Here is a 103,985-nt window from a genome sequence, read left to right on the forward strand (position 1 = left end):
GAACCATAAGTGGCCGTTACCGAAGAAACGGATATGTACTCAGCCAGACTGAACATATCTCATACCCCCCAACCCACCACGCAACTATTGGTTACAAGTTGGTGATAACCTCACCGTTCCCCCACCCAGACCCGTCTCCCCGATGCCCAGTGAACCCGCGCTGCTGTTACGTCACCACCGCCCTTTCATCGCGTTCTGGCTGGCGCGGATCTTCACCGCCAGCGGTTTCCAGATGCTCACCGTGGCCATCGGCTGGAACCTCTACCAACTGACCGGCAACGTGCTGGACCTGGGTTTGGTCGGCCTGGTGGAGTTCGTACCGCGGGTGCTGTTCATGCTGCACACCGGCCATGTGGCCGACCGCTATGAACGGCGCAAGGTCGCAGCCATCTGCCAGACCGTTCAAGCGTTGATCGCGCTATCCCTGGCAATCGGCGGACTGACCGGCAATGTCACCCGCGAGATGATTTTTATCCTGGCATTCCTGCTGGGCGCAGCCCGCTCGTTTGAAATGCCCACCACCCAGGCCCTGCTGCCGAGCATCGTGCCCACTGCACTGTTTCCCCGCGCCGTGGCGTCGTCGCAGTCGGCGCAGCAATTGGCCACCATCGTGGCGCCGGCGCTGGGCGGTCTGCTGTACGCCTTTGGCAGTGTCTGGGTCTACGGCCCCACGGTGGTGCTGTACCTGATCGCCTGCGTGCTGACCCTCAACCTGCCCGCGCGCCAGACGCCGCTGAACAAGGCCAAGGCGACCATGGATTCGTTGCTGGCCGGGATTCGTTTTATCCGCAGTCGGCCGGACATCCTCGGCGCGATTTCCCTGGACCTGTTCGCCGTATTGCTGGGCGGCGCCACGGCCTTGCTGCCGGTGTTCGCCAAGGACATTTTGCTGACCGGGCCGTGGGGCCTTGGGCTGCTGCGCTCGGCGCCAGCGGTCGGGGCGTTGTTGATGTCGTTGTGGCTGGCGCGGTTTGCCGTCGACCGGCATGTGGGGCGGATCATGTTTACGGCGGTCGGGGTGTTTGGCGTAGCCACCATCGCGTTCGGCCTGTCGACCTCGTTCTGGTTCTCCCTGGCGGTACTGGTGGTATTGGGCGCAGCGGACATGATCAGCATGGTGATCCGCGCCTCGTTCGTGCAACTGGAAACCCCGGACGAAATGCGCGGCCGGGTCAGCGCGGTCAACGGGCTGTTTATCGGCGCGTCGAATCAGTTGGGCGAGTTCGAGTCCGGGATCACCGCCCACTGGTTCGGCACCGTGCCCGCCGTGGTCATGGGCGGCATCGGCACGCTGGTGGTGACCGGGGTCTGGATCAAACTGTTCCCGACCCTGGCCAACCGCGACCGCATGCATGTGCCGGTGGAAGAACCCGCCAAGGTTTAGAAGACCTTGTCGAGGGTGACGGGAAAGTCCCGCACCCGCTTGCCGGTGGCGTGATACACCGCGTTGGCCACCGCCGCCGCCACCCCGACTATCCCGATCTCGCCGACGCCCTTGGACCCAAGGGCGTTGACGATCTCGTCGTGTTCTTCGACAAACAGCACATCAATCTCGCCGATATCCGCGTTTACCGGAATGTGGTATTCGGCCAGGCTGTGGTTCATGGAGCGACCCAATGCGTGATCGACCTGGGTCTCCTCATGCAACGCCATGCCGATGCCCCAGACCACCCCGCCGAGAATCTGGCTACGGGCCATCTTCGGATTGACCACCCGCCCGGCCGCAATCGCACTTACCACCCGGCTGACCTTGATGGTGCCCAGGTCCTCATCCACCCGCACTTCGACAAACACCGCCGAATGGGTGGCAGAGGCATAGCCTTCGCGCTGTTTTCCCGGCTCGCAATCCACCTGCACTTCCAGCGCCTGCTCGCCGCTGTCTTGCACCAATTGCGCCAGGGAGATGCGCTGGTCACCGGCGTGCAGCTGGCCATTCTCAAACCGCGCCGACTCAGCGTCTTTGAACGCCGGGTACGTCTTGCGTGCAATGTCCAACAGCTTGGCGTTCAACGCTTCACAGGCCTGTTGCACCGCGCTGCCCACCGACGACACGGTAAACGAGCCGCCCTGCAACGGCGCCGTCGGCAGCGATGAATCCCCCAGCAGGAACGTCACATCGCCTACCGGCACGCCGCTGGCCTGGGCGGCGATCTGCGCCATGACCGTGTAGGTGCCGGTGCCGATATCGGTGGTGGCGCTGCTGACCGTGAGCTTGCCCAGGTGGTCGATCCGCGCCTTGGCGCTGGCTTTCATTTGCAGGGCCTCCCACACCCCGCCGGCCATGCCCCAACCGATCAGTTGGCGACCATCGCGCATGCTTCGCGGCTCCGGGTTGCGCTGGCTCCAGCCAAAACGCTCGGCACCTTCGCTGTAGCATTCGCGCAACGCTTTGCTGGACCAGGGCTTGTCTTCGTTCTGATTGCGCTCGGCATAGTTGATCAGCCGCAATTGCACCGGGTCGATGCCCAGGGCGCAGGCCAGTTCATCCATCGCGCATTCCAGGCCGATCACCCCCAGCGCTGCGCCGGGAGCGCGCATGTCCAGCGGTGTGAACACGTCCAGCGGCACCAGCTTGTAGGTCAGCAGCACGTTATCGCAGTGATAGAGCATGCCGCTCCATTCCACCACGTGTTCGCTGAAGTCCTCGAAGCGCGAGGTCTGGCCGATGGCGGTGTGGCCCAGGGCAAGCAAGCGGCCATTGGCGGCAGCACCCAGTTGCAGGCGCTGCAAGGTGCGCGGGCGATAACCGAAGGTGAACATCTGCTGGCGCGTGAGGGTGACGCGCACCGAACGCTTCAGGGCCAGCGATGCCATCACTGCCAGCGGCAACTGGTACTGCGGGCGCAGACCTGAACCAAAGGCGCCGCCGACGAACGCGGCGAAGATCCGCACCTGGCTTTTATCCAGGCCGAAGACTTTCTGCACATAGGCCTGGCAGTTCTGCGGCCCCTGGGTCTTGTCGTGGATATGCAGGGTGCCGTCCGGCTGGTACAGCACGGTACTGGCGTGGGGTTCCATGGGGTTATGGTGTTCGATGGGCGTGCTGTAGTGCAGATCCAGGCTCGTGGCGGCGCCGGTCCATTCGGCCTGGAAGTTGCCGCGCGGCTTGGGCGGTGTTTGCGGCGACGGGTGCGCCTGCTCCTGCAAGGCCAGCAGATCGGTCTCGGCAGGCTCGGCGGCGTATTCGATCTGCACCAGGGAACCGGCGTGGCGCGCCAGCTCCAGGTTGTCGGCAATCACCAATGCCAACGGCTGGCCGCTGTAGAGCACGCGGTCGTTGTACAGCGGGCGAAACGGCGAGCCGTCGGCAGCATCGGCATCGGCGTAGCTGTCGTCGTAGCTGGCCAGTTTCGGGCGGTTGAGGTGATCAAGCACCATCACCACACCGGGCAGCGCCAGGGCTTGGGACGCATCAATGCGGATGACCCGGCCCTTGGCGATGTTGCTCGACACCACGCTGCCGTGCAGCAAGCCATCCTCGGGAAACTCACCGGCATAGCGCGCTTGCCCGGTGACCTTGAGCAGACCGTCGACCCGGTCCAACGGTTTGCCGATTGCGCTCATGACGTGGCTCCTGCAACAGCGGCATCGCTCAGGGCGCGAATGATCGCGCGGCGTGCCAGTTTGATCTTGAAGCCGTTGTGCTCCAGCGGCTCGGCGTCCAGGAGCAGGGTTTCGGCGGCAGTGCTGAAGGTTTCGCGGCTGACGGACTGGCCGATCAGCGCGGCTTCCACCGCGCGATCACGCCATGGCTTGTGGGCGACGCCGCCCAGGGCCAGGCGGGCGTCGACGATCACATCGCCATCCAGCTCCAGCGCCGCCGCGACAGATACCAGGGCGAAGGCGTAGGAAGCCCGGTCACGGATTTTCAGATAGTGACTGTGGGCAGCCAGGTGGTCGGCAGGCAACTCGATGGCGGTGATCAGTTCGTCGTCGGCCAACTGGTTATCCCGCTGGGGTGCATCGCCCGGCAGCCGGTGAAAGTCGGCGAACTCGATGACCCGCGCACCACCCCGGCCCTGCACATGCACCCGCGCATCCAGGGCGGCCAGGGCCACGCACATGTCCGAAGGATGGGTGGCGACGCACTGGTCGCTGGCGCCGAGGATCGCGTGGATGCGGTTCAAACCGACCCGCGCCGGGCAGCCACTGCCGGGCTCGCGTTTATTGCAGGGCACGGCGGCGTCATAGAAGTAGTAGCAACGGGTGCGTTGCAGCAGGTTGCCGCCGGTACTGGCCATATTGCGCAATTGCGGCGAGGCGCCGGCGAGGATGGCCTGGGACAGCAGCGGGTAGCGTTCTTCGATCAGCGGGTGCCAGGCCAGGTCGGCGTTGCTCACCAGGGCACCGATCATCAAGCCGCCCTCTGGAGTTTCTTCCACGTCGCGAAGTGGCAGCCCGGTGATATCAATCAGGTGCTCCGGGCGGCTGATGTTCTCTTTCATCAGGTCCAGCAGGTTGGTGCCACCGGCGATAAACCGCGACGCCGGGCTGACCAGGTGCACCGCCTCCTGCACGTCGGCCGGCTTGCTGTAATGGAAGGGATTCATTGCTCACCTCCCTGCACGCGGCACGCCGGCAAGGCTTCTTCGATGGCATCGCGGATGTTGTTGTAGGCGCCGCAGCGGCAAAGGTTGCCGCTCATCAGTTCCTGGATCTGCGCGGTGTCGTGGGCGCGGCCTTCACGGGCCAGGCCCACCGCCGAGCAAATCTGCCCCGGCGTGCAGTAGCCACACTGGAAGGCATCGTGCTTGATAAAGGCCTGTTGCATCGGGTGCAGGTCGTCGCCCGAGGCCAGGCCTTCGATGGTGGTCAACTCGGCACCGTCGCACATCACCGCCAGGGTCAGGCAGGCGTTCACCCGTTTACCGTTGAGCAACACGGTGCAGGCGCCGCACTGGCCGTGGTCGCAGCCCTTCTTGGTGCCCGTCAGGTCCAGTTGCTCGCGCAGCAGGTCCAGCAGGGTGGTCCAGGGCAATACATCCAGTTGGATGGGGTCCCGATTGAGGGTCAGGCGTATCGGATGACTGACGAACGGCTTGGCCGCCGCGCCATTGGGAGTTGCGCTCATAAACACCTCACGGATTGGTGTGCAATCGCGGCGTTCAGAAAAGTCGCCGTCTTAGCGGTCCGACTTCCGGAGTTTATGAGCGTTCAAGGCAATTGATGGGTGGCGATCAGCGAATGCCGAGGGTGGTGACCAACTGGTTGCGCGGTGGGTTGATCGAGGTGTTGCTGTACTGGAACGTGCCGCCGGCTTCGACATTATCCAGCTGGAACGTATAGATGTAGCCCATCAACGTTCCCGCGCCGCTGCATGGCTGGCTGATGGAACCCACCTGGCAGACGGCGGTGGTGCTGATACGGGGCACCGACGCGCCGTCGAAAAATGCCTGTGGGCTGTTGCCCAGGCCGACTTCCATCACGTACACCAGTGTCTGCCCCCGGTGCGTGCACATCTGGGTGCTGTCGGCCCGCTCGGGAATGGTTTCAGTGCACTTGGCCGACTGAACCTTGAATACCCGCACCTCGCTCAACGCCGGTGCAGGCGCGCCCCACGCCGGTGCCGCACCGAGCCACAGGCCGATGCAACCGAACAGAGCTAGACTCCAGGCGCTGGCTTTTTTCATGCTGTCGATGACCCTGTAATAAACGTCGGCGCAGTATGCCTCAAGGCCATGATCAAGCCTATGCGCCACTGGCCCTCGGCTGCTGGTATGATGCGCCGCTTTTTCCGATCCTCTCTGGAACCACAGGCGCTTGGCGCAGTTTGTGCTTTGACTTAGAGGTCAACAAATAACGACGCAAAATAGCGTCACAGGGAGCAGGCATGCTGGAAAAGCTGTTTCAACTCAAGGCACACAACACGAATGTGCGCACCGAGATTCTCGCGGGCGTCACCACCTTCCTGGCCATGGCCTACATCCTGTTCGTCAACCCGAGCATCCTCGGTGAGACCGGCATGGACAAGGGCGCGGTCTTTGTCGCGACCTGCCTCGCGGCGGCCATCGGTTCCACCGTGATGGGCCTGATCGCCAACTACCCGATTGCCCTGGCACCGGGCATGGGCCTCAACGCATTCTTCACCTACACCGTGGTCCTGCACATGGGCCACACCTGGCAAGTGGCGCTGGGTGCGGTGTTCATCTCGGCAGTGCTGTTCTTCCTGCTGTCGATCTTCCGCATCCGTGAATGGATCATCAACAGCATCCCGCTGCCCCTGCGCTCGGCGATTGCGGCGGGTATCGGCCTGTTCCTGGCGCTGATCGCCCTGCACAACGCCGGCATCGTGGTCAGCAACCCGGCCACCATGGTGGGCCTGGGCGACCTGAAACAACCCGCGCCGATCCTCGCCACCCTCGGCTTCGCGCTGATCGTTGCGCTGGAAGCCCTGAAAGTGCGCGGCGCGGTATTGATCGGTATCCTGGTGGTGACCATCGCCTCCATCGTGCTGGGCTTCACCCCGTTCGGCGGCGTGATGTCGATGCCACCTTCGCTGGCCCCGACCTTCCTGCAACTGGACATCAAGGGCGCCCTGGACATCGGCCTGGTGAGCGTGATTTTCGCGTTCCTGTTCGTCGACCTGTTCGACAACTCCGGCACCCTGATCGGCGTGGCCAAGCGCGCGGGTCTCATGGGCAAGGACGGCCACATGCCGAAAATGGGCCGTGCGCTGATCGCTGACAGTACGGCGGCCATGGCCGGCTCGCTGCTGGGCACCTCGACCACCACCAGCTACATCGAATCGGCGGCGGGCGTGAGCGCCGGTGGCCGTACCGGTTTGACCGCCGTCGTGGTCGCGATCCTGTTCCTGCTGGCGCTGTTCTTCTCGCCACTGGCGGCCAGCGTTCCGGCCTTCGCCACCGCACCGGCGCTGCTGTTCGTCGCCGTGCTGATGACCTCGGGCCTGGCCGAAATCGACTGGGACGACATCACCGTCGCCGCACCGGTGGTGATCACCGCCCTGGCGATGCCATTCACTTATTCCATCGCCAACGGCATTGCCTTCGGTTTCATCGCCTGGACCGCCATCAAGCTGCTTTCGGGCCGCTACCGTGAGCTGAACCCGGCGCTGGTGATCCTGTCGATTCTGTTTGTGATCAAGCTGGGCTGGTTCAACGCATGACTTTTGACGCCGCAAGCTACACCGTTCAACTGGAAGAAAAGGTCACGCGCCTGCGTGACCTGCTGGCGCCGTTCGACGCGCCAGAGCCTCAGGTTTTCGACTCGCCGTTGCAGAACTTCCGCCTGCGGGCGGAGTTCCGCCTGTGGCGCGAAGAGGGTCAGCGCCACTACGCAATGTTCTCCCAGGACGACAAGCGCACGCCGATCCTCATTGAAGAGTTTCCGATTGCCAGCCTGCGCATCAACCAATTGATGCCGCAACTCAAGGCCGCCTGGCAAGCCAGCGCCGCCCTGAGCCACAAGCTGTTCCAGGTGGAGTTCCTCACCACCCTGGCCGGCGACGCGATGATCACCCTGTGCTATCACCGCCCGCTGGACGAGCATTGGCATACGGCGGCGAACAAGCTGGCGGCAGACCTGAACGTCAGCATCATCGGGCGTTCCAAGGGCAAGCGCGATGTGATCGGCCGCGATTACGTGGTCGAGAAACTCGACGTTGGCGGTCGCACCTTCAGCTATCGCCAGCCTGAAGGCGCGTTCACCCAGCCCAACGGCACGGTGAACCAGAAGATGCTCAACTGGGCGTACGAAGCGCTCGGCGACCGCAGTGACGATTTGCTGGAGCTGTATTGCGGCAACGGCAACTTCACCCTGCCCCTGGCCACTCGCGTGCGCAAAGTGCTGGCCACCGAGATCAGCAAGACTTCGGTGAACGCGGCGCTGAACAACCTCGATGAAAACGCGGTGGATAATGTCACCCTGGTGCGTTTGTCTGCCGAAGAGCTGACCGAGGCCTTGAATGAAGTGCGGCCGTTCCGCCGCCTGCACGGCATCGACCTCAAGAGCTACGAGTTTGGCAGCGTGTTCGTCGACCCGCCGCGTGCCGGCATGGACCCGGACACCTGCGAGCTGACCCGGCGCTTCGAGAACATCCTGTACATCTCCTGCAACCCGGAGACGTTGGCGGCGAACATTGCGCAACTGCATGACACGCACCGGATTACCCAGTGCGCCATGTTTGACCAGTTCCCGTGGACGCACCACATGGAATCGGGTGTGTTGCTGACCCGGCGTTAAATCCCCAACACTGCAAAAATCAAAATGTGGGAGCCGTCGAGCTTTAGCGAGGCCGCGATGGCGGTGGGTCAGACAGAAAAATGTCATCAGCCCCGCCGCCATCGCAGCCTCGCCAAGGCTCGACAGCTCCCACAGTGGATCGGTGTGTTAGCCGATATAGCCATCATGCCGATGGCTGGAAATACCCCGCCAACGCCCGCAGGTCCTGCTCGTTCAGCAACCCTGCAAAATACTTCAGTTGTATCCGCGCCAGCAGATACGCATGCCGCGCATCCGCCAGGTCGCGGCGTGCCGTGAACAGTTGCTGCTCGGCATCCAGCACATCGAGGTTGACGCGCTCGCCACCGGTCACGCTTTTCTTCGTCGCCGTCACCAGGGCGGTGGCCGAGCTGACCGCCATTTCATACGCCCGCACTTTGGCCGCGCCGCTGGTGTTGAGGTTGAATTGCTTGCGCAGTTCGATCAGCGTCCTGGCGGTCTGCGCGTCCAGTTCATATTGGGCCTGGGACAGTTGATTGGCGGCCTGACGGGTTGACGCCGACACCGAGCCACCGGCGAACAGCGGCAGGCTGACCTGGATGCCGACGCTGTTGGTGTCGTACTTCTGGTTGTAGCTGCTTTCCGAATCCGAGCTGGTCTGGCGGCTGCTCGCATACAGGCTGACCTTGGGCATGTGCCCGGCGCGCTTGCGCTCCACTTCGTATTCGGCGACGTCCAGCGCGTGGTGCTGGGATTTGAGCTCCGGGTTGTTGGCCATCGCTATTTCCCGCCAGGTCTCGAAACGGTTGGGCGCCAGCGGCGGGATCTCGAACTGGCGAGTCAGCGGCGCCAACTCGTCTATCTGCAACGGCTGGCCCACAATCGCTTCCAGCTCGCGCAAGGCTGCGTCCTGGGTGTCCAGGGATTCGATCTCTTCGGCCTGGGCCAGGCTCAGGCGTGCCTGGGTTTCCAGCACATCGGTGCGGGTGCCCTCGCCGCCCTTGAGCAGCCGTTCATTGAGTTGCAGGCGCTCGGCATACGCGCGTTTCTGGGCGCGGCTCAGCTCGATCCGCTCCTGGGCCAGCAACGCCTGGCTGTAGGCGCTCAACACCCGCACGGCCAGTTCCTGGCTCTTGCTGCGAAAGCGTTCATCGGCAAACAGCGCCTGCGCTGCACCCTGGCGATAGCGCGCATAGGCTTCGTAATCGAGCAGCGGTTGTTGCAGGGTCAGGGTCGAGGCATAGCTGCGGTAATCGCGGTCGCTGGTGACGTTGCCCACCGCCGTCGACTGGGTGACTTCGGACTCATTGCGCGAGTTGTTGTAGCTCCAGGACAGGTTCGGCAACAGCCCGGCGCGGCCGATGATGCGGTTTTCCTCGCCGGCCTCGCGCTCCTGGATTGCCGCCTGAAACGTCGGATCGTTGCGCAGGGCCAAGTCATAGGCGTCGAGCAATCCCAGCGCCTGAACCGATCCACTGCAGGCACAACACAGACCGAATAACAGCGCCTTCATTCTTCCACCAACGCCATGTGAGTCCGATCCAGCAAGGGTTTGAACAGGTAGTTGAGCATCGAGCGCTCACCGGTTTTGACGAACGCTTCCACCGGCATGCCCGGGCGAATCTGCAAGCCGTCGAGCTGGCGCATGCCAGCTGCACTGACCTGGGCGCGCAAGGTGTAATACGGCTCATCGGTGCGCTCGTCGACCTGGCGGTCGGCCGACACCAGCGTCACTTCACCGGCAATGCGTGGGGTGGTGCTCTGGTTGAACGCCGAGAACAGCAACTCCACCGGCAAGCCCGGGTGCACCTTGTCGACCATCTGCACCGGCACCCGCGCTTCCACCAGCAGTGGTTCGCCCTGGGGCACGATGTCCATCAGCGCCTGGCCGGGCTTGATCACGCCGCCTTCGGTGTACACCTCCAGCCCCACCACCACGCCAGCCGCAGGCGCGCGCACCAGGCTGTTGGCCAGTTCGAATTCGGCCGAGGCCAACCGGTTGCGCAAGTCGTCGCTGCGGGTGCGGGTTTCGGCCAGTTGGCCGCGCAGGTCTTTCTGGAAGTCTTCGCCGAGCTGGCGGATGCGCAGGCGCAGTTCGAGGACTTGCCGTTGCAACTGGCCGATGCGGCCGAAATCCTCGGCAATCGCACCGTCGAGCTGGGCATACAGCCGTTCATTTTCCAGCAGCCGATTGCGCGGAATGTAGCCGTCCCGCGCCAGCTCGCGCAGGCCTTGCAGTTGTTCATTCATCGCGGTGCGTTGCAGCACTTTGCTGGCCTGGGATTCCCGGGTGCCGCGCAATTGTGCCTCGGCCCCGGCGATGGTTTCCCGCAGGCCTTGCTGCTCCGTGGCCAGGGCCTGGGCGCGACTGCTGAACAGTTGCCGTTGCAGGCTCAAGGTGGCGGCGGCCTCAGGCTCGTTCAGCAGTTCGGGGCCGAAGACGATGGCCGACAAGCCTTCGCTCTCGGCACTCAAGCGCGCTTCGCTGGCCCGGGACGCAATGAACTGGCTGCGCAAAGACTGCATCTGCCCGCGCAACGGGGTTTCCTTCAGGCGGACCAATACCTGGCCGGCGCTCACCACCTCGCCATCGCGCACTTCGATCCGCTCGACGATCCCGCCCGCGGGGTGCTGCACCGTCTTGCGGTGCCCCGACACCATGACCTTGCCGGACACCGCCACGCCCTTGTCCAACGGTGCCAGCGCGGCCCAGCCAAGGAACCCGGCAAACCCGCCGAGCACCAGCAACCAGCCCAGGCGCGCGTATTTTTTATCGTCCAGCGCCAGCACGTTGTTCACCGGCGGCACGCTGTTGTCCGTCACAAGCACAGGTCGGCTCATGCTTTTTTTCCTTCACCGAGGCGGTAGCTCATGCTCATCGCCGACACCGGTTTGGGCGGCGCGGCCGCCGGTTTCTGCGTGGCCTCCAGCACCCGCGCCGTGGGCCCGAACGCCTGCAACTGGCCGTCCCGCAGAATCAGTAATTGGTCCGTCAACGCCAGCACAGGGGTCTTGTGGGTGATCAGCACCAGCGTGCGACGCTGCGCCTTGAGCAAGGTGATGGCATGGAGCAAGGCCTGCTCGCCGGCCTCATCGAGATTGGAATTGGGCTCATCCAGTACGATCAGCGCAGGCACGCCGTACAGCGCTCGCGCCAGCGCGACACGTTGCTTCTGCCCGCCGGACAACCCGGCACCGCCCTCCCCCAGTTGGGTGTCGTAGCCTTGGGGCAACTGCAGGATCAGTTGATGCACGCCGGCCATTTGCGCGGCAGCGAGCACCTTGTCCGAATCCACGGTGTCGAAACGCGCGATGTTGTCGGCAATGCTGCCGGCGAACAGCTGGATGTCCTGGGGCAGATACCCAATGTGCGGGCCGAGTTGCTGCTTGTCCCATTGCGCCAGGTCCGCGCCGTCGAGCCGCACCTTGCCGGCCAAGGGCGCCCAGGCCCCCACCAGCAACCGCGCCAGGGTCGACTTGCCGCAACCGGAAGGCCCGATCACGCCCAGCACGTCACCGGCAGGCAGGCTGAACCCGAGGTTGGCCAATGCAGGCCGACGACTGCCAGGCGCACACGCGCTTACCTGTTCGACCGTCAACTGGCCGCTGGGCGCCGGCAAGCTCATGCGCTCGGTGCGCGCCGGGTTGGCCGCCAGCATCAGGGTCAATCGCTCATAGGCCAGGCGCGCCGAACTCCACTGTTTCCACACGCCGATCATCTGGTCGATAGGGCTCAGTACCCGCCCCATCAGGATCGAGCCGGCGATCATCATGCCCGGCGTAATAGCCCCCTGCACCGCCAGCAATGCGCCCAGACCGAGGACCAATGACTGCAACGCCAGGCGTACGCCCTTGGACCAGGCACTGATGGCAGCGGTCTTTTCACTGGCCAGGTTCTGCGCCGCCAGAAACGCCTGGTGCTGGGCAAACCAGCGCGCACGCAGGGTTGCCAGCATGCCCATGGCTTCGATGGCTTCGGCATTGCGCAGGTTGGCCGTGGCCTGCTGGCTGGCGCTGATCGACAGCTGATTGGCCTGAGTCAACGGTGCCTGGCAGATGTGCTGGTTGGTCCACGCCAGCGCCATCAGCATCAGCGCACCGGCCAGCGCCAGGACGCCGAGCCAGGGGTGGAACAGGAAGATCACCAGCAAGTACACCGGAAACCACGGCGCATCAAAAAATGCGAACAGCGCCTGGCCGGTGGCGAACTGGCGCAAGGTCGTCAGGTCGCTCAACGCCTGCCCGGCCGCCTGGGTACCGCCCTTGAGTTGCGCCTCGAACGCGGCGTCGTACACCCGCTGGTTCAGGCGCATGTCCATCTGTGTGCCAAGACGGATCACCACCTGGCTGCGCACCCACTCCAGCGCGCCCATCAAGCCGAACAAGCCAAGGATCATCAGCGTCAGCATCAACAGGGTCATCGAGTTGCCGGAGGCCAGCACCCGGTCGTAGACCTGCAACATGTACAGCGCCGGGGCCAGCATCAACAGGTTGATCACTGCCGAAAACAGGCCAATGTTGAGGAAGCCACTTTTATAGGCCGTGAGAGCGGCCAGGGTTTCGTTGCCGGCATGGCGCATCGAGGGAGTCTCATGGGGGAAATCGGGAAGCGCCGCCCGCGTTTGACACGCTGCGCGCCGCTGCGCAGAATTTGTCACCGCCGTCGCCCTGGCCTTCGAAACTCACGGCGACGACGGGGTTTACGCAGCGAATGGGAGAGCGATCTTCCATTCGCTTTTTTCATTGCGCAGCCACATCAGGCAGCGAGTGCCCAGTCCTGTGCAACGTCCTGCACGCCTACCAGGGCGACGTCGGTGGTGGTTGCCGTAGCGTGTGCTGCCAGGCCGGCCGAGATCTCGTCGAAGGTGTTGGCGGTGGACAGGCCGAAGTCGTCCAGCAGGTTGTTGAGCACGGTTTCCAGTGCCGAGGTGTTGCCTTGCATCAGGCTGTAGATCACGTTCTGAACGTCATTGCCGACGCGGCCTGCACCTTGTGCCGCGCTCAAGTCGAGGCCGTTGAAAGCCACTTTGAACGCATCGAGGGTGAAGTCGCTGCCATTGCCGCCGCCCAGGCCGGTGCCCAGTTGAACGTTATCCAGGTTGCCCCACAGGTAGTGGTTTTCGTTGTGGCTGGCTGGCAGCGCCGGGTTGAATACGTAGTGCAGGCCGTTGCTGGTGTTGCTGTCGGCAATGAAGGCGTAGTCGGAATTGTTGGCGCCGTGGGTCGAATACTGGTCGCCGCTCAGGGAGCCGTTGCTGAAGCCGCCGGTGTTGCTGCTGCCGTGACCCGCAGTGTTGAACCCCAGTGCCCAGTCGGTCAGGTAGTCCGAGACGGAGTAAGCACCGAGCGCAGCTTCGTAACTAACAGAAATAGTCATCACTTAACCTCGTTATAAACAACACGATTGATCAGCACGCTCATACAGCGCACTTTTTGCCCACCCTTGGGCAAAACCGTTGGTTGATAAAGTGCCGTGGCACCTTGATCAGAACTTGTATTCGAGCATCCCGCTCAACGTTCGCCCGCGCGCCAGGCTCAGGTTATTGGCGTCCCCCATGGCAACGAAGTAGGCCTCATCGGTGGCGTTTTCCAGCGCCAGGGCGATGTTCAATTGGTCGGTCATCCAGTAGCTGGCGTACAGGTCATAGAGGGTGTACTGGGGCCATAGCGCCTGGTCGATGAAGTCATAACCTTGTGAGTCGAGGTTCTCGCCATTGCCTGAGCTGTAGCGCACGCGGACGCCCATATCGAGTCGCTTTTCCAGGAAGCGCGCGCCCAGGGTCAGCGAGCCGCGATCAGCCGGCATATAGGTGGCGTTGCCCATGATCCGGCCACAGCTTTCCTTGTTGTTGGCGACATCGTCGTCCAGCACCTCATACGTGGTCACCGGGCGCAGGCCGGTCGTGCCGTTTGGCCGGGTGTAGCGTTCATAGCGTGTGGTGGACGGCCCGTTCTTCTTCGCCCCGCCCATGTAATAGTTCTTCGAGCAGAACTCATTACTGCCGATCATGTGGGTGTAACTAAGGTTGGCGTACGCCCGCCCCATGTCGTAGTTGAGCTGGTACTCCACCCCCCGAAAGCGCGTGGGGTTGGTGTTATTGACGTACGCCATCGTGCCGAGAAAACCGCCGACGGAGGTCTCCGGCAAACTGACGCTGTGATTGAGGAAAGAGAAGTTCTCGATCCGGGTATCGAAGTAAGCCACCTTCATGCCCAGGCGGTCGTCACCGAACAGCAGTCCCTCTTTGAATACGTTCACGCCCATTTCCCAGTCCCGCGACTCTTCGGGTTTCAGGAACGGGTTGGGAAACACCCGCTCTGATGAGCTGCCACCGTGAGGACGCCCGGTCATGAAGGTTTCCGTTACCGCCGGCGGGCGCCAGCCCTTGCCCCAGCGGGCGTAGAGTTGCATCCAGTCCAGCCCCGGCTTTATGCCGATACCGAACGTGGGAGAGAACTGGCCCTCTTCTCTATCAATGTCGAACACTTCCTCGACACGCTTGGCACCTACCGTGCTGCTGTAGAACCGATCGCGCCGGTACAGCGTCATCCCGGTGACCCCTTCCAGCCGATAGCGGTCGTACCGCAAGCCCGCATCCAGCGTCAGCCAGTCGCCATATTCGTACTGCAGGTTGTTGAACAGGCTGGCGATGGTGCGTTTGCCACCGGGCGTCCCGCCTTCAACGTAAGGCAACAGGCCGGAAAGGTTGGTGGCCTCGACCTTGTTGGTACTGGGCTTGAACTTGTCTTGATACACCTCCACGCCGTAGTTCCAACTCACATGCCCCAACGCATCGAAGTCGAACCGCGATGTGTTGTCGCCCTGTACACCCCAGGTATCGGTCTGAAAATGATCCGTGTAGCCCGCCACATAGTTGCCGGAGGTCAGCGACGCGGTGTTGGGCGCATTGTCCCGGTCCATCTGTGTGGTGACGTAGTAGACCTTGGCCTTGAAATCGATCAGCGGGTTATCCGGCGTGTAGCGATAATCCAGTCCGACGTTCCTGGCATTGAGGTTGTTCTTGCTGACGCGCTGGTAGTACACGCTCTGGTTATCCGGGGCGGTGTAGGCCCACGCGTCATTGCTGTCGCTGTCACTTTCCAGGTAGCTCAGTTGCACCCGTTGGTCATTGGGCAGGTTCAGGCCGAACTTGACGATTTGCGAGCGGGTCACGCTGCCGGTGTCACCGACCTCACTGTTCAGCCAATCGTCGAAGGCCGCAGGCTGGGAGTCACGAGCGCGCAAATGAGTGCCCAGTTTCTGGTCGTTGTGGGTACCGGCGCGGTAGTCGCCAAAATGCCGTTCGCTGTACCCCAGCAGCACGTCGCCGCGCTCGTCGCCAAAGGCAAACACACCGCTGCCGTTGAAATAGGTGCCGTTACCCAGTTCACCAATCCCGCTACCGGCACGCAGACGCCCGCCATAGTCCTTGCCATCGGCCAGGAACTCACTGGCCTCCAGGGTCTTGAAGGATGCAATCCCGCCCAACACGGCAGCACCGCCCTGCCCGGACTGGCTGCCCTTGTCGATTTCGATGCTGGAGATGAATTCCGGGTCGATCAACATCGTGCCGTTGCGCTGCTGGTGGCCGTTGACGTTGAAGTTCTGGCGCATGCCGTCGATGTTCATGTTGACCCGGCCGTAGTCCTGCACGCCGCGGATGTTCACCGACAGGCCCGGGTCACGCTGGTTGACGGCGGTGTACACGCCGGCGGTTTCTTCGAGCATGTCGGCGGCGTGGCGTGGTGGGCGTTTGTCGATCTGCTCGCGACTGATCACGGCCACCGAGCGCGGTGTGTCGTACACCCAGTCGCTTGGCTTGCCGTTGGTGTTGCCGGTGATGGTGGTGGTGCCCACGGTCAGCGCACCGTCATGGTCGGCGCCGACGCGAGTCAGCGTCACCTGCCGGTCCCCGGTAAAGCGGTATTCCACCGGTGCACTGCCCACCAATCGGCCGAGGCCTTCCTGGGCGCTGTAACGGCCCTTGAGCGCGGTGCTGGTGAGGCCTTGCAGGCGCGCGCTGTCGAACAACACTTGCAACCCGGCCTGATCAGCGAACGTCAGTACGGCAAGGCCCAAGGGTTGCGCCGCAATATCAAACGTCAACGTGACAGGCTGTGATTCACCGACTGGCGCCTCGGCGGCCTGCACCTGGCAGGCGGAGGCTAACAGCCCCAGGTGGATGGCAAGGGCCAACCGGCTACCGGTGTTGCGCCCCTTGGTGATTGCAGACATCGACGTTATCCCTTCGCTGACCATTCTTGTTTATGCGAATACTTCTCACTTAACAGGACGTGTCAGGCGTCGGAACTCAGTAAGGTTTTTTTGAAAGTTTTTTCAAAGGGCGTAAACGGGGCCCGGCGACCCCATCAATAGATCAGGCTCAGCCCCGCCAGATCAAAGCGCTGCACCTGTAATTCTTCGGTCAGGGTGCCGAGGGCCGTGTCGAGCATATCGAGGCGGAACACGCCGCTGACTTCACGGGTGCCGAGGTCGGCATTGGTCAGCACCACCTTGCCCGGCCGGTAGCGGTTGAGCTGCTCGATGACCTTGGCCAGCGGCAAGCGGTCGAAGATCAGCACACCGCGACGCCAACTGGTGGCGCGCTCCAGGTCGAAGTCGTCGAGGGCGACCACGCCGTTCTCCGGGCTGTAGCGCGCAGCCTGGCCTTCCTTGAGCACCGTTTCTTTCTGCGGCAGCGCCTGCAGCGTGACGGCCACACTGTGTTGCAACACCCCGACCCAGGCCTGCCGGTCGTCCTCACGCTCGACCACAAACCGCGTGCCCAAGGCACGGGTTTGCCCGCTGGCGCTGTGCACCACGAACGGCCTTTTTTCCTCACCGGCCATGGGCGCCACATCAAAGATGGCCGAGCCTTTGATCAGGCTGATGCGCCGCTGCACACCGTCAAAATCCAGCTTGATCGCACTCGCAGAATCCAGTTGCACGCTGCTGCCGTCCGCCAGGTGCACGGTGCGCACTTCGCCTTTTTGGGTGAGGTAATCGGCCTGCATCTGCAGCAGCGCCTCAGGCCCGCGCACCCAGCCGACGCCCGCCACTACCAGCAACAGCGCAACACTCGCCGCCATGCGCCACGGCCTGCGCCGACGAAGGCCGCGCACCGGCGCAGCGGTAGCGGGCGGCCGCTGGCGATGCACCGTCTCATCGCGATGCACCTCGCCCAGCGCCGCCCACGTCTGCTCGGCAAAACGCAGCGCCGCTTCATGGCGGCTGTCTCTGGCGATCCATTGGCGCAGCTCGGCCTGCTCCTGATCGGTCAGGGCGCCGGCGTGCAGGCGCACCGCCCAATCGGCAGCCGCCTCGGTAATGCTGTGCTGTTGCGGACCCGGGCTATTCACGTGTGAATCTCGAATTTTTCGTTATATAACGCTGTGACGTCTGACCCCAGGTTTGTCGGTAATTCATTCGTCGGACGGCCCCGCCTCACCTTCCTGCAAACGCTGCATGACATACGCCAGCGCCTTGGCCAGGTGCTTTTGCACTGAGCTGTCGGAAATGCCCAGGTGGCGCGCGACCTGGGCATGGGTCATGCCCTCGATCCGGTTGAGGCGGAAAATCTGCCGGGTACGCTCCGGCAATTCCGCCAGTGCCTGCTTCAATGCCTGCCGCTGTTGCTGCGCCATCGCCTGAGCCTCCAACCCGGCCATTTCATCTTCAATCTCGGCCAGCGCCTCATGGGGCACGGAGTCGGTCTTGCGCCGTGCCTCCTGGCGGATATGGTCGATCAGCAGATTGCCGGCCGTGCGATAGAGATAGCCCTGGGAGTTGTCGATGCGCTCGCCGGCCGGCTTTTGCGCCAGGCGCAGGAAACTCTCCTGCACCAGGTCTGCGGCCAACTGCGGGTCCCGTACCTTGCGTGCGAGATACCCGCGCAGGGTATCGGCGTGCTTGAGAAACAGGCCTTTGAGATCCACGTCCGACAAACCGACTCCCTGGAATGTTAAGGAAACAGGCGGGCATCTTAAGCGTTGTCGAGAATGATTTTCAATTGATATCAACTCTGATCCACACAACGGTGGTTTTCATTCTGCGTTCGGTAATCGAACGGTTCCCACCCACGCGATTGACCAAATTAACCATTCAGTACATTTTATCGACATACATAAAAACAACAGTGGAGAACCCTCTATGCCGCCCATCGTGCTGGTGCTCAACGGCCCCAACCTCAACCTGCTCGGCACTCGCGAGCCCGCCACTTATGGCCATGAAACCCTGGCCGACCTTGCTGCCCTGTGTGGCCGCAGCGCCGAGCAACTGGGCCTGAAAGTCGAATTCCGCCAGACCAACCACGAAGGCGAATTGCTGGACTGGATCCACGGCGCCCGCGCCCGTTGCGCCGGCATCGTGATCAACCCGGCAGCCTGGACCCACACTTCGGTGGCGATCCGCGACGCGCTGGTGGCCAGTGAAGTACCGGTGATCGAAGTGCATTTGTCCAACGTGCATGCCCGGGAAGCGTTCCGTCATCACTCGTTCGTGTCGCCGATTGCCAAGGCGGTGCTGGCCGGGTTTGGCAGCCACGGTTATCACCTCGCCCTCGAACATTTCAGCAAGACCTTGAAGGGATGAGCGCGGTGTCCAAACGTCGAATTCTGGCCGGCCTGATAGGCGCCGGCATCCAGGCTTCCCGCACCCCTGCCCTGCATGAGCATGAAGGCGATGCCCAGGGCCTGCGTTACCTCTATCGCCTGATCGACCTCGACCGGCTACAGGTGGATACCCGCGCCCTGCCCGACCTGTTGATGGCGGCCGAACAGATGAACTTCACCGGTTTGAACATCACCTACCCGTGCAAGCAGGCGATCCTGCCGCTGCTGGACGAACTGTCGCCCGAAGCGCGGGGCATCGGCGCGGTGAACACCGTGGTGCTTTGCGACGGTAAACGCATCGGCCACAACACCGACTGCCTGGGCTTTGCCGAAGGCTTTCGCCGGGGCTTGAGTGATGTGGCTCGCAAGTTCGTGGTGCAGATGGGCGCGGGCGGCGCCGGGGCGGCAGTCGCCCATGCGCTGCTGGGTGAAGGCGTGGAACGCTTGAGTATTTTCGACATGGACGCCGAACGTGCCCGCAGCCTGGCGGACAACCTCAACCAGCATTTTGGTACAGGCCGGGCCCAGGCCGGCAATGACCTGGAAAGCGCCATGGCCGAGGCCGATGGCCTGGTGAATACCACGCCGATGGGCATGGCCAAGCTGCCGGGCATGCCGGTGCCGTTGGGCACCTTGCGCGCCGACTTGTGGGTAGCGGAGATCGTGTACTTCCCACTGGAAACCGAACTGCTGCGCAACGCCCGCGCCCTGGGTTGCCGCACCCTGGATGGCGGCAACATGGCGGTGTTTCAGGCGGTGAAGGCGTTTGAGTTGTTCACTGGCGAAGTGGCGGATGCAGAGCGCATGCTCGCGCACTTCCAGAGCATGACCACCCAACTGTAGAAACCGGATCAAAAATGTGGGAGCGGGCTTGCTCGCGAATGCGGAGTGTCAGCCACCGGATGTTTTACTGACCCACCGCATTCGCGAGCAAGCCCGCTCCCACATTTTGCTCGGTGTTGAACTCAAGCCTGCAGGTAGCGCAACACCGACTCGCAGATCATCGCCCGATGCCGCTGCTTGACCGCCTCATCCGACAACTCGATCTGAAAGATCTCGCTGAAGGTGTGGCGGTTCGACACCCGGTAGAAGCTGAACGAGTTGATCAGCAGGTGCACGTCCAGCGGCTCCAGCCCTTCCCGGAACAACCCCAACTCGGCGCCCCGGCGCAACGTGGTGCCAAGGGCTTCGAGGATGTTGCTGTTCATCGCCTTGATCGACGTCGACTGCTTTACATACTCGGCGTTGTGGATGTTCTCGATGCTCACGATGCGCACAAAATCCACGTTCTGATCGTGGTGATCAAAGGTGAATTCCACCAGCCGGCGGATCGCTTCCCGGGGCTCCAGGGCCGTCAGGTTCATCCGTGTCTCGGTGTTGCGAATGTCGCCGTAGAGTTTCTCCAGCACCTCGACGTAGAGCTGCTCCTTGCTGCCGAAGTAGTAATAGATCATGCGCTTGGAGGTCTGGATACGCTCCGCGATCGCGTCCACCCGGGCGCCGGAAAGGCCCTGGGTGACAAACTCGACGATGGCTTCCTGGAGAATGTTCTCGCGGGTCTTTTCCGGGTTGTTCTTGCGGCTCTTGCGCGGTGCGGTGGCCGCGGCGGGAAGCTCGGAGGTCAGGGTCATGGTGCGCTCACGGCCTTAGGTGCAGGCGCTGATTATGGGCCGCGCCGCACGCCGAAGGAAGCGCCGGCACCTTACAACCTGGCCTGGCGCACCGCACCGCTGCGGGACTTGGCCATGGCCGCCAGGCGCACCGCCACGTTGGCCGCACCGTAGCCGGCGTAACCGTTCTTGCGCTGGATGATCTCGAAGAAAAACCGGCCCTCGAACGGTTCGGTATAAACGTGAAACAGTTCACCGCCCTGGGCATCGCGGTCGTAGAGGACGTTGTAATACGCGAGCTGGCTGAGGAACTCGTCATCGAAATCAAACCGCGCCGCCAGGTCATCGTAATAGTTCAGCGGGATATCCAGCAGCGGCACGCCCGCATCCTTGGCCCGGCTGACCTCGGCGAAAATGTTTGCGCAGTCGAAGGCAATGTGGTGCACGCCCGAGCCGCGATAGCTCGACAGCGCGTGGGAAATCGCGGTGTTGCGGTTCTCGGAAATATTCAGCGGCAGGCGAATTGAGCTGCAACGGCTGCGCAGTGCCCGACTTTTCACCAGGCCATAGGGGTCCGGCAGCACCACTTCGTCGTCGGCTTCGAAATCCAGCAAGCTTTTGTAGAACAACACCCAACTGTCGAGGCTGTCGGCGGGCAAGGCCATGGCCATGTGGTCGATGCGCAGCAGGCCGCCGCTGGCGGCGTTCGCCGGTTGCAGGTTGAAGTCGGTGTCGTAGAGGCCGCCTTCGTGCTGGTCCACCAGGTAGATCAGGCTGCCATCCGGTGCGCGCACCGCTGCCAGCTCCAGCTCATTGGGGCCGACCAGCCCACGATACGGCTGGCCCTTGTAGGCCACCGCCCGCTCCAGGGCCTTGGCGCTGTCCTTTACCCGGATCGCCGTGGCGCACAACGACGGGCCGTGGGCCTCGAAGAAGTTATGGGCGAAGGAATAGGGTTCGCAATTGAGGATCAGGTTGATATCGCCCTGGCGCAACAGGCTGACGCTCTTGGATCGATGCTGCCCGGCCTTGACGAAGCCCAGGCGCTCCAGCCATGAAGTGAGCTTGGCGCCGAGGTTTTCATCCACGGCAAATTCGAGGAATTCAATGCCGTCGTATTCGCTGGCGGCCGGGGTTTCAAACAGGATCTCGGGGACCTGCGTCGCTTCTTGCTCCAATCGCTGGCGGGTTTTCTCTTCGAGGTACAGCAGCGAGCGCAGGCCGTCGGCGGCATTCGCCCGGGTCGGCGCGGCGCGGAAGCCGTCGTTGAAGATTTCCAGGGACAACGGCCCGGTGTAGCCGCTCTTGATGATGGGGGCGAGAAAGCCCGCCAGGTCGAACTCGCCCTGGCCTGGGAAGCAGCGGAAATGCCGGCTCCATTCCAGTACATCCATGGCGAGGATCGGTGCATCGGCCATCTGCACAAAGAAAATCTTGTCGCCGGGAATCTCGGCAATCGCACTCGGGTCGCCCTTGAGAGATAGGGTGTGGAAGCTGTCGAGCAACACGCCCAGGCTCGGATGATCGATCTTGCGCACCAGGTTCCACACCTGCTGCCAGGTGTTGACGTGCCGGCCCCAGGCCAGCGCTTCATAGCCGATGCGCAAGCCCCGGCGGCCAGCGTGTTCGGCCAGCAGGCTCAGGTCATCCAGCAGAATGCTTTCATCGCCCACGGAATCGGCTGACGCGTTACTGCACACCAGCACCAGGTCGGTGCCCAGCTCCTGCATCAAGTCGAACTTGCGCTCGGCCCGCTCCAGGTTGCGTGTCAGGCGGTCGCGGCGGCAGCCCTCAAAGTCCCGGAACGGCTGGAACAAGGTGATGGCAATGCCGAGGTCGGCGCACATTTGCCTAACTTCACGCGGACTGCCGTCGTAATACAGCAGATCGTTTTCGAAGATTTCCACGCCATCAAACCCGGCAGCCGCGATGGCTTCGAGTTTTTCCGGCAAGGTTCCGCTCAAGGAAACGGTGGCGATGGAGCGTTGCATGGGGCGACTCCCGGCATTGAGGCATGTCTTGTTTACGGCAAATTATTGGCCGCCAGGTTCATCACAGCAATTGAAATGTACGAACCGGTTAGTTTTATGGGCGATTATCGAACAGAATGGCAATCGGCGAATTGACGATTTTTTAGCCGCTGCGCACCATCGACAGCACATTGAGCCCCGCTTCCATTGAGCGGCCTCGGTTAACCAAGACCCTGAACACACCATAAAAATTTCAAAAAAACGGGTACTTCCTCATGCCTTCGCAAAATCCCGCCGTGGCCGTGGGCCACAGCAATCCCCATAGCGGCATCGGTGACAAAATCCGTGGCGCCATGGCTGTCGGTAAAACCCGCTGGGGCATGCTGGCCCTGGTGTTTTTTGCCACCACCCTGAACTACATCGACCGCGCCGCCCTCGGCGTGATGCAACCGATCCTGGCCAAGGAAATGAGCTGGACGGCGATGGACTACGCCAACATCAACTTCTGGTTCCAGGTGGGTTACGCCATCGGCTTTGTGCTGCAAGGCCGGTTGATCGACCGGGTCGGCGTCAAGCGCGTGTTCTTCTGCGCGGTGCTGCTGTGGAGCCTGGCCACTGGCGCCCACGGCCTGGCCACCTCGGCGGTGGGTTTTATGGTCTGCCGGTTCATTCTCGGGCTGACCGAAGCCGCCAACTACCCGGCCTGCGTCAAGACCACCCGCCTGTGGTTCCCCGCTGGCGAGCGTGCCGTGGCCACCGGGATCTTCAACGCCGGCACCAACGTCGGCGCGATGATGACGCCGATGCTGCTGCCGCTGATCCTCCACGTGTGGGGCTGGCAGGCGGCGTTCCTGTGCATGTCGGCACTGGGCGGGATCTGGCTGGTGCTCTGGGGCTTGAAGTACTACAACCCGGAAGACCATCCAAGCGTGAAGCAATCGGAACTGGACTACGTGCAACAGGAAGTCGAACCGGAACAACCCCGCGTACCGTTCAGCCGGATCCTGCGGATGCGCGGCACCTGGGCCTTCGCCCTCGCCTACTCGATGACCGCGCCGGTGTTCTGGTTCTACCTGTACTGGCTGCCGCCGTTCCTGAATCAGCAATACAACCTGGGCATCAACGTGACCCAGATGGGCATCCCGCTGATCATCATTTACCTGACGGCGGACTTCGGCAGCATCGGCGGCGGGATCCTGTCTTCGTTCCTGATCGGACGCGGGATGAACCCGATCAAGGCGCGGCTGCTGTCGATGTTGCTGTTTGCCTGCTGCATCGTCGGAGTGATCATGGCCGCCGGCTCCAGCCACCTGTGGGTCGCGGTGTTTGCGATTTCCCTGGCCATCGGCGCGCACCAGGCCTGGACCGCCAACATCTGGAGCCTGGTGATGGACTACACGCCCAAGCACATGATGAGTACGGTGTTTGGTTTTGGCGGCATGTGCGCGGCCATCGGCGGGATGTTCATGACCCAGATCGTCGGCCATATCCTGACCGTGACCAACAACAACTACACCGTGCTGTTCACCCTGATTCCGGCGATGTACTTCATCGCGCTGATCTGGATGTACTTCATGGCGCCGCGCAAGATTCCGACCGTCGAGGTCTGAGTTTCCTACCTGCGCCGCTGCTGCCAGGCAGCGGCCAACCCGCTCAGGCAAATCACCCCGATCCCGACCACGGTGGTCAGGTCCGGGGTGTGGCTGAACACCAGCCAGCCCAACAACCCCGCAAACACGATCTGGCAATAGCCGAACGGCGCCAGCAGGGCCGGCGCTGCGAAGCGGAAGGCCTGGGTCAGCATCAAGTGTGCGGTCATCCCGCAAGTGCCCAGCGCCAGCATCAGCACCCCGTGCCACAGGCTCGGCACCTGCCAGAAGAACGGCACCAAGGCGCTCATCACCAAGGTATTGCACAACCCGGCGAAGAAGTTGCTGGTGGTGGGGGTGTCGTACTTGCTGAGGATGCGGGTGAGCAGTTGGTAGAAGCAGAAGAACAACGCCGACGTCAGCGGCAACAACACCGCGGGGGTGAACAGCTCACCGCCCGGGTGCACAATGATCAGCACCCCGATAAACCCGCAAATCACCGCCAGCCATTGGCCGCGGGTCACGTGTTCGCCTAACAGCGGCACCGACAACGCGGTGACCAGGATCGGCGCAAGAAAGTTGACCGCCGTGGCTTCGGCCAACGGGATAAAGTGCAGCGCCGCTGTAAAGAACAGGCTGGTGCCCAGCAGGCACAACGCCCTCGCCACTTGCAGTAAAGGGCGTTTGCTGCGCAGTACCCGCAGGCCCGATTGCGGCAGGAAGATCCCGGCCATCAACAGCGTGTGCACCAGGTAGCGGGCCCACACCACCATCACGATCGGGTAGAACCCGGCCAGGTATTTCGACAGCGCGTCGTGGCTGGAAAACAGAAAGGTCGCCACCACAATCAGCAAAATGCCTTTGAGCGGGTGGTTGACGCCGGAAAGTGGGGTGCTGAGGGTCATTGCATTCTCTTGAGTGGCAGGCTGAAATGACCGCCGCATACCGCGGCATAATCTAGAACGGGTAAAGCGCCTCGCTCAAGAGCATAACCAAACACTGTTCGAACAGCGCACTAAATTGCGGTTTTCCAGTCCAACGCTTCACGCCGCCCCGCCCACTGCGCGTTTTTTAACCAAGGCTTTCTCACCATGAAAAAAACCCTGTTGATTCTTTCGACCCTGACGCTGCTCAGCGCCTGCGACAAGCAAGCCGAGACCGCCAAGGCGCCCGCCCCGCCGTCTGTCCAGGCAACGTTGGTACCGCAAGTGCTGCCCACCGACAAATGGGTCGGCAAGTGGATTGGCGTCGAAGGCCTGAACCTGACCATCGCCAAGGACGACAGCATCGGCCGCGGCCACTATGTACTGACCATGAAATACGGCCTGGATGACGACGATTCCGGCACCTTCAAGGGCCAGGCATCCGAAGACGGCATCACCTTTGAACGCCCGGACGGGCCGCAGATCCTGAGCGCTGGCGACGGCGAAGCCACTGGCCTGAAATGGCTGGCCGACAAGAAGGACTGCCTGATCGTCGACACCGGCGAAGGGTATTGCCGCGACTGACACAAGCTTCATACAGGTCGGACGACACAGCGTTTAGCATCGTCAGACAGCCGGACTGGCGCCAACCCTACACACCAACAACACTGAGCTGCAGGTTCACAAAGAGGATTGCCACATGCTATGGAAAAAAGGCCGACGCAGCGACAACGTGGTAGACGCCCGCGATGACAGCGGCGGCGGTGGCGGTGGCGGTGGCATGCGTTTTGGGGGCGGCAAGGGCCTGAGCCTGACGGCCATCGTGCTGATCGTCGGCATCGGCTGGCTGACCGGCCAGGACCCGATGCAGATCCTCGGGCAACTCAGCGGCCAGCTCACCGAGCAAGCGCCCTCCGTCAGCCCGCAAACCCGCCAGGCGCCGCCGGCCAATGATGAACAAGCCGACTTCGTGCGCGCCGTCCTCGGCGACACCGAAGACACCTGGGCCCAGGTGTTCCAGGAAAACGGCCTGACCTACAAGAACCCCAAACTGATCCTGTTCCGTGGCCGGGTGAACTCCGCCTGCGGTGGCGCCACGTCCGCCAGCGGGCCGTTCTATTGCCCGGCAGACCAACAGGTATACCTGGACCTGGATTTCTTCCGGGAAATGTCCCAGCGCTTCAAGGCCGCCGGCGACTTTGCCCAGGCCTACGTGATCGCTCATGAAGTCGGACATCACGTGCAGACGCTGCTGGGCATCTCGGCGAAGATTCAGGCAGCCCGCCAGCAAGGCCGGCAGATGCAAGGCGACGGCGGCCTGCTGGTGCGCCAGGAGCTGCAAGCCGACTGCTTCGCCGGGGTGTGGGCCAACCGCGCGCAAAAGCGCCTGAACTGGCTGGAGCCCGGCGACATTGAAGAAGCACTGAATGCGGCCAACGCGATTGGCGATGACCGCTTGCAGCAACAGGGCCAGGGCCGCGTGGTGCCTGACTCGTTTACCCACGGCACCTCGGCACAGCGGGTTCGCTGGTTCAAGACCGGCTTCGCCCAGGGCCAGATCACTCAATGCGACACCTTTACCGCCAAGAGCCTTTAAATGAATAAACGACTGGGTCTGCTGTTAGGTTTGTTGATCACCTGTTCCTCCTCCACCTGGGCTGCCGAACATGGCGTCAAGGTGGTCAGTCCCGATCGTTTTCACCTGGATGCCGGCGACCTGAGCGTCGGCTTGAGCCAGGACTGGCGCCAGCCGCTGCCTCAAGTTACCCGCGCGCTGATCATAGTGCATGGTCGCCTGCGCAACGCGATGACCTACCTGGACAGCGGCGAAAAAGCGGCCGAAGCCGCAGGACAAAACGCCAATACCTTGGTGATTGCGCCACAGTTCCTCAACCAGACCGACCTCAAGCGCAACCAGATCGACAGCCAGACCCTGCGCTGGAACAGTAACGACTGGATGGCCGGCGAGCCGTCCACAGGCCCGGGCCAGATCAGCTCCTACGGCGCGCTGGACCAGATCATCAAGCACCTGGGCAACCGCAAGCTGTTCCCGAACCTGAAGGAAATCGTGGTGGCCGGCCATTCCGGTGGCGGCCAAGTGGTGCAGCGTTTTGCGCTGACCGGGCATGATCACCCGCTGCTGCAAACCGAGGGCATCAGCCTGCGTTATGTGGTGGCCAACCCGTCGTCCTACGCGTACTTCAGCCCACAGCGTCCGGTGAAATTCGATGTTGCCAGTTGCCCGGGCTTCAACGACTGGAAGTACGGCATGCAAAACCTGCCGGCCTACGCCAAGGGGCAAAGTGCCGAGCAGCTGGAGCAGGCTTACGTTTCGCGTAATGTCACTTACTTGCTGGGCCAGCAGGACACCGACCCGAATCACCCGGCGCTGGACAAGAGCTGCGGCGCTGAAACCCAGGGCGCGTATCGCTTGATTCGCGGGCACAATTATTTTGACTACCTCAAGCAGCGGCACCCGCAGTTGGGCCACAAGCTGGTGGAAGTGCCGGGGGTTGGGCATAACGGGGACAAGATGTTTACGTCGCCTGAAGGGCAGAAAGTACTGTTCCAATAACCACTGAAGAAACCGGATCAAAAATGTGGGAGCGGGCTTGCTCGCGAATGCGGTGGATCAGTCAGCCTATGTATTGACTGACACACCGCATTCGCGAGCAAGCCCGCTCCCACATTGGATTTTCATCGACCGGACTAAATCATCCGGCGCAATACCGCGCAATCTTCAGCATGCCAATCCGCCAGATCCGGCCACGGGTTTTCCGGCAGATTGACCAGCACAGTCTTCGTCCCCGCCGCCCGCCCGCAATCCAGATCAAACCGGTAATCACCGACCATCACCATCTCTTGCGGCGCCACTTCCCACGCTCGCGCCAGCTTCAACAAACCACCCGGGTCAGGCTTGGGCGGCGCATCATCACGCCCCAACACATCCTCGGCTGCAAAGCAGTCCGCCAGGCCGATCGCCTGCAATGTCACATGGGCCAGCTCCCGCGCATTGCGCGTCAGGATGCCCAGGCGATAACCCCGCCCGGCCAATTCCCGCACCAACTCCACGGCACCGGTAGCGGCTACCGAACCCAGCGCCAGCTCACGCTCATGCGCGAGCAACCACGCATGCTTGGTCGCTGCTTCATCGGCGGGCAACGCCGCCAGGTGCGTAAGAATGTCGTCAGTCGCCGGAATATCCAGCGCCACGCGGATCGCCGCAAAATCATGCACGGCCACCGTCAGGGTGCCATCCATGTCGAACACCCAGTGCTTCACATCACTGAGGCTCATGCCCAATCCTTGCGATGACGAATCAAGCCTTCCTGGGTGACCGATGCCACCAGTTGCCCGGCGCGGTTGTACACGCTGCCCCGGGAGAACCCACGGGAATTGCCGGCCCATGGGCTGTCCATGGCGTAGAGCAACCAGTCATCGGCACGCAGGTCGGCGTGGAACCACAGCGCGTGGTCGAGGCTGGCGACTTGCATGTCTTTCTGCCACACGGTCTTGCCGTGGGGCAGCAGCGAGGTGGTCAGCAGGCCGAAGTCCGAAGCGTAGGCCAGCAGGTATTTGTGCAGCGCCGGCGAGTCGGCCAGGGCGCCGTCCGCACGAAACCACACGTATTTGACCGGGTCGGACGGCTGCGGGTTGTACGGGTCTTTCTCGGTCACCGGCCTTACTTCGATCGGCTTGGGGCACAGCAGCTTTTCGCGCATGTGCTCGGGAATCAGGTGCGCGCGCTGCTGGGTCAGCTCCAGCTCCGACGGCAGGTTCTCCGGGCCGACCACCACGGGCATGGTGGTCTGATGCTCGAAGCCTTCTTCGTCGTACTGGAACGAAGCGCTGCAGGTGAAGATCGGGTTGCCCTTCTGGATCGCCGTCACCCGGCGCGTGCTGAAACTGCCGCCATCGCGCACCCGGTCAACCGAATACACCACCGGCAACGCCGCATCGCCGGGGCGCAGGAAGTAACCGTGCAACGAATGCACATGCCGCGCCTCTTCAACGGTCTGGCTGGCTGCCGACAGCGACTGGCCGAGCACCTGGCCGCCGAACAGCTGGCGAAAGCCCAGGTCCTGGCTGCGGCCGCGAAAGAGGTTTTCCTCGATCGGTTCCAGGGTCAGCAGGTCCACCAGATCTTCCAACACTTGGCTCATAGAGCATCTCCTACAACAATCTATTGGGCATTCCGGGCTGCTTATCCGTGCAGCGTGTCCAACCATTGGGCGCGGGTGATGCGATACAACACATGATGCCGCAAGGGGTCATCGGCTGCGACCTTGGGGTGTTCAAAATCTGACAGGGGATCGTAATGCATACCGATGGCCTGCATGACTTTTTGTGATGGCAGATTGGCTTCAGTGGTAAACGAAACGATTTCGTCCAGCTTCAGCCGGTCGAAACCACAGCGCAGGGCAGTCCAGGCGGCTTCGCTGGCGTAACCCAGGCCCCAGTGTTCCCTGGCCAGGCGCCAGCCGATCTCCACCGCCGGAGTGAACGGGGCCTCGAAGCTCACATTCAGCAAGCCGGTGAGGCCGATGAATTCGCCGCTGTCCTTGCGCTGCAACGCCCACAGGCCAAAACCGTACTCGGCAAAATGGCCGCGAATACGCCCGATCAGCGCGGCACTTTCCAGGCGGCTCAAGGTGGCCGGGAAATACCGCATCACCTGCGGGTCGGCGCACATGCGCGCAAACTCCGGCAAGTCGGCATCGCTCCATTGGCGCAGCACCAGGCGTGCGCTTTCCAATTGCAGTATCGGCTCCATTGGTCCCCCTCCCTTGCCATGTGCGTGAGTGTAACGCGCTGTTAAGATCCGTCGCTGGTTCCCGTCAGAAATCGCCATGCCCTTGCCATTGATCTACCACGATGACTACAGCCCCGAGTTCCCGGCAGACCACCGCTTCCCCATGGATAAATTCCGCCTGTTGCGTGACCATCTGGTGGAGAGCGGCCTGACACGGGACAGCCAACTGCTGCGCCCGGAACTCTGCCCCGCCGAGATTCTGGCCCTGGCCCATGAACCTGGGTATATCGAACGCTACATGAGCGGCGAGTTGTCGCGCGAAGACCAACGGCGCCTTGGCCTGCCTTGGAGCGAAGCCCTGGCCCGGCGCACCGTGCGCGCGGTGGGCGGTTCGTTGCTGGCCGCCGAGCAGGCCCTGGAACACGGCCTGGCCTGCCACCTGGCCGGCGGCACCCACCACGCCCACTACGATTACCCGGCGGGTTTCTGCATCTTCAATGACCTGGCCGTGATCAGCCATTACCTGCTGGCCAGCGGGCGGGTCAACCGGGTGCTGATCTTCGACTGCGATGTGCACCAGGGCGACGGCACCGCACGCATCCTCCACGACACCCCGGATGCAATCACCGTGTCCCTGCACTGCGAAAAGAACTTCCCCGCGCGCAAGGCGCAAAGCGACTGGGACATCCCGCTGCCCATGGGCATGGGCGACGCGGACTACCTCAAGGTGGTCGACGATGCCCTCAACTACCTGCTGCCGCTGTATCAGCCCGACCTGGTGCTGTATGACGCCGGCGTGGATGTACACAAGGACGACGCCCTCGGCTACCTCAAGCTGACAGACCAAGGCGTCGCCGCCCGCGATGAAAGCGTGATGCGCCACTGCCTGGGCCGCGATATTCCGGTGGTCGGGGTGATCGGCGGCGGCTACAGCAAAGACCGCCCTGCCCTGGCCCGTCGCCACGGGATCCTGCACCACAGCGCGCAGCGCGTCTGGACATCATCAGGCTGTCATTGAGTTATGCGCGTTACCCACAATCGCTGTGGAACTGCCTGTGGATAACCTGAGTGAAAGCCCCTACAGGCCATAAGCCGCCTGGCCTGCAGAAGGCTGTATGTTTTTTGATCAGGCAGCATGAGCATCCTCGGGTAGAATGCTCGGCCTACTTTGCCGAACCGCAGTTATCCCCATGCCCCAGACTCAAACCCCATCTCAACACGTCATCATCATCGGCGGCGGCCCGGCCGGGCTGATGGCCGCCGAAGTGTTGAGCCAGGCCGGGATCCGGGTCGACCTGTACGACGGCATGCCCTCGGTAGGCCGCAAGTTCCTGCTGGCGGGCGTGGGGGGCATGAACATCACCCATTCCGAACCGTACCCGGCGTTTCTGGCGCGCTATGCCGAACGGGCGCCGTGCATGGCGCCGTTGCTGCGCCAGTTCGGTGCCGATGCGTTGTGCGAATGGATACACGGGCTGGGGATTGAAACCTTTATCGGCAGCTCCGGCCGGGTGTTTCCTACTGACATGAAAGCCGCCCCGCTGCTGCGGGCCTGGCTCAAGCGCCTGCGCGACCAGGGCGTAGTTATCCACACCCGCCATCGCTGGCTGGGCTGGAATGCCGACGGCAGCCTGCTTATCCACAGCCCCGAGGGCGACAAAAGCGTACGCGGTGATGCGGTGTTGCTGGCCTTGGGCGGCGGCAGTTGGTCGCGCTTGGGCTCGGATGGGGCGTGGCTGAAGTTGCTGGAAGACAAAGGCGTGCCTTACGCGGCGTTGCAACCGAGCAACTGTGGCTTCGAGGTGTCGGCCTGGAGCGAGTTGATGGTCAGCAAATTCGCCGGGGCACCGCTGAAAAACGTCGCCATTGGTCTGGCAGACGACAAGCCACGGCTGGGGGAATGTGTGGTCACCGCCACGGGCATCGAAGGCAGCCTGATCTATGCGTTGTCGGCACCGATTCGTGAGGCGATCAACCGGGATGGATCGGCCACGGTGCACATTGACCTGTTGCCGAGTAAGCCACTGGACAAGGTGATCGCAGCGCTGAGCAAGCCGCGCGGCTCACGCTCGATGAGCAAGCATTTGCACAGTCAGTTGGGATTGGATGGGGTGAAGGCGGCGCTTTTGCGCGAGCTGGCACCGGCGGAGCACTTCAATGATCCGGCGCAGCTGGCGGTGGATATCAAGGCGCTGCCGCTGACGCTGGTGAAAACCCGGCCAATGGATGAAGCCATCAGTACCGCAGGCGGCGTGCCGTTTGAGGCGCTGGATGAACGCTTGATGATCAAGCAATTGCCGGGCGTTTTTTGCGCAGGCGAGATGCTGGACTGGGAAGCGCCGACGGGCGGGTATTTGCTGACGGGGTGTTTTGCCAGCGGGCAGGCGGCAGGGCGCGGTGTTCTTGAGTGGTTGAGGCCGGCCACCCCGGCATGACCCACTCACCCCATCACCGCCCGGCAGCAAAGTTACCTCTGACTCAACTGGCTGTTAGATCGGGATAGGCACGTTTAAAAGCTGTTACTTGCTTCTGCAGGAAAGCATCCTCTTCAGGCAGTAAAATTTTCAGATTTTCTATATAACCTGAATACGCACTGAAGAGTCTGGAAGGATCGCCGTGTTTCAAATCGTTCCATTCCTGCTTGAAGGCGTAGCTGAGTTTCTGGCCCTCTTCCTGACTGGTATAAAGCATATCCTGTAGATACTTATCCAATGGCGCCCTTATCTCAGGACTGATCGAATAATTAGCCTCATACAACGACATCAACTCTCTGAACGAATGGATTGCCTGCCCATACTCGCCGCGCGCCGCATGGTCTTCAACCCGGGACCTTAATTCGGCCACACGCAACTCTACCTGCTTGAAAGCTTTCTCGTCAGCGGCCTTGCCTTTCTTGATTTCGCCGTCTACAACAACGCCGCCGATAATGCCCGCCGCCGCCAGGACCGGCAAAACAAAAGGTACTAAAAACACAGCCATATCTACATCTCCATCTAAGTTCGTCATTCAGAAATCAGTTTCTGACTCAACCTCAGTGGAAATGAAGCATTTTAAGTTCCAGCACTTAAACACGGCGACAATTACAAAAAATATCCAAATCACAAGCAATAACTCATCAAGGATGACGAGGCACAACTTGACGCGAGCGGAATTGCTCCGCTCACGGTAGTCACTATGCGTTTACTTGATAACCAACAAGCCCTACTTCTTTTTCCGCGGCCCGGTGTTAAACACAGGCACCTTACGCACTGGCTTGATCGAAGGCTCGACCGGCGTCGCCTCCCCGCTGTCCACCCACTTGCCCAGGTTGCGCTTGCCACCACCGCCGCCCGAAGCCTTGGGTTTCTTCGGCTTTTTCGGCTTCTTCACCACCTGACCAGTGGCATCGGTATCAGGCACACGGTGCTCCGGTTCGAAGTCCTGCTCCATCTTCCGGGTCAACGTCTGACGGGTCAGCATCTCGATGGCCGACAGCATGTTCACTTCATCGGCGCACACCAGGGAAATCGCCTCACCGGTGTTGCCCGCACGACCGGTACGGCCGATGCGGTGGATGTAGTCCTCGGCCACGATCGGCAGGTCAAAGTTGACCACCAGCGGCAAGTCTTCGATATCCAGGCCACGGGCCGCCACGTCGGTGGCCACCAGGATCTGCACGTCGCTGCTCTTGAAGCGATCCAGCGCACGCTGGCGCGTGGCCTGTGGCTTGTCGCCGTGAATCCCGTCGGCATTGATGCCCAGGCCCTGGAGTTTTTCCACCAGCGCGTCCACACCGTTACGGGTCTTGGCGAACACCAGCACCTGCTTCCAGCGGCCCTTGCGCATCAGGTGCACAAACAGTTCCGCCTTGCGCTTCTTGTCCACCGGCACCACCCATTGCTTGACGGTGTTGGCGGCGACGTTGCGCGGGCTGACTTCGACGGTCAGCGGGTCGTTGAGCATCTGCCCGGCCAACTGGCGGATCTCGTCGGAGAAGGTTGCGGAGAACAGCAAGGTCTGGCGCTTTTTCGGCAGCATGCGGTAGATGTTCGCCAGTTCTTCGGAGAAGCCCAGGTCGAGCATGCGGTCGGCTTCATCCAGCACAAGGGTTTGCAGCTGGTTGAGCTTCAGCGCGTTCTGGCGGAACAGGTCGATCAGGCGGCCAGGGGTGGCGACCAGCACATCAACGCCTTTGCGCAGCTTCATCATCTGCGGGTTGATGCTCACGCCGCCGTACACGGCGTAAGTGGTCAGCGGCACGTTTTGGGCGTACTCGGCGACGCTCGCATGAACCTGCTCGGCCAGTTCGCGGGTCGGGCACAGGATCAGCGCGCGCACCGAGTTGGCGCTGACTTTCGGCCCTTCCATGGTCAGCAGTTGCAGCAGCGGCACGGCGAAACCGGCGGTCTTGCCGGTGCCGGTCTGGGCCGCAGCCATCAGGTCACGGCCTGCCAGCACCGCCGGAATGGCTTGCGCCTGCACCGGCGTCGGGGTCTGGTAGCCAAGCGTCTCAAGGGCGCGCAGCAAGGGTTCGATCAGGCCAAGTGTGGCGAAAGTCATGGAAATACCGTAGGAAAAAGTCAGCGCAAGGTCGCAATGCGCGGCAGTTTACCTTATTTCCGGTTTTGGCTTTCGCCACTGTGGCAGGCTGATCAGCAGCACCGCGCTGATAATCACCAACATCGCCAGGGCTTCTTCCGTGCCGATGGTCTCACCGACAAACACAATCCCGAGCAACACCGCCACCGCCGGGTTGACGTAGGCATAGCTGGTGGCCGCCGCCGGGCGTACGTGCTTGAGCAGGTACATATAGGCATTGAAGGCGATGATCGAGCCGAACACGGTCAAGTACGCCAGGGCCAGCCAGCCTTCCAGCGGCGGCATGGCTTGCAGGTGTTCGCCGCTGACGGCACTGAGCAACAGCAGCACGAAACCTGCGATCAGCATCTCCGCCGCACTGGCCATCGCGCCTTGAGGCAGCGGCAAATGCTTGCTCCACACCGAACCAAAGGCCCAGGCCGCCGCCGCAAAGATCAGCAAGGCCGCACCGGTGGGGCTCGATTGCAGGTTGGAGCCCATATTGAGCATGGCGATGCCGATAATCCCCAGCACCACCCCGGCCCATTCCAGACGGGTATTACGCGCGCCCCAGAAATAACCACAGAGCAAGGTGAACAACGGCACCGTCGCCACCGCCAACGCGGCAACCCCGGACGCCACGCCCGTATGTTCTGCCACACTGACCGCACCGTTGCCGAAGGTCAGCAGCAAAATGCCGATCTTCGCGGCAGCCTTCCACTGCACCCACGTCGGCGCCGGGGCCCCACGCCAGCGCAGGAAGGCATACATCAGCGCGCCCGCCGTCATAAAGCGAATCCCCGCCAGCAACAGCGGCGGCCAGTACTCCACACCAATGCGAATCACCAGGTAGGTAGACCCCCAGATCACGTACAACGCAAAAAAGGCGGCGATCAACGGTAAGGGAAAGCGACGTGGGCCAGGCATTGGGCAGCTCTGTGGCAGGACAAGGGAGCGTTATTTTAGAAATCCCCGGCCGTAAACATAAGTTACAAAACCTGTTTAAAGCGCCAGTACACTTTTCAAAACATGGTTATCAAGGCTATAAACCGTGCTTTCGAAAGCTATGCATTCCCGGAGCCTTATCATGGACAAATACGACCGTATGCTTCTCAGCGCCCTGCTGGAAGACGGCCGCGCGTCCTACGCGCAACTGGCGCGCACCGTGAACCTGTCCGCGCCCGCCGTGGCTGAGCGAGTGGCGAAACTGGAAGCCAGTGGTGTGATTACCGGGTATCAGGCCAAGGTCGACCTGTCGAAGGTGGGGTTGCCGATCCAGTGCGTGATTGAGTTGCGGTTGACCAATCATGGGAGCCAGAAGGTTTACGACGCGCTGTCGGAAATTCCCGAGTTGACTGAATGCCATCGGGTGACGGGCGATCCGTGCGTGATCATGCAGGCGGCGGTGGGCTCGATGCCGGAGCTGGAGAACCTGATCAATCGGGTGGCGAAATTCGGGTTCAGCAAGACCTCGATCATCTTGTCGAGCGCGATAGAGCGGCGGGTGCCGTTGGGGCAGTTGGAGGGGAATGGGAAGAGTGGCAACTGAACACGCCGCTCGGCAGCTCGTTCCCACGCTCTGCGTGGGAACGCATCCGGTGACGCTCTGCGTCACGACTTGAAGAGCGGACGCAGAGCGTCCAGGGCGGCATTCCCACGCGGAGCGTGGGAACGTTCGCCATAGTTGACCGAGTTGCCTGAAACACCCTCGCTCAACTGTGGGAGCTGGCTTGCCTGCGATGACGTCAGTAGCTTCACTGATTCGAAGGTGGTGGTGGATCGGTCGCTGGACTGCTTACAGCCTCGATAACACCGCAAAACTAATGTGGGAGCGGGCTTGCTCGCGAATGCGGTGTGTCAGTCAGCGCATGTGTTTGCTGATACTCCGTATTCGCGAGCAAGCCCGCTCCCACATTTGGATCTTCGTCATGTTGAAGATGGAGTTCTGCTCAAGCGACTTAGAACCCGCGATGCTTCTTCAGATGATCATTGATCTTCGCCGCCGGAACCTTCTGCAAGCTGCACAGCAATTCGTGTGACAACTCCCGCAACCCGTGGGTGCGACGCAGTTCCTCGGCCAGGTGAGCGGTAAGGTTCGCCGCCATCTCCGCGTCCGCCATCGCCCGGTGAGCCTTGCCGGTGTGGGGCAGTTGGGCAAACGAGGTCAGGGTACCCAGCTTGTGGTTCGGCGCCGCCGGCATCAAGCGTCGCGCCAGCAATAGCGAACAGGCAAACTTCTGCAAACGCGTACGCCGGATCAACCCCAGCTCGAAATCCCAGAACTTCTGGTCAAACGCGGCGTTGTGGGCCAGCAGCGGCGTGGTGCCGACAAACTCGTTCACCTCGTTCATCACCCGCTCCGCCGACGGTGCGGTGCGCAACATGGCGTTGCTGATGCCGGTCAGTTGCTCAATAAACCCCGGCACACGCACACCAGCGTTCATCAGGCTCTGGTAGCGGTCCACGATCTGGCCCTGCTCCAGGATGACCACGGCGATTTCCGTGGCCCGGCAGCTGCTGCTCGGCTGGATGCCGGTGGTTTCAAAGTCGATGACCGCTATACGTTCCAAACCTGTTCCAACTCCGTCAAAAATCTATTTAAGCAGCAACGCGCCTTCAATCGGCACGTAGCGGCTGGCGGCGCGTATCAATGAGTTGGCCGTCAGCCCCGGCACGCCGTAGGCCACGGCTTCGACGCCGTGCTTGCTGATGATGCGGTCCAGCAGCATGTCGAAATCACCGTCGCCGGAGGCCAGCACCACTTCGTCGACATGGGCGGCGGCGTCCATGATGTCGATGGTGATGCCCACGTCCCAGTCGCCCTTGGCCGAGCCGTCGCTGCGCTGGATGTAAGGCTTGAGCTTCACGGTAAAACCCAGGTTGCGCAGGATCTGCTGGAACTGCTGTTGCTTGCTGTCGCCACGGTCGATGGCATAGGCATACGCCTCGACAATCTGCCCGCGCTGGCTGATGTCAGCCCACAGCGCCGCGTAGTTGAAGTGACAGCCGTACGCCTGGCGCACGGTGTAGTAGAGGTTTTGTACATCGGCGAACACGGCTATCTTTTTCACCGCAAATCCTCATGACACGCGCATGGACCCCGGACTCAAGGGCCCGGAAAGGTTGCCAGTATGCCAGCCACAAGGGAGTTTCCGAGAAAAATCAGCCCGGGGCGACGAAGCGCCCCGGTTGAGTGTGGGTCAGACGAAGGAATCGTCGTCGCCAAAGGAGGAGGAGTCGTCGGAATAGTCGTTGTCGGCGAAGCTGTCGGAGGCGTTGTCGCTGCCCCAGCTGTCGTTGCCTGCATATTTCTGGTCGTCGTTGCCCCAGTTGCCGTTGTCGCTGGCCGGGGCCGGCTCTTCGCGGATGATCTCTTCAACCACTTGCGGTTGTTGCGAGTTGTGGCTGAACAGGCTGCTGATGCCTTCTGCCAGCATCACACCACCGGCCACGCCAGCTGCGGTTTTCAGGGCGCCGCCGAGGAAACCGCTGCCAATCGGCGCTGCGGGTGCCTGTTGGGGCTGCTGATAGTTCTGCTGGGGAGCACCGTAGTTCTGCTGCGGCGCAGGTTGCCCGCCAAACGACGGACGCGCCGGTTCACGCCAGCCACCGCCCGACGACGCAGGTGCGCTCTGGGTCGGCTGCGGGTCACGGGAACCGCCGCCGAAAATGCTCGACAGGAAACCGCCACTGCTCGGTGCAGGCTGCGCCGCCTGGGACCTGGCCTGTTGCAGTTGGTCCTGCAACTCCTGGATCTGCTGGGCCTGCTGCTTGTTCTGCGCATCGAGGCTCTTGATCGCGTGCTCTTGCACCAGAATCGACTGGGTCATGTAGTACGCAGCGGCCGGTTGGCGAGTGACGTGTTCCTTGATCCGCGCTTCAGCCTGGGCGTCGCGGGGGGCTGAGTCCGTTTCGGCTTGCTGCAACCGTGAAAACAGTCCGTCGATCAGGGTTTGTTCTTCGCTGTTCATGGCGACCTCGTTAGATTGCCGGTAGAAATCTTCGCCTTGCGCACGATGTGCAAGGTACAACCCAGTTATGGGGCTGTTGCTGATTGTTTCAATGGTCTTTACGCAAGGTTTACGTTTGCTTGCATCTGCTCATGATCGGTTAAAGTAACGCCCTTGCTTTTCGGCCTGTGAAGACCCTGATGAATCCGTTAGACGTATTGCGCGACTCCTTCTTCTTTTTCAAGCGCAACCTGGGCGCCATCGTGCAGTTGTGCCTGCCACTGGTGATCCTCGAAGCCCTGCTGCAACAGGTGCTCGACCACACGCTCGGCCCAGACGCGTTTCCCGGTTACAGCGTGGTGATCGGGCTGCTGGTGTACCCGCTGTACACCGGCGCACTGATCCTGTTCCTCGACGCCCGCACCCGGGGTGAATCGCCGCGCACCCTGGATGTGCTGGCCATGGCCCTGACCCTGTGGCCGCGCTTTGCCCTGCTGACGGCAATCAGCACGCTGCTGATCCTGCTGGGCCTGTCGCTGTATTTCCTGCCCGGCCTGTGGCTGATGGTGGTGCTGGCTTTCGCCGAATACCTGCTGGTGCTGCGGGGCATGTCGGCGCTGTCGGCCATGAAGGAAAGCCTGCGCCTGACCCGTGGGCATTTCTGGCGGATCCTGGTGTGCCTGCTGTGCGTGATGACCCCGCTGTGGTTGCTCAAGGGCGCCAGCGTGGCCGTCTATCCGGACCCGAACCCGCTGCTGGGCCTGCTGATCGACAGCGCACAAAGCTTCCTGCAACTGTTCACCAGCGTGGTGTTGTTCCGCCTGTTCATGTTGATTGGTGGCGACGCCGACGCGCGGTGATATGCTCCGGGCCTGTCCTGCAACGCCATAAGCCGAGCCGATGACCCGACTACTGCGCATTACCTTGGTGGGCCTGCTGATCCTCGCGGCCCTGCTGACCGGCTTGATCTACAGCCTGACCTGGCGCCCTGCCGACAAGGAAACCCTGCCCATCCGCTGCGTCGCGCCCCGTGCGCCGACCCTGCTGCCTGGGCAGGCGCTAAAGGTCATGACCTGGAACGTGCAGTACCTGGCGGGCAAGAACTACGTGTTCTGGTACGACACCCCGGACGGCAGCGGCCCGGACGACCGCCCGACCGTTGAAGACATGGCTTCAAGCCTCGACGAAGTGGCGCGGGTGATCCGCGACGAGCAGCCCGACATCCTGCTGTTGCAGGAAGTCGACGAAGGCGCCAAGCCTTCCAGCTACCAGGACCAACTGGCCTTGCTCCAGGAGCGCCTGGCCGACCTCTACCCGTGCAGCGCCCAGGCCTTCGACTGGAAAGCCGACTTCGTGCCCGACCTGCATATCTTCGGCAGCGTCGGTCGCAAGCTGGTGACCATGAGCCGCTACCAGATCGAACACGCCGAGCGCCTGCAATTGCCGGTAGCACGCGCCAACCTGATCAGCCGTCAGTTCCAGCCCAAGCCCGCGTTATTGCTGACCTACCTGCCGTTGAGCGATGGCGGCCAGTTGGCCGTGCTCAATACTCGCCTGGACGGCGCGGCCCCCGGGCACAACGCCGTGCTGGAACAGGTGCAGGCGACCGTCAAGCTGGTGGATAAATTCGAGAGCCGCGGCACGCCATGGCTGATGGGTGGGGATTTCAACCTGCTGCCGCTGGGACAGTTCCTGCGCCTGGACCCCGGCAAGCGCGGGCAATACTCGCCGGACAGTGAGCTGCACCTGCTGTGGGAAAAGTACCCGATGATCCCGAGCAACAGCCAATCCAGCGGGATTGACCGGGACCAGTGGCTGACGTATTTCCCGAATGACCCAACCGTAGAGGGGCCGGACCGTACGCTGGATTACCTGTTCCACAGCTCGCGCATCAAGAAGGTTGAGAGCAAGGTGCGCCAGAGCGATACGGTGCGTATCTCCAATCATTTGCCGGTGATTGCGCGGTTCCTGTTGCCCGCCGCGCAGTAAGCCACGCGGCGAAACAGTGTGGGAGCTGGCTTGTGTGGGAGCCGGGCTTGCCCGCGATGCAGGCACCTCGGTCTATCCGACAGACCGAGGTGATGCCATCGCAGGCAAGCCAGCTCCCAATTTAGATCTGCGATGTACTTACTTTCTCGGCTTGATCCGGGCAGTCGGTTCAGCAATCAACGGATCATCCGGCCAGTAATGCTTGGGATATCGCCCCTTCAAATCCTTCTTCACCTCGGCGTAAGTACTGCGCCAGAAGTTCGCCAGGTCCTGCGTCACCTGCACGGGCCGTCTGGCCGGCGACAACAGGTGCAGCTTGACCACCTGCCGCCCGCCGGCGATCCGCGGCGTATCCGCCAGCCCGAACAATTCCTGCAAGCGCACCGCCAGAATCGGCGGCTGCTCGCTGTAGTCCAGCCGCACCGACGAGCCCGACGGCACCTTCAGATGGTGCGGCGCCAGCTCGTCCAACCGCGCCGGCAACGGCCACGGCAGCAGGTTATGCAGGAAGCTGGAAATATCCAGATTGGCGAAATGGCTCAGGCGCGACACCTTGCCCAGGTAAGGCATCAACCAGTGTTCCAGGCTGGCAAGCAAGGCGCTGTCGCTGACATCCGGCCATTCACTGGCCTTGCCGCTATTCAGACCACGCAGCAGCATCACCCGCGCCTGCCATTGGCGCAGCTCCGGGGTCCAGGGCAGCAGTTCCAGGCCTTTGCGCCGCACCAGGTTGACCAGCGCCTGGCTGCGGGCGGATTCGTCGAGGCCGGTCAGCGGCTCGCGGCTGAGCACCAGTTCGCCGACCTTGCGCTGGCGTTCGGCCCGCAGCACGCCTTCGCGCTCATCCCAGTCAAGCTGGTCGACATTACGCACCTGCTCGGCCAACACCGAGTCGAACAGCGCCGGATCAAAATCCGCCGCGAGGTAAATCCGTTCTTCACGCTGGCCCTGGCGGCTGCCCAGATCGGCGATCACCAGCCAGGGTTGCTTCATCAGGCTGTCGGCTTCGGCGAACAACGCGGCACGGCCGTTGGCGAGGCGGTATTCGGCACCGCCCGCCCGCCGTTGCTGGGCGACGCGGTCCGGGTAGGCCAGCGCCAGCAACGCGCCGAGCCAGCGCGGATGATCGGGATCAGCCACCGGCTGCTCTGCCTTGCCTCTTAAATAGCCACGGTATTGCCGCGCCAGTTGGCGGGCACGCTGCACACCGCCCTGGGTGCCACGGGCCTTTTCTTCACCGGATAACAGGGCCAGGCGGCTGTGCAAATCCGCACCGGCACCACGCAGGATATCGCGCTCACCCAACAGTGCCGCCACGTCACAGGCCATGCTCGCCAGGCCCAGATCCTGACCACGCAGCAGCAAATGAGCGATTCGCGGGTGCGCCGGCAACCCGGCCATTTTCTGGCCGTGGGCGGTCAGCTTGGTATCGCTCAACGCTCCGAGGCGCTCGAGCAAATCCTGGGCCTGTGCATAAGCCGCGGTGGGCGGAACGTCGAGCCATACCAACTGAGTAGGCGCCACGCCCCAGCGACCCAATTGCAGGGCCAAACCGGAAAGATCCGCCGAGAGAATTTCCGCACTGGAATACGCCGCCAGCCCTTCATGCTGGTCCTCGGACCACAACCGATAACACACCCCCGACTCCAGTCGCCCTGCCCGGCCGGCACGCTGGGTGGCGCTGGCGCGGGAGATGCGCTGGGTGTCGAGACGGGTCATGCCGCTGCCCGGGTCGAAACGCGGGACCCGCGCCAACCCGGCGTCGATCACCACGCGCACGCCGTTGATGGTCAGGCTGGTCTCGGCAATGTTGGTGGCCAGCACCACTTTGCGCTTGCCGGCGGGCGCCGGGTCGATGGCGGCGCGTTGGGCGGCCAGGTCCAGTTCGCCGTGCAGCGGGCATAGCAGCACCTCGGGGTTATCGCCCAGCGCGTCAGCCAATTGCTGATTAACCCGACGAATCTCGGCCTGCCCCGGCAGGAACACCAGCACGCTGCCGGTTTCATCATGCAGGGCTTCAAGGATGGTCTGCACCAACCGTGGCTCGATAAATTCGCCGGGCTGGAATGGCCGGCCCCAGCGCATCTGCACCGGGTACATGCGCCCTTCGCTGCGCAGGATCGGCGCGTTGTCCAGCAACCCGGCCAGGCGTTCGCCTTCCAGGGTGGCGGACATCAGCAGGATCTTCAGTGGCTGCTCGTCGCGAAACAGGTCTCGACCATTGAGACTAAGGGCCAGCGCCAGATCGGCGTCCAGGCTGCGTTCGTGGAACTCGTCGAAGATCAACAAACCCACGCCGTCGAGTGCCGGGTCATCCTGCAGGCGCCGAGTGAGGATGCCTTCGGTGACTACTTCAATACGGGTGTTGGGGCCGACCTTACTGTCCAGGCGAATGCGGTAGCCAACGGTTTCGCCGACCTTTTCCCCCAGTTCGCTGGCCAGCCTTTCTGCCGCTGCACGGGCGGCCAGGCGGCGGGGCTCGAGCATCAGGATGGTTTGCCCGGCCAGCCAGGGTTCATTCAACAGCGCCAATGGCACCCGTGTGGTTTTACCGGCGCCGGGCGGTGCTTCGAGCACGGCTTCATGGCGCGTTGCCAGGGCGTCACGCAGGGCGGGTAAAACATCATCGATTGGCAACGAATTCATACTGGCTCCAAAGCAGAGCGGCGAGTATAACGGCGAACTGCCGGGTGTCGGTGGTGGTCTCAACGACACGGCCCCGTACTGACTGGAATGCGGTCAAAGGTGGGAGCGGGCTTGCCTGCGATAGCGGAGTGTCAGCCAACACACCTGAAACTGAACCACCGCCATCGCAGGCAAGCCAGCTCCCACACTTGATCATCGTCGCCTTGTAGACTGGCTTATAGTCATTTTCATTATGTTCAAGGAGAGTCCCATGCGTGTTGCTTCCCGTGTCATCGGCGGTGTTCTGGCCGTCACCCTGCTGAGCCAGTTGACGGCCTGCGGCTCGATTTTCTACCCCGACCGCCGGGGCCAGATCGACGGCAAGATCGACCCGGCAATTGCCGTGCTCGATGCGGTCGGCCTGCTGTTCTACGTGATCCCGGGCCTGATCGCCTTTGGTGTCGACTTCGCCACCGGCGCAATCTACTTCGAGCCGGGCAAGACCGCCCAGGTGGCCCCGGAAAAACTCCAGCAAGCCATCGGCGCCGACGGCAAGGTCGATAACGCCAAGCTGCAAACCATCATCCAGAAAGAAACTGGGCATAACCTGCCGCTGGACGACCCGCGCATGATCCAGTTCAAGGGCAGCGTGCAACAACTCGCCACCCTGGGCCTGCAACCCGCCGCTTAAGGACTGACCCGCCCCATGACCACCAGTCCCGAACACGCCCGGCTGTTGCGCCTGGCCACCCGCGCTTCCGTCGGCGTGGCCTGTGTGCTGATTGTGACCAAGGCCATCGCCTGGTGGCTCAGCGGCTCAGTGAGCATGCTCGCCGGGCTGACCGACTCGCTGCTCGACGGCGTTACCTCGCTGCTCAACTTGCTGGCCGTGCACTACGCGTTGCGCCCGGCCGATGACGATCATCGTTATGGCCATGGCAAGGCGGAATCCCTGTCGGGCATGGCCCAGGCGTTGTTCATCGCCGGCAGTGCGGTGTTGATCGCCTTCCAGGCGTTCCAGCGTTTGCAGCATCCGGAACCTGTGGGCGCGCCATGGCTGAGTATTGGCGTGATCGTTCTGTCCCTGGCGTTGACGGCGGCGCTGCTGATCCTGCAATACCGGGTGATCCGCGAAACCGGCTCCAACGCCATCCGCGCCGACTCGCTGCACTATCGCTCAGACATGATGCTCAACGGCAGCATCCTGGTGGCGCTGGTGCTGGCGGCGTTTGGTTTTCATCAGGTGGACGCCTGGTTCGGCCTGGGCATCGCGGCCTACATTTTGTGGAGCGCCATCCAGATCGCCCGGGAAAGTTTTTCGGTGCTGATGGACGAGGAACTGCCGCCGGATGTCAGCCAGCACATGCTGGAACTGGCGTGCAGCGTGCCCGGTGTATTGGGTGCCCATGACCTGCGCACACGGATTTCCGGCAGCCACTGGTTCGTGCAGTTGCACCTGGAGTTACCGGGGGAATTGAGTTTGTCCGTGGCCCACGGCATCAGCGACCAGGCCGCCGATGCCATCCACAACGCCTACCCGCGAGCCGAAGTGCTGGTGCACGCCGACCCGCAGGAAGTGGTCAAGGGCGAGAAGGCCTAGTACTGCACCTGATACCCGCGGCTGCTCAGGCAGTTGCCCTGGGCCTGGCGGTAGGTTTGCACCACGGCCGGGTCGGGGGCGTAGGTGACGGTCCTTGGGTCAAAGCCACTTTGCTGCACCGCCCAGCGATAGCAGTCGTAACCGTCCTGCTGGACCTGCGCCGGTGACTGGCCGTTGGCCGGGTAAGCCACCACGTCATAACCATTGCCCTGGGGCACGGGTTGCGGCGCTGGCGCGGCGGGTGGCGGCTGCACCACAACGTACTGCTGGCTGCTTTCTTCGTAGGTGTAATAGGCACCGGCGGCGAGGAAGAACAGCGCACTGCCCACCCACACTTCCCGCGCGTAGTCGGGCAGGTATTGCACGCGAATCCCGTAAGGTGGCGTCACGACGACATAGCGCGGGCCTTGTGGGCGATACCAGTAGCCACCCGAGAAGAAGTAGTCCTGCCCGCGATACGGTACGCGGTAATTGCGGTCGGGGAAGCGGTCGACGATGTAACCCGGACGGTATTGCGGGCCTGGGCCCCAGCCATTGCCGTGCCCGTCGGGGCGGCCTGGCCAGCGGTGATCGTTGGGGTGGTTATTGCCACCGCCGTTACCCCCGTTGAAGCCGGGCCGGCCCGGGCCACCCTGGCCGCCATTGCCGGCCTGCCAATGCTGGTTGCCGTCGTTGCGACGCGGGATGTCCTGGTAATTGCCCTGACGCGGTTCCTGGGTCTGGCGCACGGTATCCGGGCGACCCTGGATCGGCAGGTTATTGGCCGGCTGCGGCGCCGGGTGCGGCGGTTGCTGTTGATTGCCTTGCGGGCGACCTTGCCACTGGCCACCTCCGTTCGGGCGCTCAATGTTCTGGTTCTGCGGCCGTGGCTGATTGTTTTCGAAATGCTGATTCTGCGGACGCGGCTGATTGTTCTCGGGCCGAGGGGCTACAGGGCGCGGTTGACTATTTTGTGGTCGCGGTTGGTTGTTCTGCGGCCGAGGCTGATTATTGCCTGGATGCCCTTCCGGGCCTCTTTCATGCTGACCACCGCCTTCCTGGCGTGGCGGGTCGTCGGCCATCACTTGCGCACCAACGCTCATCATCAGCAAACCAACACCTGCCAAACGCCAGATGCGCTTCATGCTATTCCTCACTGCGGATTAGGGCCTACACGTAAGACTGGAAAACCGGGGCCCGGTTCTGCGAGAGGTTATCAGTCACGAGAAGTATTTTCGCAGGCAATAAAAAGGGGCGACCCGTCGGTCGCCCCTTGAGAACTTCGTCCTGGCTCAACGCTTTTGACGTTGGCTCACCTCACGCCGTCTTGTGGACAGTGTGCAGCCCGGGGGCCGGGGCAACCCTGTGGGGTTGGCGGCCGCAGCCGGCCTTATTGGCGGGCTGCAGTGGACTGTATGTCCGGGCAGTGATTCTGTTGATAACTCTACGCCTCGGCCTCGGGCAGATGATTGCGAAGATTGCGTCAATAAACAGTGCTTGCGCAATTTTTAACCCTGGATAGATAATTCACCGCAATAGTTACGACAAAGGCCAGCCCCATGAGCAAACTTGACCGATACGACCTGAGTATTTTGGCGGAATTGCAGCGCGACGCGAGGATCTCCAACCAGGAGTTGGCCGAGCGCATCGGCCTGTCGCCTTCGCCGTGCTCACGCCGGGTCAAGCAACTCGAAGACGACGGCTACATCGCCCGCCAGGTCGCCTTGCTCGACCGCAAGATGCTCGGCCTGAGTCTCACGGCCTACGTGCTGATCGGCATGGACCGACACACCCCCGAACGTTTCGAGAACTTCGAAGCGGCCATCCGCACCTTGCCGCAAGTGCTGGAATGCAGCCTGGTGACCGGGATGGACGCCGACTATCAGTTGAAAGTGGTGGTGCCAGACATGGATCACTACCAGAAGTTGCTGCTGGGCCACCTGACCCGCATCGAAGGCGTCACCAGCGTGCGTTCAAGCTTTGTGCTGAACCAGGTGCTCAACAGCACCGAGCTGCCGCTGACCCACCTGCGCACTTAAGACCAGCGCGGAACAAATGTGGGAGCGGGCTTGCTCGCGAATGCGGTGTGCCAGGCACCGAATGTGCTGACTGATCCTCCGCATTCGCGAGCAAGCCCGCTCCCACATTTTGACTGTGTTCCCGCAGGGTGGTAAGTCTGCGGCAGACCGACGCAGGTCAATGTCGCGCCGATTGCCCTGGCGTATAATCGGCGCCCTGCCCCAGCCGGAAACGACCCGATGAACTCGATTGATCCCGCCGTGTTTGAAGAATGGATGATGACCGGCCTGGTCAGCATCCTGATCATTTTCATGGGCTTTATCGTCTGGGACCTGGCGAAGAAATCCAAGGCCGGGCGCTTTGGCTCGATGATCCTGTTCTTCGTGCTGGGCCTGGGCGTTGCCGCGTTCATCATCAAGAGCGTGGTGATCGGCCTGATCGAGTCCGGCGCCTTATAAGCGCGCCGGCACTTCTTTCCATTGGCCTTGGTCCAGGCCGTCGATCGACCAGTCACCAATCCGCACCCGCACCAGACGCAGCGTCGGCAACCCCACTGCCGCCGTCATGCGCCGCACCTGGCGGTTACGCCCTTCACGAATCACCAACTCCAGCCAATGGGTCGGCACGCTTTTGCGAAACCGCACCGGCGGGTTACGTGGCCACAGTTGTGGCTCGTCCAGTTGCCGGGCTTCGGCGGGCAGGGTCATGCCGTCATTGAGCTCCACACCGTCGCGCAGGCGTTGCAGCTGTTCCTCGGTCGGTTCGCCTTCCACCTGCACCCAATAGGTTTTCGCCAGCTTGTGCTTGGGGTCCGCGATGCGCGCCTGCAATTGGCCGTCGTTGGTCAGCAGCAACAGGCCTTCACTGTCACGGTCCAGGCGCCCGGCCGGGTAAATGCCGGGGATGTCGATGAAATCCTTGAGGGTCGCCCGCCCGCCTTCATCGCTGAACTGGGTCAGCACATCGAAGGGTTTATTGAACAGGATCAACTTGGGCTCGGCCGGTGGCGCCTTGGCGACACGACGCGGGGCTGACGAAGTTTGCGGACTTTTCACACCAGGGCGGCGGGAAACAGGACGGGCAGGACGGGACATGGCAAAGAAACATCTAACGGTCAGGACCGACAATGCTAGTGGCCTGACCGTTAAATAACCATCCCAACCGTTTAGCGGAACGGCGGCTCGTCGAAGCTGCGCAGTTTGCGCGAGTGCAACGAGTTGAGTTCGGTGCGCAACAGATCCACCGCCTCGATGCCGATCTTCAAGTGCTGGCTGACCGCACGCTCGTAGAACGCGTTGGCCGATCCCGGCAGCTTGATCTCACTGTGCAGCGGTTTATCCGACACACATAACAACGTGCCGTACGGCACCCGCAGGCGGTAGCCCTGGGCGGCGATGGTACCGCTTTCCATGTCCACGGCCACGGCGCGGGACAGGTTGATCAGCGGACGTTCCTGGGCCCAGCGCAGCTCCCAGTTGCGGTCGTCGTAGGTCAGCACGGTGCCGGTGCGCAGGCGCTTTTTCAGCTCCTCGCCCTTCTCGCCGGTGACGTTGGCCGCGGCTTGCTGCAAGGCCATCTGCACTTCGGCCAGGGCCGGGATCGGAATGTTCGGCGGCACTACCCGGTCGAGAATCCCGTCGCGACGCATGTAGGCGTGAGCCAGCACGTAGTCACCGATGGTCTGGGATTGGCGCAGCCCGCCGCAGTGACCAATCATCAGCCAGCAATGCGGACGCAATACGGCGAGGTGGTCGGTGATGTTCTTGGCATTGGACGGGCCGACGCCGATGTTCACCAGGGTCACACCATGGCCGTCGCTGGCCTGCAAGTGGTAGGCCGGCATCTGATAACGGTGCCAGACCACGCCGGCAGCAATGGCAGACGCTTCGCCGTGGTCCATGCTCTTGTCGATGATCACATTGCCCGGCAGTACCATGCGGATAAAGCGCGGGTCGCTGCGCAACTGTTCCAGGCCATGCACGATGAACTGGTCAACGTAGCGGTGGTAGTTGGTCAGCAAAATCCACGGCTGCACATGGCGCCAGTCGCTGCCGGTGTAGTGCACCAGGCGGCGCAGGGAGAAGTCGACGCGGGCGGCATCGAACAATGCCAATGGTAGCGGGTCGGTGTTTTCCCAGTCGTACAGGCCGTCGGCGATGCCATCGGTGGCGGCAGACAGGTCGGTACTCGGGAACACCCGCGCCAGCGTGGCGGCAGTTACACCGGAGCCGGCCAGTTCGTCACCCTGCTCCACCACGTACGGGTAGGGAATGTTCTGCTGGCTGACGCCCACTTCCACCGTCACGGTGAAGTCGTGCATCAACGGCACCAGTTGCTCCAGCAGGTATTTGCGGAAGGCCGACGGATGGGTGACGGTGACGCTGTAGGTCCCCGGCAACTGAACCTTGGCATACGCCCGGGTGGTCTGTGGGACTTCGCCCTGCACCAGGTAGGTCAGGCGCAGTTCCGGGTAGCGAAACATCGCACGTTGTTCAGCGTCGGGTTCGACGCGGTCTTTGAGGTAGCGCTTGAGGGCTTGATTGAGCGCGCCGGTAGCACGCTCATGGAGAGCCGCCAGCCGATCCACGGCTTCTTCGGCGGTTTGAACGACAACAAAAGCTTCGGTCACGGTAAGCATCCTGTGTTCTGACTTGCAGGCCTTCATCTTGCCTGTATCCCTGGCGCACTGGAACACCGGAATTGGAATGCGATCAATAATGTGGGAGCGGCGGTGCGACGATTCGACTTGCTCGCGAAAGCGGTAGGTCAGCACATGTATTGGCTGATCCACCGCCTTCGCGAGCAAGCCCGCTCGCACATTTTGCCCGCATTCATTCAGAGGATTTGAGGTGTCGACCGGGCGACGATGGCCTCCACATCCACACCGCGCGGCAAGGTGCCATAGACCCGGCCCGACGACTCGCCCAGTCGGCTGGCGATAAAGCCATCACTCACACTGGCATTGCCCGCCTCCAGCAGCAGCTTGGCCTGCAACGCCACCGCAATGTCCTCGGTCAATTGCCGGGCACGGTATTGGATGTCCTGAGTGTCCATGAACGCCGACTTCAACTGCTCGATATGCCGCGCCAGGTGCTTGTGGCCATGACCAGCCCCCAGCTCGACAAACAGCGCCTCCAATACGCCCGGTTCTTTGGACAGGGCCCGCAGCACATCCAGGCACTGCACATTGCCGGAACCTTCCCACGTCGAGTTGACCGGCGCCTCACGGTACAAGCGCGGCAGGATACTGTCCTCGACATACCCCGCACCGCCCATGCACTCGGCGGCTTCGTTGATCATCGCGGGCGCGCGCTTGCAGATCCAGTACTTGCCCACCGCCGTCACCAGCCGGGCGAATTTGGCTTCCTGTTCGTTATCCAGATGGTCCAGCGCGCGCCCCATGCGCATGCTCAAGGCCAGGGACGCCTCGCTTTCCAGGGCCAGGTCGGCCAGTACGTTCTGCATCAACGGTTGCTCGCTGAGCACCCGGCCACCTACCAGGCGGTGAGCGCAATGATGGCTGGCCTGGGTCAGCGCCTGGCGCATCAGGGCGCTGGAGCCGACCATGCAATCGAAGCGGGTCATCGCCACCATCTCGATGATGGTCGGTACGCCGCGCCCTTCTTCACCGATCATCCAGGCCAGCGCGCCACGAAACTCCACTTCGCTGGAAGCGTTGGAGCAGTTGCCGAGCTTGTTTTTCAGGCGCTGGATGTAGAACTCGTTGCGGGTGTCATCCGGGCGGTGCCGGGGCAGCAGGAAACAGGTCAGGCCCTTGTCGGTCTGGGCCAGGGTGAGGAAGCCATCGCACATCGGCGCCGAACAGAACCACTTGTGCCCCACCAACTCATACGCCTGGCCCGGGCCGCCAGCGCCCACCGGGTAAGCGCGGGTGGTGTTGGCGCGCACGTCGGTGCCACCCTGTTTCTCGGTCATGGCCATGCCGATGGTGGCGCCGGCCTTGTGGGCGATGCCGACGTTGCGCGGGTCGTATTCGGTGGCGAGGATTTTCGGCAGCCAGGTTTCAGCCAGGTCTGGCTGCAGGCGCAGGGCCGGGACGCAGGCGAACGTCATGGTCAGCGGGCAGCCGGTGCCGGCTTCGGCCTGGCTGTGCAGGTAGGTCATCGCCGCGCGGGCCACATGGGCGCCGGATTGCGGATGGGCCCACGGCAACGACGGCAGGCCGTGCTCGACGGCGGTGCGCATCAGCTCGTGGTAGGCCGGATGAAACTCCACCAGGTCGATGCGATGGCCAAACCGGTCATGGCTGTTGAACACCGGTTTGTTCTGGTTGGCCAGGAACCCGGCTTCCATCAGCGGCCCGCCCGCCAGCGCACCATAGGTGTCGATGCGCTGCTCGGCCCAGCCGGCGCCGAAGCGCCGGGACCAGTCTTGCAGCGGCAAGTCGATACGGTACAGATTAGTGCCGTCCAGGGACGGTGGCTGGTTGGTGACGTCGTGGGTTTCGGCGAACTGGTGCAGGTGCATGACGGGCCTCCTGAAAAAAGGCCACGTTCATTGAGGCCTGAATTTCAGTTAAGCACCGTCACCCGGGTTAAAAAAGTGGCATAAACGCCTAATTGGCGGCGCTTTCACCCTCAACCATATGCAACAACCGCAGTTGCAGCACCCGTTGCAGGGCCTCGAAACGTACCGGCTTGGCCACTCGGTCGGTGATACCCACGCCGTGGCAGCGCTCGCGTTCCGGGGCTTGTAACGAGGTGCTCAAGGCGATCACCGGCAGCTCACCACAGCCGGGCAACGCACGGATCTGGCAGCACAGCGAAAAGCCGCCCTCGGGCACATCCAGCAACACTGCGTCGAAGCTTTGACTCTGCAGCAACGCCAGGGCGGCCGGCCCATTGTCGACGGTTTTCACCCGATAACCGAGCTTGAGCAACATGCCGCGCACCACCAGTTGCGCCACGCTGTTGTCGTCTACCAGCAGCACCGTGCACTCCTGCGGCGTGCGTTGCGCCTGCGGTACTCGCCGCACGGCAGCGGGTTCGGGCTGGACGGGGCTGACCGCAAGCTCCAGCTGGAAGCGACTGCCGCGCCGCGGCTCGGAATTGTGGGTGAGGCGCCCACCGAGCAACTCGATCAATTGCCGGCAGATCGCCAGGCCGATGCCCATGCCGCCGTATTGGCGAGTGGTCGAGCCATCGAGCTGGAAGAAGCGCTGATACAGGGTCGCCTCATCGAGGTAGGCGAAGCCGATGCCGGTGTCAGTGACAATGAAGGTCAGGCGCAGCGTTCCGTCCGCCTGGGGCACACCGACCACCCGCACACGCACCGAGCCCTCGTGGGTGAACTTGAAGGCATTGTCCAACAGGCAATCCAGGCACTGCGCCAGCTTGCCGGGATCACCGTTGATGCGGTCCGGCAGGTCTTCTGCCAGATCAATGGAGAACGCCAACCCTTTGTTCTGGGCGCTGGTCGCGAACTGCTGGCGCAAGGTGTCGAGCAGCCCACGCAGGCTGAACACTTGGGGTTGCGGGCTGAGGCGCCCGGCCTGCAATTCGGTGAGGGTGAGGATGCCGTTGACCATGCGCATCATCTCGCGGGCCGCACCGGAGGCGGTTTGATGGTACTGCGCGAGGTCGCCTGGCAGCGGCTCGGTCTGCATCAATTCCAGGGAGCCGATCACACCGTTCATCGGCGTGCGCAGCTCGTGGGTCAAGGTGGCGAGGAATTCATCCTTGAGCTGGTTGCTGTGGGCCAGTTGCGTGTTGAGCACTTCGAGTTTCTGGCTGGCGTCGAACAGGATTTGCGCCTGTTGCTCGCGCATCGAATTGATCCGGTCGGCCAGCGCCAGGGACAGCAAGGCCACTTCCAGTGCCGAGCCAATCTGGCTGGCGTACATCGTGAGGAACACATTGGGCAGGTAGCCCAGCACCATCATCGTATTGACTACACCGCCCAGCAGGAACGCGGTCCAGGCGATGATGAAGTATCGCGCCATGCGCTGGCCGCAATACCAGGCCTTGATGGCCGCGACGAAAATGGTCACGGTAAAGACCAGCGCCAGGGCGGTGGCCAGGCGCAGCGCCAGCGCATAACTGGTGAACAATGCCAGCACCATCACCACCCCGCCGCTGACCGCCAGGGCCAGCAACAGCCGGTTGATCCAGCGACTGTAAAGCGCGGTGTGCAGGAAACTGCGGGCAAACAGGCTGCCGAACAGCGCCGCCGAACCGATCAGGAAGGGCACCGCCGCGTTCGCCCACCACGGGTTATTCGGCCAGAAATACTGCACGGCGACGCCGTTCACCGACAGCTGATACAGGCCGAACGAGGCGATATAGAGGATGTAATAGAGGTAGCTGGTGTCGCGCACGCTCAGGTAGATGAACAGGTTGTAGATCAGCATGCCGAGCAACACGCCGTAGATCACACCCAGCACGTACAGGCGCAATGGCTGTTCTTCGAGGTACGCGGTGGTGGACCAGAGGGTCAGCGGTGCCTGGATCGAGCCCTGGCTTTGCAGGCGCAGGTACAGGGTTTCCTGCTGGCCAGGGACGAAGTCGAGCTTGAACAGGTAGTTGCTCTGGCGGATTTCGCGGCTGGAAAACGGCAGGATGCTGCCGGTGCGCGACACCAGTCGATAGTTGCCGACACTGTCAGGCTCGTACAGCTCCAGTTGGTTCAGCGGCGGGTAAGCCAGTTCCAGCAGCCAGCGGCGCGGGGCATCCGGGCGCTGTGCACGGTAATGCAAATCAACCTTGAGCCAGAACACCGAGCGCGAATAGCCGGCATTCAATGTGGCTTTGTCGTGGGTCTTGAAACGACTGGCGAGGACCGGCGAGCTGATATCGCCAATGGTCAGGGCGCCACTGGGGTCCTCAAGGACTTGCATCACTTGGCCCAGGGGCAACCGCGTGGTGGTCTCGTTGAACTCGACTGCGCCGGCCAGCATCGGCAGCCCGGTCAACAGTAACATCAGCAAATAGCGCATAGAGCCCCAGCGTGACCTGTCCGGTTATGTCAAAAGCCTCCATTCCTTTTGAGCAGACGTAAACCGGCGATACAGTTATTGGTTTGAATCCACTCTAGCATAGCCATTACAGGCCAAAAGACACCATTGAAATAATTTTTTGAAAGGCTCTAGAGCGGGCATTACAGGGCATTTGACCTGTATTTCACGATGATAGCAAACAGCCACTTCCGCCGTCCCCTCCGCTAAAAATTCAACCATCGCCCGACAGCCACCCAAAAAGCGTTTGGTGGTAAGCTCGCGCACCATGAATATCTACAGCTCTCGCCCCGTTGTCCTCTGTCTCTCCGGCCATGATCCCAGTGGTGGCGCCGGCTTGCAGGCAGATATCGAAGCCCTGCTCGCCCAGGGCTGTCATGCGGCCCCGGCCGTCACCGCGCTGACTGTGCAGAACACCGTCAACGTCAGCGATTTCCGCGTGCTGGATCGCGAGTGGGTGCTGGCCCAGGCCAACGCCGTGCTCGGTGACTCCGAAGTGGCCGCGGTGAAACTGGGCATGCTCGGTTCCCTGGAGATGGTCGACACCGTGGTCGAACTGCTCAAGGCGCACCCGCATCTGCCGGTGGTCTGCGACCCGGTGCTGCGCGCCGGCGGCGGCGGCAGCCTGGGCAAGGACGAGGTCGGCTACGCCATGCGCGAGCGGCTGTTGCCGCTGTCGTTGATCGCCACCCCCAACCTGCCTGAAGCACGCATCCTCGCCGAATTGCCCGAGGGCACGGCGGACGAATGCGCCGCGAAACTGCTGCCGTTCATCAAGCACCTGCTGATCACCGGCGGCCATGGCGACGAGCACGAAGTGCACAACCGCCTCTACAGCCGCGACGGCACGCGCCAGACCTTTACCTGCCAGCGCCTGCCCGGCAGCTATCACGGTTCGGGCTGCACCTTGGCCAGCGCGCTGGCCGGTCGGTTGGCACAAGGCGAAGGGTTGGTCAGCGCGGTGCAATCGGCCCTCAACTACACTTGGCGCACCCTGCGTGACGCTGAACAACTCGGCCAGGGGCAATTCGTGCCTCGTCGTCTGCCGTTGGATTTCTGCTCGTAACTCCAAGAGGCCTGCCCGATGAAACTACGTGGCCTTTATGCCATTACCGACAGCCAACTGTTGGCCGGCAAGTTCCTGGCCTACGTCGAAGCGGCGTTGGACGGTGGCGTGACCCTGCTGCAATACCGCGATAAAAGCAGCGACGAAGCGCGCCGCCTGCGGGAAGCCGAAAAACTGCGGGAGCTGTGCTCGCGCTACAAGACCCAACTGATCATCAACGATGACGCCGAACTGGCCGCACGCCTCGGCGTCGGCGTGCATCTGGGCCAGACCGACGGCCCGCTGACCCCGGCCCGTGCGCTGCTCGGTTCCAAGGCGATCATCGGCTCCACCTGCCACAGCCAGATCGAACTGGCCGAGCAGGCTGCCCGCGAAGGTGCCAGTTATGTCGCCTTCGGCCGCTTCTTCAATTCCAACACCAAGCCCGGCGCGCCGGCAGCCACCGTTGAACTGCTGGCCCAGGCCCGCACGCGGTTGCACCTGCCGATCTGCGTGATCGGCGGCATCACCCTGGAAAATGCCAAGCCGCTGGTGGCCCACGGTGCCGACTTGCTGGCAGTGGTCCACGGCCTGTTTGGTGCCGACAGCACCCAGGAAGTCACGCGCCGCGCCCGCGCTTTCAACGATCTTCTAAAATCTTGAATTCAGAGAACATGATCATGTCCCGTTCCGAAACCCTGTTTGCCAATGCCCAGAAACACATCCCCGGCGGTGTGAACTCTCCCGTGCGAGCGTTCAAGAGCGTTGGCGGCACCCCACTGTTCTTCAAGCATGCCGAAGGCGCCTACGTCACCGACGAAGATGACAAGCGCTACGTCGACTACGTGGGTTCGTGGGGCCCGATGATCCTCGGCCACAGCCATCCGGAAGTACTGGACGCGGTGCGCCAGCAGCTGCAACACGGCCTTTCCTATGGCGCACCGACCGCCATGGAAACCGAGATGGCTGACCTGGTGTGCTCCATCGTGCCCTCCATGGAGATGGTGCGGATGGTCAGCTCCGGCACCGAAGCCACCATGAGCGCGATTCGCCTGGCCCGTGGGTTTACCGGCCGCGACAGCATCATCAAGTTCGAAGGCTGCTACCACGGCCACTCCGACAGCCTGCTGGTCAAGGCCGGTTCCGGTGCGCTGACCCAAGGCGTACCGAGCTCCGCCGGGGTGCCGGCCGCGTTTGCCAAACATACCCTGACCCTGCCGTTCAACGACATCGCTGCCGTCGAGCAGATGCTCAGCGAAGTCGGCCAGGAAGTGGCGTGCATCATCGTCGAGCCGGTGGCCGGCAACATGAACTGCGTGCCGCCGGCGCCGGGCTTCCTGGAAGGCCTGCGGGAACAGTGCGACAAGCACGGCGTAGTGCTGATTTTTGATGAAGTGATGACCGGCTTCCGCGTTGCCCTCGGCGGCGCCCAGGCTTACTACGGCGTCACGCCGGACCTGAGCACCTTCGGCAAGATCATCGGCGGCGGCATGCCGGTGGGCTGCTTCGGCGGCAAGCGCGAAATCATGCAGCACATCGCGCCGCTGGGCCCGGTGTACCAGGCAGGCACCCTGTCGGGTAACCCGCTGGCCATGGCCGCCGGCCTGACCACCCTGCGCCTGATCAGCCGCCCGGGCTTCCATGCCGAGCTGACCGACTACACCACTCGCCTGCTGGACGGCCTGCAACAGCGCGCCGATGCCGCCGGCATTCCGTTCGTGACCACCCAGGCGGGCGGCATGTTCGGCCTGTACTTCAGCGGCGCCGACGACATCGTCACCTTCGACGACGTGATGGGCAGCGATGCCGACCTGTTCAAGCGCTTCTTCCACCTGATGCTGGAAGGGGGCGTGTACCTGGCACCGAGCGCCTTTGAGGCCGGCTTCACCTCGATCGCCCATGGCGACGCCGAGCTGAAACTGACCCTCGATGCTGCCGAACGCGCCTTCGCCGCCTTGAAATAAGCGGATCAAAAATCAGGCGCCGCCCCTGGCGGCGTCAGATTTGCTACTTTGCTTACAGACATTTCCGTCTTTTTTCGAGAATTCACCTGCAATCCGGCAGATAACTTGCCCACGCAGCAGAAAAACGAGTAAAGACTTTGTAAGCAGGTGCCTGCTTATTTCATAATGCGCGCTTATTGGATCCCCCCGTGGGTCCCGCGCCCCGTCAGAGGTAAGTCGATTCCCATGAAACGCACCGGCCGCACCCTGGTTCTGGGCTGCCTGTTGCTCCTTCAGCCGCTGCTGGCGTATGCCCAGGCAGGCGGCAACTCGTTGTTAATCCCAGCGATGGGTCGTTGCACCCTCAATACCCAGCCGGAAAGCCAGGCCGAGGCCCTGAGCGCGTGCCAGAAACAGGCCGATGGCGGGGATGCGCAGGCGCAATACGAGTTGGGCGAGTACTTCTACGACAGTAAAAACCCCGCACGCGACCTCAACAAAGCCTTGAGCTACTTCGAGAAAGCCTCGTTGCAGGGCCACGCGCAGGCGCAATTCCAGCTGGGCACCATGTTTTTCCACGGCGAAGGCGTACCGGCCAATAACGTCCAGGCGTACATCGTGCTGAAAATGGCGGCGGTGAACGGCGCCGAAGATGCACTGGACACGGCCGACGAAGTGGCCGAACACATGCAGCGCGACGAACTGGAAGTGGCTACCCAAGTGCTGGGACAGATTTTCCGCAACTACCTGCAGGAACTGCAGAGCGCAGATGGCAGCTCGCCGTTTTCGCCGCTGCCGGATCCTTCAAGGTGATAACAGATAACCCTGTCGATGCGCCTTCGGGCCAGCTACATGGGCAATCGTCATACCGGCACTCGCCATTCGCCGCACTGATCGAACATACAAAAGCCCTTCTCGGGTGCAAGCAACCGGTGTCACCCGATCAGTGATCGGATCGATAACTTCGGCGAGGATTTGCCCGGCCGCCAGGTAATCCCCCACCTTCGCGCAAAACACAATCAAGCCTCCCACTGGGCTCACCACCGGTTCTACTCCCGCCAACGGCGTTGGCGCATTCAGTAATGGCGGTAGCGGTGGTGCCTGGCCGTCAATGGCTCCCCGTTGAATCAAGTAGTCGATCAACGCCTGGCAATCCTGACGCGCCAGTCCGTGATCCACATCGGCAACACCCCGCAGCTCTACAGTCACAGCAAACCCCGGTGCCGAAAAGCGCCCGGGAAAACGCGCCTGCATGTGCGCCCAGAACAACGTAAAACACTCATCGAACGATTGCCCGCCGGCCTCTTTGGCCAAAAAACACGCCCTGGCTCCCAGGTAACGGGCCAAAGGCTCCACGTGCAACCAGAAATCCGGCGACAAATACAAATGCTGCACGGCCTCGAAATCGCAATGAAGGTCCAGCACGATATCGGCATCGCAAGCCAGCGTTTGCAGGGTCAAGCGCATGGATTGCAACTGTGTCGCCGGCTCCTGGCTGGCCAGTGTTTGCAGCAAGGCGCCACGGATCAGTTGCAGATTGGCGCCCGGTTCATCCGCCAACAGGGCTTCGACGCGATCACCGACCTGCTGGCTGACGTCGAGGAAGAAACGATTGAAGTTTTCCCGACTGTCGTTATCGAAGCGCCCCTGGGGCACATCCATCAACACTTGCTCCAACCCCAGCGGATTGGCCACCGGCACCACCACAACCGACCAACGCATCAACCCTGCTGCCTCCAGGTGCGCCAGCCGCTGCTTCAGATGCCATAAGACCAGCATGCCCGGCAGTTCATCGGCGTGCAGGGACGCCTGGATATAAACCTTGCCGGCTGCATTGGCCGGGCCGTAATGAAAACTGCGAATCTGTCGCGTCGTCCCCGGTACGACCTCCAACAACTCATGCACGTGGGTCTGCATTTCGATCTCCTATCGGGCCGCATCCAGAAAACGCAGCCAGCGCCGTTCAGCCAGGCGAAACAAACCTACCAAGGCAAAGGTAATGCACAGGTAAAGGGCTGCTGCGAAGCCGAATGATTCAAAGGTCAGGAAGGTTGCGGCGTTGGCATCCCGTGCCACTTTCAGGATATCCGGCACCGTGGCGGTGAACGCCAACGTGGTGGAATGCAACATGAAAATCACCTCATTGCTGTAGTAGGGCAATGAGCGGCGCAATGCGGATGGCATGATCAGGTGGACATACAGCTTCCAGCCGTCGAACCCCAGGGATCGGGCGGCTTCGACTTCACCACGAGGCATCGCCCGAATGGCGCCCGCGAGAATTTCCGTGGTGTAGGCGCCGGTATTCAGGGCAAATGCCAACAGCGTACAGTTCAGCGCCTCACGGAAAAACGCATCCAGCACGGGCTGTTCACGCACGGCGGCAATGCTGTAGATCCCGGTATAAAAGATCAGCAACTGGATATACAGCGGCGTGCCGCGAAACAGGTAGGTGAAGCATTGCACCGGCCAACGCAGCCAGCATCTGGATGACACCCTGGCGATGGACAAGGGCAGTGCCAGCAGTAGGCCAAGACACAGCGAGGCACTGGTCAGCCATAGGGTCATGGCCAGGCCGGTAAGTTGTTGACCGTCGGAATAGATGAACGGCCGCCAGTATTCCTGGATCAACTCGATCATGGTGACGACTCCTGCGCACCGACGCCGTAACGACGCGCCAGCCAGCGCAAGGCAAGGTTTGAAACGCTGCTGAGCAACAGGTAGATCGATGCGGCCATCAGCAAAAAGGCCAATAACTGCTGGCTACTTTTGCCCGCTACCTGGGCGACCTTGACCAAATCCGCCAAGCCAATGATCGACACCAGCGCAGTCGCCTTGAGTAAAACCATCCAGTTATTGCCCAGCCCCGGAAGGGCGAACCGCATCATTTGCGGGAATATCACGTGCACGAAGCCCTGACTGAAGGTCATGCCCAAGGCCTTGGCGGCCTGGAACTGGCCGCGAGGTACAGCCAGCAGGGCACCACGAAAGGTTTCGGTGAAATAGGCGCCGTAGATAAACCCCAAGGTGAGTACGCCTGCGCTGAATGGGTCGATTTCGATGTAGGCCATGCCCAGTTCCTGCGTCAGACGACTCAAACCGGTTTGCACCCCATAGAAAATCAACAGCATCAACAGCAGGTCGGGCACCCCGCGAATCAGAGTGGTGTAGAGCTGTGCACAGAGGCGCCAGGCCCTGACCCTGGACAGCTTGGCGCCAGCACCGAGCAGGCCGAACGCCAGCCCCAGCAGCAGTGACAGTAGCGCCAGTTGCAGCGTGACCCAGACACCGCCCAACAAGAGTGGCGCAAAACTGTCCAGGGTCGAGGTGAATTGAGTGAAGGTGGGCAACATGTTTGCGCTCTCGCTCGCCATTGAAGGACGGTCATTGACCGCTGAACATGTTCACACCCGGAAAGTACTGGTCTTGCAGCCGAGCGTAGGTACCCTCGGCGTGCAGTGCCGCGAGGCCCTTATCCAGCAGGGCTTTCAGGGCATGATTGCCCTTGGCGATGCCGATGGCGCTTTTGGAGGGCATCAATGCACTTTCGATCGGCGGCCCGAGGACGAACCCCGCACCCTGGGCTGTGCGCATAAATCCGCTTTGCGCTTGCTGTGCATCCTGCAATGAGGCTTGCAGCCGCCCTGCCACGAGATCGGCATACACCTGTTCCTGATCGGCATAAGCCACGATCTTTATGCCCTGCCCGGCGAGCACTTGGCGGGCATAGACTTCCTGGGTACTGCCTTGCAGATAGCCAACAGCCGTACCCTTGGCCAGCTCAGCGCCGGGGCGGAGCACCATGGCGGTGGGGCTGGAAAATACCTCCGAGGAGAAATCAATCACCTTTTCTCGTGCGGCGGTGACCGTCACTGAGGCGAGGATGGCGTCGATCTTGCCGGCATTCAGACTGGGAATCAGCCCGTCAAAATCACTTTCAACCCATTGGCAGCGAACACGCAACTGAGTGCAGAGGGCGTTACCGATATCAACTTCGAACCCCGTCAACGTGCCTTTGTTATCTTTATAGGCAAAAGGCGCGTAATTGGGATCAACACCAAAACGGATGACGGCATAGTCATTGGCAAACAGTGGGGTGTTTAATAAAAGAACAGCGAATAACATCAGGATTGTTTTTTTCATTATTGTATTCCTCGTTATTAAATAAACAGCAAGACTGACTACACCTCGATAAGCGGAATCTCTCGCCGGACCAATAAAGAATCAACGGGTGCATCAAACTCCCGTGCCATTCGATGCCCCGAATACACCGCCGCAGCAATCGTGCCGGGCGCCACGCAATCGCCGATCAACGTCAGCGTGCCGATCCCGGCCGCGCGCACCTGTTCGGGTGCGCTGTTCAACGCCTGATACAACGCCTGCTCAGGTTCGCGGGAAGTGACCAACAGCAAGGAAGCGGCGGGAATGAAGCGTGTCCGCTCGGTGTAGACGCACCCTGCGACAAGGCCTTCAGGCATACACCTGACCAACGTATGGGACGGGACGATCGTGACGTTCAGCTCCAGCAGGCGGCGCTGGATGCGGTGTTGCTCAAGGGTGTTGTGGGTCCAGGCCGCCACATCCGACGCCGGGGTGACGAATATCACTTGCACGCCCCGCGCCACCAGGTGCTCAGCCAATACGCTGCCCATGTAATAGTGATCGTCATCGAACAGCAGCACTGGTGACGCCGGCAGGACACCGGCCATCAAATCATCCGGCGTGATGACGGGCAGGCTTTCCAGGCCCGGTAACGGGCGACGCAGGGCTCGTCCCAACCCGTCCCGCCGCCAGCGGGAGCCGGTGGCGATAAATACATGCTCTGCGGCGAAGTCCAGGATGTCCTGGGCCTGCAATCGACTCTCCCGATAAATCTCAACCGACGCCAGGCGACTCAAGGCGTCCAACCGATAGTCGATTACCCGCCCCCAGCTCGCCAATCCTGGAAGCCGGGACTCCAGCGCCACCCGTCCGCCAAGGGTGCGCAAGCTGTCCACCAGCGCCACCTCCATGCCCCGAACGCCCAGTATCCGCGCGCACTCCAGCCCTGCGGGCCCTGCGCCGACCACCAGCGCCCGCCCAGGTTGAAGCGCACGATTGACCGACTCGGGGTGCCAACCGCGTCGCCACTCCTCGCCCATGGTCGGATTTTGCGTGCAGCGCAACGGCGTGCTCGTGTGGTCGCCACTGACACAGACATTGCAGCCAATGCACTCACGAATCTCGTCCGCTCGACCCTCTTCAATCTTCTTCGGCAAGAACGGGTCAGCAATCGAGGGGCGGGCCGCGCCAATCAAGTCCAGGACGCCACGGCGGACCAGCGAGACCATGGTGTCTGGCGAGGTGAACCGCCCGACGCCCACCACCGGCTTGCGGGTCAGAGCCTTCAGACCCGACAGGAAGGTCTCTTGATAACCCTCCGAGGCAAAGCGCGCCGTTACACTGTCGTTGGACCAATCGGCGACGTTGACGTCCCACAAATCCGGCAAGTCCGCCAGCATCGAGAATATTTCAGCGCCCTCTCCATCGCGAGACAGGCCGTCGACCCTCTGCTCGTCTACCGCCAGGCGTACCGCCACGGCACACCGATAACCCACCGCATCGCGGGTGTCTTCAATCAACTCGCGCAACAGCCGCACGCGGTTTTCCAGCACACCGCCATACTCATCAGTACGGCGGTTGTTGCGTGGCGTGAGGAAATGGAACGGCACGCCGAGGTCATGCCCGGCATAGACATAGATGATGTCAAACCCCGCGTCCCGCGCCCGCAGTGCGGCGGCACGGTGCATGGCGCGCAGTTGCTGGATATCGGCACGACTCATGGCCCGGGCCTGTACCGGGTCATAACCACGCACCGGCGTATTGGAGGGCGCCCAGGGAATCTCACGACTGTAGCGGTTGGGGGCCGAGTAACCATTGAATGCCAACTCTACGCCGGCCAGTGACCCGTGCTGGTGGACGGCCTCACACATTCGCGCGAGCGCCGGGATGTCGCGTTCATCCCACAAGCGCGCCTCTATGTAGGGAGAGAACTCGCTCAGCGGGCTGATCTCACATTCTTCAGTGCAGACTACGCCCCACCCACCTTCGGCTTTTATCCCGCGCATGCGTGCCATGGCGGAAGGATGCACATGGCCCATGCCATTGCAGTGGGGAACTTGATAAAAGCGGTTACGGGTGCGAACCGGGCCTATTTGTACCGGCTCAAACAAAATGTCATAACGAGGATCGCGCACAGGGCTACTCCCGAACAGATAAGTCCGTTGATGACTGCGTCATAAGAAATTCGGTGTTAACTAATGCCAGGCGATAAAACGCTAATACCCTTGTATTCCAGGGCAGAGCCTTTTTGATGGAGAGTTAATTAAAAAAGTGGAACTCACGTCCCATTGAAACAGGCTTTTTATTATTGATGTATTCATGGCGCCCTCTCTGCATAAACAAAATCTGCTGTTTTTTAAACAGAATGTCCATGCACGAGAGGCAAGAATCAGAAATACCCTACAAAATAGTTGAACGTCACTTCTCAGGCATCGGCATCGGAAACGGCATGACATTGCTCATGCCCCGGGCCTCGCTGATTTTCGGCGTGCCCAGGCGCTCGACTTCGTCGATGCGCACGATCGAATGCATCGGCACAAAACTGCGCACCACGCCTTCGAACTGAGCCTTGAGTTTTTCCTCGCCCGGGTCGACGACCAGCTGCGTGCGCTCGCCAAAGACGAACTCTTCCACTTCCAGGAAGCCCCACAGATCACTTTGATAGATCTGCTTGGCGTACATTTCGAACACCTGGCCCTGGTTAAGGAAAATCACCTTGTAGATTGGAGCTTCACGTTTGGTCATGGTGGGCGGGTAACACATCGGGGGATTTAAAAGAGGGCGCGAACTATAGCATGGCGTCCGATGCACAGTGCTAGGAACCTATCGGCATGCCCCCTATAATGCGCGGTTCTTTACCACCAGTTGACGATCCCCATGGCCAAGAAGCTTTACATCGAAACCCACGGTTGCCAGATGAACGAGTACGACAGCTCGCGCATGGTCGATCTGCTGGGTGAACATCAGGCCCTGGAAGTCACCGCTCGCGCTGAAGACGCCGATGTGATCCTGCTCAATACGTGCTCGATCCGCGAGCGGGCCCAGGACCGGGTCTACTCGCAGCTGGGCCGCTGGCGTGAACTGAAACTGGCCAACCCGGACATGGTGATCGCCGTCGGCGGTTGCGTGGCCAGCCAGGAAGGCGCCGCCATTCGCGACCGCGCACCGTACGTCGACGTGGTATTCGGCCCGCAGACCCTGCACCGCCTGCCGGAAATGATCGACGCCGCGCGCATCACCAAGCTGCCGCAAGTCGACGTCTCGTTCCCTGAAATCGAAAAATTCGACCATTTGCCCGAGCCGCGCATCGACGGCCCAAGCGCTTATGTGTCGGTAATGGAAGGCTGCAGCAAGTACTGCACCTTCTGCGTGGTGCCATACACCCGCGGCGAAGAAGTCAGCCGCCCGTTCGACGACGTGCTGGCAGAGATCATTCACCTGGCCGAGAACGGCGTGCGTGAAGTGACCCTGCTGGGACAGAACGTCAACGGCTACCGTGGCCAGACCCACGACGGGCGCCTGGCGGACCTCGCGGAGTTGATCCGCGTAGTGGCTGCCGTCGACGGGATCGAGCGGATTCGCTACACCACCTCGCACCCGCTGGAGTTCTCCGACAGCCTGATCCAGGCCCACGCCGAAGTGCCGGAGCTGGTCAAGCACCTGCACTTGCCGGTGCAATCGGGCTCGGACCGCATTCTCTCGGCGATGAAGCGCAACCACACCGCCCTGGAATACAAATCCAAATTGCGCAAATTGCGTGCGGCGGTGCCGGGGATCTGCATCAGCTCGGACTTTATCGTCGGCTTCCCAGGGGAAACCGAGAAAGATTTCCAGCAGACCATGAAGTTGATCGAAGACGTAGGCTTCGACTTCTCCTACTCCTTCGTCTACAGCCAGCGCCCGGGCACTCCGGCGGCTGACCTGCTCGACGAAACCCCGGAAGCGTTGAAGAAGGAGCGTTTGAACGCCCTGCAACATCGCCTCAACCAACAGGGTTTCGAGATCAGCCGACAGATGGTGGGCTCGACCCAGCGCATCCTGGTGACCGACTACTCGAAAAAAGACCCTGGCGAATTGCAGGGCCGGACCGAGAACAACCGGATCGTCAACTTCCGTTGTGATAATCCGACACTGATCGGGCAGTTCGCCGACGTGCACATCGACGCGGCACAACCGCACTCGCTGCGCGGTTCGCTGGTGTAACAATAATTCGGCCACCGGGAACCAATGTGGGAGCGGGCTTGCTCGCGAAGGCGGTGTATCAGGCAACGAACAGGCTGACTGCCCCATCGCATTCGCGAGCAAGCCCGCTCCCACATTAGAACGGTGCCAGCTTCGGGATATATAAGTGCTTTCGCACGCAGCCTGCTGGCGTTATCCTTGATTTCATCTTAATTGCCCCAGGGCGGCTAAAAACGACCTTGAACGCACCCATAGAACCACATCGTTTTCTCCTCGAGCCCTTTGAGGCTCGCCGTTTCGCCAATCTGTGCGGACAGTTCGACGAGCACCTGCGCCTGATCGAACAACGCCTGAGCATCGAGATCCGCAACCGCGGCAATCAATTCGAGCTGATTGGTGAACCCCAGCACACCACCTCGGCAGAAAACCTTCTGCGCCGCCTCTACCGGGAAACCAAAGGTAGCGAGCTGTCGCCGGAAACGGTGCACCTGTACCTGCAGGAATCCGCCGTGGAGGACCTGGCCAATAACCCGGTAGCCGAAGCCAGCGTCGCGTTGCGCACCAAGAAAGGCATGATTCGCCCTCGCGGCTTGAACCAGCAGCGCTACGTCAAGGAAATCCTGGGCAACGACATCAACTTCGGCATCGGCCCTGCCGGTACCGGCAAGACCTACCTGGCCGTGGCCTGCGCGGTCGACGCCCTGGAGCGTGAACAGGTGCGACGCATCCTGCTGGTGCGTCCGGCGGTGGAAGCCGGCGAGAAGCTGGGCTTTTTGCCCGGCGACTTGGCCCAGAAGATCGACCCGTACCTGCGCCCGCTCTACGACGCGCTCTACGAGATGCTCGGCTTCGAATACGTGGCCAAGCTGATCGAGCGTCAGGTGATCGAGATCGCTCCGCTGGCCTACATGCGCGGCCGCACGCTGAACAACAGCTTCATCATCCTCGACGAAAGCCAGAACACCACCGTTGAGCAGATGAAGATGTTCCTGACCCGGATCGGTTTCGGCTCCACCGCCGTGATCACCGGCGACGTCACCCAGGTCGACCTGCCCAAAGGCACCAAGTCGGGCCTGGCCCAGGTGATCGACGTACTCAAGGACGTGCCGGGGATCAGCTTCACGCACTTCATGCCCAAAGACGTGGTACGTCACCCGTTGGTGCAGCGCATTGTCGAAGCCTACGAGCGCTTCGAACACCGCGACGACCAACCGGCCAAGGACACTCGCCGCGATGCTTGAGCTTGACCTGCAGCTGGCCACCGAAGCGCCCGCCCCCAGCGAAGAACAGTTCCGCCAGTGGTGCACCCTGGCCCTGCGCCAGCGCACCGCCGACTCGGAGCTGACCATTCGCCTGGTGGACGAGCCCGAAGGCCGTGAACTGAATCACACCTGGCGACAAAAAGACTACGCGACCAACGTGCTGTCGTTTCCCGCCGACGTACCCGATGAGCTGCTGGATATCCCGTTGCTGGGCGACCTGGTGATCTGCGTCGAAGTGGTCGAGCGTGAAGCAAAGGAACAGGGCAAGGAACTTGAGGCCCATTGGGCCCATCTAGTCATCCACGGCTGCTTGCATCTCTTGGGTTACGACCATATAGACGATGACGAAGCCGAAGAAATGGAAGCACTGGAACGAACGTTGCTTGCAGAACTGGGTCATCGTGACCCGTATGCAGACGACGAAATTGCAACTACACCTAACTGAAACAATAAAGGATTTAGAGTAATCGCTATGAGCGAAGACCGATCGAGCAACGGGCAAAAGTCATGGCTGGGGAAACTCACCCAGGCCTTTGCCCACGAGCCGAAAAACCGCCAGGAGCTGCTGGAGCTGCTGCGCGAGGCGCATCAGAACAAGTTGCTGGACAGCGAAGCGCTGGCCATCGTCGAAGGCGCCATCCAGGTAGCTGACCTGCAAGTACGGGACATCATGGTTCCGCGCTCGCAGATGGTCAGCATCAAGGCGACCCAGACCCCTCGGGAATTCCTCCCGGCCGTGATCGACTCGGCGCACTCGCGCTACCCGGTGATCGGCGAAAGCCATGACGACGTCATGGGCGTCCTGCTGGCCAAGGACCTGCTGCCGCTGATCCTCAAGGAGAACGGCGACAGCTTCAACATCAAGGACCTGCTGCGTCCTGCCACCTTCGTCCCTGAATCCAAGCGCCTGAATGTGCTGTTGCGCGAATTTCGTGCGAACCACAATCACATGGCCATCGTGATTGACGAGTACGGCGGTGTGGCCGGCCTCGTGACCATCGAAGACGTGCTGGAACAGATCGTCGGTGACATCGAAGACGAACACGATGTGGAAGAAGACAGCTACATCAAGCCGCTGCCCAGCGGTGACTTCCTGGTCAAGGCCCTGACGCCGATCGAGAACTTCAACGAGTTCTTCGACAGCGAATTCTCCGACGATGAATTCGACACGGTTGGCGGCCTGGTGATGAGTGCGTTCGGGCACCTGCCCAAGCGTAACGAGACCACCGAGATCGGTGCCTATCGCTTCCGCATCCTGAATGCCGACAGCCGCCGTATTCACTTGATCCGTTTGACACCTATTGCCCGCTAAGGACTGACATGCGCCGTATGATTGCACCCGGCTGGCCCGGTAACTTGCTGGCCGTGGTGGCCGGCGCCATCACCACCCTGGCGCTGGCGCCGTTCGACCTCTGGCCGTTTGCGCTGGTGGCGGCCGGGTTCTTTTATGCGGGATTGCGTGAACTGACACCGCGCCAGGCCTTGTGGCGCGGCTGGTGTTTCGGTTTCGGCCTGTTTGGCGCCGGTACCAGCTGGATCTACTACAGCATTCACCACTTCGGCGGCGCTTCGGTGCTGCTGGCGGGCATGCTGATGCTGGCGTTTACGGCGGCCATTGCCTGGTTCTTTGCCCTGCCCGCCTGGCTGTGGGCGCGCTGGCTGCGCCGCAACGAAGCGCCACTGGCCGATGCCCTGGCCTTCGCGGCCTTGTGGGTTGGCCAGGAAGCGTTTCGCGGCTGGTTCCTCACCGGTTTTCCCTGGCTCTATTCCGGTTACAGCCAGCTCGACGGTCCTCTCACCGGCCTCGCGCCGCTGGGCGGGATGTGGCTGATATCCTTTGCCCTGGCGCTGACCGCCGCACTGATCTGCAACCTGCCGCGTCTGCTGGCGGCTAAGCGCAACCTGTTCATCGGTGCCGGCTTGCTGTTGTTGGTGGCGCCATGGGCCATCGGCCTGGCACTCAAGCATCATGCATGGACCACCCCCGCCGGCGCGCCGCTGACCGTGGCAGCCGTCCAGGGCAACGTCGAACAAAGCATGAAGTGGGACCCCGAGCAGCTCAATGCGCAGCTCGCGCTGTACCGCGACATGAGCTTCAGCTCCAAGCCTGTCGACCTGCTGGTATGGCCGGAAACCGCCGTGCCGGTGCTCAAGGAATCCGTCGAGGGCTACCTGGGCATGATGGGCAAGTTCGCTGCCGACCGGCACACCGCGCTGATCACCGGTGTACCGATCCGCCAGGAAGTGCATCACCACAAGCGCTTCTTCAACGGCATCACGGTGGTGGGCGAAGGCGACGGCACCTACCTGAAGCAGAAGCTGGTGCCGTTTGGCGAGTACGTGCCGCTGCAGGACATGTTGCGCGGCTTGATCGCGTTCTTTGACCTGCCGATGTCGGACTTCGCCCGCGGGCCGTCCGACCAGGCTTTGCTGCAAGCCAAGGGCTATCAGATTGCGCCGTTCATTTGCTATGAAGTGGTGTACCCGGAGTTCGCCGCCGGCCTGTCGGCCCGCAGCGATTTGTTGCTGACCATCAGCAACGACACCTGGTTCGGCCGCTCCATCGGCCCGCTGCAACATTTGCAGATGGCCCAGATGCGCGCCCTGGAAGCCGGGCGCTGGATGATCCGCGCCACCAACAACGGCGTCACTGGCCTGATCAACCCGTACGGGCAGATCACCGTGCAGATCCCGCAGTTTGAACGCGGGATTCTCTACGGCGAGGTCGTGCCGATGCACAACCTCACGCCTTACCTGGAATGGCGTTCGTGGCCGTTGATCATCCTGTGCCTTGGCCTGTTTGGCTGGGCGCTGTTGGCGGGCCGGATGTCGAAAACGGTTTAACAGAAATACTCGGACAACAATGTGGGAGCGGGCTTGCTCGCGAATGCGATCTGTCAGTTAAAGCACCAGTGACTGACACACTGCATTCGCGAGCAAGCCCGCTCCCACATTTGACCTGCGGTATTACCTGTAAAACATCCGGTAACCTACCTGCCCCACCGCTTCATTCAGCAACTGCCCGCTCTGCCATACCGACTTGAACTCCGGCATCCAGCCACCCAATGGCCGGGCATTGTCCAAACCAAGAAACCCCACTGGCGCCGGAACAACCGTGAACCCGGCCTTTTCGAAGCTCCAGCGCGAGCGCGGCATATGCCAGGCCTGAGTCACGACCACCACACGCTTGATCCCCTGCGGCAGCAGAATCTCGGCACTCATCTGCGCGTTTTCCCACGTGGTACGGCTGCGCTCTTCCTTCCAGCGCACGCTCACGCCAAAGTCATCCTGCATCGATACCGCCATCAACTCCGCCTCGCTGGGCGGTGTGCCGTAGTGCAAGCCGCCGGTGGTCAGCACCGGCAAGCCCGAAGCCTTGGCCAGGCGGGCTGCATAGCGCTGGCGCTCAAGGCCGATACCCGTCGGCTGATCGGAGCCCCACGCCGGATCCCCGCGCTCACGCCCCGAGCCCAACACCACGATGGCATCAGCCCGCTGCGCCAGGGTCGCCCATTCATCACGGGCCAGAGGCGGCTCGGTCTCCAGGGCCTTTGCGCCCCATTGAACCGCCACCGGCAGGCTCATCAGCCACATCCCGCCAAACCCCAGGGCAAAGCACACGGCCGCCAGCCGCGGTCGGCTGCGACGAAACCACCAGGCAAGGGCCAGCAACAGCAACAGGATGCCGGGCGGCAACAACAATTGTTTAATGAAATAGCGAATAGGCATCGGGCATCTCCAAAGATGCCCGAAGCCTAAGGTGTAACGGGGTTAAGCGACAATCTTTACAGGAACAGACGCTGAGAAGGCTACAGATCACTAACGCGGTACTTCACTTGAAACGCACGGACCGGAGTTTTTCCGGGCTGCGACCGGCCGAAAAATCCTTGAGCCATACCACCTTGGCCGATCGCGAAAACTCCTGGGCTGGCGGGGAGGCCATGCCATGGGACGCGCGATGCTCATTCAATTCCAGATACACCCTGATCACGTCCAGCTCTGCCTGGCTCAAGCCACGCAGTTCCAACTCCAGAGGCCGTTCATCACACAATCGGCCTGCGGTTTTTGCTGCATCCAGTGCTCGACCCAAACGGTCGATCAGTCCTTCGTACACCTGCGGTTTCGTTAAAGTTCGCTGCGAATCAACCATCCCTCACCTCATTGAAGATAAGACTCACTCCCCACTAAACAGCGTAGTCCTGCTTGCCCTGCCTGCCTGGCGCCGCGACCAACGGCCTCGGCGGCGCAATCAGGGTTTCCCTCGATAGAGTGGGGTCATGTATGCTACGGCGCTTCCTGTAACTCCACTTCCCGCAGGGTTTGGGCACGGACGCGCCGCTTTTTGGTGTCGATCAACCTGAACGTTGCACCGAAGAGGATTAGGCCACCCCTATTCAGTTCAAAAGTAGCCATGCACGAACAATATCAGCCCCGTGAAATAGAAAATGCCGCCCAGTCGTTCTGGGATGAGCAAAAGTCCTTTGAAGTCAGTGAACAGCCAGGCAAGGAGACTTTCTATTGCCTATCGATGTTCCCTTACCCCAGCGGCAAGCTACACATGGGGCATGTGCGCAACTACACCATCGGCGACGTCATCTCCCGCTACCAGCGCATGCTGGGCAAGAACGTCCTGCAACCCATGGGTTGGGACGCCTTCGGCATGCCGGCGGAAAACGCCGCGATGAAGAACAACGTAGCGCCCGCCAAGTGGACCTACGAAAACATCGCCTACATGAAGACCCAGCTGCGCAGCCTGGGCCTGGCGGTGGACTGGTCCCGCGAGGTGACCACCTGCAAGCCTGATTACTACCGCTGGGAACAATGGCTGTTCACTCGCCTGTTCGAAAAAGGCGTGATCTACAAGAAGAGCGGCACCGTGAACTGGGACCCGGTGGACCAGACCGTGCTGGCCAACGAACAAGTGATCGACGGCCGCGGCTGGCGTTCCGGCGCGCTGATCGAAAAGCGCGAAATCCCGATGTACTACTTCAAGATCACCGCCTACGCGGATGAACTCTTGTCGAGCCTCGATGATTTGCCGGGCTGGCCCGAGCAGGTCAAGACCATGCAACGCAACTGGATCGGCAAGTCCCGTGGCATGGAAGTGCAGTTCCCCTACAACGTCGACTCCATCGGCGCAGAAGGTGTACTGAAAGTCTTCACCACCCGTCCGGACACCCTGATGGGCGCGACCTACGTCGCCGTGGCCGCCGAACACCCGCTGGCCACCCAGGCTGCACAGAACAACCCCGAGCTGCAGGCGTTCATCGCCGAATGCAAGGGCGGCAGCGTCGCCGAAGCCGACGTCGCCACCCAGGAGAAAAAGGGCCTGCCGACCTCGTTGTTCGTCGAGCACCCATTGACCGGCGAGAAGCTGCCGGTGTGGGTCGCCAACTACGTGCTGATGCACTACGGTGATGGCGCAGTAATGGCTGTGCCGGCCCACGACGAGCGCGATTTCGAATTTGCCGTCAAGTACAACCTGCCGATCAAGTCCGTGGTGCGCACCAGTTCGGGCGACACCAACCCGGCTCCGTGGCAGGACGCGTACAACGAACACGGCACACTGATCAATTCCGGCGAGTTCGACGGCCTGGATTTCGAAGGCGCCTTCGACGCCATCGAAGTCGCGCTGATCAAGAAAAACCTCGGTGCCTCGCGCACCCAGTTCCGCCTGCGTGACTGGGGCATCAGCCGCCAGCGCTACTGGGGCTGCCCGATCCCGATCATCCACTGCGAAACCTGCGGTGACGTGCCGGTACCGGAAGACCAACTGCCGGTCGTATTGCCCGAAGACGTGGTGCCGGACGGTGCTGGCTCGCCATTGGCGCGCATGCCCGAATTCTACGAGTGCACCTGCCCGAACTGCGGTGCCCCGGCCAAACGCGAAACCGACACCATGGACACCTTCGTGGAGTCTTCGTGGTACTACGCCCGCTACGCCTCGCCGCACTATGAAGGCGGCCTGGTGGAAAAATCCGCGGCCGACCACTGGCTGCCGGTAGACCAGTACATCGGCGGTATCGAACACGCCATCCTTCACCTGCTGTACGCGCGCTTCTTCCACAAGCTGATGCGTGATGAAGGCCTGGTGAGTTCCGACGAGCCGTTCAAGAACCTGCTGACCCAGGGCATGGTGATTGCCGAGACTTATTACCGCCGCGAAGCCAATGGCGCCTACACCTGGTTCAACCCGGCAGATGTCGAGCTGGAGCGTGACAGCAAGGCCAAGGTGATCAGCGCCAAGCTGAAATCCGACGGCCTGCCGGTGGAAATCGGCGGCACCGAGAAGATGGCCAAGTCGAAGAACAACGGCGTCGACCCACAGTCGATGATCGACCAGTTCGGCGCGGACACCTGCCGCCTGTTCATGATGTTCGCCTCGCCGCCTGACATGAGCGCGGAATGGTCGGACTCCGGCGTCGAAGGTTCGCATCGCTTCCTCAAGCGCGTCTGGCGCCTGGCGCACGCCCATGTCAGCCAAGGCTTGCCGGGCAAGCTGGACGTGGCGGCCCTGAGCGATGAGCAAAAAGTCATTCGCCGCAGCACCCACCTGGCCATCAAGCACGCCAGCCAGGACGTGGGCCAGCACCACAAATTCAACACCGCCATCGCCCAGGTGATGACGCTGATGAACGTGCTGGAGAAAGCGCCGCAGGCCACCGAACAGGACCGCGCACTGGTACAGGAAGGCCTGGAAACGGTCACCCTGCTGCTGGCGCCGATCACGCCGCACATCAGCCACGAACTGTGGAACCAGTTGGGCCACAGCGGTGCCGTCATCGATGCCGGCTGGCCGGTACAGGATGACAGCGCCCTGGTACAGGACACGCTGCAACTGGTGATTCAGGTCAACGGCAAGCTGCGTGGCCAGATCGATATGCCGGCCAGCGCCAGCCGTGAAGACGTCGAAGCCGCCGCCCGTATCAATGAGAACGTGCTGCGCTTCACCGAAGGCCTGACGATCCGCAAAGTGATCGTGGTGCCCGGCAAACTGGTCAATATCGTCGCTAGCTAATCGGATCGGGCGCCGAGGGAATAACCCTGGCGCCGAACAAAACCTCCAGGGCCTCGATAAGGCCCACATGGTTTCAAGGGGAGCATCAAAATGATCAAACGCAATCTGCTGGTTATGGGCCTTGCCGTGCTGCTGAGCGCTTGCGGCTTCCAGCTGCGCGGCACCGGCACCACCGAACTGGCGATCAAGGAACTGGACGTCACCGCCCGCAACTCCTACGGCGAGACAGTGCAACAGCTGCGCCAGGTCCTGGAAAACAGTGGCGTCAAAGTCTATTCAGGCGCGGCTTACAAACTGAACCTGGTGGATGAAAAAGAAGAGCAGCGCAGCCTCAGCTACGCCAGCGCCGGGCGTGCTTCGGACATTGAGCTGAGCACCACGCTCTTCTTCGAAATCCAGGGCCATGACCACCTGCCGCTGATGGGCGACAAGATCCAGATACAGAAAGTCGTGAGCCACGACGGCAACAACCTGGTGGGTTCGGACTCCGAAACCATCCAGGTGCGCAAGGAAATGCGTCGCGAACTGGTGCAGCGCATGGTCCTGCGCCTGCAACTGATCACGCCGGAGCAACTGGATAAGCTGCAGCAAACCGCGGATGCCAAGGCCAAGGCAGATGCCGATGCGCTGAAAGCGGCGCAAGAGTATGAAGACAGCCAACCTAAACAGTCGCCTGTCGAAGTTCCTGTCGAGTAAGCCAGACGGGGCGCCCCAGGCGCCCTGTTCACCCTGCCTATGAAACTCGCCCCCGCCCAACTCGCCAAGCACCTGCAAGGCAGCCTTGCGCCCGTCTACATCGTCAGCGGTGATGACCCGCTGCTGTGCCAGGAGGCTGCGGACGCAATTCGCACCGCAGCCCGCCAACAGGGCTTCGATGAACGCCAGGTATTCAGCGCCGACGCCAGTTTCGACTGGGGTACGCTGCTGCAAGCCGGGGCGAGCATGTCGCTGTTCGCCGAAAAACGCCTGCTGGAACTGCGCCTGCCTTCGGGCAAGCCCGGCGACAAAGGCGCGGCGGCTTTGATGGAATACTGCGCACGCCCTGCCGAAGACACGCTGCTGCTGATCAGCCTGCCCAAGCTTGATGGCAGTGCGCAGAAAACCAAGTGGGGCAAGGCGCTGGTGGAAGGTGGCCAGACTCAGTTCATACAGATCTGGCCGGTGGACAGCAGCCAACTGCCGCAGTGGATTCGTCAGCGCCTGTCGCAATCCGGGCTGAGTGCCAGCCAGGATGCGGTGGAGCTGATCGCGGCGCGGGTGGAAGGCAACCTGTTGGCCGCCGCCCAGGAAATCGAAAAGCTCAAGCTGATGGCCGAGGGTGGCCAGATCACCGTCGAAACCGTACAAGGCGCCGTGGCGGACAGCGCGCGCTTTGACGTATTTGGCCTGGTGGATGCGATCCTCAACGGCGAACCCGCCCACGCCCTGCGCATGCTCGAAGGGCTGCGCGGCGAAGGCGTCGAGCCGCCGGTGATTCTCTGGGCCCTGGCGCGAGAATTACGGCTGCTGGCCAATATTGCCCTGCAGTACAGCCAGGGCATCCCACTGGACAAGGCCTTCAGCCAGGCGCGGCCACCGGTATGGGACAAGCGCAAACCACTGATCAGCAAAGCCCTGCAACGGCACTCGGCGCAACGCTGGGCGCAATTGCTGCTGGAAGCCCAGCGCATTGACGCGCAGATCAAGGGGCAGGCGGCTGGATCGCCGTGGATGAGCCTGAGTCGTTTGTCACTTTTGATGTCAGGACAGCGCTTGGCGCTGCCTGCTGAATAGTCCTACGTATCGCTGGGCTGGACAGAATCCAAACTTCGGCAGATGATTTGCACCGCATCATCAACCTGCCAGAGAGTACCCATCATGAGCAAAAAGCCATCCAAGCATGGCCCCAACAAGGCCAAATCCATCATCGCCCAGCCGTTGTTCCGCAGTCGCCAGGAACGAGCCGGCAAAGGCAAAGGCAGCTACCGCCGCGAAGCCTTCCAGTCTAATAGCTGGGAGGCTTCTTACTTTCTGGCTGCCTGAAGGCAAGCGCCCCTCCGGCATGATAAGGTCTGTACCTGATTCGTATTCCCTGGACCTGTGCATGCCCTCTAGTCTTTCCCGTCGTTGGCACCTTCGCCAACTGATCGCTGCCTCCAGCCTCATTCTGTTAGTCGCCTGCGCGGAAAAACCCACCGCTGCCGATGCCCAACCCCTGCCCCCGCTCCAGACTGCACCGGTAGCTGCGCCTGCCGTCGTTGCGCCACTGGTGGCAGACAATCTTGATATCCAGCCGACCCAGACCTTTGCCGAATGGCAGGCGGGGTTTCGCGTGGAAGCCTTGAAGGCCGGTATCACGCCGCAGGTTTTCGACACGGCCTTTGCCAATGTCGTACCCGACATGGCGGTGATCCGCGCCGACCGCAGCCAGCCGGAGTTCTCCCGCCCGGTATGGGAATACCTCGATGGCGCGCTGTCGCCGCTGCGGGTGCGCAATGGCCAGTCGCTGCTGGTGAAGTATGCCGACATTCTGCAACGCATTGAGGACCGTTACGGCGTCGACCGCCAGGCGCTGGTCTCGGTGTGGGGCATGGAGAGTAACTTCGGCCAATTCCAAGGCAACAACTCGGTGATCCGCTCACTGGCGACCCTGGCCTATGAAGGCCGTCGCCCGGCCTTCGCCCAGGCGCAGCTGCTGGCGGCGCTGCAAATCATCCAGCATGGCGATATCGCCGCCGACCAGATGAAAGGCTCCTGGGCCGGGGCCATGGGCCAGACCCAGTTCATCCCGACCACCTATAACACCCACGCCGTAGACTTCGACGGTGACGGCCGCCGCGATATCTGGAACAGCCCGGCCGACGCCCTCGCCTCCACCGCGCACTACCTGCAAAGCTCCGGCTGGCAGAAAGGCCAGCCCTGGGGCTTCGAGGTGCAGCAACTGCCGTTGAATTTTGATTACGCCCTGGCCGATGGCAGCGTACGCAAGACCGTTGGCGAGTGGCTGAAACTGGGAATCCAGGTGCCGCCGGGCGCCAGTGTCCCGGCCAACGTCGACCAGCTTTCCGCCGCCCTGTTGCTGCCGGCCGGCTATCGTGGCCCGGCGTTCCTGGTGCTGGATAACTTCCGCGCGATCCTCAAGTACAACAACTCGTCGTCCTACGCGTTGGCAGTTGGCTTGTTGTCGGAACGCTTCGGGGGCGGTGGCTTGATTCGTGGGAGCTGGCCGAAAGATGAACTGCCGTTGACTCGCTCGCAGCGAATTGACTTGCAGACGGTGCTCAGTGCCAATGGTTACGACGCAGGCAACCCGGACGGGATCATCGGTGCGAATACCCGCAAGGCGATTCGTGCCGCGCAGCAGTCCCTGGGCTGGCCGGCGGATGGGTATCCGACGGTGAAGTTGCTGGAGTCGCTGCAAAGCCGATAGATCGGCGTATGGCTGCTACCGCATTCGCGAGCAAGCCCGCTCCCACATTTTGACCGTGCACTTCCTGAAGGAACGCGATCGAAATGTGGGAGCGGGATTGCTCGCGAAGAGGCCTTTATCGGCGCTACAAAGTTCAGGCCTTAAACACCACATCCTGTTCCAACACCAACCGCTTCTCCCCCGCATCCAGCCGCACCCTGGCGCCCAACGGCAAGGTCAGGTTCGGGTTGCAGTGCCCGCTGCGCCAGCCGGACAGCACAGGAATGCACAACGGCTCGAAGGTCTGCTTCAGCAAGCGCTCAAGCGCAAGGCTATCAACCCCAGCCACATCCCCCACCACCACGCCCGACACCTGGGCCAGCTTGCCCGCCAGGCGCAAATGGGTGAGCAACCGGTCAATGCGGTACAACGGCTCGTTCACATCTTCGATAAACAGAATGATGCCCTCGGCATCAATCTCGTAAGCCGTGCCCATCACTGCTGCGATCATCGATAGATTGCCGCCCAGCAGCCGCCCACAGGCGATGCCTGGCTCGACGGTGGTCAGCGGGTAGGCCACAGGGTGAGCCAGCTGGCTACCGGCTTTCACTTGCCCACGCAGCATGCTGAACAGCGACGACTCGGTAGGCTGTTGCTTTTCACCTAACAGGTCAGCGTTGAACATCGGACCATGGAAGGTGACGAAACCGGCGTACCGGTTGATCGCCAGGTGCAGGGCGGTGATATCGCTGTAGCCTACGAATGGCTTGGGGTTGGCCCGGAGCAGGTCAAAGTCCAGGCGGTCCAGCAGGCGTGGCGTGCCATAGCCGCCGCGCAGGCAGAAAATCGCGTCGATGGTCGAGTCGGCGAACGCCGCGTGCAGGTCATCAAGGCGTACCTCATCACTGCCGGCCAGATAGCCATCACGCTGGCTCACGCCCGGAAAGATCCGCAGTGTGTAGCCCCGGGCGCGCATCCATTGCGTGGCCGTGTCGATATCCAGCTCGGCCGGCCCGGCAGGGGCAATCAGCCCGATCACGCCTTCGGCGCGCAGCGCAGGTACCGCACAAGTGGTCAATTGAGTCGTCATCCATGGTTCTCCTCGCGTGGATTGCCCAAGGCACTCTAAACAGCAATGGTTGCAAACAGAAGAGGAAGAGTCAGTAGCAAATGTGGGAGCGGGCCTGGGGGGGAGCGGGCTTGCTCGCGAAGACGGTCAGTCAGTCACCGGACAGGTCAACTGATCCAACGCATTCGCGAACAAGCCCGCTCCCACTCAAGCCGGCTCCCACATGGGTCCTGCAGTGTCCGGCGTTCCGCGTATCAGGACACCAGGCTGGCCTTGACCAGTTTCGCCTGCTCGTCGGCGTGGTACGAGGAACGTACCAGCGGGCCGGAAGCGACGTTCTTGAAGCCCATCTTGTAGCCTTCTTCGGCAAACCAGGCGAACACATCCGGGTGCACGAAACGCTGTACCGGCAAGTGGCTGCGGGACGGCTGCAGGTACTGGCCGAGGGTCAGCATGTCGATGTCGTGTTCGCGCATGCGCTTCATGACTTCGATGACTTCTTCGTCGGTTTCGCCCAGGCCCAGCATCAGGCCGGATTTGGTCGGAATGTGCGGCATCATCTGCTTGAACTTCTGCAGCAGGGTCAGCGACCACTGGTAGTCCGAACCCGGGCGCGCAGCCTTGTACAGGCGCGGTACGGTTTCCAGGTTGTGGTTGAACACATCCGGCGGCTCGGCGGCGGTGATTTCCAGCGCCACGTCCATACGGCCACGGTAGTCCGGCACCAGGGTCTCGAGCATCACGTTCGGCGACAGCTTGCGGATCTCGCGGATGCAGTCGGCAAAGTGCTGGGCACCGCCGTCACGCAGGTCGTCGCGGTCTACCGAAGTAATCACGACATACTTGAGTTTCAGGTCGGCGATGGCGATGGCCAGGCTTTCCGGCTCGTTGACGTCCAGTGGCTTCGGCCGGCCGTGGCCAACGTCGCAGAACGGGCAACGACGGGTGCAGATGTCACCCATGATCATGAAGGTCGCGGTGCCACCGGAGAAGCACTCGCCCAGGTTCGGGCAGGACGCCTCTTCGCACACGCTGTGCAGCTTGTGTTTGCGCAGCAGGGCCTTGATGCGGTCGACTTCCGGCGAAACCGGGATACGCACGCGAATCCAGTCAGGCTTTTTCGGCAGTTCGGTGGTCGGAATGATCTTCACCGGGATGCGTGCAACCTTCTCGGCGCCGCGCAGCTTGACGCCGGCTTCTACCTTGGCACGCGGGGCCGGACGCTCGGTAACATCCAGCGTCGGGATCATGGTTTGCACTGCATCAGTAGTCATAATCAGTCGATTCCGCCCGTTAGGGTCGTCTGCTCAGCATAGTCGAGGTGTTTGACGAGCTGCGCGCGCAGCCGGGCACTTACCTCGGCAAATTCTAGTGGTGTTGCGTGATCGCTCAACTGGGTCATCGCCAAACCGGCGTAGCCGCAGGGATTGATCCGTCGAAACGGCGCCAGGTCCATGTCCACATTCAAGGCCAGGCCATGAAAGGAACAACCGTGGCGAATCCGCAAGCCCAGGGAGGCGATTTTCGCGCCATCAACATAAACCCCCGGTGCATCCGGCTTGGCCGCGGCGGTCACACCGTAGCTGGCCAGCAGCTCGATCAGGCATGACTCCATGCGACTGACCAGCTCACGTACGCCAAAACCCAGCCTGCGCACGTCCAGCAACAGATAAGCCACCAATTGACCTGGGCCATGGTAAGTCACCTGCCCGCCGCGGTCGACCTGCACCACCGGGATTTCTCCCGGCAGCAGCAAATGCTCGGCCTTGCCGGCCTGGCCCTGGGTGAAAACCGGCGGGTGCTCCACCAGCCAGATTTCATCCGGGGCTTCAGTGCCGCGCTCGTTGGTGAACCGCTGCATGGCGTGCCACACCGGTTCGTAAGCCATTTGGCCGAGCTCGCGAAAGCCCAGGGTCTGTGACATCACAACACCATGTGCACGAAGCCGGTAGCCCGCAGTTCGCTGTTGATGTTGTAGAGCTGGTCCTGATCAGTCGCCACGATGTGCAACTGAATAGTGGTGTACTTGCCGTTGGTGCTTTGACGCTCATCCACACGGTCATGGTTGATCGTTGCGTGTTTCTTGACGATCTCGATGATCTTGTCCTTGTTGCCCACGCCCGTATCGCTGATCACCTTGACGGGATAGTCCACGTTTGGGAATTCGATCTTTGGCGCCTTTACTTCGGTATCGGTCATGGCGTAACGGCCTCGTAAGCGTAAGCCGTGGCGACGGGCATAACCCCGCGCCGGATCAGCGCGGGGTCATGCAGGTGCACACTATCAGTTGAACAAGCTGTAGAAGAATAGACGGATGCTATCCCACACGCGTCGGAAGATACCACCTTCGTCGACGGCGTCCAGAGCGATCAGATCGGCGCTGTGCACCACCTTGTCGTCCAGCTTCACTTCGACTTTACCAATCACATCGCCCTTGGCGATCGGTGCGACCAGTTGCGGGTTCATGGTCATGCTGGCAACCAGCTTCTTGAGCTGGCCTTTAGGCATGGTCAGGGTCAGGTCTTCAGCCAGGCCGGCCTTGACTTGATGGGTCGCGCCTTTCCATACAGGGGCTTGAGCCAGCTCGGTGCCTTTCTGGTAGAAGGTCTGGGTTTCGAAGAAACGGAAGCCATAGGTCAGCAGCTTTTGCGTCTCGGCCGCACGGGCCTGCTCGCTGTTGGTACCGAATACCACGGCAATCAGGCGCTGGCCGTCACGGACAGCGGACGACACCATGCAGTAGCCGGCTTCTTCGGTGTGGCCGGTTTTCAGGCCATCGACAGTCTTGTCACGCCACAGCAACAGGTTGCGGTTAGGCTGCTTGATGTTGTTCCAGAAGAACTCTTTCTGGGAGTAGATCGCGTAGTGCACCGGGTCGACACGAATGATCGCGCGAGCCAGGATCGCCATGTCGTGAGCCGACGAGTAGTGCTCAGGGTTCGGCAGGCCGGTCGGGTTCATGAAGTGGCTGTTGGTCATGCCCAGGTCGGCCACGGTTTTGTTCATCATGTCGGCGAACGCATCTTCGCTGCCGGCGATGTGCTCGGACAGGGCTACGCTGGCGTCGTTACCCGACTGGATGATGATGCCGTGCAGCAGGTCGCTGACGGTCACTTGCGAGCCGACCTTGATGAACATCCGCGAACCGCCGGTGCGCCAGGCGTTTTCGCTGACGGTCACCGGATCGTTTTCGCCGATCTGGCCGCGACGGATTTCCAGGGTCGCGATGTAGGCGGTCATCAGCTTGGTCAGGCTGGCTGGGGGCAGGCGCTGGTCACCGTTGTTCTCCACCAGCACGTTGCCGCTGGCGGCGTCCATCAGGACCCAGGCCTTGGCAGCCAGTTGCGGGGAAGCTGGCACCATTTCAACCGCCCAGGCGGCCGGGGTGATGATCAGCGAAAGAAGCAGGCACGTGCGTTTGGCTAAGGTGGTGATGTTCATCCGTCTCTCGAAATTGCTTATGGAAACTTGCCCTCGCGGGCAAAACTATTCAGACAGCCCGTCGCCAGACTGTCGCGTGTTCGGTTGCATGCCCACCCCTTGCCCCTGGGTTTTTATTGTTCAACGAGCCAACAACCAGGGCTCAAACCCGCATGCGAGCCTGAGCCATCAATCCTTTGTACTGCTTACTCGGCGGTGACCACGCTGGGTTGCCCCAGGTTGGCCAGGCGCACGCTGTTCTGCACTTGCGCAACTTCACTCGGCGAGCCGATCGGCCCCATGCGCACACGGTGCAGGGTCTGCTGGTTACGCACAATAGAGCTGATAAAGACTGGCGCGCTGACCATCCCGCTGAGCTTGGACCTTAGCAGCTCTGCCGCGTCCGGGTTGGCGAAAGCGCCGACTTGCAGGTACTGGCCGCCCACGGTAGAGGCTCCCGGTGCTGCATGCGGAATGACCACCGTGTCCGGGGCGTGCTGCGCCGGCGGCGGGGTCCACTGTTCGATCTTGCCGGCCGAGGCCGTGACTTGCGGTTGCGGGGTTTGCGGTTCGTTGAGCATCAACGGCGCCGGCTTGCCACGCTGGGCCCAGTACTGGGCCGGGTCGATACCTTCGACCTTCACCCGGGCGGTGCCGATTTCGGCATACCCGAGTTTCTTGGCGGCGGCGTAGGACAAGTCGATGATCCGGTCCGAATAGAACGGCCCACGGTCATTGACCCGCAGGATTACCGAGCGGTTGTTGTCCAGGTTGGTCACGCGTACATAGCTGGGCAGCGGCAGGGTCTTGTGCGCCGCGCTCATGCCGTACAGGTCATAGACTTCGCCGTTGGCGGTGTTCTGGCCGTGGAACTTGGTCCCGTACCAGGACGCCGTACCTGATTGCACGTAGGTCTTGGAGTCTTGCAGCGGGAAGTAGTTTTTGCCCAGCACGGTATAGGGGTTGGCCTTGTAAGGGCCGGTGTGCAGGGTCGGCGTGGCATCCGGGATCTTCGAAACATCCACATCCCACCACGGCGCGCCGTCTTTGTGGGCGCGGTTGATATCCAGCCCCGGCTGGGAGCGGATCGCCGTGCCTGCGGTTTTTTGCACCGGTGCACGACTGGTGGAACAACTGACCACCAATAACGACAATGCGGCGTACGCCAACAGCTTCAGGGGTTTGTACATCGGTGATACCGGCATTACTTGACGCCCCGTGCTTGGACCAGCATGTCTGACAGTTGATGCACGGCCATGGCGTACATCACGCTGCGGTTATAACGCGTGATTGCGTAGAAATTCTTCAGGCCCATCCAGTATTCGGGGCCATTTTCGCCTTCGAGGCGGAACGCCGTCACCGGCATATCATCGCGTGGCGCATTCTGACTCGACCAGCCCAGCGCCCGCAACTCCCCGACCGTCTTGACCGGCTCGATACCCTGGGTCAGGCCTTCATCGGCGCGCTCACCGGTCACATCGGCGCGAATCACCACCGGCTCGCCGGCTACCCAGCCGTGGCGCTTGAAGTAGCTGGCGACGCTGCCGATGGCGTCATCGGGGTTGCTCCAGATATTGATATGGCCGTCGCCGTCAAAATCCACGGCGTAGGCGCGAAAGCTGCTCGGCATGAACTGCGGCAAGCCCATGGCCCCGGCGTAGGAGCCCTTGAGGGTCAACGGGTCGACCTGTTCTTCACGGGCCAACAACAGGAACTCGCGCAGCTCTTTGCGGAAGAATTCGGCGCGTGGCGGGTAGTCAAAGCCCAGGGTCGACAAGGCGTCGATCACCCGGTAGCTGCCGGTGTTGCGGCCGTAGAAGGTTTCGATGCCGATGATTGCCACGATCACCTGGGCCGGTACGCCGTATTCCTGCTCGGCGCGGGCCAGCACCGCTTCGTGCTGGCGCCAGAAGTCCACGCCCCGCGCCACGCGGGCGTCGGTCAGGAACATCGGGCGATATTCCTTCCACTGCTTCACGCGCTCGGCGGGCCGGGAGATGGCGTCGAGGATCGCCTGCTTGCGCTGGGCCTCGCGGAACACGCCCATCAGCTGTTCACCGGCGAAACCATAGTCACGGGTCATCTCACCGACAAACTCGGCGACCTGGGGCGAACCGTCGTAGTCGCCGGCCTGCGCTTCCTGCACAGCGGCTCCCAGCAGGCCCAACAGGCCCATCCAGGACACGTGCCGGGCAGCCCAGCCGCGCATTACTTGCATTGACATCTTCACCTTATTCAAACCTGTGCGATCCACTTACGATGGGTATGGATCGACATCAAAACCCCAAACGCTGACAGCAATGTCACCAGCGAAGTTCCGCCGTAGCTAATGAACGGCAACGGCACCCCAACCACCGGCAACAGGCCACTGACCATACCGATGTTGACGAAAACGTAAACAAAAAACGTCATGGTGAGGCTGCCGGCGAGCAATTTGCCAAACAGGGTTTGCGCCTGGGCAGTAATCACCAGGCCGCGCCCGATCAGCAGCAAGTAAATCAGCAACAGTGCGCAGATGCCCACCAGGCCGAACTCCTCGCCCATCACCGCGATAATGAAGTCGGTGTGGCTTTCCGGCAAAAAGTCCAGGTGCGACTGGGTGCCCAGCAGCCAGCCCTTGCCGAATACGCCACCGGAACCGATGGCCGCCTTGGACTGGATGATGTTCCAGCCGGTGCCCAGCGGATCGCTCTCCGGGTCGAGGAACGTGAGGATTCGCTGCTTCTGGTAGTCGTGCATGAAGAAGAACCACATGGCCACGGCCACCGGCACGGCCGCGGCCAGCACGCTGAGGATCCAGCGCCAGCGCAGCCCCCCCATGAACAGCACGAACGCGCCGCCCGCCAGGATCAGCAGCGAGGTGCCGAGGTCGGGCTGGCGCACGATCAGGATAAACGGCACGCCGATCAATATCAGGCTGATGCCCACGTGCTTGAGCTGGGGCGGCAGTGTGCGTTTTGACAGGTACCAGGCGATGGTCGCCGGCATCAAAATCTTCATGAATTCCGACGGCTGGAAGCGAATCACCCCCGGGATGTTGATCCAGCGTGTCGCGCCCATAGCGTTGTGGCCCATGACATCCACCACCACCAGCAGCAACACGCCGGCGACATACCCCAGCGGCACCCAGCGCGCCATGAAACGCGGCTCCAGCTGGGCGATCACCACCATCGACAACAGGCCCAGGCCAAACGACGACGCCTGTTTGATCAGCAAGTCCCAGTTCTTGCCACTGGCCGAATACAACACGAACAGGCTGCCGGCGGCCAGGGTCAGCAGCAGGATCAGCAACGGGCCATCAATGTGCATGCGCTGCAGCAAAGTGGCGCGGCGGCGCATCACATCTTCGCTGGAGAGGATGCGGTCAAAATTACTCTTCAAGGGCCGTAGCCTCCACACTGGATGGGGTGCCGCCATATTCGGGCTTGAGCTTGCCGTCTTCGGTCAACAGCCAGGCATCCATGATCTGACGCACCACGGGCGCTGCTACGCCGGAACCGGATTCACCGTTCTCGACCATCACCGCCACGACGATCTTCGGGTTGTCAGCCGGAGCAAAGCCGACGAACAAGGCGTGGTCACGGTGGCGTTCCTGAACCTTGGAGCGGTCGTATTTCTCGCCCTGCTTGATCGCGACCACCTGGGCCGTACCGCTCTTGCCGGCAATCCGGTATTGCGCACCGGCTGCCGCTTTACGAGCGGTACCCCGGGCGCCGTGCATCACTTGCTGCATGCCGTGGTTGACCTTGGTCCAGTCGGACGGGTCGCGCAGCACAATGTCGGGAATCGGGTTTTCGTCCACCGGGCGTTCACCCTCGATGGTCTTGGCCAGGTGCGGACGGTTCCACACCCCCTTGTTGGCCACCAGCGCGGTGGCCTGGGCCAGCTGCAGCGGCGTGGCCTGCATGTAGCCCTGGCCGATCCCCAGGATCAGGGTTTCGCCCGGGAACCACGCCTGGCGCCGGGTCGCACGCTTCCACTCGCGGGACGGCATCAGGCCCGGGGATTCTTCGAACATGTCCAAGGAGACTTTCTGACCAAGGCCGAACTTGCCCATGTAGGCCGACAGCCGATCAATCCCCAGCTTGTGGGCCAGGTCATAGAAGTAGGTGTCGTTGGAACGCATGATCGCCGTATCCAGGTCCACATAACCGTCGCCGGTGCGGTTCCAATTACGGTATTTGTGATCGTAGTTGGGCAGCATGTAGTAGCCGGGGTCGAACACCCGGCTCGATGCCGTGACCACGCCCGAGTCCAGGCCGGCAATCGCTACCGCCGGCTTGATGGTCGAGCCCGGCGGATACAGGCCGCGCAATACGCGGTTGAACAGCGGCCGGTCGATGGAATCACGCAACTCGGCGTAGGCCTTGAAGCTGATCCCGGTGACAAACAGGTTCGGGTCAAAACTTGGCTGGCTGACCATCGCCAGCACTTCGCCAGTGCTCGGATCCAGTGCCACCACGGCACCCCGACGCCCGCCCAGGGCCATCTCCGCCGCTTCCTGCAACTTGATGTCCAGGCTCAGCACGATGTCCTTGCCGGGCACCGGGTCGGTACGCTTGAGCACCCGCAGCACGCGGCCACGGGCGTTGGTCTCGACTTCCTCGTAACCCACCTGGCCGTGCAGTTCCGGCTCGTAGAAACGCTCGATGCCGGTCTTGCCGATATGGTGGGTGCCGCTGTAGTTGACCGGGTCGAGGGTCTTCAGCTCTTTCTCGTTGATCCGGCCCATGTAGCCGACCGAATGCGCAAAGTGCGCCCCTTGCGGGTAGTGGCGAACCAACTGCGCCACCACTTCCACACCCGGCAGACGGAACTGGTTCACCGCGATCCGGGCGATCTGCTCTTCGGTCAGCTCGAACAGGATCGGCACCGGCTCAAACGGCCGGCGCCCCTGTTTCATGCGCTTTTCGAAAATCACCCGGTCTTCCGGCGTCAGTTGCAGCACCTCGACGATCACATCGAGGATCTGCTGCCAGTCACCGGAGCGTTCGCGGGTCATGCTCAGGCTGAAGCTGGGCCGGTTATCCGCTACCACCACGCCATTGCGGTCGAAAATCAGCCCACGGGTCGGCGGAATCGGCTGCACGTGCACCCGGTTGTTTTCCGACAATGTGGAGTGATAGTCGTACTGGATCACCTGCAGGAAATACAGGCGCGCAATCAGCACCCCCAGCAATGCCACCACCAAAATCGCGCCAAACACCACCCGCGCGCGTACAAGACGTGCGTCTTTCTCGTGGTCCTTGATGCGGATCGGCTGGGTCATCAGGCAGGGCGCAGATTATTTGTGGTAAGGGTGCCCGGACAGAACTGTCCAGGCGCGATACAGCTGTTCACCGATCAGAATTCTTACCAGCGGGTGCGGCAGTGTCAGGGGCGACAGCGACCAGCGCTGGTCCGCCCGCGCGCACACTTCCGGCGCCAGCCCCTCGGGGCCGCCGACCATGAAGTTGACCGTGCGCGAATCCAGGCGCCAGCGATCCAGTTCCACCGCCAACTGCTCGGTGCTCCAAGGCTTGCCGTGCACTTCGAGGGTCACGATCCGCTCGTTGGGTCCGACCTTGGCCAGCATGGCTTCGCCTTCCTGACGGATAAAGCGGGCCACGTCGGCGTTCTTGCCCCGGGTATTGAGCGGTATTTCCACCAGTTCCAGCGCCAATTCGGATGGCAGGCGCTTGGCATATTCATGCCAGCCTTCTTCCACCCACTTGGGCATGCGTGAACCGACAGCGATCAGACGCAGGCGCACAGCCGTTCCTTATTCCTGGTCTTTGTTGAGCTTGTCGAAGTGCGCGTGGCCGACTTCAGGGCTGTGGTGCTTGCCATCGGCGGCACGGCTCTGCTCGGCGCCTTTCCACAGACGCTCCAGGTCGTAGAACTGACGGGCGTTGCTGGTCATCATGTGAACGATCACGTCGTCCATGTCCAGCAGTACCCAGTCGCTGTCGCCCTTGCCTTCTTCACCCAATGGCTTGACGCCCTGGGCTTTGACCGCTTCGCGAACCTTGTCCAGCATCGCGCCGATCTGGCGGTTGGAGGTACCGGTGGCGATGATCATGAAGTCGGTGATGCTCTGCTTGTCGCGCACGTCCAGGACCTGGATGTCCTGGGCCTTCACGTCTTCCAGGGCAGCCACGGCAACCTTCACCAGCTCTTCGCCGGCCAGCTCAGGGCCGGTGTGGGCTTCTACTGGCAGAGGAGCGCTCTTGAACGTGCCTTTGCGCTTAACTTTGCTTACGTCTTTGTTCGTCATATAAAACTCGTTTTGCTCGTATGTTCGGGCGCTCGCTGCACGACTGTTCGTGCGTTCAAGCGCGCCTTTTCAGTTCGACGCACGGTAAAGCCCGTGCGCATCGATGTAGGCCAGGACCGCGTCAGGCACCAGGAAACGTACCGACTTCCCGCTGGCCAGCAGTTGACGGATCTGGGTGGCAGACACCGCAAGCGGGGTTTGCCAGACGAATGCAATATTCCCGCTCGGCCCGGTCAGGGCCAAAGGGTCACTTACCGACCGCGCCGCCAGCAGGTTGCGCAAGGCATCCGGCGATTCTGCGTCGGCATCCGGGCGTTGCAGCACCAGGATGTGGCAATGCTGGAGCAACTCTTCCCAGCGGTGCCAAGTGGGCAGGCCGCAAAACGCGTCCCAGCCCAAAAGTAGAAATAACTGGTCATCCGCGGCCAACTCGGCCCGCATCAGTTCCAGGGTGTCGACAGTGTAGGACGGTTTGTCGCGCTTGAGTTCGCGGTCGTCCACCACCAGCGGTGCAATGCCGGCCACAGCAAGGCGGACCATCTCCAGGCGCTGCTGCGCAGACACCTGCGGCGTATCGCGATGCGGCGGCCGGGCATTCGGTGCCAGGCGCAGTTCATCCAGCCCGAGGGCGTCCGCGACTTCCAGTGCACTGCGCAAATGGCCGATGTGCACGGGGTCGAAGGTGCCGCCGAGCAGCCCGATGCGTTTACCCATCAAGTGCGCACATGACCGTCACCGAACACCACGTACTTCTCGCTGGTCAGCCCTTCCAGGCCAACCGGGCCGCGTGCGTGGAGCTTGTCGGTGGAGATACCGATCTCCGCCCCCAGGCCGTACTCGAAGCCATCGGCAAAGCGCGTCGAGGCGTTGACCATCACCGAAGCGGAATCCACTTCGTTGAGGAAACGCCGGGCATCACTGAAATGCTCGGTGACAATGGCGTCGGTGTGCTTGGAGCCGTATTGATTGATGTGTTCGATGGCCTGGTCCAGGTCGTCGACGATGCGGATCGACAGGATCGGCGCCGTGTATTCGGTGTACCAGTCCTGCTCGGTGGCCTCGATCACGTCGCTGCCGAGGATCGCCCGGGTACGCTCGCAACCACGCAGTTCAACGCCCTTGTCGCGGTAGATGGCAGCCAGCGGCGGCAGCACGCGATCGGCAATGCCGACGTGCACCAGCAGGGTTTCCATGGTGTTGCACGGGGCGTAGCGGTGAGTCTTGGCGTTGTCGGCAATGCGGATCGCCTTGTCGAGGTCGGCGGCGATGTCGATGAACACGTGGCAGACGCCGTCCAAGTGCTTGATAACTGGCACCTTGGCATCACGGCTCACGCGTTCGATCAGGCTCTTGCCACCCCGTGGCACGATCACGTCGACGAACTCAGGCATGGTGATAAGCGCACCAACGGCAGCGCGGTCAGTGGTCTCGACCACTTGCACCACTTCGGCCGGCAGTTCGGCCACGGCCAGGCCCTGCTGAATGCACGCAGCGATGGCACGGTTGGAATTGATGGCCTCGGAACCGCCCCGCAGGATGGTGGCATTGCCCGACTTGAGGCACAGGCTTGCGGCGTCGATGGTCACGTTCGGGCGCGACTCATAGATGATGCCGATCACGCCCAGGGGCACGCGCATCTTGCCGACTTGAATGCCGGAGGGCAGGTAGCGCATGTCGCGGATTTCACCGATGGGGTCAGGCAGCTTGGCCACCTGACGCAAGCCTTCGATCATGTCGTCGATCCGCGCCGGCGTCAGCGCCAGGCGATCCAGCAATGCAGGCTCCAGGCCATTGGCGCGACCGTTGGCCAAATCCTGTTCATTGGCGGCGCTCAGCTCGGAGCGCGAAGCATCCAGAGCGTCGGCGGCTGCCAGCAAGGCGCGGTTCTTCTGCGCAGTGCTCGCACGGGCGATCAACCGCGAGGCCTGACGGGCAGCGCGACCCAGGCGGGTCATGTAGTCAAGAACGGACTCAGTCATGGTCTGGTGGGGTCTTGGCAAAGAGGAAAGCGGCAGATTATAGCTGTGACGCCGTCCTACGGACAGCGGTGAGGGGCGGATGGTCGAAATGAACTGTAAAAACCCGACGTTCAGCGGGAATTAAGGCTGGAGTTGTTATCATCCTGTCACATTTAGCCGTATTACCTTTGATCGCCATGTCCAGTTTCTCGCCGCTGATCCCCGCCAACGCCCTGCCCGACGGCTTTTTCGACCGTGACGCGCAACTGCTCGCGCGCGAATTGCTCGGAAAAGTCATTCGCCATCGTGTTGGTGATTTGTGGCTGTCGGCACGAATTATCGAAACCGAAGCGTATTACCTCGCCGAAAAAGGCAGCCACGCGTCCTTGGGCTACACAGAAAAGCGTAAGGCTTTGTTTCTGGATGGCGGGCACATCTATATGTACTACGCCCGCGGCGGTGATTCGCTGAACTTCAGCGCCCACGGTCCGGGCAATGCGGTGCTGATCAAATCAGCCTATCCGTGGGTCGACGAAGTCTCCGGCCCGGCCAGCCTGGCGCAGATGCTGCTGAATAACCCGGACGCCAGCGGCAGGCCACGACCCTCGCAAAAGCTGTGCGCCGGCCAGACCTTGCTGTGCAAGGCGCTGGGTTTGAAGGTGCCGATGTGGGACGCCAAGCGCTTTGACCAGGAACTGCTCTACGTGGAAGACGTAGGGCTGGCGCCAGCGCAGATCATCCAGACCACCCGCCTGGGCATTCCCGGTGGGCGCGATGAACACCTGATGTACCGCTTCGTCGATGCCGGTTATGCGCCGTATTGCACACGGAACCCGCTGCGCCGGGGCCAGGTCGAAGGCCGCGACTATTTTTTGATTTGAAAACATACATAAACCTGTAGGAGCCCGGCTTGCCCGGCGATAGCGGACTCAAGGACGCCATCGCCGGCAAGCCGGGCTCCCACAAGGACGATCTACAAAAGGGAGTTGATTGTATGGGCCCATGGCTCGATAGCATTACCGGCTGGCTGACCCTGAACCCGCAATGGCTGGCCGTGGCGGTGTTTATCGTGGCGTGCGTGGAGTGCCTGGCCATTGCCGGCCTGATCGTACCTGGCACGGTATTGCTGTTTGCCATCGCCGCCCTGGCCGGCAGCGGCGCACTGTCACTGGGAGAAACCCTGTTGCTGGGCTTCCTCGGCGGCGTGCTGGGCGATGTTGTTTCCTACTTCCTCGGTCGCCATTTCCACCAGAACATCCGGCGCCTTCCCGGCCTGCGGCATCACCCGGAATGGATGAGCGGCGCCGAGGCCTACTTCCAGAAGTACGGCATCGCCAGCCTGTTGGTAGGCCGCTTCATTGGCCCGCTGCGGCCAATGTTGCCGATGGTTGCGGGCATGTGCGACATGCCCTTCCCACGTTTTGCCGCCGTGAGCCTGCTGGCCGGCGCAGGTTGGTCGGTGGCGTATCTGTTGCCGGGTTGGGCCACCGGCGCGGCCTTCCGCCTGCCATTGCCCGAAGGCTTCTGGCCGGAGGCCGGGATTGTCGCCGCCTGTCTCGCAGTGTTGATCGGCGTAAGCCTCAACAGCAGCCTGCGCGGCCATCGGCGCGCCACCCTATGGATTGGCTGCATCGGCGGCACACTGTTGATCGCGTTGTTTATCGGCTATCCCTACCTCAACGACTTTGACCAGGGCTTGATGGCACTGGTGCAGGAACACCGCGGCCCGGCGATCGACCGGGCGATGGTGATGGTGACCCAGCTCGGCGAGTTCAAGAAGATGTTTGTCGCCAGCGCGGTGCTGACCGGCCTGCTGGTGGTGGCGCGGCAATGGCGCCAGGCAATCTTTGTCGGCGCCACCCTGCTGGGCGCGGCGCTGATCAATACCGGGACCAAGCTGTTTTTTGCGCGGATGCGCCCCGAAGTGCTGACCGACCCACTCACCAGCTTCAGCATGCCCAGCGGCCATGCGTCCGGCTCGTTTGCATTCTTCCTGGCCTTGGCAGTGCTTGCCGGTCGCGGTCAACCGACACGACTGCGCCTGACCTGGCTGGTGCTTGGCTGCATTCCCGCCGCCACCATCGCGATTTCCCGGGTGTACCTGGGTGCACACTGGCCGACGGACATCCTGGCCGGCACCCTGCTGGCAATGACGGTGTGCGCCTTCAGCCTGACGTTAAGCCAGCACCGCAGCCTGTTGCCACCGATGCCGCCGAGAGTCTGGTGGCTGATCCTGCCGGTGTGTGGCGCGGTGCTCGGGTTCATTGCGTTTACCGGCACTTCCCACGCGCTGCTGAGGTATGCCTACTAGGCAGGCCCCAGCCAATCCAGGGGTGCAGCGCGGCGTTCGACGCTGCGCTCGCGCCGCTCCAGAAGCATTTCGTCAGCCATCTCCGCGGCGCGTTCGGCGATGTACTCCGCGCCGCGACCGTCGTTCATATGAAGAATTTGCGTGGTGACGGCCATAAAAAACGCATCCCACACGACTTGCTCCGATTGCGAAAGCCGAATCATCCTTTCCCCCTGATCATCGTTACGTGACTGCCAACTATTTCAGGCAACGGGATCAGGACAACCACGGAAAATCTGAAGACCGGGAAGGACAAGTCCGAGTGACACTCGCGGATCAGGTGAACAGCTCGCCCTGCAACTCATCCAGCAGCAACTGGATCGCGTCCAGGCGCTGTTGCGGGTCATCGAGTTGCAACAGGTCGATCTTGTCGGCCTCGGTAAAGGGCAGCAGATAGGCCAACTGATTACCCAGGGCTTGCTGGCCATCGGCGTGGGTGCCCATATCCAGGGACGCCACCATCGGATGCTCGGCCAGGGCATGAAGCAACGCCAGCAAGTCAGCGTCTTCCTCTTCCAGCGGTTGCTCGGGATGCTCGTGCAGCCATTGCACCTCGGCCACCAGTAACTGGTCCTTCTGCACACCGGCATCACGCACGCGGAAACGCCGGCCACCCTCGACCCGAATCCCCAGCAGGCCATTGTCCTGCTGCTTGAAGTCGCGGATCAGCGCCTCGCAGCCAATCAACGCATAGCCATCAGGCGCCAGCCCCACTTCCTTGCCGTCGAGGATGCACACCACGCCAAAGCTTTCGCCCTTTTTCATGCAGCGGCTGATCATGTCCAGGTAACGCGCCTCGAACAGCTGCAGGTCGAGGGTGCACCCGGGAAACAGCACGGTATTGAGCGGGAAAAGCGCCAGACTCATAAAGGTTTCCTTAAACCCGACTTAAATAACCAGCGACACGGCCAACGGCAGGAACACCGCCGTGGCCACGCCCATCAGACTCATGGCCAGCGCCGCAAAGGCGCCGGTCTCTTCGCTTTCCTGCAAGGCCACCGACGTACCTACGGCGTGGGCGGTCATGCCCAGCGCCATACCGCGCGCTTCGGGGCTGTGCACGCCCAACCGTGACAGATACGCCGGACCGATCATCGCGCCGATCACCCCGGTGATCAGCACGAACACCGCCGCCAATGCCGCCACGCCGCCGATCTGCTCGGCCACCAGCATCGCAATCGGTGAGGTCACGGACTTGGGTGCCATGGTCATCAGCATCATGTGTTCGGCGCCAAACCACCAGCCCAACAGCACGCACAGGCCGGTGGCCAATACGCCTCCCACCACCAGCGTAGTAAAAATCGGCCAGAACAATTGGCGAATTCGTCGCAGATTCAGGTAAAGCGGCACCGCCAGGGCTACCGTCGCCGGGCCCAGCAGGATGCTCATGATCTCGGTGCTCTTGCGGTACTCGACGTACGTCAGGCCACAGCCGAGCAACACGCCGATCACCAACAGCATCGACACCAGCACCGGTTGCAGGAAAATCCAGCGGGTTTTCTCGAAACCGGCCAGCACCAACTGATAGGCGCCGAGGGTGATGCCGATGCCGAACAACGGGTGATGAATCACGGCGGCCCAGGCGCCCTGCCAGTCCAGTGTCATTGGCCGTCCTCCCGCTGCGCCTGGCGCTTGACCAGTTTCTGCATCAGCACGCCGACAAAGCCCATGGCGATCACCAGCGACAGCACCAGCGCGCCGACGATGGCCCAGAAGTCGGCGGCAATGTCCTTGGCATACACCATCACACCGACCGCAGGCGGCACCAGCAGTAGCGGCAAATAACGCAGCAGACTGCTGGCCGCCAGGCTCACGGGTTCACCGACTTCGCCGCGCCACACCAGGAAGGCCAGCATCAGCAGCAGCCCGATAATCGGCCCCGGCAGCACCGGGACAAACAAATGATTGATCGCCGTGCCGAGTAATTGAAACAGCACCAGCCATGTCAGACCGCGTAACAGCATCCGTTCTTCCCCCCAAAAGCGTGTCGGCATTATAAGCACGCTGCCTCTATGGAGCGGCATTCGCCAAAAGCATGGTGGGTTGACCGGGCCAAGTGCCCGTGATGATCTACATTGGTTCTCTGGACCTGTCCAAAACTACAAAAACGATGAAGCCAACCGAGCAAAGAAGGAGAGTCGCAATGCCCTCAGTACCCGTAGCGCAACTCAAAGAATATGTCGGCAAGGAACTGGGACGTTCTGCATGGCTCACCATCGACCAGGAACGTATCAACCTGTTCGCGGAAGCCACCGGCGATTTTCAGTTCATCCACGTCGACCCGGTGAAAGCCGCCCAGACCCCGTTTGGCGGCACCATCGCCCACGGTTTCCTGTCGCTGTCGCTGATACCCAAGCTGATCGAAGACATCCTGATCATGCCCGAAGGCCTGAAGATGGCGGTCAACTATGGCCTGGACAGCGTGCGCTTCATCCAGCCCGTGAAGGTCGACTCCAGGGTGCGCCTGGCCGTGACCCTGACCGACGCCACCGAGAAAAAACCTGGGCAATGGTTGCTTAAAGCCACCTGCACCCTGGAAATCGATGGCCAGGAAAAACCGGCCTACATTGCAGAATCGTTGTCACTCTGCTTCGTCTGAAGCCTGGCTGTGGTGAGCCCGTCCGCTCACCACAATTCATGTAAATTTATGTATAGATCTCGCAGCTGCGGCATACTCGGCGCTCAATTATCCGGATCCCGCTATGCGCCCACTCGCTCCCCTTGCTCTTGTCCTGTTGCTCACCGCGTGCGGCGACGGCGAATCGCTGTTGCCGCCCGATGCGCGGCTGCCCGATGGCGGTCGTTACCGTGGCGATGTGGTCAATGGCTTGCTGCAAGGCCAGGGCCGGGTGGATTACCCCAATGGCAGTTGGTACGCGGGCCAGTTCGATAAAGGCCAGTGGCACGGCCAGGGCGAATGGCATGGCAGCAACGGCGAGGTCTATAAAGGCCAGTTCCAGCAGGGCCTGTTCGACGGCCAGGGCAGCCTGACCACGTCGGGCAACAGCTACGTCGGCGGTTTCAAACAAGGTAAGCGCAACGGCGAAGGCACCCTCAAAGAGGGGCAGATGACCTATCGCGGCGAATTCAAGGACGACCAGTATTCCGGCCTCGGCCGCCTCGAGCTGGCCGACGGCAGCCAGTACCAGGGCCAGTTCGCCCACGGCAAGCCCAACGGCGAAGGCCAGCGCAACGACGACAGCGGCAACCAGTTCAGCGGCCGCTTCGTCGATGGCCAGCTGGAGGGCAACGGCACCTTCAACAGCGCCGACGGCGACATGTACATCGGCCATTTCAAACAAAACCAGCTCAACGGCAAGGGCCGCTACGAAAACGCCGACGGCGACGTATGGATCGGCGAATTCAAGGAAGGCGCCCTCAGCGGCAAGGGCGAACTGATCGGCGTCGATGGCAGCCACTACGTCGGCCAGTTCGTCGACTGGCGCTTCACAGGCACAGGCCGCCTGAACCTCACCGACGGCAGCTTCTATATTGGCGGCTTCGACAGCGACAGCTATCAAGGTCGTGGCACTTTGGTGCTCACCGACGGCACCGTGCAGGCCGGCACCTGGGTCAACGGCATGCGCGTGCGCGACGCCGAGGGCAAATTGTTGCCTGACCCGCTGGAAATCGGCCTGTTTGCCCAGGGCCACTTGCTGGATGCCGCCCTCGCCGCCGTGCCCGCGTCCAAATCGGGGGTGGAGCTGTACACCCTGGTGGTGGCCGGCGACGGCAAACAAAGCGTGTTCCTGCGCGAAGCCGACTACGTCAGCAACATGCTTGCCACGCGCTTCGGCGCCTACGGCCAGATCCGCCTGGTGAACCATCGCGACCATATTGCCGACCGCCCGATGGCCACTCGCGAAAGCCTGCGCCGCGCAGTCCAAACCCTGGCCGAACGCAGTGGCCCGCAAGACCTGGTGTTTATCTACCTGACCAGCCACGGCACTCACGAGCACGAACTGGTGCTCGACCAGCCGCGCATGGAGCTGGCCGACCTGCCGGCCGATGAGCTGGCCGCCGTGCTGGCACCGCTGAAGAACCGCGACAAGATCATCGTGATTTCGGCCTGCTACTCCGGCGGGTTCATCCCGGCCCTGAAGGACGAACACACCCTGATCATGACCGCCTCGCGCGCCGATCGTGTGTCGTTCGGCTGCTCCGAAGAGGCCGACTTCACCTACTTCGGCGACGCCCTCTTCGCCCAGGCCTTCAACCAGACCGACGACTTGCAGCAAGCCTTCAAGCTGGCACAGACCCACGTGGCCGAACGCGAACAGGCGGACAACTTCGAAGCCTCCGAACCGCAGATCTGGGCCCCCAAAGGCGTAATCGCCCATTGGCAATTATTACGCAAACAGCAGGCACGAAAGGCGCTCGAAAGCGTCTCAATGAATAGCAAGGAAGCCAAGAGCAACTAAGCTGAATCTGTATCAAGGGGGAAACATCATGTACCTGACGCCTCAGCATATCTTGCTCGCCGGAGCCTCCGGCTTGACCGGGGAGCACCTGCTGGACCGCCTGCTCAACGAGCCGACCGTGACCCGCGTGCTGGCACCCAGTCGCAAGCCTCTGGCCGAGCATCCACACCTGGAAAACCCGGTGGGCGACCCGGCAGTATTCCTGCCGCAACTGAGCGGCCAGGTGGACATCGCCTTCTGCTGCCTGGGCACCACCATCAAGCAGGCCGGCTCCGAAGAAGCGTTCCGCGCCGTCGACCTGGACATGGTCGTGGCCTTTGCCAAGCGCGCCCGGGAAATGGGGGCGCGGCACCTGATCGTGATCAGCGCAATCGGTGCCGACCCGAAATCCTCGATCTTCTACAACCGCGTCAAGGGCGAGATGGAACAGGCGTTGAAAGCCCAGGATTGGCCGCAGTTGACCATCGTCCGACCTTCGCTGTTGTTGGGTGAGCGATTGGAACCGCGGCTGGCCGAGCAACTGGCCGGGCCATTGTCGCGGCTGATTCCGGGCAAGTACCACGGCATTGAAGTGTGCGAACTGGCGCGGGCGATGTGGCGACTGGCGCTGGAAGAGCAGGATGGGGTGCGGGTTATAGAGTCGGACGAGCTGCGCAAGCTCGGCAAATAACACGTAATTCCAGGCAGGACACCATCCAAATGTGGGAGCGGGCTTGCTCGCGAATGCGGTGGATCAGTCACTATATCATTGACTGATCCACCGGATTCGCGAGCAAGCCCGCTCCCACATTGGATTTCTGTTAATACTGGGATTAAGTACTAAAGCCCGCCCGTCGCGTTAAACCCAACCCCCAGCACCGTCAGCACCGACAGCGGCAACAGCAGCGTGTCGAGCAAGGCACTGGCCGGCAGGTCGACATGGGGATAGCTCGGCGCCTCGGCCCCAAAACGGTCCATCGCGCAGCACCCGCCCTGAATCGCATACATGTCCAGCCGCGTGCCGGCATACACCACCGGCGCGCCGGGCTGGGCGGCGTCCAGGGTTCGCGCAGTCGCACACCCGGTGAGTTGCAGCGCCAGCAGCACCATCAATAGTTTATTCATCACTGCTCAAATGGTGCTCGCCCCAGCGCGGCAGCATGTCCTGGGGAATGTTCAGCAGGTTGAGAATCCGCGCCACCACAAAGTCCACCAGGTCATCGATGGTCTGCGGCTGGTGATAGAAGCCCGGCGACGCCGGCAAGATAGTCACGCCCATGTTCGACAGCTTGAGCATGTGCTCCAGATGGATGCTCGAATACGGCGCTTCGCGCGGCACCAGAATCAACTGGCGACGCTCCTTCAAGGTCACGTCCGCCGCGCGCTCGATCAGATTGTTGCAGGCGCCCGTGGCAATCGCCGACAGGGTCCCGGTGGAACACGGCACCACCACCATCGCGGCCGGTGCACCGGAGCCCGACGCCACCGGTGACATCCAGTCTTCCTTGCCATAGACCTTGATCTGCCCCGCCGCCGCACCGGTGTACTCGGTGAGGAAGGCCTGCATCATCTGCACTTTGGGCGGCAACGCCACATCGGTCTCGGTGGCCAGCACCAGTTGCGCGGCCTTGGAGATCAGGAAGTGCACCTCGCGGTCTTCGCGCACCAGGCAGTCCAGCAGGCGCAAGCCATAGGGCGCGCCGGACGCGCCGGTCATCGCCAGGGTGACGCGTTCCGGGCCGCTCACTTCAGGGCCTCGGCGAGTTTGCCATGCAGGCCGCCAAAGCCGCCGTTGCTCATGATCACCACGTGAGTGCCGGGCCTGGCCTGGTGTTTCACGTGCTCGATGATGCCTTCCAGTGAGTCGCGGCAAATCGACGGCACCGTGCACAACGCGGCGATGGCAGGCAGGTCCCAACCGAGGTTGGCCGGCGCGTACCACACAACCTGGTCGGCATCGTTGACGCTTTCCGGCAAACCATCACGGTGGGCGCCCAGCTTCATGGAGTTGGAGCGCGGCTCGATAATCGCGATCACCTGGGCATCACCCACACGCTTGCGCAAGCCATCCAGGGTAGTGGCGATGGCCGTCGGGTGGTGGGCAAAGTCGTCATAGATGGTAATCCCATTCACTTCGGCGACCTTTTCCATCCGGCGCTTGACGCTTTTGAACGCGCTCAAGGCCGCAATGCCCATGGACGGCACCACGCCGACATGCCGCGCAGCCGCCAGGGTGACCAAGGCATTGGCGACGTTGTGCTGGCCGGTCATGTCCCAATCGACGATGCCTTGGGCGACGCCTTCGAACAGTACTTCAAATTTGGAGCCATCTTCGCTCAGCAGTTTGACCTGCCATTGGCCGCCAGCACCGGTGGTTTGTACCGGGGTCCAGCAGCCCATCTCGATAACTCGCTGCAGGGCAGGTTCGGTGGTGGGGTGAATCACCAGGCCTTCGCTGGGAATGGTGCGCACCAAGTGGTGGAACTGCCGCTCGATGGCCGCCAGATCAGGGAAGATGTCCGCGTGATCGAACTCCAGGTTGTTCAGGATCGCCGTACGCGGGCGGTAGTGAACGAACTTGGAGCGTTTGTCGAAGAACGCGCTGTCGTACTCATCGGCCTCGATGACAAAAAACGGGGTGTCGCCGAGGCGCGCCGACACCGAGAAATTCTGCGGCACGCCACCAATCAGGAAGCCCGGGCTCATGCCCGCATGCTCCAGCACCCAGGCCAGCATGCTGCTGGTGGTGGTCTTGCCATGGGTACCGGCAACGGCGAGTACCCAACGGCCTTGCAACACATGGTCGGCCAGCCATTGCGGGCCAGACACGTACGGCAAACCTTTATTCAGTACATATTCGACTGCCGGGTTACCGCGCACCATGGCATTGCCGATCACGACAAGGTCCGGGACCGGGTCGAATTGCGCCGGGTCATAACCTTGGGTCAGCTCAATGCCCTGGGCCTGCAGTTGCGTGCTCATGGGTGGGTAAACGTTGGCATCGGAGCCAGTAACATGATGGCCCAGTTCTTTGGCGAGCACCGCCATGGAGCCCATGAACGTGCCGCAAATACCGAGAATATGAATGTGCATAGTCGACCTCGTAAAACATCGAGGCAGGTTAGCGCAGGGAAGGGAAAATCGCACTCTTTAGCTGTAGCACGCAGGCCTTGGGGGGTAGCCGCCATTGTTTGTCAGAGCGTAGGGGAATATTCGATAAGTCCGGTGCCACAGGATGCATGCATGGCATCGGACCCATCGCCAGTTTGACTGAGCATCATCCATGACTCGAAAGTTTACGCGGGGTTATGTCACACGACTTTTGTTTCGGCAGACTCTGCCGGTAATGACAGCGTTCCCATGTGCAACAACTTCCCTATGAACTTGTTTAATGCGTCGAATTTCTTATCAATAACATCCAGACGGCCTTTGTCATCGGTGCCGTCTGCGGGAGTGGCAATGTAAGGCCGGAATACCATGTCGTTTTCGTCCCCCAGTTTTTTAAGCTGTTCCTCCGCAGTTTTATACAAGGCCTCAAGCGTTTCGAGGCGCTCGCTTGGCGTACGCGACGAGGAGTCGCTCATTTTAAGTGCCGGAGCATTCGTTCCTTGACGCATTGCCATAATATTGTTGGCAATGACTTCCATGCGCAACTCGGCCAGGCCCAAGCGCGCGGTCGTGGCACCCGTGTCGGTGTCCTGCGTGGCGACGACCGATGTTGTCCCGTCGGTTTTCGCGGCAGGCACCTGCGTGCTTGGAGCCGGCTGGTGAGCCGGAGGGAGCAGTGGCGTATTGTTTGTAAACTGCGCCTTGATTGTCTCGCCAGACCAAACCGAGCCTGCGTAGGTACCAATACTCAGGGGAGCGCTGACCAATCCGCTTATACCCGCACTGACAAAGGCGTCGCGGGCTACCGTTGCCGCCTGGGGCGAGGTGTTGAACACCCCGGCCTTGACCAGCCGATCAGCAACCATCAGGTTTTGAGTCACCTGTGCCAAATCTTTAGGATCTGCGCTGGCCTGAGGCTTGAACGGCCGGTTGGCAGGCCCTTGGTTCATCAATTTTTGTTGTGTCAGCGTTTGAAAATTATTGGGTTTCTCGGGCTTGGGTAGCGTTGTGGAGGTGTCTGTGGCCGGATTTTTCCCTAACCGGGGTTTAGGTTGGGGAGCTATTGGAGGGGAGCTGCCCTGGCCACCGGGACGTACTATCGGAGGCGTTACACCGCCATTGCGCGGGGCCGGTGGTTTATTCACTGGAGGTAGATTGACCGTGTTGGGCCGAACTCTAATACTATTCATGATTATTATCTCACTTGTTGTTACTATTTACCCATAAGCGCTATTAGCGAGTTATCGAGACAATCGACAACCGCCAACTTAGTAACTAAACAGATAATGAACGTTCCAGAAGACAGTCACCCACACACGAAAATACATGACAAAACATTAATACGGTGCGACGCCATTATTTAACGCACAGTCGCCCACAACACAGATTGATCACTCACAGCCAGAACAGGTAACGTCATCATTACACCTGACGCGCTATACCATACTTACGTAACTTTCTATAAAGCGTATTTCTACTGACTCCAAGCACCGTCGCCACGTGCGTCATATGCCAGCGTTGCTGCACCAATGTTGCCAGCAATGCCTGGCGCTCGGCAGCATCCAGCAATGAGTTTGCCGGTTCACTCATCGCCACCGGCAGGGTTTGCACGGCACGAATCTGTGCAGGCAGGTCATCAAGCCTCACCCGCCCGTCCTCACACAGTGCGGCAAGGGTGCGCAACACCGTGCGCAACTGCCGCACGTTGCCCGGCCACGCGAACGCCAACAGGGCCTGGCGGGCCTCTCCGTCAAGCTGCACCGCCTGATCTCCCGCTTCTTCGGCCAACAGGAAGTCCAGCAGTTGCAACTTGTCACTGCGCTCGCGCAACGGCGGCAAGGCCACTTCCAGGCCATTGAGCCGGTAATACAGGTCTTCACGAAAACTACCGTCCTGCACCCGATCAAGCAGGTTACGGTGGGTAGCGCTGATAATTCTGACGTCCACCGCTTGCGGTTCACCGCCGATGGGCACCACCAAGCGGTCTTCAAGCACCCTTAATAGCCGGGTTTGCAAAGCCAGCGGCATATCGCCGATTTCATCCAGAAACAACGTGCCACCATCTGCCTGCTGCAGCTTGCCGCGCATGCCTTCCTTGCGGGCGCCGGTAAAACTGCCGCCGCGATAACCGAACAGCTCGCTTTCGATGAGGCTTTCCGGGATGGCTGCGCAGTTGAGGGCCACAAAGGCTTTATCTGCGCGCAGGCTTGCATGGTGCACGGCCTTGGCAAACGCCTCTTTGCCAGACCCGGTTTCCCCCTGGATCAGCAAAGGCACATCACGCTCGAACACCCGCAAGGCTCTGCGGAAATCGTTTTGCAGCGCCGCGTCCCCAAGGCAAATGCCCGGCAATCGCGGCCGCTCCGGCAAGGCGTGGGCCACCGGCACCGGTACGCTGCGTGGCTGGCCGCGCAACACCGCGAACAAGCCACGGCCATCGCGGGTACGCAGGGGCCAACTGGCGCTGGCGTTCGCGCTGGCACGCCCGAGCAACTCATCGAGCGAACAATCGAAAAACGCCTCGACCGGCTGCCCCAACAACCCGCCACGGATTTGCCCGAGCAGGTTCAACGCACTCTGGTTAACCGCACAAATGCGCCCTTCACCATCGAACGCCAGCAGCCCTTCGCTGAACAGGCCCACAGACTCTGCCTGCAAATGAAAGCGCAGCAACCAGTGGTGCTCAAAATGGCGCAGGAAGTAACAGCTCTCGATCATCTTCGCCGAAAGATTGACCAGCGCCATGGTGTGGAACTGGCTCTGGCGCGACACCGCCTCCCGGGCCGAAGACACATCCAGCACCGCCAGCAGTTCGCCATGAGGGTCGAACACCGGGCTGGCCGAGCAGGTCAGGCCGGTATGTCGGCCACGAAAATGTTCATCGCGATGAATCGTCAGGGACTGGCGCTCCACCAGGCAGGTGCCGATGCCGTTGGTGCCTTCGCAGGCCTCGCTCCAATCGGCACCCAGCCACAGCCCGGCACCCTCGAAGATCTTGCGCTCGCTGGAGGCGGTGACGCAGTTGAGGATCACCCCGCGGGCGTCGGTCAGCAGCACCGCATGGCCGGCGCCGGAGAGCTGTTGATGCAGGCTGTTCATTTCATTGCCGGCGATGCTCAGCACTTGTTGCAGGCGTTCGCGGCTTTCCAGCAGGCGGCCATGTTCGAGCACCGTGGGCGCGATGGTCAATGCGGGGTCGAGGTGATAGTCCTCAAGACAACGCAGCCAGGAGCGGGCGATGGACGGATCGCTGCCGGGGCCATGCAGCGGGTCCTGCCCACGGGTGACCGTCAGGACTTGTTGGGCATGGCGACTGAAATGATCGTTTTGCATGTTCTTATTATTCTCCCTGCGTGAAGTACACCGCGCGCGAGTGCCCAGCATCCTCCAGCCTCCCGACCAATGCAATCCCGGGCAGACCCACCGGTCACAGGCTGTACCGCTTATGGCACAAACTGTCACCCAGGCTGTACCAAGCTTGCCACAGCAACGGTTTGCAACAACCTCTAAACCCTTGATTTACAGGCTCTACGAGGCACTGGCCCGACCTTTGCTCTACGCTTTAACAAGCACAACCGTGCGTCCTCCAATAAACACAAAAAGCCAGGAGATACCCACCATGCGTTACGCACACCCCGGTACTGAAGGCGCGATCGTTTCGTTCAAGGCCAAGTACGGCAACTACATCGGCGGTGAGTTTGTCGCGCCGGTCGATGGCAACTATTTCACCAACACCTCGCCGGTCAACGGCAAGCCCATCGCCGAATTCCCGCGCTCCACCGCCAAGGATATCGACAAGGCCCTGGACGCCGCCCACGCCGCCGCTGACGCCTGGGGCAAGACCTCGGCCCAGGACCGCTCGCTGGTACTGCTGAAAATCGCCGACCGCATCGAACAGAACCTCGAACTGCTAGCCATCACCGAAACCTGGGACAACGGCAAGGCCGTGCGCGAAACCCTGAACGCCGACATCCCGCTGGCCGCGGATCACTTCCGCTACTTCGCCGGCTGCATCCGCGCCCAGGAAGGCAGCAGCGCCGAGATCAACGAACACACCGCCGCTTACCACTTCCACGAACCGCTGGGCGTGGTCGGCCAGATCATCCCGTGGAACTTCCCGCTGCTGATGGCCGCCTGGAAACTCGCGCCAGCCCTGGCCGCCGGTAACTGCGTGGTGCTCAAGCCTGCCGAGCAAACCCCGCTGGGCATCAACGTGCTGATGGAACTGATCGGCGACCTGCTGCCGCCGGGCGTGCTGAACGTGGTGCACGGCTACGGCAAAGAAGCCGGCGAAGCCCTGGCCACCAGCAAGCGCATCGCCAAGATCGCCTTCACCGGCTCCACGCCAGTGGGCTCGCACATCATGCACGCGGCCGCCGAGAACATCATTCCGTCCACCGTTGAGCTGGGCGGCAAGTCGCCGAACATCTTCTTCGCCGACATCATGAAAGCCGAACCGCAATTCATCGAGAAGGCCGCCGAAGGTTTGGTGCTGGCGTTCTTCAACCAGGGCGAAGTGTGCACCTGCCCTTCCCGCGCGCTGGTGGAAGAGTCGATCTACGACGACTTCATGAAAGTGGTGATGAAGAAGGTCGAGTCGATCAAACGTGGCGACCCGCTGGACACCGACACCATGGTCGGCGCCCAGGCGTCCGAGCAGCAATTCGACAAGATTTTGTCCTACCTCGAAATCGCCAAGGGCGAAGGCGCCGAGCTGCTCACCGGCGGCAAGGTCGAGAAGCTGACCGGCGATCTGGCCACCGGCTATTACATCCAGCCAACCCTGCTCAAGGGCACCAACAAGATGCGGGTGTTCCAGGAAGAAATCTTTGGCCCGGTGGTGAGCATCACCACGTTCAAGGATGAAGCCGAAGCCCTGGCGATTGCCAACGACACCGAGTTCGGCCTGGGTGCCGGCCTGTGGACCCGCGACATCAACCGCGCGTACCGCATGGGCCGGGCGATCAAGGCCGGGCGTGTATGGACCAACTGCTACCACCTGTACCCGGCGCATGCCGCGTTCGGTGGTTACAAGAAGTCCGGTGTGGGCCGTGAGACTCACAAGATGATGCTTGATCACTATCAGCAGACCAAAAACCTGCTGGTGAGCTACGACATCAATCCGCTGGGCTTCTTCTAACTCACAACCCGCTCCCACA

At 61.8% G+C, this 103,985-nt stretch carries 97 protein-coding genes; 38 read left to right on the plus strand and 59 right to left on the minus strand.

The genetic code is table 11. The features are described from left to right. Positions 1 to 142 precede the first annotated feature (142 nt). Entirely contained in the window at positions 143 to 1,384 is a 1,242-nt protein-coding gene (locus HX817_RS18675) for an MFS transporter (RefSeq protein WP_063026986.1), read from the plus strand. Here HX817_RS18675 and HX817_RS18680 read toward each other — a convergent pair. From HX817_RS18680 to HX817_RS18695, 4 genes are all read right to left on the minus strand, one after another. Next, positions 1,381 to 3,564 carry a xanthine dehydrogenase family protein molybdopterin-binding subunit gene (locus HX817_RS18680; RefSeq protein WP_087693544.1) on the minus strand — a complete coding sequence of 728 codons (2,184 nt, stop codon included), beginning with the start codon at positions 3,562 to 3,564 and terminating at the stop codon, positions 1,381 to 1,383. The two genes, HX817_RS18675 and HX817_RS18680, sit on opposite strands and share 4 nt — an antisense overlap. Then, a complete protein-coding gene (locus tag HX817_RS18685) occupies positions 3,561 to 4,550 on the minus strand; it encodes a xanthine dehydrogenase family protein subunit M (protein ID WP_008436634.1) in 990 nt (329 codons plus the stop codon). The genes HX817_RS18680 and HX817_RS18685 overlap by 4 nt, the downstream gene beginning before the upstream one ends. After that, positions 4,547 to 5,071 carry a (2Fe-2S)-binding protein gene (locus HX817_RS18690; protein WP_003215562.1) on the minus strand — a complete coding sequence of 175 codons (525 nt, stop codon included), beginning with the start codon at positions 5,069 to 5,071 and terminating at the stop codon, positions 4,547 to 4,549. Before HX817_RS18690 ends, HX817_RS18685 begins: the two co-directional genes overlap by 4 nt. Before the next feature lie 106 nt (positions 5,072 to 5,177). Beyond that, complete coding sequence (locus HX817_RS18695; protein ID WP_177020966.1) at positions 5,178 to 5,630, minus strand: DUF4879 domain-containing protein; 453 nt, start codon at positions 5,628 to 5,630, stop codon at positions 5,178 to 5,180. A 200-nt stretch (positions 5,631 to 5,830) separates the two neighbouring features. Here HX817_RS18695 and HX817_RS18700 point away from each other — a divergent pair, with 200 nt between their 5' ends. Then, on the plus strand, positions 5,831 to 7,126 hold the full coding sequence (locus tag HX817_RS18700; RefSeq protein WP_003215557.1) for an NCS2 family permease: 1,296 nt from the start codon (positions 5,831 to 5,833) through the stop codon (positions 7,124 to 7,126). Next, positions 7,123 to 8,202 (plus strand): tRNA (uridine(54)-C5)-methyltransferase TrmA, encoded by a 1,080-nt coding sequence (gene trmA, locus HX817_RS18705; protein WP_177035971.1) that lies wholly within the window; start codon positions 7,123 to 7,125, stop codon positions 8,200 to 8,202. Before HX817_RS18700 ends, trmA begins: the two co-directional genes overlap by 4 nt. 163 nt (positions 8,203 to 8,365) lie before the next feature. Here trmA and HX817_RS18710 read toward each other — a convergent pair whose 3' ends face one another. The 7 genes from HX817_RS18710 to HX817_RS18740 form a co-directional block, all read right to left on the minus strand. Further along, positions 8,366 to 9,694, minus strand: a complete 1,329-nt coding sequence (locus HX817_RS18710; RefSeq protein ID WP_177040841.1) for a TolC family outer membrane protein — start codon at positions 9,692 to 9,694, stop codon at positions 8,366 to 8,368. Next, positions 9,691 to 11,022 (minus strand): HlyD family type I secretion periplasmic adaptor subunit, encoded by a 1,332-nt coding sequence (locus HX817_RS18715; RefSeq protein ID WP_177040843.1) that lies wholly within the window; start codon positions 11,020 to 11,022, stop codon positions 9,691 to 9,693. The genes HX817_RS18710 and HX817_RS18715 overlap by 4 nt, the downstream gene beginning before the upstream one ends. Next, positions 11,019 to 12,761, minus strand: coding sequence for a type I secretion system permease/ATPase (locus HX817_RS18720; RefSeq protein ID WP_177040845.1), 1,743 nt, complete (start codon positions 12,759 to 12,761; stop codon positions 11,019 to 11,021). Before HX817_RS18720 ends, HX817_RS18715 begins: the two co-directional genes overlap by 4 nt. Positions 12,762 to 12,937: 176 nt before the next feature. After that, positions 12,938 to 13,558: a heme acquisition protein HasA gene (locus tag HX817_RS18725; protein ID WP_003215551.1), complete on the minus strand. Its 621-nt coding sequence runs from the start codon at positions 13,556 to 13,558 to the stop codon at positions 12,938 to 12,940. Positions 13,559 to 13,666: 108 nt separating this feature from the next. Continuing rightward, a complete protein-coding gene (locus HX817_RS18730; RefSeq protein ID WP_102369949.1) occupies positions 13,667 to 16,417 on the minus strand; it encodes a TonB-dependent receptor in 2,751 nt (916 codons plus the stop codon). Positions 16,418 to 16,551: 134 nt separating this feature from the next. Then, on the minus strand, positions 16,552 to 17,541 hold the full coding sequence (locus HX817_RS18735) for a FecR family protein (protein WP_177040847.1): 990 nt from the start codon (positions 17,539 to 17,541) through the stop codon (positions 16,552 to 16,554). Between the two features lie 63 nt (positions 17,542 to 17,604). Beyond that, positions 17,605 to 18,126, minus strand: a complete 522-nt coding sequence (locus tag HX817_RS18740; RefSeq protein WP_003215543.1) for an RNA polymerase sigma factor — start codon at positions 18,124 to 18,126, stop codon at positions 17,605 to 17,607. Positions 18,127 to 18,331: 205 nt separating this feature from the next. Here HX817_RS18740 and aroQ point away from each other — a divergent pair, with 205 nt between their 5' ends. Beyond that, positions 18,332 to 18,772, plus strand: coding sequence for a type II 3-dehydroquinate dehydratase (gene aroQ / locus HX817_RS18745; protein ID WP_087693554.1), 441 nt, complete (start codon positions 18,332 to 18,334; stop codon positions 18,770 to 18,772). Beyond that, positions 18,769 to 19,635, plus strand: a complete 867-nt coding sequence (locus tag HX817_RS18750) for a shikimate dehydrogenase (RefSeq protein WP_177040849.1) — start codon at positions 18,769 to 18,771, stop codon at positions 19,633 to 19,635. The genes aroQ and HX817_RS18750 overlap by 4 nt, the downstream gene beginning before the upstream one ends. A 122-nt stretch (positions 19,636 to 19,757) precedes the next feature. Here HX817_RS18750 and HX817_RS18755 read toward each other — a convergent pair whose 3' ends face one another. Beyond that, complete coding sequence (locus HX817_RS18755) at positions 19,758 to 20,423, minus strand: TetR/AcrR family transcriptional regulator (RefSeq protein WP_003215538.1); 666 nt, start codon at positions 20,421 to 20,423, stop codon at positions 19,758 to 19,760. Positions 20,424 to 20,494: 71 nt separating this feature from the next. Beyond that, complete coding sequence (gene quiC / locus HX817_RS18760) at positions 20,495 to 22,393, minus strand: 3-dehydroshikimate dehydratase QuiC (RefSeq protein WP_177040851.1); 1,899 nt, start codon at positions 22,391 to 22,393, stop codon at positions 20,495 to 20,497. Positions 22,394 to 22,647: 254 nt separating this feature from the next. Between quiC and HX817_RS18765 the strand changes: the two genes are divergently transcribed. Then, the gene (locus HX817_RS18765) at positions 22,648 to 23,982 is read left to right on the plus strand and encodes an MFS transporter (RefSeq protein ID WP_003215533.1); all 1,335 of its coding nucleotides are present in this window, start codon (positions 22,648 to 22,650) and stop codon (positions 23,980 to 23,982) included. 5 nt (positions 23,983 to 23,987) lie between these two features. Here HX817_RS18765 and HX817_RS18770 read toward each other — a convergent pair whose 3' ends face one another. Continuing rightward, positions 23,988 to 24,866: a DMT family transporter gene (locus HX817_RS18770; protein ID WP_177040853.1), complete on the minus strand. Its 879-nt coding sequence runs from the start codon at positions 24,864 to 24,866 to the stop codon at positions 23,988 to 23,990. Positions 24,867 to 25,052: 186 nt separating this feature from the next. Between HX817_RS18770 and HX817_RS18775 the strand changes: the two genes are divergently transcribed. The 3 genes from HX817_RS18775 to HX817_RS18785 all read left to right on the plus strand — a co-directional run bounded on the left by HX817_RS18775 (position 25,053) and on the right by HX817_RS18785 (position 27,459). After that, positions 25,053 to 25,469: a hypothetical protein gene (locus tag HX817_RS18775; protein WP_008436613.1), complete on the plus strand. Its 417-nt coding sequence runs from the start codon at positions 25,053 to 25,055 to the stop codon at positions 25,467 to 25,469. Positions 25,470 to 25,584: 115 nt separating this feature from the next. Next, positions 25,585 to 26,481, plus strand: a complete 897-nt coding sequence (locus HX817_RS18780) for a neutral zinc metallopeptidase (protein ID WP_177040855.1) — start codon at positions 25,585 to 25,587, stop codon at positions 26,479 to 26,481. Then, complete coding sequence (locus tag HX817_RS18785) at positions 26,482 to 27,459, plus strand: hypothetical protein (RefSeq protein WP_003215523.1); 978 nt, start codon at positions 26,482 to 26,484, stop codon at positions 27,457 to 27,459. 134 nt (positions 27,460 to 27,593) lie between these two features. Here HX817_RS18785 and HX817_RS18790 read toward each other — a convergent pair whose 3' ends face one another. Genes HX817_RS18790 through HX817_RS18800 form a run of 3 tightly spaced genes read right to left on the minus strand, consistent with a single transcriptional unit; the run spans position 27,594 to position 29,658 of the window. Next, positions 27,594 to 28,181 carry an HAD family hydrolase gene (locus HX817_RS18790; RefSeq protein ID WP_177040858.1) on the minus strand — a complete coding sequence of 196 codons (588 nt, stop codon included), beginning with the start codon at positions 28,179 to 28,181 and terminating at the stop codon, positions 27,594 to 27,596. After that, entirely contained in the window at positions 28,178 to 29,047 is an 870-nt protein-coding gene (gene tesB / locus HX817_RS18795; protein ID WP_003215520.1) for an acyl-CoA thioesterase II, read from the minus strand. The genes HX817_RS18790 and tesB overlap by 4 nt, the downstream gene beginning before the upstream one ends. Positions 29,048 to 29,088: 41 nt before the next feature. Beyond that, positions 29,089 to 29,658, minus strand: coding sequence for a GNAT family N-acetyltransferase (locus HX817_RS18800; RefSeq protein WP_134327353.1), 570 nt, complete (start codon positions 29,656 to 29,658; stop codon positions 29,089 to 29,091). 76 nt (positions 29,659 to 29,734) lie between these two features. Between HX817_RS18800 and HX817_RS18805 the strand changes: the two genes are divergently transcribed. Together HX817_RS18805 and HX817_RS18810 are read left to right on the plus strand one after the other, a co-directional pair. After that, the gene (locus HX817_RS18805; RefSeq protein ID WP_008436610.1) at positions 29,735 to 30,655 is read left to right on the plus strand and encodes a histone deacetylase; all 921 of its coding nucleotides are present in this window, start codon (positions 29,735 to 29,737) and stop codon (positions 30,653 to 30,655) included. Positions 30,656 to 30,827: 172 nt separating this feature from the next. Further along, positions 30,828 to 32,072, plus strand: a complete 1,245-nt coding sequence (locus tag HX817_RS18810; protein ID WP_177040860.1) for a TIGR03862 family flavoprotein — start codon at positions 30,828 to 30,830, stop codon at positions 32,070 to 32,072. Positions 32,073 to 32,115: 43 nt separating this feature from the next. Here the strand turns inward: HX817_RS18810 and HX817_RS18815 are convergent, their stop codons facing one another. From HX817_RS18815 to yedA, 3 genes are all read right to left on the minus strand, one after another. Then, a complete protein-coding gene (locus HX817_RS18815) occupies positions 32,116 to 32,643 on the minus strand; it encodes a hypothetical protein (RefSeq protein ID WP_238544249.1) in 528 nt (175 codons plus the stop codon). Positions 32,644 to 32,838: 195 nt separating this feature from the next. After that, entirely contained in the window at positions 32,839 to 34,176 is a 1,338-nt protein-coding gene (locus HX817_RS18820; protein WP_003215511.1) for a DEAD/DEAH box helicase, read from the minus strand. Positions 34,177 to 34,224: 48 nt separating this feature from the next. Beyond that, positions 34,225 to 35,121 carry a drug/metabolite exporter YedA gene (gene yedA / locus HX817_RS18825; protein ID WP_008436601.1) on the minus strand — a complete coding sequence of 299 codons (897 nt, stop codon included), beginning with the start codon at positions 35,119 to 35,121 and terminating at the stop codon, positions 34,225 to 34,227. 160 nt (positions 35,122 to 35,281) lie between these two features. Here yedA and HX817_RS18830 point away from each other — a divergent pair, with 160 nt between their 5' ends. Beyond that, positions 35,282 to 35,743, plus strand: a complete 462-nt coding sequence (locus HX817_RS18830) for an Lrp/AsnC family transcriptional regulator (RefSeq protein WP_003215506.1) — start codon at positions 35,282 to 35,284, stop codon at positions 35,741 to 35,743. Between the two features lie 409 nt (positions 35,744 to 36,152). On the opposite strand, the gene HX817_RS18835 is transcribed toward HX817_RS18830, so the two are convergent. From HX817_RS18835 to HX817_RS18845, 3 genes are all read right to left on the minus strand, one after another. Further along, complete coding sequence (locus HX817_RS18835; RefSeq protein ID WP_003215504.1) at positions 36,153 to 36,764, minus strand: PolC-type DNA polymerase III; 612 nt, start codon at positions 36,762 to 36,764, stop codon at positions 36,153 to 36,155. Between the two features lie 24 nt (positions 36,765 to 36,788). Continuing rightward, positions 36,789 to 37,265 (minus strand): NYN domain-containing protein, encoded by a 477-nt coding sequence (locus tag HX817_RS18840; RefSeq protein WP_003215502.1) that lies wholly within the window; start codon positions 37,263 to 37,265, stop codon positions 36,789 to 36,791. A gap of 129 nt (positions 37,266 to 37,394) precedes the next feature. Continuing rightward, the gene (locus HX817_RS18845) at positions 37,395 to 38,165 is read right to left on the minus strand and encodes a DUF2076 domain-containing protein (RefSeq protein WP_008436594.1); all 771 of its coding nucleotides are present in this window, start codon (positions 38,163 to 38,165) and stop codon (positions 37,395 to 37,397) included. A 179-nt stretch (positions 38,166 to 38,344) separates the two neighbouring features. On the opposite strand from HX817_RS18845, the gene HX817_RS18850 reads away from it, so the two are divergent. Both HX817_RS18850 and HX817_RS18855 read left to right on the plus strand, forming a co-directional pair. Then, entirely contained in the window at positions 38,345 to 39,004 is a 660-nt protein-coding gene (locus HX817_RS18850; protein WP_003215498.1) for a YciC family protein, read from the plus strand. Between the two features lie 40 nt (positions 39,005 to 39,044). Then, entirely contained in the window at positions 39,045 to 40,133 is a 1,089-nt protein-coding gene (locus HX817_RS18855; RefSeq protein WP_177021499.1) for an endonuclease/exonuclease/phosphatase family protein, read from the plus strand. A 138-nt stretch (positions 40,134 to 40,271) separates the two neighbouring features. Here the strand turns inward: HX817_RS18855 and hrpB are convergent, their stop codons facing one another. Next, the gene (hrpB, locus tag HX817_RS18860) at positions 40,272 to 42,779 is read right to left on the minus strand and encodes an ATP-dependent helicase HrpB (protein WP_177040862.1); all 2,508 of its coding nucleotides are present in this window, start codon (positions 42,777 to 42,779) and stop codon (positions 40,272 to 40,274) included. 250 nt (positions 42,780 to 43,029) lie between these two features. Here hrpB and HX817_RS18865 point away from each other — a divergent pair, with 250 nt between their 5' ends. Beyond that, complete coding sequence (locus tag HX817_RS18865; protein ID WP_017476229.1) at positions 43,030 to 43,449, plus strand: hypothetical protein; 420 nt, start codon at positions 43,030 to 43,032, stop codon at positions 43,447 to 43,449. Between the two features lie 15 nt (positions 43,450 to 43,464). Beyond that, positions 43,465 to 44,358 (plus strand): cation diffusion facilitator family transporter, encoded by an 894-nt coding sequence (locus tag HX817_RS18870; RefSeq protein ID WP_003215490.1) that lies wholly within the window; start codon positions 43,465 to 43,467, stop codon positions 44,356 to 44,358. Here HX817_RS18870 and HX817_RS18875 read toward each other — a convergent pair. After that, positions 44,355 to 45,482, minus strand: a complete 1,128-nt coding sequence (locus tag HX817_RS18875; RefSeq protein WP_177020943.1) for a DUF6515 family protein — start codon at positions 45,480 to 45,482, stop codon at positions 44,355 to 44,357. The two genes, HX817_RS18870 and HX817_RS18875, sit on opposite strands and share 4 nt — an antisense overlap. A gap of 414 nt (positions 45,483 to 45,896) precedes the next feature. On the opposite strand from HX817_RS18875, the gene HX817_RS18880 reads away from it, so the two are divergent. Both HX817_RS18880 and HX817_RS18885 read left to right on the plus strand, forming a co-directional pair. After that, positions 45,897 to 46,376 carry an Lrp/AsnC family transcriptional regulator gene (locus HX817_RS18880; RefSeq protein WP_003194418.1) on the plus strand — a complete coding sequence of 160 codons (480 nt, stop codon included), beginning with the start codon at positions 45,897 to 45,899 and terminating at the stop codon, positions 46,374 to 46,376. A gap of 228 nt (positions 46,377 to 46,604) precedes the next feature. Beyond that, complete coding sequence (locus HX817_RS18885) at positions 46,605 to 46,814, plus strand: DUF2788 domain-containing protein (protein WP_026077819.1); 210 nt, start codon at positions 46,605 to 46,607, stop codon at positions 46,812 to 46,814. Here HX817_RS18885 and HX817_RS18890 read toward each other — a convergent pair. The 4 genes from HX817_RS18890 to HX817_RS18905 form a co-directional block, all read right to left on the minus strand. Next, positions 46,809 to 47,450 carry a pseudouridine synthase gene (locus tag HX817_RS18890; RefSeq protein WP_029616066.1) on the minus strand — a complete coding sequence of 214 codons (642 nt, stop codon included), beginning with the start codon at positions 47,448 to 47,450 and terminating at the stop codon, positions 46,809 to 46,811. The genes HX817_RS18885 and HX817_RS18890 overlap by 6 nt on opposite strands. A gap of 71 nt (positions 47,451 to 47,521) precedes the next feature. Beyond that, entirely contained in the window at positions 47,522 to 49,021 is a 1,500-nt protein-coding gene (amn, locus tag HX817_RS18895; protein ID WP_172834544.1) for an AMP nucleosidase, read from the minus strand. Positions 49,022 to 49,191: 170 nt separating this feature from the next. After that, positions 49,192 to 50,844 carry an acyl-CoA dehydrogenase family protein gene (locus HX817_RS18900; protein ID WP_177040865.1) on the minus strand — a complete coding sequence of 551 codons (1,653 nt, stop codon included), beginning with the start codon at positions 50,842 to 50,844 and terminating at the stop codon, positions 49,192 to 49,194. Positions 50,845 to 50,932: 88 nt separating this feature from the next. Further along, positions 50,933 to 53,311, minus strand: a complete 2,379-nt coding sequence (locus HX817_RS18905) for a hybrid sensor histidine kinase/response regulator (RefSeq protein ID WP_177040868.1) — start codon at positions 53,309 to 53,311, stop codon at positions 50,933 to 50,935. A 286-nt stretch (positions 53,312 to 53,597) separates the two neighbouring features. Between HX817_RS18905 and HX817_RS18910 the strand changes: the two genes are divergently transcribed. From HX817_RS18910 to HX817_RS18925, 4 genes are all read left to right on the plus strand, one after another. Then, positions 53,598 to 54,395 (plus strand): hydroxymethylpyrimidine/phosphomethylpyrimidine kinase, encoded by a 798-nt coding sequence (locus HX817_RS18910; protein ID WP_177040870.1) that lies wholly within the window; start codon positions 53,598 to 53,600, stop codon positions 54,393 to 54,395. Positions 54,396 to 54,413: 18 nt separating this feature from the next. Further along, positions 54,414 to 55,037, plus strand: coding sequence for a thiamine phosphate synthase (thiE, locus tag HX817_RS18915; RefSeq protein WP_177008850.1), 624 nt, complete (start codon positions 54,414 to 54,416; stop codon positions 55,035 to 55,037). Between the two features lie 17 nt (positions 55,038 to 55,054). Beyond that, the gene (gene hemL / locus HX817_RS18920; RefSeq protein ID WP_003215470.1) at positions 55,055 to 56,338 is read left to right on the plus strand and encodes a glutamate-1-semialdehyde 2,1-aminomutase; all 1,284 of its coding nucleotides are present in this window, start codon (positions 55,055 to 55,057) and stop codon (positions 56,336 to 56,338) included. A gap of 225 nt (positions 56,339 to 56,563) precedes the next feature. Then, entirely contained in the window at positions 56,564 to 57,130 is a 567-nt protein-coding gene (locus HX817_RS18925) for a tetratricopeptide repeat protein (RefSeq protein ID WP_177008851.1), read from the plus strand. Here HX817_RS18925 and HX817_RS18930 read toward each other — a convergent pair. The 6 genes from HX817_RS18930 to HX817_RS18955 form a co-directional block, all read right to left on the minus strand. Beyond that, complete coding sequence (locus HX817_RS18930; protein WP_003215467.1) at positions 57,122 to 58,234, minus strand: succinylglutamate desuccinylase/aspartoacylase family protein; 1,113 nt, start codon at positions 58,232 to 58,234, stop codon at positions 57,122 to 57,124. The genes HX817_RS18925 and HX817_RS18930 overlap by 9 nt on opposite strands. Positions 58,235 to 58,243: 9 nt before the next feature. Beyond that, a complete protein-coding gene (locus tag HX817_RS18935) occupies positions 58,244 to 58,954 on the minus strand; it encodes an ABC transporter permease (protein ID WP_003215465.1) in 711 nt (236 codons plus the stop codon). Further along, positions 58,951 to 59,667 carry an ABC transporter permease gene (locus HX817_RS18940; protein ID WP_177040872.1) on the minus strand — a complete coding sequence of 239 codons (717 nt, stop codon included), beginning with the start codon at positions 59,665 to 59,667 and terminating at the stop codon, positions 58,951 to 58,953. The genes HX817_RS18935 and HX817_RS18940 overlap by 4 nt, the downstream gene beginning before the upstream one ends. Positions 59,668 to 59,698: 31 nt before the next feature. Continuing rightward, the gene (locus HX817_RS18945; RefSeq protein ID WP_177008854.1) at positions 59,699 to 60,457 is read right to left on the minus strand and encodes a transporter substrate-binding domain-containing protein; all 759 of its coding nucleotides are present in this window, start codon (positions 60,455 to 60,457) and stop codon (positions 59,699 to 59,701) included. 38 nt (positions 60,458 to 60,495) lie between these two features. Next, complete coding sequence (locus tag HX817_RS18950) at positions 60,496 to 62,550, minus strand: FAD-dependent oxidoreductase (RefSeq protein ID WP_177040874.1); 2,055 nt, start codon at positions 62,548 to 62,550, stop codon at positions 60,496 to 60,498. 283 nt (positions 62,551 to 62,833) lie between these two features. Then, complete coding sequence (locus tag HX817_RS18955) at positions 62,834 to 63,160, minus strand: DUF1820 family protein (RefSeq protein WP_003215457.1); 327 nt, start codon at positions 63,158 to 63,160, stop codon at positions 62,834 to 62,836. Between the two features lie 132 nt (positions 63,161 to 63,292). Between HX817_RS18955 and miaB the strand changes: the two genes are divergently transcribed. The 5 genes from miaB (at position 63,293) to lnt (ending at position 68,703) form a co-directional block, all read left to right on the plus strand. Continuing rightward, the gene (gene miaB, locus HX817_RS18960; RefSeq protein ID WP_102369960.1) at positions 63,293 to 64,618 is read left to right on the plus strand and encodes a tRNA (N6-isopentenyl adenosine(37)-C2)-methylthiotransferase MiaB; all 1,326 of its coding nucleotides are present in this window, start codon (positions 63,293 to 63,295) and stop codon (positions 64,616 to 64,618) included. Between the two features lie 218 nt (positions 64,619 to 64,836). After that, positions 64,837 to 65,838, plus strand: a complete 1,002-nt coding sequence (locus HX817_RS18965) for a PhoH family protein (protein WP_003215453.1) — start codon at positions 64,837 to 64,839, stop codon at positions 65,836 to 65,838. Further along, a complete protein-coding gene (gene ybeY / locus HX817_RS18970; protein WP_003215452.1) occupies positions 65,831 to 66,304 on the plus strand; it encodes an rRNA maturation RNase YbeY in 474 nt (157 codons plus the stop codon). The genes HX817_RS18965 and ybeY overlap by 8 nt, the downstream gene beginning before the upstream one ends. Positions 66,305 to 66,331: 27 nt before the next feature. Then, positions 66,332 to 67,171 carry an HlyC/CorC family transporter gene (locus HX817_RS18975; protein WP_003215451.1) on the plus strand — a complete coding sequence of 280 codons (840 nt, stop codon included), beginning with the start codon at positions 66,332 to 66,334 and terminating at the stop codon, positions 67,169 to 67,171. Positions 67,172 to 67,179: 8 nt separating this feature from the next. Next, entirely contained in the window at positions 67,180 to 68,703 is a 1,524-nt protein-coding gene (lnt, locus tag HX817_RS18980; RefSeq protein WP_003215450.1) for an apolipoprotein N-acyltransferase, read from the plus strand. A 123-nt stretch (positions 68,704 to 68,826) separates the two neighbouring features. On the opposite strand, the gene HX817_RS18985 is transcribed toward lnt, so the two are convergent. Together HX817_RS18985 and HX817_RS18990 are read right to left on the minus strand one after the other, a co-directional pair. Further along, entirely contained in the window at positions 68,827 to 69,588 is a 762-nt protein-coding gene (locus HX817_RS18985; protein WP_008436576.1) for a YdcF family protein, read from the minus strand. 103 nt (positions 69,589 to 69,691) lie between these two features. Further along, positions 69,692 to 70,009: a hypothetical protein gene (locus HX817_RS18990; protein ID WP_008436575.1), complete on the minus strand. Its 318-nt coding sequence runs from the start codon at positions 70,007 to 70,009 to the stop codon at positions 69,692 to 69,694. Positions 70,010 to 70,270: 261 nt separating this feature from the next. On the opposite strand from HX817_RS18990, the gene leuS reads away from it, so the two are divergent. The 5 genes from leuS (at position 70,271) to HX817_RS19015 (ending at position 76,286) form a co-directional block, all read left to right on the plus strand. After that, entirely contained in the window at positions 70,271 to 72,877 is a 2,607-nt protein-coding gene (leuS, locus tag HX817_RS18995) for a leucine--tRNA ligase (RefSeq protein ID WP_087694446.1), read from the plus strand. 90 nt (positions 72,878 to 72,967) lie between these two features. Continuing rightward, positions 72,968 to 73,573 (plus strand): LPS assembly lipoprotein LptE, encoded by a 606-nt coding sequence (gene lptE / locus HX817_RS19000; protein WP_008436571.1) that lies wholly within the window; start codon positions 72,968 to 72,970, stop codon positions 73,571 to 73,573. 39 nt (positions 73,574 to 73,612) lie between these two features. Then, entirely contained in the window at positions 73,613 to 74,650 is a 1,038-nt protein-coding gene (gene holA, locus HX817_RS19005; protein WP_008436560.1) for a DNA polymerase III subunit delta, read from the plus strand. A gap of 84 nt (positions 74,651 to 74,734) precedes the next feature. Further along, the gene (arfA, locus tag HX817_RS19010; RefSeq protein WP_003176285.1) at positions 74,735 to 74,899 is read left to right on the plus strand and encodes an alternative ribosome rescue factor ArfA; all 165 of its coding nucleotides are present in this window, start codon (positions 74,735 to 74,737) and stop codon (positions 74,897 to 74,899) included. 61 nt (positions 74,900 to 74,960) lie between these two features. Further along, entirely contained in the window at positions 74,961 to 76,286 is a 1,326-nt protein-coding gene (locus tag HX817_RS19015) for a lytic murein transglycosylase (RefSeq protein ID WP_003215443.1), read from the plus strand. Positions 76,287 to 76,419: 133 nt separating this feature from the next. On the opposite strand, the gene HX817_RS19020 is transcribed toward HX817_RS19015, so the two are convergent. The 13 genes from HX817_RS19020 to HX817_RS19080 form a co-directional block, all read right to left on the minus strand. Continuing rightward, entirely contained in the window at positions 76,420 to 77,355 is a 936-nt protein-coding gene (locus tag HX817_RS19020; RefSeq protein WP_177040876.1) for an LD-carboxypeptidase, read from the minus strand. Positions 77,356 to 77,588: 233 nt separating this feature from the next. Then, positions 77,589 to 78,608: a lipoyl synthase gene (lipA, locus tag HX817_RS19025; protein WP_003215441.1), complete on the minus strand. Its 1,020-nt coding sequence runs from the start codon at positions 78,606 to 78,608 to the stop codon at positions 77,589 to 77,591. 2 nt (positions 78,609 to 78,610) lie between these two features. Further along, entirely contained in the window at positions 78,611 to 79,258 is a 648-nt protein-coding gene (gene lipB / locus HX817_RS19030; RefSeq protein WP_003215439.1) for a lipoyl(octanoyl) transferase LipB, read from the minus strand. Next, positions 79,258 to 79,533, minus strand: coding sequence for a DUF493 domain-containing protein (locus tag HX817_RS19035; RefSeq protein ID WP_003215438.1), 276 nt, complete (start codon positions 79,531 to 79,533; stop codon positions 79,258 to 79,260). Before HX817_RS19035 ends, lipB begins: the two co-directional genes overlap by 1 nt. A gap of 84 nt (positions 79,534 to 79,617) precedes the next feature. Further along, positions 79,618 to 80,775 (minus strand): D-alanyl-D-alanine carboxypeptidase family protein, encoded by a 1,158-nt coding sequence (locus HX817_RS19040; protein ID WP_003215437.1) that lies wholly within the window; start codon positions 80,773 to 80,775, stop codon positions 79,618 to 79,620. 185 nt (positions 80,776 to 80,960) lie between these two features. Then, complete coding sequence (locus HX817_RS19045; RefSeq protein ID WP_003215436.1) at positions 80,961 to 81,959, minus strand: septal ring lytic transglycosylase RlpA family protein; 999 nt, start codon at positions 81,957 to 81,959, stop codon at positions 80,961 to 80,963. Further along, positions 81,959 to 82,972: a lytic murein transglycosylase B gene (gene mltB / locus HX817_RS19050; protein ID WP_003215435.1), complete on the minus strand. Its 1,014-nt coding sequence runs from the start codon at positions 82,970 to 82,972 to the stop codon at positions 81,959 to 81,961. Before mltB ends, HX817_RS19045 begins: the two co-directional genes overlap by 1 nt. Positions 82,973 to 82,989: 17 nt before the next feature. Continuing rightward, the gene (gene rodA, locus HX817_RS19055) at positions 82,990 to 84,093 is read right to left on the minus strand and encodes a rod shape-determining protein RodA (RefSeq protein WP_050442794.1); all 1,104 of its coding nucleotides are present in this window, start codon (positions 84,091 to 84,093) and stop codon (positions 82,990 to 82,992) included. Between the two features lie 31 nt (positions 84,094 to 84,124). Next, positions 84,125 to 86,023 (minus strand): penicillin-binding protein 2, encoded by a 1,899-nt coding sequence (mrdA, locus tag HX817_RS19060; protein ID WP_003215433.1) that lies wholly within the window; start codon positions 86,021 to 86,023, stop codon positions 84,125 to 84,127. 15 nt (positions 86,024 to 86,038) lie between these two features. Further along, on the minus strand, positions 86,039 to 86,506 hold the full coding sequence (rlmH, locus tag HX817_RS19065) for a 23S rRNA (pseudouridine(1915)-N(3))-methyltransferase RlmH (protein WP_003185785.1): 468 nt from the start codon (positions 86,504 to 86,506) through the stop codon (positions 86,039 to 86,041). A 9-nt stretch (positions 86,507 to 86,515) separates the two neighbouring features. Then, complete coding sequence (rsfS, locus tag HX817_RS19070) at positions 86,516 to 87,010, minus strand: ribosome silencing factor (protein ID WP_003215432.1); 495 nt, start codon at positions 87,008 to 87,010, stop codon at positions 86,516 to 86,518. Between the two features lie 69 nt (positions 87,011 to 87,079). Further along, on the minus strand, positions 87,080 to 87,724 hold the full coding sequence (nadD, locus tag HX817_RS19075) for a nicotinate-nucleotide adenylyltransferase (protein ID WP_003215431.1): 645 nt from the start codon (positions 87,722 to 87,724) through the stop codon (positions 87,080 to 87,082). After that, the gene (locus HX817_RS19080; RefSeq protein WP_003215430.1) at positions 87,724 to 88,989 is read right to left on the minus strand and encodes a glutamate-5-semialdehyde dehydrogenase; all 1,266 of its coding nucleotides are present in this window, start codon (positions 88,987 to 88,989) and stop codon (positions 87,724 to 87,726) included. The genes nadD and HX817_RS19080 overlap by 1 nt, the downstream gene beginning before the upstream one ends. Positions 88,990 to 89,165: 176 nt before the next feature. Between HX817_RS19080 and HX817_RS19085 the strand changes: the two genes are divergently transcribed. Continuing rightward, positions 89,166 to 89,849, plus strand: coding sequence for a DNA-3-methyladenine glycosylase (locus HX817_RS19085; RefSeq protein ID WP_102369965.1), 684 nt, complete (start codon positions 89,166 to 89,168; stop codon positions 89,847 to 89,849). 113 nt (positions 89,850 to 89,962) lie between these two features. Next, positions 89,963 to 91,279, plus strand: coding sequence for a bifunctional DedA family/phosphatase PAP2 family protein (locus HX817_RS19090; protein ID WP_003215428.1), 1,317 nt, complete (start codon positions 89,963 to 89,965; stop codon positions 91,277 to 91,279). On the opposite strand, the gene HX817_RS19095 is transcribed toward HX817_RS19090, so the two are convergent. The 4 genes from HX817_RS19095 to HX817_RS19110 all read right to left on the minus strand — a co-directional run bounded on the left by HX817_RS19095 (position 91,276) and on the right by HX817_RS19110 (position 93,282). Further along, positions 91,276 to 91,482, minus strand: coding sequence for a hypothetical protein (locus HX817_RS19095; protein WP_003215427.1), 207 nt, complete (start codon positions 91,480 to 91,482; stop codon positions 91,276 to 91,278). The two genes, HX817_RS19090 and HX817_RS19095, sit on opposite strands and share 4 nt — an antisense overlap. A gap of 112 nt (positions 91,483 to 91,594) precedes the next feature. Next, entirely contained in the window at positions 91,595 to 92,185 is a 591-nt protein-coding gene (locus tag HX817_RS19100; RefSeq protein ID WP_003215426.1) for an LON peptidase substrate-binding domain-containing protein, read from the minus strand. Between the two features lie 21 nt (positions 92,186 to 92,206). Further along, positions 92,207 to 92,923 carry an LrgB family protein gene (locus HX817_RS19105; RefSeq protein ID WP_003215425.1) on the minus strand — a complete coding sequence of 239 codons (717 nt, stop codon included), beginning with the start codon at positions 92,921 to 92,923 and terminating at the stop codon, positions 92,207 to 92,209. Next, positions 92,920 to 93,282, minus strand: a complete 363-nt coding sequence (locus HX817_RS19110; protein WP_177040877.1) for a CidA/LrgA family protein — start codon at positions 93,280 to 93,282, stop codon at positions 92,920 to 92,922. The genes HX817_RS19105 and HX817_RS19110 overlap by 4 nt, the downstream gene beginning before the upstream one ends. A 179-nt stretch (positions 93,283 to 93,461) precedes the next feature. Here HX817_RS19110 and HX817_RS19115 point away from each other — a divergent pair, with 179 nt between their 5' ends. The 3 genes from HX817_RS19115 (at position 93,462) to HX817_RS19125 (ending at position 96,409) form a co-directional block, all read left to right on the plus strand. After that, positions 93,462 to 93,917, plus strand: a complete 456-nt coding sequence (locus tag HX817_RS19115) for a MaoC family dehydratase (protein ID WP_003215423.1) — start codon at positions 93,462 to 93,464, stop codon at positions 93,915 to 93,917. A gap of 103 nt (positions 93,918 to 94,020) precedes the next feature. Further along, positions 94,021 to 95,739, plus strand: coding sequence for a C13 family peptidase (locus tag HX817_RS19120; RefSeq protein ID WP_008436527.1), 1,719 nt, complete (start codon positions 94,021 to 94,023; stop codon positions 95,737 to 95,739). A gap of 28 nt (positions 95,740 to 95,767) precedes the next feature. Continuing rightward, positions 95,768 to 96,409 (plus strand): oxidoreductase, encoded by a 642-nt coding sequence (locus HX817_RS19125; RefSeq protein ID WP_003215421.1) that lies wholly within the window; start codon positions 95,768 to 95,770, stop codon positions 96,407 to 96,409. Between the two features lie 149 nt (positions 96,410 to 96,558). On the opposite strand, the gene HX817_RS19130 is transcribed toward HX817_RS19125, so the two are convergent. From HX817_RS19130 to HX817_RS19150, 5 genes are all read right to left on the minus strand, one after another. Beyond that, positions 96,559 to 96,843 (minus strand): YceK/YidQ family lipoprotein, encoded by a 285-nt coding sequence (locus HX817_RS19130; protein ID WP_023659172.1) that lies wholly within the window; start codon positions 96,841 to 96,843, stop codon positions 96,559 to 96,561. Then, positions 96,836 to 97,465 carry a flavin prenyltransferase UbiX gene (gene ubiX / locus HX817_RS19135; RefSeq protein ID WP_003219402.1) on the minus strand — a complete coding sequence of 210 codons (630 nt, stop codon included), beginning with the start codon at positions 97,463 to 97,465 and terminating at the stop codon, positions 96,836 to 96,838. Before ubiX ends, HX817_RS19130 begins: the two co-directional genes overlap by 8 nt. After that, on the minus strand, positions 97,462 to 98,811 hold the full coding sequence (gene mpl, locus HX817_RS19140; protein ID WP_003219401.1) for a UDP-N-acetylmuramate:L-alanyl-gamma-D-glutamyl-meso-diaminopimelate ligase: 1,350 nt from the start codon (positions 98,809 to 98,811) through the stop codon (positions 97,462 to 97,464). Before mpl ends, ubiX begins: the two co-directional genes overlap by 4 nt. A 218-nt stretch (positions 98,812 to 99,029) precedes the next feature. After that, positions 99,030 to 99,776, minus strand: a complete 747-nt coding sequence (locus HX817_RS19145; RefSeq protein WP_256344189.1) for a hypothetical protein — start codon at positions 99,774 to 99,776, stop codon at positions 99,030 to 99,032. A gap of 472 nt (positions 99,777 to 100,248) precedes the next feature. Then, positions 100,249 to 102,159 carry a sigma-54-dependent Fis family transcriptional regulator gene (locus HX817_RS19150; RefSeq protein ID WP_087692360.1) on the minus strand — a complete coding sequence of 637 codons (1,911 nt, stop codon included), beginning with the start codon at positions 102,157 to 102,159 and terminating at the stop codon, positions 100,249 to 100,251. 286 nt (positions 102,160 to 102,445) lie between these two features. On the opposite strand from HX817_RS19150, the gene HX817_RS19155 reads away from it, so the two are divergent. Further along, positions 102,446 to 103,966 (plus strand): aldehyde dehydrogenase family protein, encoded by a 1,521-nt coding sequence (locus HX817_RS19155; protein WP_003219398.1) that lies wholly within the window; start codon positions 102,446 to 102,448, stop codon positions 103,964 to 103,966. Positions 103,967 to 103,985 lie beyond the last annotated feature (19 nt).

This window comes from Pseudomonas sp. C6002, from assembly GCF_013385805.1.
GTDB lineage: Bacteria > Pseudomonadota > Gammaproteobacteria > Pseudomonadales > Pseudomonadaceae > Aquipseudomonas.

Bases quoted from the DNA above. Each gene is read 5' to 3' on its own strand.
- HX817_RS19015 (WP_003215443.1), top strand. From the start codon at position 74,961: ATGCCCTCTAGTCTTTCCCGTCGTTGGCACCTTCGCCAACTGATCGCT.
- HX817_RS19085 (WP_102369965.1), top strand. From the start codon at position 89,166: ATGTCCAGTTTCTCGCCGCTGATCCCCGCCAACGCCCTGCCCGACGGC.
- HX817_RS18790 (WP_177040858.1), bottom strand. From the start codon at position 28,181: ATGAGCCTCAGTGATGTGAAGCACTGGGTGTTCGACATGGATGGCACC.
- HX817_RS18930 (WP_003215467.1), bottom strand. From the start codon at position 58,234: ATGCAGACCCACGTGCATGAGTTGTTGGAGGTCGTACCGGGGACGACG.
- HX817_RS18815 (WP_238544249.1), bottom strand. From the start codon at position 32,643: ATGACGAACTTAGATGGAGATGTAGATATGGCTGTGTTTTTAGTACCT.
- HX817_RS18940 (WP_177040872.1), bottom strand. From the start codon at position 59,667: ATGTTGCCCACCTTCACTCAATTCACCTCGACCCTGGACAGTTTTGCG.
- HX817_RS18845 (WP_008436594.1), bottom strand. From the start codon at position 38,165: ATGAACAGCGAAGAACAAACCCTGATCGACGGACTGTTTTCACGGTTG.
- HX817_RS19090 (WP_003215428.1), top strand. From the start codon at position 89,963: ATGGGCCCATGGCTCGATAGCATTACCGGCTGGCTGACCCTGAACCCG.
- HX817_RS18785 (WP_003215523.1), top strand. From the start codon at position 26,482: ATGAATAAACGACTGGGTCTGCTGTTAGGTTTGTTGATCACCTGTTCC.
- HX817_RS18715 (WP_177040843.1), bottom strand. From the start codon at position 11,022: ATGAGCCGACCTGTGCTTGTGACGGACAACAGCGTGCCGCCGGTGAAC.
- HX817_RS19095 (WP_003215427.1), bottom strand. From the start codon at position 91,482: ATGATTCGGCTTTCGCAATCGGAGCAAGTCGTGTGGGATGCGTTTTTT.
- HX817_RS18850 (WP_003215498.1), top strand. From the start codon at position 38,345: ATGAATCCGTTAGACGTATTGCGCGACTCCTTCTTCTTTTTCAAGCGC.
- miaB (WP_102369960.1), top strand. From the start codon at position 63,293: ATGGCCAAGAAGCTTTACATCGAAACCCACGGTTGCCAGATGAACGAG.
- HX817_RS19105 (WP_003215425.1), bottom strand. From the start codon at position 92,923: ATGACACTGGACTGGCAGGGCGCCTGGGCCGCCGTGATTCATCACCCG.
- HX817_RS18700 (WP_003215557.1), top strand. From the start codon at position 5,831: ATGCTGGAAAAGCTGTTTCAACTCAAGGCACACAACACGAATGTGCGC.
- aroQ (WP_087693554.1), top strand. From the start codon at position 18,332: ATGCCGCCCATCGTGCTGGTGCTCAACGGCCCCAACCTCAACCTGCTC.
- amn (WP_172834544.1), bottom strand. From the start codon at position 49,021: ATGAAGGCCTGCAAGTCAGAACACAGGATGCTTACCGTGACCGAAGCT.
- HX817_RS18730 (WP_102369949.1), bottom strand. From the start codon at position 16,417: ATGTCTGCAATCACCAAGGGGCGCAACACCGGTAGCCGGTTGGCCCTT.
- HX817_RS19115 (WP_003215423.1), top strand. From the start codon at position 93,462: ATGCCCTCAGTACCCGTAGCGCAACTCAAAGAATATGTCGGCAAGGAA.
- HX817_RS18680 (WP_087693544.1), bottom strand. From the start codon at position 3,564: ATGAGCGCAATCGGCAAACCGTTGGACCGGGTCGACGGTCTGCTCAAG.
- HX817_RS19120 (WP_008436527.1), top strand. From the start codon at position 94,021: ATGCGCCCACTCGCTCCCCTTGCTCTTGTCCTGTTGCTCACCGCGTGC.
- HX817_RS18830 (WP_003215506.1), top strand. From the start codon at position 35,282: ATGGACAAATACGACCGTATGCTTCTCAGCGCCCTGCTGGAAGACGGC.
- rsfS (WP_003215432.1), bottom strand. From the start codon at position 87,010: ATGACGAACAAAGACGTAAGCAAAGTTAAGCGCAAAGGCACGTTCAAG.
- HX817_RS18720 (WP_177040845.1), bottom strand. From the start codon at position 12,761: ATGCGCCATGCCGGCAACGAAACCCTGGCCGCTCTCACGGCCTATAAA.
- quiC (WP_177040851.1), bottom strand. From the start codon at position 22,393: ATGCAACGCTCCATCGCCACCGTTTCCTTGAGCGGAACCTTGCCGGAA.
- nadD (WP_003215431.1), bottom strand. From the start codon at position 87,724: ATGGGTAAACGCATCGGGCTGCTCGGCGGCACCTTCGACCCCGTGCAC.
- hemL (WP_003215470.1), top strand. From the start codon at position 55,055: ATGTCCCGTTCCGAAACCCTGTTTGCCAATGCCCAGAAACACATCCCC.
- HX817_RS18990 (WP_008436575.1), bottom strand. From the start codon at position 70,009: ATGGTTGATTCGCAGCGAACTTTAACGAAACCGCAGGTGTACGAAGGA.
- HX817_RS18875 (WP_177020943.1), bottom strand. From the start codon at position 45,482: ATGAAGCGCATCTGGCGTTTGGCAGGTGTTGGTTTGCTGATGATGAGC.
- lipA (WP_003215441.1), bottom strand. From the start codon at position 78,608: ATGACTACTGATGCAGTGCAAACCATGATCCCGACGCTGGATGTTACC.
- HX817_RS18765 (WP_003215533.1), top strand. From the start codon at position 22,648: ATGCCTTCGCAAAATCCCGCCGTGGCCGTGGGCCACAGCAATCCCCAT.
- tesB (WP_003215520.1), bottom strand. From the start codon at position 29,047: ATGAGCCAAGTGTTGGAAGATCTGGTGGACCTGCTGACCCTGGAACCG.
- lptE (WP_008436571.1), top strand. From the start codon at position 72,968: ATGATCAAACGCAATCTGCTGGTTATGGGCCTTGCCGTGCTGCTGAGC.
- HX817_RS18685 (WP_008436634.1), bottom strand. From the start codon at position 4,550: ATGAATCCCTTCCATTACAGCAAGCCGGCCGACGTGCAGGAGGCGGTG.
- HX817_RS19080 (WP_003215430.1), bottom strand. From the start codon at position 88,989: ATGACTGAGTCCGTTCTTGACTACATGACCCGCCTGGGTCGCGCTGCC.
- HX817_RS19125 (WP_003215421.1), top strand. From the start codon at position 95,768: ATGTACCTGACGCCTCAGCATATCTTGCTCGCCGGAGCCTCCGGCTTG.
- HX817_RS18975 (WP_003215451.1), top strand. From the start codon at position 66,332: ATGAGCGAAGACCGATCGAGCAACGGGCAAAAGTCATGGCTGGGGAAA.
- HX817_RS18710 (WP_177040841.1), bottom strand. From the start codon at position 9,694: ATGAAGGCGCTGTTATTCGGTCTGTGTTGTGCCTGCAGTGGATCGGTT.
- HX817_RS19150 (WP_087692360.1), bottom strand. From the start codon at position 102,159: ATGCAAAACGATCATTTCAGTCGCCATGCCCAACAAGTCCTGACGGTC.
- HX817_RS19045 (WP_003215436.1), bottom strand. From the start codon at position 81,959: ATGCCGGTATCACCGATGTACAAACCCCTGAAGCTGTTGGCGTACGCC.
- yedA (WP_008436601.1), bottom strand. From the start codon at position 35,121: ATGCCTGGCCCACGTCGCTTTCCCTTACCGTTGATCGCCGCCTTTTTT.
- HX817_RS18910 (WP_177040870.1), top strand. From the start codon at position 53,598: ATGAATATCTACAGCTCTCGCCCCGTTGTCCTCTGTCTCTCCGGCCAT.
- HX817_RS19110 (WP_177040877.1), bottom strand. From the start codon at position 93,282: ATGCTGTTACGCGGTCTGACATGGCTGGTGCTGTTTCAATTACTCGGC.
- hrpB (WP_177040862.1), bottom strand. From the start codon at position 42,779: ATGAATTCGTTGCCAATCGATGATGTTTTACCCGCCCTGCGTGACGCC.
- HX817_RS19020 (WP_177040876.1), bottom strand. From the start codon at position 77,355: ATGACGACTCAATTGACCACTTGTGCGGTACCTGCGCTGCGCGCCGAA.
- mrdA (WP_003215433.1), bottom strand. From the start codon at position 86,023: ATGACCCAGCCGATCCGCATCAAGGACCACGAGAAAGACGCACGTCTT.
- HX817_RS18945 (WP_177008854.1), bottom strand. From the start codon at position 60,457: ATGAAAAAAACAATCCTGATGTTATTCGCTGTTCTTTTATTAAACACC.
- HX817_RS18810 (WP_177040860.1), top strand. From the start codon at position 30,828: ATGCCCCAGACTCAAACCCCATCTCAACACGTCATCATCATCGGCGGC.
- HX817_RS18805 (WP_008436610.1), top strand. From the start codon at position 29,735: ATGCCCTTGCCATTGATCTACCACGATGACTACAGCCCCGAGTTCCCG.
- mpl (WP_003219401.1), bottom strand. From the start codon at position 98,811: ATGCACATTCATATTCTCGGTATTTGCGGCACGTTCATGGGCTCCATG.
- HX817_RS19040 (WP_003215437.1), bottom strand. From the start codon at position 80,775: ATGAACATCACCACCTTAGCCAAACGCACGTGCCTGCTTCTTTCGCTG.
- HX817_RS18900 (WP_177040865.1), bottom strand. From the start codon at position 50,844: ATGCACCTGCACCAGTTCGCCGAAACCCACGACGTCACCAACCAGCCA.
- lipB (WP_003215439.1), bottom strand. From the start codon at position 79,258: ATGTCACAGACCCTGGGCTTTCGCGAGCTCGGCCAAATGGCTTACGAA.
- ybeY (WP_003215452.1), top strand. From the start codon at position 65,831: ATGCTTGAGCTTGACCTGCAGCTGGCCACCGAAGCGCCCGCCCCCAGC.
- HX817_RS19155 (WP_003219398.1), top strand. From the start codon at position 102,446: ATGCGTTACGCACACCCCGGTACTGAAGGCGCGATCGTTTCGTTCAAG.
- HX817_RS18820 (WP_003215511.1), bottom strand. From the start codon at position 34,176: ATGACTTTCGCCACACTTGGCCTGATCGAACCCTTGCTGCGCGCCCTT.
- HX817_RS18880 (WP_003194418.1), top strand. From the start codon at position 45,897: ATGAGCAAACTTGACCGATACGACCTGAGTATTTTGGCGGAATTGCAG.
- mltB (WP_003215435.1), bottom strand. From the start codon at position 82,972: ATGCAAGTAATGCGCGGCTGGGCTGCCCGGCACGTGTCCTGGATGGGC.
- HX817_RS18800 (WP_134327353.1), bottom strand. From the start codon at position 29,658: ATGGAGCCGATACTGCAATTGGAAAGCGCACGCCTGGTGCTGCGCCAA.
- HX817_RS18925 (WP_177008851.1), top strand. From the start codon at position 56,564: ATGAAACGCACCGGCCGCACCCTGGTTCTGGGCTGCCTGTTGCTCCTT.
- HX817_RS18955 (WP_003215457.1), bottom strand. From the start codon at position 63,160: ATGACCAAACGTGAAGCTCCAATCTACAAGGTGATTTTCCTTAACCAG.
- HX817_RS18690 (WP_003215562.1), bottom strand. From the start codon at position 5,071: ATGAGCGCAACTCCCAATGGCGCGGCGGCCAAGCCGTTCGTCAGTCAT.
- HX817_RS18750 (WP_177040849.1), top strand. From the start codon at position 18,769: ATGAGCGCGGTGTCCAAACGTCGAATTCTGGCCGGCCTGATAGGCGCC.
- HX817_RS18780 (WP_177040855.1), top strand. From the start codon at position 25,585: ATGCTATGGAAAAAAGGCCGACGCAGCGACAACGTGGTAGACGCCCGC.
- HX817_RS18755 (WP_003215538.1), bottom strand. From the start codon at position 20,423: ATGACCCTGACCTCCGAGCTTCCCGCCGCGGCCACCGCACCGCGCAAG.
- HX817_RS19130 (WP_023659172.1), bottom strand. From the start codon at position 96,843: ATGAATAAACTATTGATGGTGCTGCTGGCGCTGCAACTCACCGGGTGT.
- HX817_RS18770 (WP_177040853.1), bottom strand. From the start codon at position 24,866: ATGACCCTCAGCACCCCACTTTCCGGCGTCAACCACCCGCTCAAAGGC.
- HX817_RS18695 (WP_177020966.1), bottom strand. From the start codon at position 5,630: ATGAAAAAAGCCAGCGCCTGGAGTCTAGCTCTGTTCGGTTGCATCGGC.
- HX817_RS18890 (WP_029616066.1), bottom strand. From the start codon at position 47,450: ATGTCCCGTCCTGCCCGTCCTGTTTCCCGCCGCCCTGGTGTGAAAAGT.
- HX817_RS18870 (WP_003215490.1), top strand. From the start codon at position 43,465: ATGACCACCAGTCCCGAACACGCCCGGCTGTTGCGCCTGGCCACCCGC.
- HX817_RS18905 (WP_177040868.1), bottom strand. From the start codon at position 53,311: ATGCGCTATTTGCTGATGTTACTGTTGACCGGGCTGCCGATGCTGGCC.
- HX817_RS18865 (WP_017476229.1), top strand. From the start codon at position 43,030: ATGCGTGTTGCTTCCCGTGTCATCGGCGGTGTTCTGGCCGTCACCCTG.
- rodA (WP_050442794.1), bottom strand. From the start codon at position 84,093: ATGCGCCGCCGCGCCACTTTGCTGCAGCGCATGCACATTGATGGCCCG.
- thiE (WP_177008850.1), top strand. From the start codon at position 54,414: ATGAAACTACGTGGCCTTTATGCCATTACCGACAGCCAACTGTTGGCC.
- HX817_RS18675 (WP_063026986.1), top strand. From the start codon at position 143: ATGCCCAGTGAACCCGCGCTGCTGTTACGTCACCACCGCCCTTTCATC.
- lnt (WP_003215450.1), top strand. From the start codon at position 67,180: ATGCGCCGTATGATTGCACCCGGCTGGCCCGGTAACTTGCTGGCCGTG.
- HX817_RS19145 (WP_256344189.1), bottom strand. From the start codon at position 99,776: ATGAACCAAGGGCCTGCCAACCGGCCGTTCAAGCCTCAGGCCAGCGCA.
- HX817_RS19100 (WP_003215426.1), bottom strand. From the start codon at position 92,185: ATGAGTCTGGCGCTTTTCCCGCTCAATACCGTGCTGTTTCCCGGGTGC.
- HX817_RS18935 (WP_003215465.1), bottom strand. From the start codon at position 58,954: ATGATCGAGTTGATCCAGGAATACTGGCGGCCGTTCATCTATTCCGAC.
- arfA (WP_003176285.1), top strand. From the start codon at position 74,735: ATGAGCAAAAAGCCATCCAAGCATGGCCCCAACAAGGCCAAATCCATC.
- leuS (WP_087694446.1), top strand. From the start codon at position 70,271: ATGCACGAACAATATCAGCCCCGTGAAATAGAAAATGCCGCCCAGTCG.
- trmA (WP_177035971.1), top strand. From the start codon at position 7,123: ATGACTTTTGACGCCGCAAGCTACACCGTTCAACTGGAAGAAAAGGTC.
- HX817_RS18725 (WP_003215551.1), bottom strand. From the start codon at position 13,558: ATGACTATTTCTGTTAGTTACGAAGCTGCGCTCGGTGCTTACTCCGTC.
- HX817_RS18985 (WP_008436576.1), bottom strand. From the start codon at position 69,588: ATGCCTATTCGCTATTTCATTAAACAATTGTTGTTGCCGCCCGGCATC.
- HX817_RS18775 (WP_008436613.1), top strand. From the start codon at position 25,053: ATGAAAAAAACCCTGTTGATTCTTTCGACCCTGACGCTGCTCAGCGCC.
- HX817_RS18855 (WP_177021499.1), top strand. From the start codon at position 39,045: ATGACCCGACTACTGCGCATTACCTTGGTGGGCCTGCTGATCCTCGCG.
- holA (WP_008436560.1), top strand. From the start codon at position 73,613: ATGAAACTCGCCCCCGCCCAACTCGCCAAGCACCTGCAAGGCAGCCTT.
- HX817_RS19035 (WP_003215438.1), bottom strand. From the start codon at position 79,533: ATGACCGATACCGAAGTAAAGGCGCCAAAGATCGAATTCCCAAACGTG.